General features: G+C 42.4%; 104 protein-coding genes, 1 tRNA gene and 1 pseudogene (1 of these 106 only partly in view). 54 read left to right on the plus strand and 52 right to left on the minus strand.

The features are described 5' to 3' along the window. A protein-coding gene (gene lpdA / locus J7I42_RS20720) for a dihydrolipoyl dehydrogenase (protein ID WP_209140778.1) crosses the window boundary here: on the minus strand, positions 1-1,124 show its 5' portion. Its footprint begins 280 nt before the window's first position; 1,124 of the gene's 1,404 nt are visible here — the first part of the coding sequence; its start codon is at positions 1,122-1,124; its stop codon lies off the left edge, out of view. 279 nt (positions 1,125-1,403) lie between these two features. Here lpdA and J7I42_RS20725 point away from each other — a divergent pair, with 279 nt between their 5' ends. From J7I42_RS20725 to J7I42_RS20745, 5 genes are all read left to right on the plus strand, one after another. Further along, positions 1,404-2,540 carry a serine hydrolase domain-containing protein gene (locus tag J7I42_RS20725; protein WP_209140779.1) on the plus strand — a complete coding sequence of 379 codons (1,137 nt, stop codon included), beginning with the start codon at positions 1,404-1,406 and terminating at the stop codon, positions 2,538-2,540. A gap of 208 nt (positions 2,541-2,748) precedes the next feature. Next, positions 2,749-3,486: a bacillithiol biosynthesis deacetylase BshB1 gene (gene bshB1 / locus J7I42_RS20730; protein WP_209140780.1), complete on the plus strand. Its 738-nt coding sequence runs from the start codon at positions 2,749-2,751 to the stop codon at positions 3,484-3,486. A 117-nt stretch (positions 3,487-3,603) separates the two neighbouring features. Continuing rightward, positions 3,604-4,479 carry a carbon-nitrogen hydrolase gene (locus J7I42_RS20735; RefSeq protein WP_209140781.1) on the plus strand — a complete coding sequence of 292 codons (876 nt, stop codon included), beginning with the start codon at positions 3,604-3,606 and terminating at the stop codon, positions 4,477-4,479. 101 nt (positions 4,480-4,580) lie between these two features. Then, a complete protein-coding gene (locus tag J7I42_RS20740; protein ID WP_209140782.1) occupies positions 4,581-5,621 on the plus strand; it encodes an agmatine deiminase family protein in 1,041 nt (346 codons plus the stop codon). A 565-nt stretch (positions 5,622-6,186) separates the two neighbouring features. Next, positions 6,187-6,351, plus strand: coding sequence for a hypothetical protein (locus J7I42_RS20745; protein ID WP_209140783.1), 165 nt, complete (start codon positions 6,187-6,189; stop codon positions 6,349-6,351). A 220-nt stretch (positions 6,352-6,571) separates the two neighbouring features. On the opposite strand, the gene J7I42_RS20750 is transcribed toward J7I42_RS20745, so the two are convergent. From J7I42_RS20750 to J7I42_RS20760, 3 genes are all read right to left on the minus strand, one after another. Then, a complete protein-coding gene (locus tag J7I42_RS20750) occupies positions 6,572-7,747 on the minus strand; it encodes a threonine synthase (protein WP_209140784.1) in 1,176 nt (391 codons plus the stop codon). Positions 7,748-7,813: 66 nt separating this feature from the next. After that, on the minus strand, positions 7,814-8,722 hold the full coding sequence (locus J7I42_RS20755; protein WP_209140785.1) for a LysR substrate-binding domain-containing protein: 909 nt from the start codon (positions 8,720-8,722) through the stop codon (positions 7,814-7,816). 176 nt (positions 8,723-8,898) lie between these two features. Continuing rightward, positions 8,899-9,726, minus strand: a complete 828-nt coding sequence (locus J7I42_RS20760) for a universal stress protein (protein WP_209140786.1) — start codon at positions 9,724-9,726, stop codon at positions 8,899-8,901. A 227-nt stretch (positions 9,727-9,953) separates the two neighbouring features. Between J7I42_RS20760 and J7I42_RS20765 the strand changes: the two genes are divergently transcribed. Next, positions 9,954-11,858 carry a beta-N-acetylhexosaminidase gene (locus tag J7I42_RS20765; protein WP_209140787.1) on the plus strand — a complete coding sequence of 635 codons (1,905 nt, stop codon included), beginning with the start codon at positions 9,954-9,956 and terminating at the stop codon, positions 11,856-11,858. Positions 11,859-13,453: 1,595 nt separating this feature from the next. On the opposite strand, the gene J7I42_RS20770 is transcribed toward J7I42_RS20765, so the two are convergent. After that, positions 13,454-14,689 carry an isocitrate dehydrogenase (NADP(+)) gene (locus J7I42_RS20770; RefSeq protein ID WP_209140788.1) on the minus strand — a complete coding sequence of 412 codons (1,236 nt, stop codon included), beginning with the start codon at positions 14,687-14,689 and terminating at the stop codon, positions 13,454-13,456. Positions 14,690-14,882: 193 nt separating this feature from the next. Here J7I42_RS20770 and J7I42_RS20775 point away from each other — a divergent pair, with 193 nt between their 5' ends. Further along, the gene (locus J7I42_RS20775; protein WP_209140789.1) at positions 14,883-15,482 is read left to right on the plus strand and encodes a Crp/Fnr family transcriptional regulator; all 600 of its coding nucleotides are present in this window, start codon (positions 14,883-14,885) and stop codon (positions 15,480-15,482) included. A gap of 9 nt (positions 15,483-15,491) precedes the next feature. After that, the gene (locus J7I42_RS20780; protein WP_209140790.1) at positions 15,492-16,103 is read left to right on the plus strand and encodes a Crp/Fnr family transcriptional regulator; all 612 of its coding nucleotides are present in this window, start codon (positions 15,492-15,494) and stop codon (positions 16,101-16,103) included. 191 nt (positions 16,104-16,294) lie between these two features. Here J7I42_RS20780 and J7I42_RS20785 read toward each other — a convergent pair whose 3' ends face one another. Together J7I42_RS20785 and J7I42_RS20790 are read right to left on the minus strand one after the other, a co-directional pair. Beyond that, positions 16,295-18,184: an Nramp family divalent metal transporter gene (locus J7I42_RS20785; RefSeq protein WP_209140791.1), complete on the minus strand. Its 1,890-nt coding sequence runs from the start codon at positions 18,182-18,184 to the stop codon at positions 16,295-16,297. Beyond that, positions 18,174-18,839 (minus strand): metal-dependent transcriptional regulator, encoded by a 666-nt coding sequence (locus J7I42_RS20790; RefSeq protein ID WP_209140792.1) that lies wholly within the window; start codon positions 18,837-18,839, stop codon positions 18,174-18,176. The genes J7I42_RS20785 and J7I42_RS20790 overlap by 11 nt, the downstream gene beginning before the upstream one ends. Positions 18,840-19,075: 236 nt before the next feature. Here J7I42_RS20790 and J7I42_RS20795 point away from each other — a divergent pair, with 236 nt between their 5' ends. The 3 genes from J7I42_RS20795 to J7I42_RS20805 all read left to right on the plus strand — a co-directional run bounded on the left by J7I42_RS20795 (position 19,076) and on the right by J7I42_RS20805 (position 24,108). Further along, on the plus strand, positions 19,076-20,032 hold the full coding sequence (locus J7I42_RS20795) for a hypothetical protein (protein ID WP_209140793.1): 957 nt from the start codon (positions 19,076-19,078) through the stop codon (positions 20,030-20,032). Between the two features lie 65 nt (positions 20,033-20,097). Continuing rightward, complete coding sequence (glgP, locus tag J7I42_RS20800; protein ID WP_209140794.1) at positions 20,098-21,753, plus strand: alpha-glucan family phosphorylase; 1,656 nt, start codon at positions 20,098-20,100, stop codon at positions 21,751-21,753. A gap of 552 nt (positions 21,754-22,305) precedes the next feature. Further along, positions 22,306-24,108 carry a DUF4139 domain-containing protein gene (locus J7I42_RS20805; RefSeq protein ID WP_209140795.1) on the plus strand — a complete coding sequence of 601 codons (1,803 nt, stop codon included), beginning with the start codon at positions 22,306-22,308 and terminating at the stop codon, positions 24,106-24,108. Between the two features lie 64 nt (positions 24,109-24,172). Here J7I42_RS20805 and J7I42_RS35445 read toward each other — a convergent pair whose 3' ends face one another. The 3 genes from J7I42_RS35445 to J7I42_RS20820 form a co-directional block, all read right to left on the minus strand. Continuing rightward, entirely contained in the window at positions 24,173-24,907 is a 735-nt protein-coding gene (locus J7I42_RS35445; RefSeq protein ID WP_317196253.1) for an FKBP-type peptidyl-prolyl cis-trans isomerase, read from the minus strand. Positions 24,908-24,966: 59 nt separating this feature from the next. After that, positions 24,967-25,557: a thioredoxin family protein gene (locus J7I42_RS20815; RefSeq protein ID WP_209140796.1), complete on the minus strand. Its 591-nt coding sequence runs from the start codon at positions 25,555-25,557 to the stop codon at positions 24,967-24,969. A gap of 302 nt (positions 25,558-25,859) precedes the next feature. Further along, positions 25,860-26,186: a hypothetical protein gene (locus J7I42_RS20820; protein ID WP_209140797.1), complete on the minus strand. Its 327-nt coding sequence runs from the start codon at positions 26,184-26,186 to the stop codon at positions 25,860-25,862. 77 nt (positions 26,187-26,263) lie between these two features. Between J7I42_RS20820 and J7I42_RS20825 the strand changes: the two genes are divergently transcribed. From J7I42_RS20825 to J7I42_RS20840, 4 genes are all read left to right on the plus strand, one after another. Beyond that, positions 26,264-26,701 carry an acyl-CoA thioesterase gene (locus J7I42_RS20825; RefSeq protein WP_209140798.1) on the plus strand — a complete coding sequence of 146 codons (438 nt, stop codon included), beginning with the start codon at positions 26,264-26,266 and terminating at the stop codon, positions 26,699-26,701. 68 nt (positions 26,702-26,769) lie between these two features. Beyond that, the gene (locus J7I42_RS20830; RefSeq protein WP_209140799.1) at positions 26,770-27,498 is read left to right on the plus strand and encodes a DUF4197 domain-containing protein; all 729 of its coding nucleotides are present in this window, start codon (positions 26,770-26,772) and stop codon (positions 27,496-27,498) included. A 93-nt stretch (positions 27,499-27,591) separates the two neighbouring features. Then, positions 27,592-28,797, plus strand: a complete 1,206-nt coding sequence (locus J7I42_RS20835; RefSeq protein ID WP_209140800.1) for an MFS transporter — start codon at positions 27,592-27,594, stop codon at positions 28,795-28,797. A 230-nt stretch (positions 28,798-29,027) separates the two neighbouring features. Further along, on the plus strand, positions 29,028-29,975 hold the full coding sequence (locus J7I42_RS20840) for a class I SAM-dependent methyltransferase (protein ID WP_209140801.1): 948 nt from the start codon (positions 29,028-29,030) through the stop codon (positions 29,973-29,975). Between the two features lie 144 nt (positions 29,976-30,119). Here J7I42_RS20840 and J7I42_RS20845 read toward each other — a convergent pair whose 3' ends face one another. The 3 genes from J7I42_RS20845 to J7I42_RS20855 form a co-directional block, all read right to left on the minus strand. Next, a complete protein-coding gene (locus J7I42_RS20845) occupies positions 30,120-30,938 on the minus strand; it encodes a CHRD domain-containing protein (protein WP_209140802.1) in 819 nt (272 codons plus the stop codon). 111 nt (positions 30,939-31,049) lie between these two features. Further along, entirely contained in the window at positions 31,050-32,579 is a 1,530-nt protein-coding gene (locus J7I42_RS20850) for a M28 family peptidase (protein ID WP_209140803.1), read from the minus strand. 167 nt (positions 32,580-32,746) lie between these two features. Further along, complete coding sequence (locus J7I42_RS20855) at positions 32,747-34,630, minus strand: ABC-F family ATP-binding cassette domain-containing protein (protein WP_209140804.1); 1,884 nt, start codon at positions 34,628-34,630, stop codon at positions 32,747-32,749. Positions 34,631-34,744: 114 nt separating this feature from the next. Here J7I42_RS20855 and J7I42_RS20860 point away from each other — a divergent pair, with 114 nt between their 5' ends. Further along, positions 34,745-35,335, plus strand: a complete 591-nt coding sequence (locus J7I42_RS20860; protein WP_209140805.1) for a methyltransferase family protein — start codon at positions 34,745-34,747, stop codon at positions 35,333-35,335. 5 nt (positions 35,336-35,340) lie between these two features. Here J7I42_RS20860 and J7I42_RS20865 read toward each other — a convergent pair whose 3' ends face one another. From J7I42_RS20865 to J7I42_RS20875, 3 genes are read right to left on the minus strand one after another with little or no spacing between them, the layout of a single operon-like run. Then, a complete protein-coding gene (locus J7I42_RS20865) occupies positions 35,341-35,883 on the minus strand; it encodes a thioredoxin family protein (RefSeq protein WP_236065549.1) in 543 nt (180 codons plus the stop codon). A 23-nt stretch (positions 35,884-35,906) separates the two neighbouring features. Continuing rightward, positions 35,907-37,655 (minus strand): amidohydrolase family protein, encoded by a 1,749-nt coding sequence (locus tag J7I42_RS20870; protein ID WP_209140807.1) that lies wholly within the window; start codon positions 37,653-37,655, stop codon positions 35,907-35,909. Between the two features lie 36 nt (positions 37,656-37,691). Continuing rightward, a complete protein-coding gene (locus tag J7I42_RS20875; protein ID WP_209140808.1) occupies positions 37,692-38,339 on the minus strand; it encodes a J domain-containing protein in 648 nt (215 codons plus the stop codon). Between the two features lie 289 nt (positions 38,340-38,628). Here J7I42_RS20875 and J7I42_RS20880 point away from each other — a divergent pair, with 289 nt between their 5' ends. From J7I42_RS20880 to J7I42_RS20900, 5 genes are all read left to right on the plus strand, one after another. Then, on the plus strand, positions 38,629-39,540 hold the full coding sequence (locus J7I42_RS20880; protein ID WP_209140809.1) for a polysaccharide deacetylase family protein: 912 nt from the start codon (positions 38,629-38,631) through the stop codon (positions 39,538-39,540). A gap of 335 nt (positions 39,541-39,875) precedes the next feature. Next, positions 39,876-41,372 carry a DUF6600 domain-containing protein gene (locus tag J7I42_RS20885; protein ID WP_209140810.1) on the plus strand — a complete coding sequence of 499 codons (1,497 nt, stop codon included), beginning with the start codon at positions 39,876-39,878 and terminating at the stop codon, positions 41,370-41,372. Between the two features lie 242 nt (positions 41,373-41,614). Further along, positions 41,615-42,334, plus strand: a complete 720-nt coding sequence (locus tag J7I42_RS20890) for a DUF4397 domain-containing protein (protein ID WP_209140811.1) — start codon at positions 41,615-41,617, stop codon at positions 42,332-42,334. Positions 42,335-42,685: 351 nt separating this feature from the next. After that, positions 42,686-42,916 carry a hypothetical protein gene (locus tag J7I42_RS20895; protein WP_209140812.1) on the plus strand — a complete coding sequence of 77 codons (231 nt, stop codon included), beginning with the start codon at positions 42,686-42,688 and terminating at the stop codon, positions 42,914-42,916. Positions 42,917-43,223: 307 nt separating this feature from the next. Beyond that, on the plus strand, positions 43,224-43,430 hold the full coding sequence (locus J7I42_RS20900; RefSeq protein ID WP_209140813.1) for a hypothetical protein: 207 nt from the start codon (positions 43,224-43,226) through the stop codon (positions 43,428-43,430). Between the two features lie 7 nt (positions 43,431-43,437). On the opposite strand, the gene J7I42_RS20905 is transcribed toward J7I42_RS20900, so the two are convergent. The 5 genes from J7I42_RS20905 to J7I42_RS20925 all read right to left on the minus strand — a co-directional run bounded on the left by J7I42_RS20905 (position 43,438) and on the right by J7I42_RS20925 (position 47,309). Then, complete coding sequence (locus J7I42_RS20905; protein WP_209140814.1) at positions 43,438-44,367, minus strand: CPBP family intramembrane glutamic endopeptidase; 930 nt, start codon at positions 44,365-44,367, stop codon at positions 43,438-43,440. 143 nt (positions 44,368-44,510) lie between these two features. Beyond that, positions 44,511-45,455, minus strand: coding sequence for a phosphate acyltransferase PlsX (plsX, locus tag J7I42_RS20910; RefSeq protein ID WP_209140815.1), 945 nt, complete (start codon positions 45,453-45,455; stop codon positions 44,511-44,513). Positions 45,456-45,518: 63 nt separating this feature from the next. Beyond that, complete coding sequence (rpmF, locus tag J7I42_RS20915; protein ID WP_081148025.1) at positions 45,519-45,701, minus strand: 50S ribosomal protein L32; 183 nt, start codon at positions 45,699-45,701, stop codon at positions 45,519-45,521. 31 nt (positions 45,702-45,732) lie between these two features. Continuing rightward, on the minus strand, positions 45,733-46,281 hold the full coding sequence (locus J7I42_RS20920; RefSeq protein ID WP_209140816.1) for a YceD family protein: 549 nt from the start codon (positions 46,279-46,281) through the stop codon (positions 45,733-45,735). A 260-nt stretch (positions 46,282-46,541) separates the two neighbouring features. Beyond that, complete coding sequence (locus J7I42_RS20925; RefSeq protein ID WP_209140817.1) at positions 46,542-47,309, minus strand: sugar transferase; 768 nt, start codon at positions 47,307-47,309, stop codon at positions 46,542-46,544. Positions 47,310-47,376: 67 nt separating this feature from the next. Here J7I42_RS20925 and J7I42_RS20930 point away from each other — a divergent pair, with 67 nt between their 5' ends. Next, entirely contained in the window at positions 47,377-48,297 is a 921-nt protein-coding gene (locus J7I42_RS20930) for a hypothetical protein (protein WP_209140818.1), read from the plus strand. Positions 48,298-48,317: 20 nt separating this feature from the next. Here the strand turns inward: J7I42_RS20930 and J7I42_RS20935 are convergent, their stop codons facing one another. The 6 genes from J7I42_RS20935 to J7I42_RS20960 form a co-directional block, all read right to left on the minus strand. Beyond that, positions 48,318-49,730: a B12-binding domain-containing radical SAM protein gene (locus tag J7I42_RS20935; RefSeq protein WP_209140819.1), complete on the minus strand. Its 1,413-nt coding sequence runs from the start codon at positions 49,728-49,730 to the stop codon at positions 48,318-48,320. After that, positions 49,727-50,536, minus strand: a complete 810-nt coding sequence (locus J7I42_RS20940) for a class I SAM-dependent methyltransferase (protein ID WP_209140820.1) — start codon at positions 50,534-50,536, stop codon at positions 49,727-49,729. The genes J7I42_RS20935 and J7I42_RS20940 overlap by 4 nt, the downstream gene beginning before the upstream one ends. Continuing rightward, positions 50,529-51,992, minus strand: coding sequence for a B12-binding domain-containing radical SAM protein (locus tag J7I42_RS20945; protein WP_209140821.1), 1,464 nt, complete (start codon positions 51,990-51,992; stop codon positions 50,529-50,531). The genes J7I42_RS20940 and J7I42_RS20945 overlap by 8 nt, the downstream gene beginning before the upstream one ends. Positions 51,993-52,141: 149 nt before the next feature. After that, the gene (locus tag J7I42_RS20950) at positions 52,142-52,801 is read right to left on the minus strand and encodes a methyltransferase (RefSeq protein WP_209140822.1); all 660 of its coding nucleotides are present in this window, start codon (positions 52,799-52,801) and stop codon (positions 52,142-52,144) included. A gap of 71 nt (positions 52,802-52,872) precedes the next feature. Continuing rightward, positions 52,873-54,372 (minus strand): B12-binding domain-containing radical SAM protein, encoded by a 1,500-nt coding sequence (locus J7I42_RS20955; protein WP_209140823.1) that lies wholly within the window; start codon positions 54,370-54,372, stop codon positions 52,873-52,875. A 50-nt stretch (positions 54,373-54,422) separates the two neighbouring features. Beyond that, on the minus strand, positions 54,423-55,406 hold the full coding sequence (locus J7I42_RS20960) for a glycosyltransferase family 2 protein (RefSeq protein WP_209140824.1): 984 nt from the start codon (positions 55,404-55,406) through the stop codon (positions 54,423-54,425). On the opposite strand from J7I42_RS20960, the gene J7I42_RS20965 reads away from it, so the two are divergent. Next, on the plus strand, positions 55,405-56,955 hold the full coding sequence (locus J7I42_RS20965) for a glycosyltransferase family 87 protein (protein ID WP_209140825.1): 1,551 nt from the start codon (positions 55,405-55,407) through the stop codon (positions 56,953-56,955). The genes J7I42_RS20960 and J7I42_RS20965 overlap by 2 nt on opposite strands. Here the strand turns inward: J7I42_RS20965 and J7I42_RS20970 are convergent. Next, positions 56,945-58,123, minus strand: a complete 1,179-nt coding sequence (locus J7I42_RS20970; RefSeq protein ID WP_209140826.1) for a glycosyltransferase family 9 protein — start codon at positions 58,121-58,123, stop codon at positions 56,945-56,947. The two genes, J7I42_RS20965 and J7I42_RS20970, sit on opposite strands and share 11 nt — an antisense overlap. Positions 58,124-58,303: 180 nt before the next feature. Next, the gene (locus J7I42_RS35640) at positions 58,304-59,935 is read right to left on the minus strand and encodes an ATP-binding cassette domain-containing protein (RefSeq protein ID WP_209140827.1); all 1,632 of its coding nucleotides are present in this window, start codon (positions 59,933-59,935) and stop codon (positions 58,304-58,306) included. A 671-nt stretch (positions 59,936-60,606) separates the two neighbouring features. Between J7I42_RS35640 and J7I42_RS20980 the strand changes: the two genes are divergently transcribed. After that, positions 60,607-61,500 carry a hypothetical protein gene (locus J7I42_RS20980; protein WP_209140828.1) on the plus strand — a complete coding sequence of 298 codons (894 nt, stop codon included), beginning with the start codon at positions 60,607-60,609 and terminating at the stop codon, positions 61,498-61,500. Positions 61,501-61,507: 7 nt separating this feature from the next. On the opposite strand, the gene J7I42_RS20985 is transcribed toward J7I42_RS20980, so the two are convergent. The 4 genes from J7I42_RS20985 to J7I42_RS21000 form a co-directional block, all read right to left on the minus strand. Then, positions 61,508-61,963 carry an NUDIX domain-containing protein gene (locus tag J7I42_RS20985; RefSeq protein WP_209140829.1) on the minus strand — a complete coding sequence of 152 codons (456 nt, stop codon included), beginning with the start codon at positions 61,961-61,963 and terminating at the stop codon, positions 61,508-61,510. A gap of 3 nt (positions 61,964-61,966) precedes the next feature. Further along, positions 61,967-62,905, minus strand: a complete 939-nt coding sequence (locus J7I42_RS20990; RefSeq protein WP_209140830.1) for a magnesium transporter CorA family protein — start codon at positions 62,903-62,905, stop codon at positions 61,967-61,969. A gap of 98 nt (positions 62,906-63,003) precedes the next feature. After that, the gene (gene dapF, locus J7I42_RS20995) at positions 63,004-63,789 is read right to left on the minus strand and encodes a diaminopimelate epimerase (protein WP_209140831.1); all 786 of its coding nucleotides are present in this window, start codon (positions 63,787-63,789) and stop codon (positions 63,004-63,006) included. 92 nt (positions 63,790-63,881) lie between these two features. After that, a complete protein-coding gene (locus J7I42_RS21000; protein ID WP_209140832.1) occupies positions 63,882-64,757 on the minus strand; it encodes a nucleoside phosphorylase in 876 nt (291 codons plus the stop codon). 149 nt (positions 64,758-64,906) lie between these two features. On the opposite strand from J7I42_RS21000, the gene J7I42_RS21005 reads away from it, so the two are divergent. The 11 genes from J7I42_RS21005 (at position 64,907) to J7I42_RS21055 (ending at position 71,153) form a co-directional block, all read left to right on the plus strand. Then, positions 64,907-64,977 (plus strand) — tRNA-Cys (locus tag J7I42_RS21005). 200 nt (positions 64,978-65,177) lie between these two features. Then, positions 65,178-65,600 (plus strand): site-specific integrase, encoded by a 423-nt coding sequence (locus tag J7I42_RS21010; RefSeq protein ID WP_209140833.1) that lies wholly within the window; start codon positions 65,178-65,180, stop codon positions 65,598-65,600. Positions 65,601-65,639: 39 nt separating this feature from the next. Then, positions 65,640-66,146, plus strand: a complete 507-nt coding sequence (locus J7I42_RS21015) for an SMI1/KNR4 family protein (protein WP_209140834.1) — start codon at positions 65,640-65,642, stop codon at positions 66,144-66,146. 57 nt (positions 66,147-66,203) lie between these two features. Next, positions 66,204-66,731 carry a hypothetical protein gene (locus J7I42_RS21020; protein WP_209140835.1) on the plus strand — a complete coding sequence of 176 codons (528 nt, stop codon included), beginning with the start codon at positions 66,204-66,206 and terminating at the stop codon, positions 66,729-66,731. Between the two features lie 59 nt (positions 66,732-66,790). After that, positions 66,791-67,192, plus strand: coding sequence for an SMI1/KNR4 family protein (locus tag J7I42_RS21025; RefSeq protein WP_209140836.1), 402 nt, complete (start codon positions 66,791-66,793; stop codon positions 67,190-67,192). A 49-nt stretch (positions 67,193-67,241) separates the two neighbouring features. Then, the gene (locus J7I42_RS21030; protein WP_209140837.1) at positions 67,242-67,598 is read left to right on the plus strand and encodes an immunity protein Imm33 domain-containing protein; all 357 of its coding nucleotides are present in this window, start codon (positions 67,242-67,244) and stop codon (positions 67,596-67,598) included. A 108-nt stretch (positions 67,599-67,706) separates the two neighbouring features. Continuing rightward, complete coding sequence (locus J7I42_RS21035; protein WP_209140838.1) at positions 67,707-68,432, plus strand: DUF4262 domain-containing protein; 726 nt, start codon at positions 67,707-67,709, stop codon at positions 68,430-68,432. 91 nt (positions 68,433-68,523) lie between these two features. Then, a complete protein-coding gene (locus J7I42_RS21040; protein WP_209140839.1) occupies positions 68,524-68,910 on the plus strand; it encodes a DUF2750 domain-containing protein in 387 nt (128 codons plus the stop codon). A 105-nt stretch (positions 68,911-69,015) separates the two neighbouring features. Beyond that, the gene (locus J7I42_RS21045) at positions 69,016-69,474 is read left to right on the plus strand and encodes a DUF4265 domain-containing protein (RefSeq protein WP_209140840.1); all 459 of its coding nucleotides are present in this window, start codon (positions 69,016-69,018) and stop codon (positions 69,472-69,474) included. A gap of 171 nt (positions 69,475-69,645) precedes the next feature. Then, positions 69,646-70,518, plus strand: a complete 873-nt coding sequence (locus J7I42_RS21050) for a hypothetical protein (RefSeq protein ID WP_209140841.1) — start codon at positions 69,646-69,648, stop codon at positions 70,516-70,518. Further along, on the plus strand, positions 70,518-71,153 hold the full coding sequence (locus J7I42_RS21055) for a hypothetical protein (protein WP_209140842.1): 636 nt from the start codon (positions 70,518-70,520) through the stop codon (positions 71,151-71,153). Before J7I42_RS21050 ends, J7I42_RS21055 begins: the two co-directional genes overlap by 1 nt. A gap of 478 nt (positions 71,154-71,631) precedes the next feature. Here the strand turns inward: J7I42_RS21055 and J7I42_RS21060 are convergent, their stop codons facing one another. Further along, the gene (locus J7I42_RS21060; RefSeq protein ID WP_209140843.1) at positions 71,632-72,891 is read right to left on the minus strand and encodes a hypothetical protein; all 1,260 of its coding nucleotides are present in this window, start codon (positions 72,889-72,891) and stop codon (positions 71,632-71,634) included. Between the two features lie 859 nt (positions 72,892-73,750). On the opposite strand from J7I42_RS21060, the gene J7I42_RS21065 reads away from it, so the two are divergent. The 5 genes from J7I42_RS21065 to J7I42_RS21085 all read left to right on the plus strand — a co-directional run bounded on the left by J7I42_RS21065 (position 73,751) and on the right by J7I42_RS21085 (position 76,629). Continuing rightward, positions 73,751-74,314 (plus strand): hypothetical protein, encoded by a 564-nt coding sequence (locus J7I42_RS21065; protein ID WP_209140844.1) that lies wholly within the window; start codon positions 73,751-73,753, stop codon positions 74,312-74,314. A gap of 5 nt (positions 74,315-74,319) precedes the next feature. Then, complete coding sequence (locus J7I42_RS21070) at positions 74,320-74,706, plus strand: hypothetical protein (protein WP_209140845.1); 387 nt, start codon at positions 74,320-74,322, stop codon at positions 74,704-74,706. Positions 74,707-75,189: 483 nt separating this feature from the next. Then, positions 75,190-75,585, plus strand: coding sequence for a hypothetical protein (locus J7I42_RS21075; protein WP_209140846.1), 396 nt, complete (start codon positions 75,190-75,192; stop codon positions 75,583-75,585). Positions 75,586-75,682: 97 nt separating this feature from the next. Then, complete coding sequence (locus tag J7I42_RS21080; protein WP_209140847.1) at positions 75,683-76,072, plus strand: hypothetical protein; 390 nt, start codon at positions 75,683-75,685, stop codon at positions 76,070-76,072. A 176-nt stretch (positions 76,073-76,248) separates the two neighbouring features. Further along, positions 76,249-76,629 carry a hypothetical protein gene (locus J7I42_RS21085; RefSeq protein ID WP_209140848.1) on the plus strand — a complete coding sequence of 127 codons (381 nt, stop codon included), beginning with the start codon at positions 76,249-76,251 and terminating at the stop codon, positions 76,627-76,629. A 128-nt stretch (positions 76,630-76,757) separates the two neighbouring features. Here the strand turns inward: J7I42_RS21085 and J7I42_RS21090 are convergent, their stop codons facing one another. Then, positions 76,758-77,525, minus strand: coding sequence for a DUF72 domain-containing protein (locus J7I42_RS21090; protein WP_209140849.1), 768 nt, complete (start codon positions 77,523-77,525; stop codon positions 76,758-76,760). Positions 77,526-77,741: 216 nt separating this feature from the next. Continuing rightward, positions 77,742-77,939: a hypothetical protein gene (locus J7I42_RS21095; RefSeq protein ID WP_209140850.1), complete on the minus strand. Its 198-nt coding sequence runs from the start codon at positions 77,937-77,939 to the stop codon at positions 77,742-77,744. Positions 77,940-78,296: 357 nt separating this feature from the next. Between J7I42_RS21095 and J7I42_RS21100 the strand changes: the two genes are divergently transcribed. Beyond that, a complete protein-coding gene (locus J7I42_RS21100; RefSeq protein WP_209140851.1) occupies positions 78,297-79,535 on the plus strand; it encodes a DUF418 domain-containing protein in 1,239 nt (412 codons plus the stop codon). 357 nt (positions 79,536-79,892) lie between these two features. On the opposite strand, the gene J7I42_RS21105 is transcribed toward J7I42_RS21100, so the two are convergent. The 6 genes and pseudogenes from J7I42_RS21105 to aqpZ form a co-directional block, all read right to left on the minus strand. After that, positions 79,893-80,810 carry a hypothetical protein gene (locus tag J7I42_RS21105; protein ID WP_209140852.1) on the minus strand — a complete coding sequence of 306 codons (918 nt, stop codon included), beginning with the start codon at positions 80,808-80,810 and terminating at the stop codon, positions 79,893-79,895. Positions 80,811-80,958: 148 nt separating this feature from the next. Then, complete coding sequence (locus tag J7I42_RS21110; protein WP_209140853.1) at positions 80,959-81,348, minus strand: hypothetical protein; 390 nt, start codon at positions 81,346-81,348, stop codon at positions 80,959-80,961. A gap of 180 nt (positions 81,349-81,528) precedes the next feature. Continuing rightward, positions 81,529-81,868: pseudogene (locus J7I42_RS21115) on the minus strand (heavy metal translocating P-type ATPase); the annotation flags it as partial. A 32-nt stretch (positions 81,869-81,900) separates the two neighbouring features. Continuing rightward, positions 81,901-82,299 (minus strand): YidH family protein, encoded by a 399-nt coding sequence (locus J7I42_RS21120; RefSeq protein WP_209140855.1) that lies wholly within the window; start codon positions 82,297-82,299, stop codon positions 81,901-81,903. Positions 82,300-82,323: 24 nt separating this feature from the next. Continuing rightward, entirely contained in the window at positions 82,324-82,470 is a 147-nt protein-coding gene (locus J7I42_RS21125) for a hypothetical protein (RefSeq protein ID WP_209140856.1), read from the minus strand. Between the two features lie 9 nt (positions 82,471-82,479). Next, positions 82,480-83,196 (minus strand): aquaporin Z, encoded by a 717-nt coding sequence (gene aqpZ, locus J7I42_RS21130; RefSeq protein WP_209140857.1) that lies wholly within the window; start codon positions 83,194-83,196, stop codon positions 82,480-82,482. Positions 83,197-83,574: 378 nt separating this feature from the next. On the opposite strand from aqpZ, the gene J7I42_RS21135 reads away from it, so the two are divergent. Next, complete coding sequence (locus tag J7I42_RS21135; protein WP_209140858.1) at positions 83,575-84,090, plus strand: hypothetical protein; 516 nt, start codon at positions 83,575-83,577, stop codon at positions 84,088-84,090. 186 nt (positions 84,091-84,276) lie between these two features. Continuing rightward, positions 84,277-84,969: a hypothetical protein gene (locus tag J7I42_RS21140; RefSeq protein WP_209140859.1), complete on the plus strand. Its 693-nt coding sequence runs from the start codon at positions 84,277-84,279 to the stop codon at positions 84,967-84,969. Here the strand turns inward: J7I42_RS21140 and J7I42_RS21145 are convergent. After that, entirely contained in the window at positions 84,959-85,903 is a 945-nt protein-coding gene (locus J7I42_RS21145) for an alpha/beta hydrolase (RefSeq protein WP_209140860.1), read from the minus strand. The two genes, J7I42_RS21140 and J7I42_RS21145, sit on opposite strands and share 11 nt — an antisense overlap. A 160-nt stretch (positions 85,904-86,063) precedes the next feature. Here J7I42_RS21145 and J7I42_RS21150 point away from each other — a divergent pair, with 160 nt between their 5' ends. After that, a complete protein-coding gene (locus tag J7I42_RS21150) occupies positions 86,064-86,873 on the plus strand; it encodes a helix-turn-helix domain-containing protein (RefSeq protein WP_209140861.1) in 810 nt (269 codons plus the stop codon). A gap of 111 nt (positions 86,874-86,984) precedes the next feature. After that, entirely contained in the window at positions 86,985-87,833 is an 849-nt protein-coding gene (locus J7I42_RS21155; protein WP_209140862.1) for a sigma factor, read from the plus strand. Positions 87,834-87,843: 10 nt separating this feature from the next. Here the strand turns inward: J7I42_RS21155 and J7I42_RS21160 are convergent, their stop codons facing one another. Together J7I42_RS21160 and J7I42_RS21165 are read right to left on the minus strand one after the other, a co-directional pair. Beyond that, a complete protein-coding gene (locus J7I42_RS21160) occupies positions 87,844-88,413 on the minus strand; it encodes a carboxymuconolactone decarboxylase family protein (protein ID WP_209140863.1) in 570 nt (189 codons plus the stop codon). A gap of 81 nt (positions 88,414-88,494) precedes the next feature. After that, positions 88,495-90,015 (minus strand): sulfatase-like hydrolase/transferase, encoded by a 1,521-nt coding sequence (locus J7I42_RS21165; protein ID WP_209140864.1) that lies wholly within the window; start codon positions 90,013-90,015, stop codon positions 88,495-88,497. Positions 90,016-90,376: 361 nt separating this feature from the next. Between J7I42_RS21165 and J7I42_RS21170 the strand changes: the two genes are divergently transcribed. From J7I42_RS21170 to J7I42_RS21195, 6 genes are all read left to right on the plus strand, one after another. Then, on the plus strand, positions 90,377-90,964 hold the full coding sequence (locus J7I42_RS21170; protein ID WP_209140865.1) for an RNA polymerase sigma factor: 588 nt from the start codon (positions 90,377-90,379) through the stop codon (positions 90,962-90,964). Between the two features lie 144 nt (positions 90,965-91,108). Beyond that, a complete protein-coding gene (locus tag J7I42_RS21175; RefSeq protein ID WP_209140866.1) occupies positions 91,109-92,302 on the plus strand; it encodes a FecR family protein in 1,194 nt (397 codons plus the stop codon). Positions 92,303-92,697: 395 nt separating this feature from the next. Beyond that, positions 92,698-96,063, plus strand: coding sequence for a SusC/RagA family TonB-linked outer membrane protein (locus J7I42_RS21180; protein ID WP_209140867.1), 3,366 nt, complete (start codon positions 92,698-92,700; stop codon positions 96,061-96,063). Between the two features lie 29 nt (positions 96,064-96,092). Then, positions 96,093-97,574 carry a RagB/SusD family nutrient uptake outer membrane protein gene (locus J7I42_RS21185; protein ID WP_209140868.1) on the plus strand — a complete coding sequence of 494 codons (1,482 nt, stop codon included), beginning with the start codon at positions 96,093-96,095 and terminating at the stop codon, positions 97,572-97,574. Positions 97,575-97,651: 77 nt separating this feature from the next. Beyond that, positions 97,652-98,827, plus strand: coding sequence for a thioredoxin-like domain-containing protein (locus J7I42_RS21190; protein WP_209140869.1), 1,176 nt, complete (start codon positions 97,652-97,654; stop codon positions 98,825-98,827). Between the two features lie 7 nt (positions 98,828-98,834). Further along, a complete protein-coding gene (locus tag J7I42_RS21195; protein ID WP_209140870.1) occupies positions 98,835-100,346 on the plus strand; it encodes a S8 family peptidase in 1,512 nt (503 codons plus the stop codon). A 68-nt stretch (positions 100,347-100,414) separates the two neighbouring features. Here J7I42_RS21195 and J7I42_RS21200 read toward each other — a convergent pair whose 3' ends face one another. The 7 genes from J7I42_RS21200 to J7I42_RS21230 form a co-directional block, all read right to left on the minus strand. Then, positions 100,415-100,672, minus strand: a complete 258-nt coding sequence (locus J7I42_RS21200; RefSeq protein WP_209140871.1) for a hypothetical protein — start codon at positions 100,670-100,672, stop codon at positions 100,415-100,417. A 199-nt stretch (positions 100,673-100,871) separates the two neighbouring features. Next, positions 100,872-101,129 carry a hypothetical protein gene (locus J7I42_RS21205; protein WP_209140872.1) on the minus strand — a complete coding sequence of 86 codons (258 nt, stop codon included), beginning with the start codon at positions 101,127-101,129 and terminating at the stop codon, positions 100,872-100,874. A 136-nt stretch (positions 101,130-101,265) separates the two neighbouring features. Further along, positions 101,266-104,427 (minus strand): NAD(P)/FAD-dependent oxidoreductase, encoded by a 3,162-nt coding sequence (locus tag J7I42_RS21210; protein WP_209140873.1) that lies wholly within the window; start codon positions 104,425-104,427, stop codon positions 101,266-101,268. 468 nt (positions 104,428-104,895) lie between these two features. Continuing rightward, entirely contained in the window at positions 104,896-105,270 is a 375-nt protein-coding gene (locus tag J7I42_RS21215; RefSeq protein WP_209140874.1) for a helix-turn-helix domain-containing protein, read from the minus strand. Between the two features lie 645 nt (positions 105,271-105,915). Beyond that, on the minus strand, positions 105,916-106,278 hold the full coding sequence (locus tag J7I42_RS21220) for a helix-turn-helix domain-containing protein (RefSeq protein ID WP_209140875.1): 363 nt from the start codon (positions 106,276-106,278) through the stop codon (positions 105,916-105,918). Between the two features lie 249 nt (positions 106,279-106,527). Then, the gene (locus J7I42_RS21225; RefSeq protein ID WP_209140876.1) at positions 106,528-107,565 is read right to left on the minus strand and encodes a PorP/SprF family type IX secretion system membrane protein; all 1,038 of its coding nucleotides are present in this window, start codon (positions 107,563-107,565) and stop codon (positions 106,528-106,530) included. 24 nt (positions 107,566-107,589) lie between these two features. Beyond that, the gene (locus tag J7I42_RS21230) at positions 107,590-113,394 is read right to left on the minus strand and encodes an MBG domain-containing protein (protein ID WP_209140877.1); all 5,805 of its coding nucleotides are present in this window, start codon (positions 113,392-113,394) and stop codon (positions 107,590-107,592) included. Between the two features lie 570 nt (positions 113,395-113,964). Here J7I42_RS21230 and J7I42_RS21235 point away from each other — a divergent pair. The 3 genes from J7I42_RS21235 to J7I42_RS21245 all read left to right on the plus strand — a co-directional run bounded on the left by J7I42_RS21235 (position 113,965) and on the right by J7I42_RS21245 (position 115,065). After that, positions 113,965-114,291 (plus strand): ArsR/SmtB family transcription factor, encoded by a 327-nt coding sequence (locus J7I42_RS21235; RefSeq protein ID WP_209140878.1) that lies wholly within the window; start codon positions 113,965-113,967, stop codon positions 114,289-114,291. After that, positions 114,288-114,791 carry an SRPBCC family protein gene (locus J7I42_RS21240; RefSeq protein WP_209140879.1) on the plus strand — a complete coding sequence of 168 codons (504 nt, stop codon included), beginning with the start codon at positions 114,288-114,290 and terminating at the stop codon, positions 114,789-114,791. Before J7I42_RS21235 ends, J7I42_RS21240 begins: the two co-directional genes overlap by 4 nt. 124 nt (positions 114,792-114,915) lie before the next feature. Further along, entirely contained in the window at positions 114,916-115,065 is a 150-nt protein-coding gene (locus tag J7I42_RS21245; RefSeq protein WP_209140880.1) for a hypothetical protein, read from the plus strand. Positions 115,066-115,343: the final 278 nt, after the last annotated feature.

Raw genomic sequence — 115,343 nt, forward strand, 5'->3', positions numbered from 1 at the left:
ATTTCATAACCGGCATCTTTAGCCTGTTTTTCAGTCATACCAACTGAAGCAACTTCAGGTGTGCAATAAGTACAACCTGGTACATTGCCGTAATCGAGTGCTTCAGGCTGGTGGTTGTATTTCTTTTCACCGTAGGCAATGTTTTCAACGCAAATGATACCTTCTTTAGAAGCTACGTGCGCCAATGCCTGACCAGGAACGCAGTCGCCAATGGCGTAGATGCCTGGTACGTTGGTTTTGTAATATTTATCTACAGCAATTTTACCTTTCTCAGTTTTTACGCCGAGTTCTTCCAGGCCAATACCTTCAATGTTGGCAGCTACACCCACAGCGCTCAGTACTACATCGGCTTCCAGGATAACTTCACCATCTTTGGTTTTTACTTTGGCTTTAACGCCATTTCCGCTGGTATCAACGCTGGTAACTTCAGAGCTGGTCATGATCTCGATGCCATTCTTCTTGAAGTTCTTTGCCAGTTCTTTTGAAATTTCTTCATCTTCAACAGGCACTATACGGTCCATAAACTCAACGATGGTAACTTTAGTACCCAAGGTGGCGTAGAAATAACCAAATTCAACCCCAATGGCGCCACTACCTACCACGATCATGCTTTTAGGTTGCTGAGGCAGCACCATAGCTTCGCGATAACCAATGATCTTTTTGCCATCGATTTTCAGGCTGGGCAGTTCGCGGCTGCGACCACCAGTTGCCAGAATGATATTTTTTGCTTCAACGATCTGTGATTTGCCATCGGTGCCTTTCACTTCAATTTGACCTTTGGCTTTCAGCTTTCCGAAGCCCATGATCACGTCGATCTTGTTCTTCTTCATCAAAAACTGAACACCTTTACTCATTTTATCGGCTACACCGCGGCTGCGTTTAATTACTGCCGAAAAATCAGCGGTACCAGTGGCTTCGATACCATAATCTTTTGAGTGCTTAATGTATTCAAAAACCTGGGCGCTTTTCAGCAGGGCCTTAGTGGGAATACAGCCCCAGTTCAAACAAATACCACCGAGTGCTTCCTTTTCAATAATTGCGGTTTTGAATCCCAGTTGAGATGCCCGGATTGCTGCCACATATCCGCCGGGGCCGCTTCCGAGAACTACTACGTCGTATGCCATTTCGATTTACGATTTTAGATTTTACGATTTACTGATTCTTCCGGCAGTATTCTATTACTGACTTGCTTCGTCACTTTCGAATAAAGACCTGCGAAGCTACTTGAAAATGAGAAAAGAGCAAAAAAAAGGGACTGCCACTGTGCCGGAGCTTTGGCAATTATTTTTATTGTGTTACGTATTCCTTTTTTTTACACAAGCCAGAAAAAAATAGTTAATAACCAATTAAATGGCTCAAACAGGTTGGTTCAATTTATTATCTTCAATTCAACAATCGCTGCTATGAAAAAGTTTATTCGCGTTATTGTGACCATTATTCTGGTGATAATTGTATCTTTTAGCGCCTACGCAGTTATCTCGGGCCGTATTTATCTGTTTGAGGCGGTCTGGTATAATTTTGCCAACATCGACGACTATAAAAAGTTCACCAATAATACCGTTGTAACAGGCGAATCACAGCCCTGGAGCCTTTCTGGCGACTACAACAAAAACCCATTGCCGGTTAAGCTGAAAAAAATGCTGGAAGACCTGGAAACCGTAGCTGTGCTGGCTATTAAGAACGATTCCATCCTGTATGAATTTTATTGGGACGGCTACAGCGATTCTTCTCTTTCAGGCTCATTTTCTATGGCTAAAAGCATTACCAGCCTGTTGATAGGCGCGGCGATCAAAGAGGGGAAAATACAGTCGTTACAAGAACCGGTGGGTGATTTTCTGCCTGAATTCAGGACCGCCGAAAAAGCCAAAGTGCGCATTGTTGACCTGCTTACCATGAGCAGCGGAAGCAACTGGGACGAATCTTATGCCAACCCTTTTTCAGTGACCACCGAGTTATATTACGGACATAATTCATATGAAACGGCTACCGGGGTTTCTATTATTCACCCCCCGGGAACACTTCATTATTACAAGTCGGGCGATACCCAATTACTTGGCCTGCTGCTGGAAAAAGCCACCGGCAAATCGCTCAGCGCCTATGCTTCGGAGAAATTGTGGCAGCCATTAGGGGCTGAACATGCTGCCCTGTGGAGCACCGACCAGGTAGGGGGGAGCGAAAAAGCCTATTGTTGCTTTAACTCAAATGCCCGTGATTTTGCGCGGCTGGGCCAGCTGATGCTCGACAGTGGCCGGTGGAAAGGCAATGAGATCATTCCCATGGACTATTACCTGAACTCCATAAAACCCTGTATGATACCCGATGACAGCGGGTTGCGTTGTACCTATTATGGCTATCAGTGGTGGATCATTCCCAGCAAACCCGATATATTCTACGCCCGCGGCATCTTAGGGCAGTATGTGATAGTAATTCCTTCCAAAAAAACGGTGATTGTTCGACTCGGTAAAAAGCGTGCCGATGAAAAGATTGACAATGCGCCCGCAGAGGTGAACGCCCTGATCAAATGGGGGATGCTTTTTTAAGTTTATAATCTATTTAGTTCTTTAGTTCTTGGGTTATTAGGTTTTTAAGTTATTGAGTTCTAAACTTTTTCGGAGTTCTGAATATTCTGGGACCCCAAACTCAAGAACCTATGAACCCAATAACCCAATAATCCAATAACCCAATAACCTAATAACTTATGAACTAACAAACTAAAGAACTTTGTATTTTTGCGGCTCAATTTTTATTATGAAACTGGATTTACTGGCCATTGGCGTTCATCCTGATGATGTAGAGCTAAGCTGTTCAGGAACGTTGATCAACGAAATAAAGCGGGGCAAGAAAGCCGGGATCCTCGATCTTACCCAGGGAGAATTGGGAACCAGAGGTACCATTGAAACCCGTTATGCGGAAGCTGCCAAAGCTGCCGAGATCATGGGCGTTCATGTTCGCGCCAATCTGAAAATGAGGGATGGTTTTTTCCGCAACGATGAAGAGCATCAATTGAAACTGATACAAGCCATCAGGACTTACCAACCGGAAGTGGTGCTGGCAAATGCCCTTGACGACCGTCATCCTGATCATGGCCGCGCCGGCCAACTGATTGCTACGGCTTGTTTTTTGGCAGGATTGACGAAAATTGAGACTAAAGACGTGAATGGTAACCAGCAACAACGCTGGCGCCCTAAGTATGTGTTGCATTATTTGCAGGACTGGTACCATGAACCCGACCTGCTCGTAGATATCTCCGATGTGTTTGAACAGCGTATGGAGGCTATTAAGGCCTATTCCACCCAATTCTTTAATACGGTAAATGGGCACGAAGGACCGCAAACCTATATTTCTTCCCCCGATTTTCTGGATAGTGTCACCGGCCGGGCCCGGATGATGGGTAAACGCATTGGCGTGAAATACGCAGAAGGGTTTATTTCTGAGAAAAAGATCGGTATCAGCAACCTGGATGCTTTATTACAAGTAGAAACCTAGTAACCAGGTGCAACCATTGAAAAGTTAACATGTTGATAAGATACTGGATCAACAATTTAGATGGTTCCTTGTTATAATGCAAACAAAGAACTAAAAACAAAGAACATAGAACAAGAAATGACAAAAGTAAAAATAGGCCTGGTGCAAATGAGCTGCACCAACGATAAAGAAGCTAACCTGCAAAAAGCAATTGCTAAAGTACGTGAAGCGGCTGCCAAAGGCGCGCAGATCGTGTGTTTGCAGGAGTTATTCACGTCGCTGTACTTCTGCGATGTGGAAGACTACGACAACTTTAAACTGGCAGAGCCTATTCCTGGTCCTTCAACAGAAGCATTGGGTAAAGTAGCGGCAGAAACCGGTGTGGTTGTCATTGCATCTTTGTTTGAAAAAAGAGCACAAGGGCTTTATCACAATACAACCGCGGTACTCGATGCCGATGGTACTTACCTGGGCAAATACCGCAAAATGCATATCCCCGATGATCCGGCATATTACGAGAAATTCTATTTCACGCCCGGTGACCTGGGATACAAAGTATTCAAAACAAAATTCGCCACCATTGGCGTGCTCATCTGTTGGGACCAATGGTATCCCGAAGCTTCCCGTATCACGGCACTGATGGGGGCTGAGATCCTGTTCTACCCAACTGCTATTGGCTGGGCAACTTCGCAGGACGATGCCACCAATACTGAGCAATACAATGCCTGGCAAACCATTCAACGCAGCCATGCCGTCGCAAACGGCGTGCATGTAGTAAGTGTAAACCGGGTTGGACTGGAACAAAACGGGGCAATGAAGTTCTGGGGTGGTTCATTTGTGGCCAATCCGTTCGGCACCATCATGTATCAGGGTTCGCATGATAAGGAAGAAGTACATGTGATAGAGCTGGATGCTGCATTAACAGATCGCTATCGCACGCACTGGCCATTTATGCGCGACCGCAGAATTGATTCTTACCAACCTATTACGAAAAGATATATAGACGAAGGTTAACTATTTAGTTATTGGGTTCTTAGGTTTTTGGCTTAAGAACTCAATAATTAACAAACCTGCACTACCAACACCACGACTAAAGCAATTAAGTACAAAGGCTAATGAAAACTCCTAAAGAACTCGGTTATTATTTCCCTGCTGAATTTGCACCACATACAGCTACCTGGCTGAGCTGGCCGCATAAGGAAGCGTCATGGCCCGGAAAAATTGATGCTATCTATCCTTTCTACTGTGAGTTTATAAAAGAAGTGGCGAAAGGAGAGGAGGTATGTATTAATGTAGTGGATGACGGTATGAAAGCCTTTGCCATCAAATGCCTTACCGCTGCAGGCGCCGATCTGGGTAAGATCAAATTCTTTATTCATCCTACAAACGATGCCTGGTGCCGCGATCATGGACCGGCGTTTTTGATAAACCCTAATGCGGAGATCAAAAAAGTGGTCGTTGACTGGGGCTATAATGCCTGGGGTAATAAATATCCACCCTACGATCTGGATGATGTAATCCCTACTTTAATAGGTAAGCACTATAATATTCCCGTCTACAATCCTGGTATTGTAATGGAGGGCGGTTCGGTAGAATTTAATGGACAGGGCACTTTGTTAACGTCAACCGCCTGTTTGTTGAATCCTAACCGCAACCCGCATTTGAATCAGCAGCAGATAGAAGAATACCTGTATAACTATTATGGGGTTGAGCAGGTGTTATGGGTTGATGAAGGCATTGTAGGGGATGATACCGACGGCCACATTGATGATACGGTGCGTTTTGTAAATGCCAATACTGTATTAACGGTGGTGGAGGAAAACAAACAGGATGAGAATTACGAATTGCTGCAGCACAACCTGCGTCAGTTAAAACAAATGCGGTTGTTAAATGGACAGCAACTGAATGTGGTTGAACTGCCCATGCCTGATGCAATCGTGTATGAAGACCAGCGTTTGCCGGCTTCTTACGCCAATTTTTATATTGCCAATTCGGCGGTGATTGTACCTACTTACCGCTGCGCCAATGATGATAAAGCGTTACAGATCATTCAACAGAATTTCCCCGATCGCAAAGTGATCGGTATCGATTCAACCGATATTATCTGGGGATTGGGAAGTTTCCACTGTTTAAGTCAGCAGGAGCCAGCCGTTTAATTATACTGTCGATAAAAGTATTTTCCCCTGAGAACAAATGTTTCTCAGGGGATTTTTTTTATGTGGAATATAATCTGTCCTTCTCTATTGATGTGTAAATGTCTGATGCATCATCCTGTTCATCACTTTTGATGTAGTTGTTTCGTTTGTGTGTCTCAGTTTTAACCGTACGCGGTACACGCCTGTACTTTGATATGTGCAAATGTTTCAAGAACTTAACTGTGATCGATAACTGCAATGATCACGTCCGTTAGCTTTATAATTATATTCAGATGATTTACTTTTACAATTATTAATGTGCTACCTGAAGTATGATGTATGTATGATAAATATGAAGTAACTGCAGAGCTTACCTATGAGTACAAAAAAAGTAAAGTCAGATCACCCAAAAATCAAAATTGACAATTCTCTTGAACAATATAAAGGGAAAGTGGTCTTTAAGGAAAAATTTGATCTGGCTAATAAGATGCTTAAAATTACTGGCTTGCCTAAGTCTTTAAAGAAGCACCCTTAATCTCATTCAAAAATTGGAGCTTACCCTTTTGGTCAACCTGAAATTTGTATAATGAAAAACAAAGGTTTAAAAAAGACGAAATTTCCAGGTGTCTATCTGGATAAATCCCTTGATGAAAAATACAAAGGGAAAGTAATCTTTAAAGAAAAGCTGGATCTGGCTAATAAAATGCTTAAAATTCATGGCGTGCCGGAGAATGCAAAAAAACATTTATGATCTTCTCCTTTTCAAAAAATTTCGAAAAGAATCTCCCAGTAATCAAAATTGACAAATCTCTGGATCAATACAAGGGAAAGGTAATCTTTGAAAAACTTCTGGAGGAAGCTAATAGAATGCTTAAAATTGCAGGCGTTCCCAAGTCAGCAAAAAAGCACTCCTGATTTGCTCTACAAAAAAATAGGGCTAACCCTATGGTCAGCCCCTCATTAACCGTCCCTTATAAAATATTTTCGAGGTATTTATAACCAGAGCCAGTATTAAGTAAGAGTATTCTTTCCGCCCGCTGCACAACGCCTTCCTGCACCAGTTGCAATAAACCTTTCCATAAGGCGCCGCCTTCGGGGGCAATGATCAATCCTTCTTTCAGCGCAATTTCTTTAACCGCAGCTACCATATCATCGTCACTTACGGCCAGTGGCTGGCCTTTTGATTCGCGCAGCGCTTTCAACATCATGTCTTCTGCAAACGGGTTTGGCACTGCGAGCCCATTAGCCAGTGAAGGCTGACCCACATAGTTTTTGGCATTGGGTTGTAACCCTTTCCAGGTTTGTACTACCGGCTGACAATTCTCAGCTTGTATGGCATACAGCCGGGGCAATTTATCACCTATCCAGCCCATTTGCTGCATTTCCCGGAAAGCCTTCCACATCCCAATTAAGCCAGTACCACCACCGGTAGGGTAGAGGATCACATCGGGGAGTGTCCAGCCAAATTGTTCGGCTATTTCATACCCCATGGTTTTTTTCCCTTCCAGGCGGTAGGGTTCTTTCATGGTTGAAATATCAAAGCAATTGATGGTTTCTTTCAGTTGTGCCACTTTTTTAGCACAGTCGCTGATGAGCCCATCAACCAGGATCAGTTCTGCGCCGTATAATTCACATTCATCCTTAAATACCTGTGGGGTATGGCGCGGCATTACTACAATGGCTTTTATATTTGCTTTGGCACAATAGGCTGCCAGTGCGCCGCCGGCATTGCCTGCTGTTGGTATAATGCAGGTATGAAAACCGAATTCCTTTGCTTTGGAAACAGCAGCACTCAATCCTCTTGCTTTAAATGAACCGGTAGGATTTTTTGATTCGTCTTTCAAAAATAAGTTAGGTAATTCGTACGCAGATTGTAGTCGTTTTAGTTCGAGAATGGGGGTCATTCCCTCGCCCAGGCTCACTATGTTCTCTTCTTCAAAAACGGGTAATACTTCCTTGTACCGCCACATGGTAGCTTCCCGGTTATACAGCACCGTTCTTTCCGGAACTTCGGCCAGGTTATATTGGGCTTCCAATGGTTTATTACAACAGGAAGAAAAGGTTTGCGGCTCAAATGCACTGTATTGCTGTCCGCACTGCGAACAGGCCAGTTGTGTTAAGGAAGTTAGCGTGTGTATTGTTTTCATTGCAAATGTATGACGATGTAAAAGTAATAACCACTTGCAAGGGAAACGATACCGATTGCTTATACGCTATAACTTTTTGTTATAATGATTGTTGGCGAGTTTTATAAACAATTGATTGATACGGTCTGTTTCAGAGCCACGGCGTTGCATAAAATAAAAGGAACGATGTATGGTTAAACCGGGAATGGATAACCGAACCAGTTCGCCGTTTTTCAGTTGGCGTGCTACTGATCGTAACGGTAAAAAGCCCAGACAGGTATCGTCGAGCAGAAAGTTCTTTAAGGCTTCGGTGCCACCCAAAACGATCTTATGCTGCAGGTCGGCAATGCTGATCTTACATTTTTGTAATGCTTCAGTTACGGCCGATAAGGTGCCCGATCCTCTTTCGCGTAGGGCTACGGGTATAGTTATAAGTTCTTCTGGTGAAATGTTTTTCTTTTTCACGAGACTGCTTTTGGCGCTGCACACCGGAATTACCTCGTCTGTTAAAAAGAACTGATATTTCACTGAGGTAATGGTATTACGGCCTTCGGTGATGGCGAGGTCAATTTCATGATCGAGCAGGGCTTTTAGAATATTTTCCGAATTGCGGTTAACGAGCTTCAGGTCTATATTGGGGTATTGCTGATGAAAGGCGGAAAAAACAGGGGGAATAACATATAAGGATATAGTGGTGCTGGTGCCCAGCGTAAAGGAGCCCTTGGCCAGTTGAAGGTCTTTTTGTATAGAAATGTCGAACTCAAGCTGGCGTTGCAACTCACGGCCCTTTACCACATATTCAAGTAAAATTTTCCCTTCGCTGGTGAGGGATACGGTGTTGCCTTTGCGCTCGAACAAACTTATTTTGTAATGCTTTTCGAGCGACTGGATATGTTTGGTTATGGCTGGCTGACTGATGTACAGGATCTCGGCAGCTTTTGAAAAGCTGAGGTGAGTGGCTACTTCGAAAAAAACCTCATGACTGTAACTTAGCATTTTTAGTTATTTAGTTATTGAGTTCGTTAGTTATTGAGTTTCGAATAAGTAAAGACTAAGAATGCAATGAATTCCCGAACAAAAGAACTTAATAACTAACAAACTAACAAACTAATAAACTCAAAAAAAGGCGCAACCTTTCGGCTACGCCTGTATGAATACGATTAAGATCATAATTATTCATGGATCGCAACAATAGGAACGTGGCTGTGGTAGGCCAGTTTTTTAGTATGGCTGGTCTTGAACAGGCTCGGAACAAATGAACGGTCCTTTGGTACGATCAGGATCAGATCAATATTTCTGTCATCAACAAACTGGCTGATGGCGTCAAAAAAATCATACTGTCTGATAAAAGAGAATTCAGGCTTATAATCACTGAACATGGTCTCCAGTTTTTTTCTTTCAGCCTTGTACTCATCGGTCAGTTCCACATAGTGTTCGCTGTCTACGTTCACAATATGCAGGTTAGGTTTAAACAGATCGAGGGTGGCTTTCAGCGGCGCTACAGGTATCGTAGTTTCTACTTCTTTAAAGTCGCTGGCCAGCACTACATTCTTAATTGTGCGGTATTTTGCGTCTGGCGGAACGATCAGCACCGGGCAAACACCTTCTTTGGCCATTTCCAGGGTATTGCTGCCCATAAAGATCTGTTCAAGCCGGGTTGCGCCGGTAATGCCCATGATCACCATGTCAATAGCCTGATGGCGTACATAGCGGGTAAGGGTTTCCACCAGTGAAGAACCTTTTTCCATAGCAAATTCGATGGGCGCCTGAGATACGGCCAGCAATTCCTCTTTTAATTGACCAAGGGCCTGGGATAATATAATCCGGCGGTCATCGTCGTCTTCAGTGAGCGGAGAGCCGTCTGAACCTCCTGTGATCTTATCAGACACATGAATTAATATGATCTTGGCATTTTGAATGTCTGCGGCCATTTGAACGGCAAAAAGCGCAGCATTCTTTGATGTGTCAGAGAAGTCGGTCGGAACAAGCAATTTCTTCATGTGTATTTTTGATTGTTTTTGGGAAGTTACAAATTAATGCTCATTCAATAAAGAGGATCAATCGTTTGCATTAATTTTCTGCTAACAAAGCCTGGAAATTCCCTATTTTTAGACTCATCGTCGGCAATCCTGGATCCCCGATAACTCGGGGCAGGCTGGCAATCCCGGGTAATTTTTCAAGCTGCCAACTGCCGGTTGCCGACTGTCGTCATAATTAAAAGCCTAAAATGAAATCACTCAGTCTGTTATTTGCCAGTTTCTGGATGGTTGCTGTTGCCGTATCTCAAACCACTTCAGACATCTCGATCATTCCTCAGCCGGTTTCCCTTGAAAAAAAGACCGCCCATTTTGTACTTAATAGCCAAACCAAAATAGTGGCCGATGCGAAAAATGCCGATGTGCAACGCGTAGCCGGTTACTTTACCGGTCAGGTTAAAAAAGCCACCGGTTTTACCCTGGCGCAAGCGGCACCGGCGATTAAAGCCAATGTGATCAGTTTTACATTGAACCGTACTGCCGATAAGATCATCGGTAAAGAAGGATATACTATTGATGTAACCGCTGGCGGGGTGCATGTTGCTGCCAACGACCCGGCCGGATTGTTTTATGCGGTTCAAACCCTGGAACAATTACTACCCAAAGAAATTGAAAGCAAGTCGGTAGTAAAGAAGACCAGCTGGGTTATTCCTGGTGTACACATTACCGATTACCCACGTTTTGCGTGGCGGGGTTTGATGTTTGATGTGTCCCGTCACTTCTTTACCAAGCAAGAGGTAAAAGAGTACATCGACGACATGGTGAAGTATAAATACAATCTTTTACACTTACACCTTACCGATGACCAGGGCTGGCGCATTGAAATAAAATCGCTGCCAAAGTTAACCGAAGTAGGCGCCTGGCGCGTAGAACGCACCGGTACCTTCGGCACCTTAACCCCACCAGCTGACAACGAGCCGCGTACCTACGGCGGTTTTTATACCCAGGACGATATTAAGGAGCTGATAAAATACGCGGCTGACCGTTTTGTGAACATTATGCCCGAAATTGACATACCCGGCCATAGCATGGCTGTAGTGGCTGCCTACCCTGAACTCTCCTGCACACCCGGTACCTACCATGTGAGCGCAGGTGAAAAATTCATGCAATGGGGGAATGGCACTTTTTCTGCACTGGTTGATAATACCCTTTGCCCCGCCAATGACAAAGTGTATGAAGTGCTGGATAAAGTGTTCACCGAAGTAGCACAGTTGTTCCCGTTTGAATATATTCACATGGGCGGCGATGAGTGCGCAAAGAATTTCTGGGAGAAAAGCGATGCCATAAAACAGCTGATGCAGAAAGAAGGCCTGAAAGACATGCATGAAGTACAAAGCTATTTTGTAAAAAAAGTAGAAAAGATCATTGAATCGAAAGGCAAGAAGCTGATGGGTTGGGACGAGATCCTGGAAGGCGGCCTGGCGCCCAATGCGGCGGTTATGAGCTGGCGTGGTTCAAAGGGCGGGGTAGAAGCTGCCAACATGCAGCATGAGGTGGTTATGAGCCCTAATAACAATGTATACATTGACCTGATGCAGGGTGATGGCGCTATTGAACCCCCCGTTTATAAAACGGTGCTGTTGAAAAACAGTTACGAGTTTGAGCCGGTCCCAGAAGGGGTAGATCCCAAGTTCATCAAGGGCGGACAGGCCAACCTGTGGACCGAACAGATCTACAATATGCGTCATGCGCAGTATATGACCTGGCCTCGCGCTTTTGCTGTAGCCGAGAGTGTTTGGTCGCCCAAGGAAAAAAAGAACTGGAACGACTTTATACGCCGCGTGGAAGATCATTTCGGCCGGTTTGATATGGCCGAGATCAAGTATGCGCCCAGCATGTATGATCCGACCTTTGAGGTGAACAAGGAAGGGGACCTGCTGAAAGTAGCGCTGAACGCTCAAATAGAAGGACTGGATATATATTACAGTTTTGATAATTCATTCCCCGATCGTTTTTATCCCAAATACACCCAGCCGGTGCTGGTGCCCAAGGATGCCGTTACCATGCGGGTGATCACTTACCGGGGAAAAGATCCTATTGGCCGGATGATCACTATGCCAATAGCGACCCTGAAAGCAAGAGCTGATAAGAAATAATTTGAAAGGACCTCAAGAGAAAAGGCCTTCCTGATACCATCGGGAGGGCCTTTTCTTTTAAAATAAAATAGGAACGCCGGCCGTACTTTTGTTTAATCCTTCACGTGTACATGGGCGTTCCCCTGGCAAGAAACTCTTATACTTGAATAGTATTTTTCACATTCTGTCTTTAACGTTCGGGCTTTTAAAACTAATGGCAAAATATTTTTTGTCGTAATATTTAAGGCCATGTTCCTCTTGTTATTTTATATGGATAACCGTTGCGTAATCTATATAAAAATCATACAACTTCCTGTAGCCGCTTTGATGCTTTCACACACATTATTGAATCTTTAACACTTTTACTAAACTCAGGGCGCAACGGATTTATTGCATTGCCTGTCAATAAAAATGGATCATCGACCCTGTATAACAAGGTGATGATTAACCGCTAAGCGAATAAAGTGGTTCCTGCATCTCATAATGTACATTGTTTAGGGTTTAATCAATCATTTCATGGTCTCCTCCCGTTTCCAGCCATAGGGAGGAGACCTTTTTGTAGAAATTATGTCGCATGGATGGGGATTAGGGTTTTGTTAACAGGGAATTTTACGCATAAGGGGTATCGGGCATAATTTAGGTAGTAGGATGTCGTGAAGCGTGAGACGTGAGACGGGAAACGGGAAATGTGAAATGGGGTACTCCGATTATAATGGTTTACTTCCCGACTGTGCAGGGAGAAGGTAGAAGGATCTCTTACGCGAAGGCTTGAGTGGGCAAGGCGGAGGCAGTTGATAGCGTTGAAAAATTCCACTACATAGGAGTGTCGAAGGAAATCCAAAAACCGGGAACCCAGAAGAGGCAACTGGAAACCGCGGAATCTCCGAACTAACAAACTGATAAACTAATAAACTCCCTCTTTGGGGGCTGATAAATAGGTAAGTTAAGGGGTATTATCATCACAAAAGGCCCTCCCGTCTGTTCGGGAGGGCCTTCTTTTTTCCCGGCGCTGCTTTTCCGCCACCCTGATAACCGGTTTATGGAACTTTCCCGGGATACTGGATTTTAATCGCCAACGACGTGGCAGGGGGCTTACCCGGACCTAACAGGGATTTTATCCCTGCCAGGTCCCTGTTAGGTCCTTGTTAGGTCCCTGTTAGGTCCCTGTGAGGTCCCTGTTAGGTCCCTGTGAAACTCTAGTGAAATCCAGGGAATATTCTATACAGTCCCTTAAATCCGCATTACTTGTCCCACCAAAATGCCAGCAGAATGGCACCAGAATCCCATAGTCTATGGCATTCGGATGGGATTCGGATGGGATTTGGATGGGATTATGACTGGGAAAATGGCTTGTTGTAGTATATCTGGCAAGATTATCACCTGTTGCTTTAGTTATTCCTACACCGGGAAAACCTGTCCTTTTAAAGAAGGGGATATAAAAAGGTGCCTAAAAAATGCAGTAAGGCAGGAGGGCTGGGCTTAAAGAAAAAAAATACCCAGAAACCATGAGATTTAATTTTACCCACAAATAAAAAAGCGCCCCGCTTAAAACGGGGCGCTTTTATTGAAAGTAAATCACAGTATAAAACCTGTTTATTTCGTTGATCTGATGTGTATTACAGACCCATTTTCTTTTTCAGGTTGGTGTCGATAGCATCCAGGAATTCTTCAGTATACAGGAAGTCTTTTCCATGTTCTACTTTATTTCCATGAACACAAACGGCCAAATCTTTAGTCATTTTACCACTTTCAACTGTTTCTATACAGGTAGACTCTAATGTGTTGCAGAAGTCGATAAGAGCCTGGTTGCCGTCCAGTTTACCGCGGAAGGCCAAACCTCTTGTCCAGGCAAAGATCGAAGCAATAGGGTTGGTACTGGTAGGTTTACCTTTCTGGTGGTCGCGATAGTGGCGTGTAACGGTGCCATGAGCAGCTTCAGCTTCCATGGTTTTGCCGTCGGGGGTAATCAATACAGACGTCATTAAGCCCAGAGAACCAAAGCCTTGTGCAACTGTATCGCTTTGAACGTCGCCATCGTAGTTTTTACAAGCCCAAACAAAATTGCCATTCCATTTCAGGGCGCTGGCAACCATGTCATCGATCAAACGGTGCTCGTATACGATACCGGCAGCGTCAAAGGCTTGTTTGAACTCGTTGTTAAAGATCTCTTCGAAGATATCCTTGAAACGACCGTCGTATTTTTTGAGGATGGTATTTTTAGTACTCAGGTACAAAGGCCATTTTTTTGCGAGGGCCATATTAAAGCAGCTACGGGCAAAACCCTTAATGCTTTCGTCGGTATTGTACATGGTAAGGGCAACGCCATCACCTTTAAAATTGAATACTTCAAAAGTTTGTGGTTCGCCGCCATCTTCGGGAGTAAAGGTCATGGTTAATTTGCCTTTTCCTTTGATAACAGCATCGGTAGCGCGATATTGATCACCAAAAGCGTGACGGCCAACGATAATGGGGGCTGTCCAGTTGGTAACCAGGCGGGGAATATTGTTTATCACGATTGGTTCGCGGAAAACGGTACCGTCCAGGATGTTACGAATAGTACCATTGGGGCTCTTCCACATTTGTTTCAGGGAGAATTCCTTTACGCGGGCCTCGTCGGGGGTAATAGTAGCACATTTGATCCCTACGCCATACTGTTTGATAGCATTGGCGGCATCAATAGTAACCTGGTCGTTGGTTTTGTCGCGGTATTCCACACCCAGGTCATAGTATTTAATATCGACGTTAACGTAGGGAAGGATGAGTTTGTCCTTGATGAACTTCCAGATAATGCGTGTCATTTCATCGCCATCCAGTTCTACAACAGGATTCTGTACATTGATTTTTTGTGCCATAGATGCTTTTTTTTTGCCTTCAAATAAGGGTGCAAACCTACAGCAGAATGGCCAAATGTGCAAAAGGCTTTTTAGCTACCAAACAGCGTACAGGTATGATGTTTTTCCATCGGCCGGTACATAGATGTACTTATAAAAATGAGGCTCCCGGTTAAACCAAACCAATAATTGTTGATAAATTTTAACTTGCAGTATGGTTGCTATATTACAAAAGTATATAGACCAGTTTATCGATCTTCCGGCGGAAGAACTGGAGGCCCTGATCAATTCCATAGAAGTAAGACAGGTAGACAAAAAAGTTCGGCTAACCGATATTAATGAAAACGAAAAATACCTGTATTTCGTTATAAAAGGGCTTACCCGAAAGTTTTTTCTCAAGGGAAAAGAAGAGATAATAACCCAAATAGCCAAAGAAGGAGAGTTGATCTCTTCTTCTGTGTCGTATTTTTCAGGCATGCCTTCCACCTACGTGATAGAAACTATTGAGCCTACCACTTTTTACTCCCTTCACCGCGATAGGGCCGAACAGTTGTACAGCCGCTACCCTAAATTAGAACGGTTGAGCCGGTTGATCATTACCGAGCTATTTTTGCAAAAAGAAGTGTGGGAACTGGAACGTATCCGATATAGCACAAAAGAACGGTTTTTACGGTTTATGAACGATAATCCGGAATTGTTTCAACGGGTGCCGCAAAAATACCTGGCATCCTACCTGAACATTAAACCGGAAACTTTTAGTCGCCTCAAGCATTTGTTGAGAAGTAAAAAATCAGATGCTCCTTATCTTAAATGATGAATTGTTATGGGGGATAATAATATTGTTGCCAGTGAGTGTTTCGAACAATTACTGGTATACCTGCAGCGGTTTTCCACTATCAGCCGCGAAGGGATGGTACAAATAATGCCTTATCTGGAGATCCGCCAATTTGAGAAAAAAAAGAAACTGGTGAACCTGGGTGAAATGGAGGACTACATGAATATGGTAATCAAAGGGCTCGTTCGCAAATATGTACCTTCTTCTATCAGGGGGGAAGTTACATTGCAGCTGGCCACCGAAGGGCATTTTATTCAATCTGAAATATCTTTCCACCACCGGGTACCTTCTGAAGTGGTTATTCAAACGCTGGAACCTACTGTTTTAGCATCCATCCATCACGAACGCATGAAGGAGGCCATGGATAAGTTCCCGGAAGCGGAACAACTGGCCCGTACCATCATCATGCAAATGTTCATTAAAAAAGATGCGCGCTATTTCGACCAATTAAATACTTCCACCCGCGACCGGTTTATCGATTATATGAACAATCACCCGCATATGTTGCAACGGGTACCGCAGAAGATCTTAGCTTCTTACCTAAATATTAAACCGGAGACATTCAGTAGATTGAAGCATCTGTTGTTACAGAAGAAATAGTTGTTAGTTTGGGGCTGACCTGTAAGGAGCATCGTTTGAGCTTGCATTAACAGAGTGTTGTGTTACATCCCGCAAAGCGGGACAAGCTCTGACAGGTCTAAATATTAAAAAACCTGACCTGTCAGGTTCGATCGATCTGCTTAATTGTGCAAGACCCTATGACGAACCTTACAGGTCAGTCCCAAACTGTCTTATAAATTAACTACAAGTATAGGGATCTTCAACTCATGTCTGACAGAGTTTATCGTTTCCCCATACAACCAATCCTTCAACCCGCTGTGTCTATGTGCGCCAATAACCAGCATATCGGCCCGGGCTTCGTTTATGATGCGAATGATCTCGCCGGCCCGGTTGCGGAAACCCAACTGGCTGGTAGCTGTTAATCCCTGCTCATGTAATTGTTGTACATACAATTGTAAACGGGCTTCATCATGCTGGGTCTCATAATCGTCGCTTTCCTTGCCCAGCAAACGCGCAGAGGCGCTTTCCACCACATGTATCAACAGGTATTCTGCATTGCCCTGTCCCTGGCCAATCGCATGCGCCAGCAGGGTATCATCGTGTTTGCCAAAGTCAAGCGCCACCGCAATTTTTTTATAGGTAGGAATAGCCAGTTTCTGTAAACTTTCTACCTGCGGGTGCATTTGAATAGAGGTGGTCTTTGTTTTTTTACTGAAAAGCGGGTGGAAAATAATGTATAGCAACAAACCCATAAATGCTGCGCCACCGGCAATGATCAGCACCTTCCATCCTATATTACCTGAGTTGGCAAAAACATCACCCGCTTCGTTGAGCACCATGCGGATATTCAGATAGACCAGGATGGCCGTTACAATCCAGGCAATGAATTGTACATATGGTTTAATAGCGAATTCACCCATGGTCTTTTTATCGCTAACAAAATGAATGAGCGGAATGATGGCAAACCCTAATTGCATACTTAAGATAACCTGGCTTAATACCAGCAGGCTGTCTACTTCGTGTTCACCGGCAATGGCAATAACCAGAATTGCGGGAACAATGGCCAGTAAACGGGTGAGCAGCCGGCGCATCCAGGGGTTTATCCGCAAGCGCAGGTAGCCTTCCATTACTATTTGTCCGGCCAGCGTGCCGGTAACAGTAGAGCTTTGTCCGGCAGCTATAAGTGCCAGGGCAAATAATACCGGCGCCACTTTGCTATTCTTGCCCAATAATTGATCCAGCAAACGATGTGCATCTTTTATTTCAACGACGTTGGTTAATCCGCTTTCAAAAAACACTTTGGCGGCCAGGATCAAAATGGCGGCATTCACCAGAAAGGCAAGGTTCAGGGCTATGGTTGAATCAATGAAATTGAATTTTAATGCCTGCTTAATGCCTTCGCGGGTTTTGGCAATCTTGCGGGTTTGTACCAGGGCGGAATGCAGGTACAAATTGTGCGGCATTACTGTAGCCCCAATAATACCAATGGCAATGTACAAGGCGTTTTCGTTGGCAAAACGGGGAATAAAACCCGATGCAACGGCAGCAGGGGAGGGACTGGCAATAATGATCTCGGTAAGGAATGATAACCCTATGATGGCGATAAGCCCAATGATAAAGGCTTCCATTTTACGTATGCCCAGTTGTTGTAATAACAACAATAAAACTGTATCCAGCACAGTAATGGCAACCCCCCAGATCAGGGGCAAACCGGTAAGTAATTGTATACCGATGGCCATACCCAGTACTTCGGCCAGGTCGCAGGCGGCAATGGCGATTTCTGCCAGCACATACAGCATGAAGTTTACGGGACGGGAATAGGCTTCGCGGTTAGCCTGAGCCAGGTCGCGCCCACGCACAATACCCAGACGGGCCGAAAGACCCTGCAGCAACAAGGCCATTAAATTACTCATTAATAAAACCCATAGGAGAGAGTAGCCGAACTGGCTACCGCCGGCCAGGTCGGTTGCCCAGTTACCGGGGTCCATATATCCTACACTAACGAGATAAGCAGGGCCGAAAAATGCAAAAGCCTGTTTCCAGCCAATCTTTTTCCGGGATACGTCAACGCTTTCGTGTACATCACTTAACGAGGCTTCTCCCTTTATTCTATTCATCATATTTCACAAATACATTTTTTGCTACGTGTTCACTAATGGTTACAGATTGATTCTTTATTTTTATTTCCAATGAATTATCAAAGGCAAACTTTTTCTTTACTTCCAGCCTGGTTCCCAGTGCAATGTGTTTATGGTTCAACAGCTCCAGGATCTCGGCAGATTGATCACCAATGCTGCTTACTTCCGCTACCTGATTAACAGGCAGGTTCAGCAGGTCTACCTGGTGGGTGAGTGTCCAGCGGCCCTGGCTGTCAGGAATGGGATCGCCATGGGGATCAGTTTTAGGGAAACCTAAAAATTCATCGAGCCGGTCAATCAGTTTTTTGCTGCTGATGTGTTCCAGTTCTTCTGCTATTTCATGTACTTCATCCCAGCGAAAATGCAGTTTCTCAACCAGGAAAAATTCCCATAACCGGTGTTTACGAATGATCTGCAGCGCCACTTTGCGCCCTTCGGTGTTCAGTTTAAACCCTTTATATTTTTCGTACAATAATAATTTCTGCGCTTTCAGTTTTTTCAACATGTCGGTAACTGAAGCGGGGCGGGTTTGCAATTCACCCGCCACATGGTTGGTAGTTACCGTTCCATGTATTTCCTGCAGGTGAAAGATGGCTTTCAGGTAATTCTCCCGGCTACTCGAATATTTTGGGCCCATACTGCTTTTATTGCTTACCTAAAATAAATTTTAGACAAATCTAAAAAATAAAATGCCGGTATCCAAACAATGGGCGTGTAATTTAACACGTTGTTGCGGGCCCTTCGGCCTGGCCCTGCGGGGAGGCGGGGAGGGGGCGTTTACTCACGAATATTGGGAAGGGGCGGGGTGGCATTTCTTTTTTGGAGTGGTGATGAATGCTTATTTTTATCCATTAACAGCTACAGGATATTTTTATGAAGAAGTACTTCTTATGTTTGGGTTTGCTTGTACTATTATTTGCCTGCAAAGACAAGAAAACCACCATTAAGGCAGGAGAAATTGTAACAGCTGCAGATTTTGTTGCCTTTTACCCTGAAGTAAACCTGCCATATATTATTGCCGACACCATGCTGGCCAGAAAACCGAATGCAGCTATGGCGTTCGATTTGAGCACGTTTAGCAAATTTGTGCCTGATAGTGCCTGGAAAAAAGATTTTGGAAAGAACGCCTCGCCTAAATTCTATGCATTGGGCCGCGCCAAGGAAAAAGAAAAAGAAAGTTACCTGTTCACAGAAGTGACCGCAGGGAATAAAAGAATAGTTTACCTGGCCTGTTTTAACAATGATAACAAATTCTTAAAGGCTATGCCTTTGCTTAAAACCGGTTTCGAAAGGTATACTTCTGCTTATGGGATGCTTGATTCGAAATTTCAGATATCTACATACAGGGAAACTAAAAAGTCTGCCGACGATATACTTTTCAAAAGGAATATCTATTTCTATGACCGGAACGGGGATAATTTTACCCTTATTGTAACAGAACCGAATGAAGACATTATCGAGGATGTTCTTAACCCTATCGATACTATGGCCGCCACGCATAAATATGCTGGCGACTATGTTGAAAATGATAAAAACTTTGTTTCCATACGGGATGGAAAGAACGCATCGGAAATGGTGTTCTTTATCCATTTTGAAAAGAACGATGGCAAATGTAACGGTGAATTAAAAGGCAGTGCGCGTTTTATTTCACCTACTGTAGCGCAATTTGTTAAAAGTGATAATCCCTGTTCCATAGAGTTTACCTTTACCGGTAACAAGGTTACCCTGAAAGAAAATGGAAGATGCGGGACCTACAGGGATATACAGTGCTTTTTTAATGAAAGCTATTCGAAGAAAAAAGCCCCGAAACCAACGAAGCCAAAAAAATAAAGCCGCGGGAATTTACGTTATATTCGTCCCGTATTAGTACCTGAAAGTTAAAAAGAACAGTGCATATGAGTTTTACCAATTTTAAAGTTCCTTATCAGATAGAAGGGAAATATAGCAAACGCGTAGCTTATTTTTCAATGGAATATGCAGTACATCAACCCTTGAAAATTTACAGCGGCGGATTGGGTTTTTTATCCGGTTCGCATTTGCGCAGTGCGTATGAGTTGCAGCAGAATATGGTGGGCATTGGTATCCTGTGGAAATATGGTTATTATGATCAGGCCCGTAACCAGGACCATACCTTACAGGTAACCTGGTTGGAAAAATATTATCATTTCCTGGAAGATACCGGTATCAAATTTCAAATTACCATACATGATCACCTGGTGTGGGTGAAAGCCTATTACCTGAATCCGGAAACCTTTAAAACAGCACCGCTCTTTTTTCTGAGCACTGATTTGCCGGAGAATGATCATGTGTCCCAAACCATTACCCATCGTTTATACGATGCCAACGTAGCTACCAAAGTAGCCCAGTTTATACTGCTGGGTGTGGGCGGTGCCAAGTTAATGGATGAAATAGGGTTTAATCCTGAGTTGTATCATTTGAACGAAGCGCATGCGGTGTCATCGGTGTTCTATCTGTACAAAAAGTTTGGGAACAAATTAGAGGAGGTGAAAAAGCGCCTGGTGTTTACCACGCATACTCCCGAAGAAGCAGGGAACGAAAAGCATGATATTAATCTCTGTCATAAAATGAGCTACTTCTGTGGGCTAAGTCTCGATGAAGTGCGTAAGCTTACAGGCATTCAGGACGATCAGTTCAACCATTCGCTGGTTGCCCTGCGTTTTGCTCACCTGGCCAATGGTGTATCAAAATTACATGGCGAAGTATCGCGGGCCATGTGGGGTAAGTATGAGAATATTTGTCCGATCATTTCCATTACCAATGCACAGAACTGGCGTTACTGGGCCGACAAACAATTATACCGTGCTGCGGAGGAAGGCAACGACAGCTGGTGGGATGATCGCAAGAAATACCTCAAGCGCCGGGCATTTGAAATTGTTGCCGATCAAACCGGTAAGTTATTAAATCCGAATGTATTTACCATTGTATGGGCACGCCGTTTTGCCGGTTACAAACGCTCAGAATTGATCACCCGCGACAAAGCCCGTTTTGAAAGATTAATAAGCAATACCAAATATCCGGTGCAGTTAATTTGGGCAGGTAAGCCTTACCCAATGGATTACCCCGCTATTAATGAATTTAATCACCTGGTAAACCTTAGTAAAGGATACAAGAATATGGCGGTGCTTGTCGGTTATGAATTGGGGTTATCAAAACGATTGAAGCAGTCTGCTGATATCTGGTTGAATAATCCACGTGTTCCCCGCGAAGCATCTGGTACCAGTGGTATGACAGCTGCCATGAACGGCGCGGTCAATTTATCTACTTCGGATGGCTGGATACCCGAGTTTATTGATCAGGGACATAATGGGTTTGTAGTGCCTAAACCCGATTACGCCAAAATGAATGTGCAGGAAATGGACCAGTACGATCTGGAAAAAATATATGACCTGCTTGAACATGATATTCTTCCCATGTATTATGAACGATACGATACCTGGCGTCAGATTGCCAAGAACGGGATGCGCGATGTGCGCTTTCAGTTCGATTCGGGCAGAATGGCGAATGAATATTATGAGTTGTTATATAAGTAATTAATTGTAAATAATACTTTTAAAAGGCCATCTGTTTTCAGGTGGTCTTTTTTTTAAGGCAATGTGGAATGGGCAATGGGGAATGGGGGAAAGGCAGACGGCCCTCCTACGCCAAGGCTCCGGCGGGCGAGGCAGACGGCCTTCGCTGCGCTCAGGGCCGCTAACCGGCAATAGGCAATGGGCAATAGACAATGGGTGAAAGGAAAACGGCCCTCCTACGCCCCTCCTTCACTAAGGCTTCGGAGGGCAACGCAAGGCTCCGGCGGGCGAGGCAGATGGCAATAGCAGGTTCCCCCTCCAAAAGGGGCTCACCTTTTTTGAAAGGGCAATCGGCAATCATCAATCGGCACCAGTCCTTCGCTTTCCGCCAAAGGCGGACACGAGCTCAGGCCCGTAGTCGTGAAACGTGAAATCTGCCAGCTGGCGGATCGGAGTTTCCAATTTTTTCAGATATCTGCAATGTCGCGAGTCCACTCACCACTCACTGATCAACTTCCCCCCCTTTATGTAATTCCATCAACCCCTGCATCCATAACAAAACCTCTACCAAATATGAAATATATGAAAGGTGTATTGATCATGTTCCTATCGCTGGCACTGGCTGCATCCGTACATGCTGGTGACGATAAAAATATTGTGTCTTCTGTACTGAAATCAGCCATGGTGTACCGGGCAGGGGCTGAATTAACGCACAGCGCCAAAGTGTCGCTAAATCAGGGGAATAATGAATTGATAATTGACAATATCAGTAACCAGATTGATATTAACAGCCTTCAAATAGGCAGCAACGGCAATGTGACCATTATGTCTGTTGAGTTCTCTACCAATTTTCTTCGGCCCGAGCAAAAGCTGCCTGTTGTAAAACGGCTGGAAGATTCATTGGAGGCAGTTAAAGATGAGTTGACAAAAGTACAGGTGGTATTAAAGACCGATCTGGAGTTATTAGAGGTGTTGAAATCAAACAAAGAGATCCGCGGCGAGCAAACCGGGGTAAGTGTTGTTGAACTCACAAAAATGATGGATTACTACAAGGCCAAAACGCTGGAGTTGCAAAACGAGATCAGCCGGTATAAAGAAAAGGAAACAAAGCTTAACGACATTACTGCCAGAATAAAGCGGCAGATCACCGAAGAAGAGCAGAAAAATAGCAAGACCATCGGTAAGCTGTTGCTGCAATTGTATTGTCCGCTGGCTGGCCAGTACGACTTCACCATTTCGTATATAACGCCCGCTGCGAGCTGGAATCCTTCTTATGACCTAAGAGTGGAAAATATCAATAAACCCGTTGCATTGGGCTATAAAGCCAAGCTATCGCAGTTTACGGGTATCGACTGGCATCAGGTGAAGCTGGCCCTGTCAACATCGGTGCCTGCACAACATAACAATGCGCCGGATATTAAATCGTGGTTCCTTGGCTATACTTACCCACATATAGCCTATGCTTTAGAAGGAAAAGTTGCGGGGATATCAGTTCAGGCTGCTCCTGCTGCAGCAGAAGCCCCGATGAAGGAAGAAGGTATCAGGGTTAGAGGGGCTAACAGTGTTTACAAACAGGCTGATCCGTTATATGTAGTGAATGGAAAAGTTATCAGTAAGGATGAATTTGGCACCCTGGATCAGCGTGCCATAAAATCGATGAATGTGCTGAATGCCGCTTCAGCTGCTGCTACATATGGCAGCCGTGCTTCGAATGGGGTTATAGTGGTAACCCTGAAAGATATGGGCGACTATGTAAATGTAAAAGACAATGAATTGAATGTAGTATTTGATATCGATCTGCCTTATGATGTACCATCGAATGGAAAAGAACAGAATGTAAGCCTGAAAGATTTTAAAGTGCCGGCACATTATAAATATTACAGTGTTCCCCGTCTCGATAAAGACGCTTATCTGGTAGGGGAAATAGTTGACTGGGAAGCCCTGAACCTGTTACCGGGTGAAGCCAATATTATTTTTGAAGGTACCTATATAGGCAAAACTACCATCGATGCAGGATCTGTACAGGATACATTGAACCTTACGTTAGGAAGAGACAAGCGGGTTATGATCACCCGGGAAAAGCTTACTGATTTCAGCAGTGTGAAATTTCTGGGCAGCAACAAAAAGCAAACTTTTACCTATGAAATTACAGTGCGGAATAATAAGAAGGAAGCGATTCAAATGGAACTGCGTGATCAGTATCCTTTATCAACCAATAAAGAGATTGAAATAGAACTGCTTCAGTCTGATGGGGCAACGGTGAATACCGAGACCGGTATTTTAACCTGGAAACCACAGCTGGCGCCGGGGGAAATAAAGAAATACCGGGTGAGTTATAGTGTGAAATATCCCAAAGACAAACAGGTCAATCTGTAGGTAATACATAAAAAATCCCCCCTGACAATGCCGTCGGGGGGGATTTTTTTATGGGATCTATCAATTATTCTTTTACTATTTCCAGCAATTCTACATCAAAGATCAGGGCCGAGCCTTCTTTAATGGGGCTGCCTGGAGGTGGGTTTTCACCGTAAGCCAGATCAGAAGGGATGAACAATTTCCATTTGCTGCCAACGGGCATTAATTGTAACGCTTCTGTCCAACCGGGAATTACACCTTGTAAAGGGAAGGTAACTGGTTTTCCACGTTCAATTGAACTGTCGAAAACGGTGCCATCAATAAGCGTTCCACTATAATGGACCTTTACCTGGTCGGTGAGCGTTGGTTTGGGACCTGTGCCTTCTTTTATTACCTGGTATTGCAAACCGCTGTTTGTAGCAACAACACCTAGTTTCTTTTTATTTTCAGCAAGCCATGCATCGCTCGCTTTTTTATTAGGCGATGGATTTTCTCTGTGCACTTTGTTGATGTAACCAACAATACAGTCATTCACCTGCTTTTCGCTTAACAGGTTTTTGTTAACCTGTGCATCGGTAAGAGCCTTCATCACCAAGGCTTTGTTTATATCTTTTACACCCTGGGCTTTGTAAAAGCTGGCAATGCTTATCCCAACGGCATAACTAAATGAATCGACAGCGTTTTTCATTATGGGTGCAGATGCAGCAGGGGCGGCGGCGGGTTTTTTTGTAGCTGCAACCGGCTTTTTCTTGGCCGTAGACTGGGCCAGCATGGCGGTTGCTGGTAAACAGGCTAAAGCCAACAGCACGTATTTTTTCATTACTTAAATTTTAGGCATCAAATGTAAGAGAATGAAACGAAAAAGTGGTTGAAATATTGTCACATCGCGGGTTTCGGGTTATTTAGGTCTTTATAACGATGCTCGTATGGCTGACCGGTAACAATGGCCATAATATCTTTTTCGAGCGAGGTTACGGGTGACTCCACCACCCGGCCTACTTCCCGCTGGTTTTCAAAGATCAGTAGGGTGGGTACCCGGCGAATGTTTAAACCCTGTTCTTCATGGCCCGGACTTTTTTTATACGCGGTATCGCTATTATTAAGGGTTATCAATTGTATTTGTGACGGTTTAACCTCACAGTAATCAAGGATTTTATAAATGCGGGGCACTTCGCGGCGGCTATCGCCACACCAGGTACCCATAAATAACAGGAACCTTTTATTTCTCAGTAAATGTTTTATCTGGCTCGCGGTGTTGCTGTCAACTGTATAGGTAGAAAAATTTTTAGTGTACCAAACATCGAATGGCGGTTGTGCCAACCGTTCCCGGGTGCATTTACCAAGTAGGATCAGGTTGCCCTTTTTATCTGTTGCTTCCAGATTAATAGTTGAAGTCTGTTGGTTGGCCATTTTAGGTGTACAGGCTGATAATGCAAAAATGAAGATAGCTGTTATATGAACTGGTTTCATAACGTTTTAATTGATTGGTGGATGTATAGAATACCATACAACGCTGAACATTCAACGCCGAACGCTGAATGCGGAACGCACAACGCTGAACGCAAAACGCAGACACATAACGCAGCGCAGAGAACGGTGTTCTCGTTGTTTTCTAGCGTTATACTGTAAGCGTTGCGTGCTTTGGGTTAATATAATACAAGCAGTTACTGCCAGCTGGTCTTCCCGTAGTGCCGGCGAAGCCAGGAGGCATAAACTATCATCGAGAACAGGTGTTATCGAGATCTTTTGCTTGAGCGGTAAGTCTTAGGTATTCAGCAAAATCGGGGAGGCTGAAAGATAGAAGGGGAGTAGGTATAAGGGATCACATCGATGTAAGCTATTTCATAAGTAACAGCTGTTGGCGTTGGTTGCCAGCTGGCCAGTTGCTCATGAAACAACACCACTTCTTCTGTTTTTTCCTTTAAGATAGTGGAGGTATGGTGTGTGGTGTCTTTGTGGTGATCGAGTAGTTGTTGTACGCAATCGCAGGCTGTTGCATTGTAAATAGAAACGATGCGACAATGCCAATAGCTTACCAGTTTGCCGTATTGCAGGGCAAAAAAGGCGGTTAAGCATATTATGGCGGTTAATGATCGCACAATTACGAGTATGTTGAAAAAATACTAATAATAATGATAACTGACTAATTTTGCCGGTATCATTTTATATAAATTTTATGAGTGCATATATTAAACCTTTAGAAATTCGCTGGTCTGACCTGGACCCCAACTTTCATTTACGTCATTCCGTATATTATGATTTTGGGGCTTATGTTCGGGTTTTATTTCTGAATGAGCATGGATTAACGCCATCGTATATGATGAAACATCAGTTTGGTCCCATTTTATTTAGAGAAGAGTGTGTTTTTAAGCGGGAAATCAGAATGGGTGACGTCATATCAATAGATGTTCAATTGCTGAAGACGCGACCAGATTTTTCACGGTGGAGCATACAGCATTATATAAGGAAAAATGGCGATGAAATAGCTGCCATTATTACTGTAGATGGGGCCTGGATGGACCTAAAGGAGCGCAAACTGACGGTTCCACCCGATACAGTAAAACATGTATTTGAAAAAATGCCTCAGGCTGAACAGTTTATATGGGATAAATAACCAGATTACTTAACAACTTTTTACAATTTAACACGTTATTTTAGCTGAATTATTTAATGAATATCTCTATGAAAAGAATAGTACTCCCTCTGTTACTTCTTACGAGTGTAGCGTCCTTTGCACAAAGTAGTTTGTTGAAAAAAGCAAGTAGTGTGCTGAGTAAAGCTACTGGCAGCACCAGTGGCACCGGGTTGACCACCGATGAAATTGTGGCGGGTTTGAAAGACGCATTGAGCATTGGCGCAACAAACAGTGCCAGTAAATTATCGGCAGTGGATGGTTTTTTTGCCAATGCTGCTATTAAAGTATTGATGCCGCCCGAAGCGAAAAAAGTAGAAACGGCGTTACGTACTGCCGGTATGGGTAAACTGGTTGATAATGCTATTTTATCAATGAACCGTGCTGCTGAAGATGCCAGCAAATCAGCTGCGCCTATTTTTGTGAATGCTATTAAAAGCATGAGTATAAACGATGCATTAGGCATTTTAAAAGGAAGTGATACTTCTGCCACCAGTTACCTGCGTGGGAAAACTGTTGCAGCCCTTACCAGTGCTTTCCGCCCCGTTATTGATACCGCGCTGCAAAAAACAGCTGCTACCTCATACTGGAAAACAGTGTTTGATGCATACAATAAACTTCCAACTACCTTTACCAAGATCAACCCTGATTTAGCGGGTTATGTTACCGAGAAATCATTGGGTGGTATGTTTTTCCAGGTAGCTGAGGAAGAGAAAAAGATCCGTAAAGATCCTGCTGCCCGTGTTACAGATATTCTGAAAAAAGTGTTTGGCAGTTAAGTTTTTCCCCTGTCTGCTGTGAGATTTATTATAAATTGCATCCCGTCTCGGCTCAGCCGAGACGGGTGTTTTTTTTTATAATACTACAGTCACATGATAAGCAGAACACTTTCTCTGTATAAAAACGCATATAGCGGATTATCTCCTTCAACCTGGTGGCTGTCGTTTGTAATGTTAGTGAACCGCAGCGGCACCATGGTTTTGCCTTTCATGACAATTTATCTTACCAGTCCGGCCATGGGATACAGTATTGGTCAGGCAGGTTTTGTTATGGCGCTGTTTGGATTGGGTGCAGTGACCGGTGGCTTTTTGGGTGGCAAACTAACCGACCGCATTGGCTTTTACCCCGTGCAGCTGATCACATTGGGTGGTGGTGGCATTATGTTCATGGTGTTGGGCCAAATGAGATCATTTCCACTGATCTGTTTATTTACCTTTTTGTTGAGCCTGGTGAATGAGGCATTCCGCCCGGCCAACTCTACCGCTATTGTTGTTTACAGTAAAGACGATACCCGTACCCGTTCGTATGCACTGAACCGGTTGGCCATTAACCTGGGCTGGGCCGTTGGAAGCGCCATTGGTGGTTTGTTGGCTGCCATCAATTATGAATTGTTGTTTTGGGTTGATGGGGCTACCAACCTTACAGCGGTATTGCTGCTGTGGTATTTTCTGCGTCCTTCCAAACAGGTGCGCCCGGTTAAAAAAGAAGTGGTTGCTGATCCTTCACATTCTCCCTATCGCGATAAGATCTATCTTTTGTTCATTTTACTTACCATATTGTTTGCAGGCTGCTTTTTTCAGTTGTTCACTAACCTGAATGCCTATTACAAAATTGAACTGCATTTTAACGAACGTTTCATTGGCTTAATTGGCGCGCTCAACGGTATTATGATCGCTATTATTGAAATGGTGCTCATTTTTAAACTGGAAGGCCGCCGCTCGAACCTGTATTATATTTCAAGGGGTACCTTTCTGGTTGGCCTGGCCTATTTTATGCTGAACATCTTTCACATCAATCATGTGATGGCCTTGCTGATGATGGTGGTAATGACCATGGGGGAGATCCTGGTGCTGCCTTTTATGAATACTTTCTGGACTGCCCGCAGTGCCGATCACAACCGTGGGCAATACGCAGGTTTATATACCATTGCCTGGTCAATTGCACAAACTACCGGCCCCTTCCTGGGTTCACAAATTGCCGAACATGCGGGGTTCAATGCTTTGTGGTGGGCGTTGGGCGGAACCAGCTTTGCTACAGCTATTGGGTTCCTTTGGTTAAAGAAGTATATGAACGTTTAAAGCTCAGGGTTTTCAGTTTAAGGTCTTGCTTTCAGGATTCCAGGTTTCAGTTATTAGGTTCGTAGGTTATTAGGTTGTTGATTGTTGGGTTACTGAGTGAATCCTGAGCGCGTGTCCGCCTTTGGCGGATAGCGAAGGCCCCATTGCCCATTCCGGGTTCCGCGTTTCAAGTTATCGGTCTTCCCTTGTCAACTGGTTAACTTGTCAACTTATCAACTTACTTTTGCGGCATGCTCCCAGAGAAATTCGAAATGTTCCGTAACCGGCTCATCAAGGTGTACCGGCATTTAAGCAAGCAGGCAAAGCGTCAGGGTATTACCTGTTATCGCATATATGACCATGACCTGCCTGAATTTGCTTTATGTATAGAGCGCTATGGCGATAATTTGTACCTGGCTGAATACAAACGGAAATTTGAAATGGCCGAGGGTGAGCATGAAGCCTGGCTGGAAACCTGTATAGAGCTGATCTGTGACGTCTTGCAAATGCCGGTTGACAATGTATACATAAAAGAACGCCAGCGCAAACCGGGCCGCCTGGGGCAATACCAGCGGGTGAGCGAAGCAGGTGCCAATTTTATTGTTGAAGAAGCGGGGTTGAAATTCAGGGTCAACCTGAGTGATTACCTCGATACCGGTTTGTTTCTTGATCACCGCATTACCCGTGGTATGGTGCGTAATGAAGTCAATGAAAAAAGAGTGCTGAACCTGTTCTGTTATACCGGTTCTTTCTCTGTTTATGCAGCTGCCGGCGGCGCTGCCCAGGTTACTTCTGTTGACCTGTCAAAAACGTATTTGCAATGGGCCGAAGAGAATATGCGATTAAATGAGTTCTATGATGAGAAAAAACATCATTTTGTTCATGCCGATGTAAAGCAATACCTCGATTCACTGGCGCCAGCTTCATTCGATCTGGTGGTAATGGACCCGCCCACATTCAGTAATAGCAAACGCATGAAAGACTTTCTCGATATTCAGCGCGATCATGCGGAACTGTTGAATAAAACTTTACGGGCAGTGGCGCCTGGCGGTGTTATTTACTTCAGTACCAATTATCGAAAGTTTGAGCTGGACCAAAAACAGATCGAATCGTCTGAAATAAAAGATATCACCCGCGCCACCACACCGTTTGATTTTGAAGGTAAATTGTTCAGGTTCTGTTATAAGATTAAGAAGTGAGTTGTGAGTTGTCAGTTGTAAGTAGGTTCCCGATTTTCGGGACTTACTTTCGGCAATCTGCATTTTTGCGGACCCACTCGGCACTCGTCAACTGATCAACTTCCTACTCCTTACTTACTTCCCTTTATCAACCCTATCAACTAGCTACCTAATTTGCCCTCTTATTAATCCGGCTCCATGTTTGCGCGAATGCGCATTTACATACATGGACGCATTTTTTAATTGATCAAAAGATGCATCATCCAAGGGGTTGGAGATCTTCAGTACACCAAAATCAGTTACACTATTACAAAGAAAAATAAGCGGCGATCCATTGGTGCCAGTTGCTCCTGGGTGGATGTGTGATACCGTTAGGGTGTCGTTTGTTTCCAGGTTATTCACGGTTACTTTTGAATACAACACTTTGTCGCCAGTGAGCCGCAGAATGGCCAGGCCAGTCGCTGTGGTGGTAACCGGCGGTACTTCATTTCCGCCAGCCAACGGCACATCCATGGCAAATACCACTTCTTTATCCAGCTGAGCCCGGGCTAATCCACCCGGCACCTGGTTAGAATGCACATTGACATACACCGGTTTGTTCATTAACGTATCCACCTGGCCTTGCCGTAACCCGGTAACCACCCCGGTAGTGCCCGGGCCAACAAAGGTTGGGTTAAATGGGATGTAAACGGGACCCGAGGTACCCGCATCGCCCGTATGAATATGTGCATTGGTCAATGCATCGGTTGATGACAGGTTGTGAATATGAATGTTATATTTTAACGTGTTGTCAGAAAGCAGTTCAATGATGGCGTCGCCTTCTTCATTTCTGTTCGGTACGGCGGGTACTTCATTGATGGCTTTTAATGTCACGTTCCATTTCCTGACGGTTGTTGGACCTGTGTCGGAATCATGTGTACAGCTATGGGATAACATGGCAAACAATACAATGCCTGCAACCCCTGGAGGGAATAATTTTTTCATACGCATTGTTTTGACTGGATAAAGAATACGCAGGGGAGGTTTGGTGGGTTGCCTGTAAAACAGAATAGCCACGGTTGAAAACCGTGGCTATTCATATAAGGTGTTTATTAATTATTGTTCCGAAAGTGGAATATCCCTTTTCAGCATCTCATTGCGGTTGGCCATTTCCCATGCTGTATAAAATACCAATTGGGCTCTTTTGGCCATCAGGTTATAATTGATCTTATCGGGGGTATCGCTTGGACGATGGTAATCGTTGTGCGTTCCGTTGAAATAAAAAATAATGGGCACGCCTTTACGGGCGAAATTATAATGGTCGCTGCGATAGTAAATACGTTCGGGGTCTTTAGGTGCATTGTATTTGTAATCCAGTTCCAGTTTGGTATATTTTTTATTCATGGCCTCGCTGATAGGGCGGAGGTCGGAACTGAGTTTGTCGTCACCTACCACATACACATAATTGGTGCTGTCGCCTTCTTTACGTTTAGGATCAATACGGCCGATCATGTCAATATTCAGATCGACGGTGGTTTTTTCTAATGGGTACAAAGGGTGATCACTGTAAAATTCAGATCCCCACAATCCTTTTTCTTCACCCGAAACGGTCATGAAAACGATTGACCGGCGTGGACCTTTACCAGCAGCCTTGGCTTTTGCAAAAGCTTCGGCCAGTTCCAGTACGCTTACGGTACCTGAGCCATCGTCATCGGCGCCATAGTATATAACAGAATCGCCGCGTTTGCCGAGGTGATCATAGTGTGCCGTGATAAAAACAAACTCCTCTTTTTTATCGCTGCCTTCCAGAAAACCCACCACGTTACTGCTCGCTAATTCAATTCTGTCTTTTCTGAATTCGAGCATTACATTGGCCATATACGATTTGGGTTGCGCATTACCAGTTTTCAGTGCTTCCCTGGCTGCATCGAAATCGGCACCCATGATGGCTTTGGCAATTTCTTCGGAGATATAATAGGTATTGGGATCAATTGATTTTTGAAACCCATCGAGATAGGCCGGGCCTTTTACGCGGGATGTGTTACTGCGGCGGGTAAAATTAGTTTGTGCTATTAAAACAGCTGCTGCACCATTTTTTTGTGCAGCTTCCATGATCGCATAAGGGACCAACCCGTCGCGTTTTCCGACCCTGGTACCGCCGCCAGTGGATGAGGAAGGGGGCTGAATGATCAATACGATCTTGCCGGCTACGCCTTTAAAATCGTTGTGTGTGCTGTCAATGATGCCATTTCCAACAAACACTACTTCACTTCCGAATACGGTATTGGTATGCGCCATCATCATGCTGATCGTAAAATCATTGTACAGGGTAAACGGCTTGCCGTTCACTTCTATCGCTGCTTTGTTCAGTGAATCCTGGTAGATAGGAAAGCCTAATTGAAAATTGCCTTTATTGCCTGCTAGCAAGCCCAGGGCTTTAAACTGGCTTTCAATATACGCGGCGGCCTTGCGTTGTCCTTCTGTGGCTGTTTCACGGCCTTCCATTGCGGGGCCGGCTACTATATACAAATGTTTCTTAAGGTCATCAGGTGTAATGGTGTTGGCAAATGGCCTGGGATCGGCGATCTTTTGCGCCGAGGCGGCGGTAGCAGCCGCCAAAGCCATAACCAGGAGCGTTCGTCTCATAGTGTGTTTGTTGTTTTAATCAAAAATAACTGAGCAGTGTTGGATTCGAAAGAATACATGGTTGAATGGTAGGAAGAATCGGCAATCGGCAATGGTGATAAGTTTGTTAGTTCATTGGTTATTAGGTTTCGAACCCTGAACTAACAAACTAACAAACTCATAAACTATTAAGCATCAAATTCACTCAATTCCAACCAGCGTAATTCCTTCTCATCAAGCAAATTGGTAATTTCACTTATACGTACCGAAAGTTGCTGCAACTGATCGAACGGGAGGGAACCACTGTTCATTTGCTCTGTGATGGTTTGTTTTTCTTTTTCGAGGTTTGCTATATCTTGCTGTAATTGTTCGAATTCTCTTTTTTCCTTATACGACATCTTCTTTTTCTCTGCTTCTTTAACCGGCGCTGCTTTAACTTCCTGTTTCGCAGGTTTTGTCTCGGTTTTTTCTTCTTCTTCTTTATCCTTTAACCATAACCGGTATTGCGAATAGTTGCCTGGGAAATCACGAATAGCCCCTTCGCCTTCAAAAACAAACAGGTGGTCTACCAGCCGGTCCATAAAATAACGGTCGTGCGAAACAATGAGTAAACAACCGGGGTATTCACTGAGGAAATTTTCCAACACGCCCAATGTCGGCAGATCGAGGTCGTTAGTAGGCTCATCGAGGATCAAAAAGTTAGGATTGCGAAACAGGATCGACAATAAATGCAACCGTCTTTTTTCTCCACCACTGAGTTTGGAAATATAGGTGTATTGCTGTTCAGGTGGGAACAGGAATAATTGCAGGAATTGGGCCGCACTTAACGCACCGCCGCTGGCAAGTGGAAAGCTTTCTGCAATGTTTTTCACAAATTCAATTACCCGCATGTCTTCTTTAATCACCAGTCCCTGTTGTGAATAATTACCAAAGACCACGGTATCGCCAATATTTATTTTGCCGCTGTCGGCGGGTTCCAGGCCCTGCAGCATATTTAGGAAGGTTGATTTACCTGCACCGTTCTTGCCCACCACGCCAATGCGTTCCCCTTTTTTGAAGGTGTAATCAAAACCCTTCATTATTTGTTTGTCGCCAAAGCTCTTGTATACTTTTTTCAGCTCAATTACTTTACCACCCAGCCGGTTCATTTTCATGGATAACTGCAATTGCGCGTCTTCCAACCGCTGTTTGGCTTTGGCTTCTACTTTATAGAAATTGTCCTGACGGCTTTTACTTTTGGTGGTGCGTGCCTTGGGCTGTTTACGCATCCATTCCAGCTCCTTGCGGAAGGTATTTCGGGCTTTTTCTATGCTGGCGGCGTCACTTTCCTGACGGGCAGCTTTCTTTTCTATATAATTTTCATAATCGCCCTTGTAAACAAACAGCTGGCTGCCATCTATTTCCCAGATCTCGTTACTTACGGCATCCAAAAAGTAGCGATCGTGGGTAACCAGCAACAGGGTTACGTTTTGCTGATCGAGGTAATTTTCCAGCCATTCCACCATTTCAATATCCAGGTGGTTGGTGGGCTCATCCATGATCAGTAATACGTGTTTATGGTCAAATCCAATGTCTATGAGGGTTTTGGCCAGGGCCACACGTTTACGTTGTCCTCCTGAGAGCGTATTTACCGGTTGGTTCAGGTGATGGATATTCAGTTTGCCCAGGATCTGTTTTACTTTGGCATCAAAGTCCCAGGCGCCCAGTTCATCCATTTTTACAATGGCAGCGCTCAGTTTTTCGGGATCAGCTTCTTCGCTGATGGCCTCAAATTCCCTGATGGCATTCATAACCGGGTGATTATGATAGAAAATATTATCCAGGATGGAACCTTTCTCGTCAAAAACGGGGTCCTGTTCGAAAAGAGCTACGGTAACTTCTTTATTGATCCAGGCGGTGCCGCTATCGGCGGTTTCTTTGCCGGCGAGAATTCGTAAGAGGGTACTTTTACCACTGCCATTACGGGCTACCAGCGCAATTTTATCGCCTTCTTCCACATGAAATGAGATGTTCTCAAACAACGGTTTTACTCCAAACGATTTGCCGAGTGCTTCTACGGATACATAATGCATGGCGCAAAGATAAATAGTTCCAAGTTCACAGTTTAGAGTTCCAGGTCGAAATGTGAGTGGTGAGTGGATCCCGCCTTTCCCGAGCCTTCCATTTAATTCAGTACCTTAACAAATATGACGTTTCTGGTTAACCACATTATTCTCGTAGCGCTGTGGGCTCTTTTTGGTCTATTTCACAGCATACTGGCCGCCAATTGGTGGAAACGCCTGATGCAACAGCTACTAGTGGCTAATTATAAATATTATTCCTTTTCCTATTCAATATTTGCAGCAGTTACGCTTGTTGCCGTTTTAATGTACCAGGTTTTTCTGCATAGTCACCTCTTATACCAGGCTCCGGTATGGGTTAAATTATTTCTTTGTCTGCCTTTGCTGGTGGGAATATTTATAATGGGTGCATTGATCAAGAAATATTTTTTTTCTCTCAGCGGCATCAGTGTCTTTTATAAAATGCAACCGCCCCCCGAACTGGTGCTAAGCGGGTTGAACAGGTATGTTCGCCACCCCTTGTATTTCGGTACATTGTTGTTTCTCTGGTCGCTTTTTTTTATTTACCCTTATGTAAAAAATTTATTGGCCTGTGTGATCATAACACTGTATACGGTATGGGGAGCCAGGCTGGAAGAAAAAAAGCTGGTTGCTCAGTTTGGAGAAAAATATACAGCGTACAAAAAAAGAGTACCGATGTTATTACCCCGCCTCTAAGCGACCTATTCAACTACCCGCCACTTGATGTTACAACCAATACTGGGTTTTTGATCGGCTGGAACAGGTTTCCCCTGGATCAAATGATCCAGTGCATTACGGATATCGGCGGCCGAATTTGGTTTGTCGTTACCGGGTCGGGAATCATCGAGCTGGCCGCGATATGCCAGCAATAGGTTGCTGTCATATACAAAGAAGTCGGGCGTACAGGCGGCTTCGTAGGCTTTGGCTACTTCCTGTGACGCGTCATATAAATAGGGGAATGGATAGTTTTGTTGCGAGGCTACCAGTTTCATTTGTTCCGGACCGTCTTCGGGGTAACCAGCCACATCATTGGAGCTGATGGCAATAAAACTGATGCCTTTACTTTTATAATCATTCCCCAGTTTTACCAACGCTGCGTTTACGTGTTTCACAAAAGGGCAATGGTTACAAATGAACATGATCACAGTGGCGGTGGCGCCTTTGGCTGCCTCCAGAGATACCTCTTTCCCGCTTACTGTATCAGGTAATATAAAGCCGGGTGCTTTACTACCTAGTGGTGTCATAACAGAAGGTGTGCGTGCCATATTTATTCTATGAAGTGTACTGTTTCAATTTTACCGTTTTCTATTTTATAAACAGCTATGCCTTCCAATGGTTTACCGGTGGCGCTGGTTATTCTTTCCTGGTCAACAACGATGTTGCCTTTTACCATACGGTTTATGATCTGGCAATGCAGCTCGGGTGTTTTGTTGAAATATTTAATATATTCTTCCCGCAACTCCTGTTTTCCTTTCATCAATACTTTGCCCTGCATGTTGTAAATCGTTACACTATCGCTATACGGCGCCAGGAAAGCCTCAATATTACGAAGGTTATACCCATTTATCTGTTGTTGCACCAGCATTTCAGGCGTGGGGTGTATTAAATGTTCTGGTTGAATGATCGCTCCCCGGTGAAAAATGGTGCGAATACTGGCTGGCGCAGGCAGACTGCGGGTTGGATCACTATCCAGTAACAACAAGTCGGCCAGCTTGCCTTTTTCAATACTGCCCAGGTCTTTGTCCTTTCCAAAACCTTTTGCCGCATTGATGGTAGCAGAACGAATGATCTCCCAATTACTGAGCCCCGCATTTTGCATGGCCAGCAATTCATTTTGAAAAGAGGCGGCATGTTGGGTGCCAATGTTACCGGCATCTGTTCCTGATACTACCAATACACCCGCCTGTTGCGCCAATTTCAGGTTGTTGGCCATTATGGTATCTTCTTTGGCAGGAATATGAAACCGGTTTCGCATATTGTGAAAATCAAAAGGCGCTTTATTACCCAAATGTTGCAGGTCCATCAACGTGCCCAACATAAATGGATTGGAGTAGGTGAGGTCATGAGCCGAAAAATTGAATTGCTGAGTGAATGTGCGGTGGTATCCCTCGGCAACAACCAGGGTAGGGATGTACACGATATTCCTGCTTTTCATCAACTGCAGGAGCTCGTTGTCGAGTGGTTTGTCATCAACACTGTGCACCAGAATGTCGGCGCCGGCCTGGACCGCCAGTTTAGCGGTTTGAAACTGGGTGGCGTGCACGGCTACTTTTAACCCGTTGGCATGACTTTCTTCAATAGCAGCTTTTACAATTGGATAGGTAGTTTCAGGTTTTTGGTCGCGCAAAACGATGTACCAGATCTTTATAAAATCCGGTTTGTAGGGCAGCTGTTTTTTCACCAGGTCACGGGCTTCCTGTTCACTGTTCACTTTTACAATGGGCGGGTCATTTTTATCGAGGTTGGGTGGGAGATAGGTAGAAACCAGCGGGCCGGTCACAAAGGCATTGGGAGCCAAAATAGCTGAATCTAACTGGCTGCGGATAGCGTAGTTGCTAAAGGGACCACCCACATCAATAACCGTAGTAATGCCACAGGCAAGGTAACGGACCATTAGGTCGGCACGGTTGTCTTTTACCCATTGCTGGTCTTTTTCATAAGGGTATGCATGGTTCAAATTCACGGCGTCGGGCCGGGTATATAATCCACCACTTTGAAAGAAGTGAATATGCGCATCGGTCATGCCGGGCATCAGGTATTGACCGGTTGCATCAATGATCGTGGCAGCCTCGGGTGATTTTATCTTTTTGGCCGGGCCTACAGTCTTAATACGCCCGTTTTCAATAACCACTGTTTGATCGGCCTCTACTTTTTGCGTAATAACGTTTACCAGGTTTACATGGGTAATGTAGGTTGGAAGAGAAAGCCGGATGAAGGCCGTATTGCTTGTGTCGTTTTGGGCACGTAGGAAGGAATAGCTATAAAGTAAAATGCATAGCAACAGGTATTTTCTCATGCCGGTAATGTTTGACTAAAGATAAAACAGAAGCGGCTATAAACGATATATAAGCCAGCAAATAAGTGCGGTTATAACCAACATCAATACCCACTTATATTTATCCCATATATGACGTTGTTTTTTATGTGTCAGCGCCTCCTGAATGGTGGAGCGGGCGGTGACATCGTCATCAGCCAGTTTTAATAACAAGGTTGCGATGGGCAGAAAGAATTTCTTGGGTAATGGTTGGGCCGCAATTAATACACTTTGAATAATATCGCGGTTGGTAGCCGGATCTTTTTGTTCCTGCAACATTCCAATGGCATTGTCGGTTAACAACTCGCGAATGTGAAGACTTACTGCATCAAACCTGAGATGGAAGAGATTCATAGAAGCTACATACTGTTGCAACAGGCGGCATTCCTGTAAAATGTGGGCGGGGGTGAGGGGTACCCTGGCAAATGGTTTTCCGGTACTGCGAACATACCAGCGCTGGTAATGATAGGCTTCCCGCTTTTTGGGGTCGCTTAATGTTGCGTAGGCTTCCTGTATTTCGCGGAATTGGGCCGCTGCCAATTGACTGCCCTCGTTTTTGTCGGGATGGAATTGCTGGGCCAGTCGTCTAAACGATCGTTTTATCTCCTGTAAGGAGGCAGTGGTGGGTAACTCCAGTATCTTATAATAATCTTTTACCTGATTCATAAAAGGCAATGGGCAATAGAATGCAAGGTAATGCAATGAGTTAATTAAATAGGGATCCCGAAACAAAGAACCCTGAACTGTGAACGCTGAACTCGTTATTGTTCCGTTAATGGTATTTTCAGAATTCCAATATAGGGTAACTTGTATGGCTACATAGTAAAAACTGCAAAGCTTAAAAGGTCTACTCTACATGTGCATAAAAAGTGACAGGTGTATCGTACATTCTACAACAAATAAGGGGTTTTGCCCGTTTAAGCAATGCCTATTTTACGTAAGTTTGCGACATTCTATGAAGACACATACATTTCGCTCTAAGCCAGAATTGATAGCTATCCTGACACTTGCTTTGTTTTGCTTTATGGCAGCCAATTGTCATGAAAGTCCTTCCAAAGTTGCCAATGCAATTGGCACACCTACACCTGAACTTCCAACACCTGGTGCCGGTAATTCAGCAAAAGCTGAGCCCATGCCATCTATTGATGGAATGAAAGTAGCTGACCCTAAAACCATTTTGGGTCGCCCGGAAGTACCTGTGTTATGTTATCACCAGGTGCGCGACTGGAAGCCTACTGATTCCAAAACAGCCCAGGCATATATTATTCCCCCAGCTGTATTGGCTGATCAGTTAAAAATGCTGCACGACAGCGGTTATCACACCATTCTTCCCGATCAGTATTATGCATACCTCAACGAAGGAGCCAAATTGCCGTCAAAACCGGTGATGCTTACTTTCGATGATACCGACCTGGACCAATACACCGTGGCCAAACCTCTTATGGATAAATATGGTTACAAAGGCGTATTCTTTGTAATGACGGTTTCCATTGGCCGCCCCAGGTATATGAGCAAAGAACAGATCAAAGATCTTTCTGATAATGGCCATGTGATCGGTTCACACACCTGGGACCATCATAATGTAAAGAAATACCAGGGCAAGGATTGGGAAATTCAGGTTGAGAAACCTACCAAACAACTGGAAGCTATTACCGGTAAGAAGATCCAGTACTTTGCTTATCCTTTTGGTTTGTGGAATCATGAAGGCATACCAGAGTTGAAGAAAAGAGGTATGATCGCCGCCTTCCAGTTATATGCAAAACGCGATGAAACGGACCCATTATATTCTATTCGCCGTATCATTGTGCCTGCTATGAAGCCTGCAGCTTTGTATAAGGCCATGCACGAAGGCTTCGGTTATAATTAATCGCCGGTCAACCTACAAACATATTCAATCGTCCCGTCTCGGCTTAGCCGAGACGGGACGATTTTTATTTAAAGCCCCTCCCCAAACATCCTGACCAGTCTGGGAGAGAGTTATCACGCTTCGCCATAGGCGAGGCGATCTTTATATGGGAACCCGTTCAAATAGTTGCATAGACGTTTCGTTAAAACGTAGTTTTATCGCTTCCTTCACATAAAGTATTATTAAAAGGTGTAAGCCCCTAAACGCATGGCATTGTATTCGTTCTAACTGAATAAGAAGGAATTGAACACCTTGTTTAGTTCCCTTTCTAATCGTGTATTCTAAAACTCACCTAAATGAAACGAATTGCAATAATCAGCACACCTGTAATACTATTGTTATTACTGATTGGCGGCGCTTCCAATAAAGCCGCTGCCCAGGTATCGGTGCAGGTTTCGTACCAGACGTTTTACGACGAACTGGAGCCATATGGAAACTGGATTGACTATCCTGAATACGGATATGTTTGGCGTCCTGATATGGGGCCCGATTTCAGACCATACAGCACCAACGGTCACTGGGTCTGGAATGATGACTATGAATGGATGTGGGTGTCGGACTACGACTGGGGCTGGGCGCCTTTTCACTACGGCCGTTGGTTTTACGATGATTATTATGGCTGGCTCTGGATGCCAGGTTACGACTGGTCACCGGCCTGGGTTTGCTGGCGCAGTGGGGGTGACTATTACGGCTGGGCGCCGCTGGGGCCTCAGTTCAGCATAGGAGTAAACCTTTCTTTTGGTCATTATTCGCCTCCCTCGAATTACTGGTGTTTTGTTGACCGGCAATACATTGCTTCACCGCGGGTGTATGACCATTGTTATGGTGTACAACGCAATGTTACCATCATTAATAATACCACTGTCATAAATAACTATCGCCGCGAAAGAAATGTATTTGTAACGGGTCCTGGCAGGCGGGAGGTAGAGCGGTATACCCGCGAATCAATTCGTTCTGTGGGCATCAGGGATGCGGGCCGGCCTGGCAGATCCAGTTTTCACAATAATGAAGTGGCCATTTACCGTCCACGCGTAGATCGGGATAACAATCGGTATGCGCCTGAAAGGGTTCAACGATTTAGCCGTGATCAGCGTAATGACATGGCCGGTAATAATCGCCGGGGGAACATCATGGGTGGTTTTGAAGAACGCCGCCAACAACAGGAACGTATGATGCGCACCGGAAATGATGATGCCAATAACCGCCGTCAGTTTGAAGAAAGAAGACAGGAGCGGATGCGCGACAGAAACAATGATGGAAACAACCGGTCGATATTTGAAGACAGGCGCCAACAGCAGGAGCAGATGATGCGGCAAAGGAACAACGATGACAATAACCGTCGCCAGGTTGAAGAACGTCAACAGCAGGAGCAGATGATGCGACAAAGAAATAACGATGCCAATAATCGTCGTCAGTTTGAAGAACGCCAACAGCAGGAACAGATGCGGCAAAGGAACGAGGCGGCGGAAAATAATCGCCGGGGACAAATGGAACGGATGATGCAGCAACGGAATGCGGAGGCAGAGAACAACCGCCGGCAACAACAGGAACAAATGCGCCAGCGTAATACTGAGGCCGAAAATAACCGACGTCAATTTGAAGAACGCCGGCAACAACCTTCCTTTGAGCGGCGGGGCCAAGATCAGGGTAGCCAGCCACAGCGGGGCGGTTTTGGTGGTTTTCGCGGGCAGCCGCAACAACCTCAGGTTCAACAGCAGAACGGTGGTGGAAATCCGCCAGCTGGAGGAGGAGACCGTGGCCAGGGACATGGAGGCTGGCGCCGGAATGGATAGAAATAAAAAGATTTTTCAGTGTCAAAAAAGGGCCCAAAGGGCTCTTTTTGCTTTATAATCAACTATTATGTAATTATAAGGTGCAACGTAAGTAACTGGTTATTTGTCATAAAGGCCAGAAAATCGTTATACCGGCTAAACTTATTGGTAAATTTGTGGTCTGATGCGATAAATAGCTACTAATCACACTAAAAATTATAAAATCTACGACAATCAAAATTTGTTAACTTAAAATGAAAACTGTGCAAGTAAGAAAAAATGCTTTTTTGATGTTGGGAATACTGGCTTTTGTAGCTGTGGCAATGAGTGGTTGTTTAAAAGAAGCCAAGACCTCCGCACCCACCCCAAAAACTTATATTTCGCTGATGCATCTGGCTCCCTGGGGCCCGCCAGTTGAAGTGTATTTCGATAATACAAAGGCCTCCTCTGCCATTAATGCCGGAACAGTAGCCAGTTCATATTCTGCGCTTGACCCGGGCATTTTTGCGATCAGTTTCAAAAAAGGCGGAGGCGATAGCTTAGTGGCCTCTATACCAGCCGCTTTGTACGACTCATCTAAATATTTTACGCTGTTGCTTTATAATTACGATTCAACACATGTAGCGGCTACACGAATTACTGATGATTATTCACAGCTTACCAGTGACAGATCGTTCTTCCGGTTTTTTCATATGGCCCCGGAAATTGGTGATGTGGACGTTTATTTTGATAACACAATGGTATCAAGCACTCGCAGTTTTGCCGATAATGTATCTGTAGATTATTATAATCAGTTTACTGGTGTAACACCCAGTAATTATACGGTGAGTGTAAAAAAGTCAGGCACTGATTCCGTGATTGCACAATCAACCAGTACGTTCCCGCTTACACAATTCAATGCATTTACCATTTATTTGAGAGGTAAAAAAAGTGGCACCGGTATCAATGCGATCGGTATAGATTACTTGCAATCGGTTGATTAATTCGACGTACGAACAACATTGTTTATAAAGATTTTTTGCATTACGCCTGATGATCTTTCAGTTATCATCAGGCGTAATTTTTTTTCTATTTTACCAATGTAAATTATTTGGATAGCATAAGAAAAAGATTTAATTTTTAGATAACTTTCTGAACCTCATCATTACGACCTTAAATCAAGAATTTTACTACAGAAATGTTAAGTCTCACCCGTTTTGCTTAGAGGAATCTGTGCTCAATGAACCTTTTGGTTATTACAATGTTTGATTGGTAGCAGTTTACTTCAAGGCCTAAAGAAGCCATACATATTTTTATAGGGGACCACAATCTGATAACACTTTAAAGTTGAACGTATGAAGAAATCATCGGCAACAATTTATTCTCCTGCAATGGAGTTGCCAGTTATTACAAGAAGGATCACACGCCGTGCCAGCAGGATCAAGATCAGCACATCAACAACGGTTGAAAGGCTGTCGAACGTAGTTCCACCACCAACCGAAGAAATGATTGAGCAATTAAATCAATTAGCGAAGCAATATCCATTTTGCGTTTATTACAAACAGAGAGAACACGATCCATTATGATTTTGGGGAATATTTTCTTTGAGTGTAATAAGTATATTACCCTAGTATTCTATTTTTCTAAAAGGAAAGGGCGATTTTTTTTGTTAAAATCTTTCTCTTTAGCTGAATTTGATCTATCTTTGAATAGATCGAATTAATTGTTATATATCATTCTTCTTTCATTTTCCGCTAGCCATTTGAATAAATAAGTAACGAGTCTCACTTTTTCTTGCCTAATGAATTAGCTGTTCTGATTTTTATTAAGTAGCGCACGTATCCAGTGGAAGCCTGTCTAATTACATTTTTTCACTACCTGTAAATTTTGTGCATGAAAAAGAACACATTCAACTTGGTTTCAACTACGAGCAAAACTACCATCCACACTTTTGAGAACGCTAAAAAAGCAGAAAAGCTGTTGTTAAACAACGCACTGCCTACTCCTCCCAGTGAAGAAACAGTGGCCCGCCTTAACGCTATAGCCCGGGAATATCCATTTTGCGCTTACATAAAACAGACCAACCTGTATTTACTGTAATAGTAATTCACCCTCCTTTATATACATGCCCCAGGTAACCTGCCAGTTCCATGAGCCAGGCAATACCCAGGTGTACTATTAATCCTCCCCAGATGCTACGCGTATTATATACTACGGCACCGAGGATGATGCCTCCAAAATAAGAGGTAATGCATTCAAACAGGGGCTTTCCAAAATGAATGGAACAGTAGAATGCCGCCACCGGTAATATGGCATGTTTACCGGCAAAACGGGCAAACGCAAGCACTAAAAATCCGCGAAAGAAAAACTCTATCGTCAAAAAGTCGATCCCATAGGAAAGTTCATACAAGCCTTTCCAGAGAAAGCCAGGCTGCACGTATTGGTCTATTATGTCAATGCGCTGCACTTTGGGATACGTATGCAGAAAATCGTTTTGCGTGGCTGCAAAAGCGATCAGGGGCACCATGCCCAGTAATAAAAGTAAATAAGGCTTTACTCTGAAGCCCTGGGCCTGAACACCGGCTATGGGGTTATCAAAACGGCCCAATCGCCACAAGGCGGTTACCCCCATAACTACTACCAGTAGTTTCAGGGGCCAGTCGAGTACCTTGTTCCAATATTGGTTCCAGGGGTAGGGGAAGTGTGCCGTCAGGGAGTTTGATACCTCGCCAAAGGTGATCTTGATGGCGAAAATGGCGGGTGCCGCCAGTAATAATACCAAAAAGAACGGGTCATAGGGAACAGTTGACCGGGCAATCAGGAACTGCAGCACCCAGGCGGCTGAAAAAATAAACCCAAACAGCATAAAGAACCCGGCAATGCGCAGGGGCCAGGAAGATAGCGCCACAATGGCGGGTTCTATGCTGAGGGTATAATTACAGGTAATAGCTATGCCTACAAGGAGGGTGGTGAGTAGAAAAACGGTGCGGTTGATGGATTGAAAATAATTCCGCAGGTAACCAATGATCTCATTCATGGAAGAAAGGCTTCAGGATGAAAGTTAGGAAATAATGGCACAAAGTTTAAGGTGCAGGCTGCATTATCTGTTTTTCCATTCAACCAAAAAAAATCCCCCCCTACGCTATGGTTGGGGGGGATAATATCGTAAATGGTGAAGGATTATTTCGATTCGAAACTGGCTTTCATTTTACCCATCAGATCGGTGGCTATCATTTTCTCTGCCAGGTGGATCATGGCAACAAACGCCTTGGCGTGAGAAATGCCATGACCAATGATCACAGGTTTGGCAATGCCTAATACCGGGGTCCCGCCATACAATTCAAAATTAAAGCGGTCGAGGTATTCGTGTTTTATCTCTTTCCGGTGGGTGATCTCATAAATGGATTCAGCCATTTTCAGGATCACATTTCCAGTAAATCCATCACAAACCACTACATCGGCTTTGTCGAGAAAAACATCGCGGCCTTCCACATTCCCAGTGAAATTGATCTGATCATTTTCTTTCAGCAGGGGGTAGGTGCCTTGCGCCAGCAGGTTGCCCTTGCCTTCTTCTTCACCAATATTCAACAATGCAACACGCGGATTATCGATGCCCAGAATGTGTTTCGCATACAGCGAACCCAATAGGGCAAACTGGTTCAGGTGCTCGGGTTTGCAGTCGGCATTAAGGCCAACATCGAGCAACAGACCTGTTTTTCCGTTGTCTTTGGGAATAATGGTAGAAATAGTTGGCCGCTGAACGCCTTCCATGGGTTTAATGCTATACATAGCACCCACCAGCATGGCTCCGGTATTACCGGCGCTGATAAAAGCGCCCGCTTTTCCTGTAGCCAGCAAGTGAAAGCCCACAGCGATCGACGATTGCTGCTTTTCTTTCAGCGCTTTGGTAGGAGATTCATTATACTCAATTACCTGAGGGGCATGAATTACCTTAACCTTATCGGCAGGTATTTGATGTTGCTGCAGTAATGGATTTATCTGCGCTTCATCGCCCACTAGAAACAACAGAGCCGGATTATCAGCTTCTGTCAGGTAATCGCGGATGCCCTTTACAGCTTCAAGTGGTGCAAAGTCTCCGCCCATCATGTCTAAACAGATAGTCATTTCCGGCAACGAGGCTTATTATGTTATAATAATAAAGTAGATCAAAAAAAGGGCTTAAATGCATTAAGCCTTTTCTACAACTACTTTTCCTTTATAATACAATTTGCCTTCACTCACGTGAGCGCGATGGCGTACATGCGTTTCACCTGTAGTGCTGTCTTTGCTTAAGGTCACTTTTTCAGCCTTATAGTGTGTTCTTCTTTTAGCACCCCGTTGTTGGGAATGTCTCCGTTTTGGATTAGGCATACACTCAAATTTATAACTTCAATTAAAATAATCAGTTGTCTTCCAGATCTTTAAACTTTTCCAATCCTTTCCACAAAGGATTGGCGGATGGTTGTTTCTGCTCTTCCAGCTTTTTGAGCATTTCCAACACTTCTTTATTACAGTGTGGCCCGCCCATTTCGTCATCTGCACACATCCGTTGCATAGGAATACTCAGGTTTATGAATTCATATATCCAGTCGGCTATGTGCAAATGGCTTTCGCCTTTTGAGATGTAATAAACATCGGGATCTTCCTCCTGTTCATTCATTACATCTGGTTCGTCCACCATTTTTACAACAATGTTGAACTCATCCCACAATTCCAGTGGCAGGTTATTGCCACATCGATCACACGTAACTTCCAATTTTCCACCCACTTCAAACCTCAACAGCATAAAGCCGTTTTGTTTTTCCAGCGTCAGCTTTACATGAGCCGTGCAATGGCGGAAGTCCTGCTCCTGGTACTCTACAAAGAACTTATCGTCGATGGTATATTCAAATTCATGATTGCCTGGTTTCAGTCCTACAAAAGCGATATCGTAATTCCGTCGGCTGTTCATGAACTACCCTTTTAAAGAGTTTGCAAAGGTAGGGATATTCAGGCAAACAGGTAAAGCTAAATGCAAAAAAATGACAAAAACATATAGTATATGTTCTATTTGCTACAGAAATCCCCTTGTTTTAGCACAAAATTAATATAAAAGGATGAAAGTTACTCAGTTACCGGGGCCGGTTATTACCAGTTGCTGGTTTCGGGAAGTGTATTCAGGTGGTTGGTAATGAAATTATTAGGTTATTGAGTTATGGGGGCATTGAATTTCTAATAGCTTTTGGGACTTTCGGGGATCTGAACCTTTTCTCTTTTGCGGTGCTTGTTTTTAGGCTGAATGTTGGCCATAATTATAATTGGGGTCGGCTGTTTCTTTTTTCTGAGTCCTAAAACCGCCAGGCCGGTTTGCCAGGTAGTATTGGCAATTATTCTAATATCAAGCCAAAAGCTGGCATATTGTACATACCAGACATCCCATTCATACCTTTTATATATACACTCAAGGCTGATGACCTTTCCATGATAGCCTTTTACCTGGGCAAGGCCGGTTATGCCTGGTTTTACCAGGTTACGGAATTTATACCGGGGAATAAGGGCGGCAAACTCATTGCAATCTGCATGCATATGGGGACGGGGACCAACAAGACTCATACTGCCGGCCAATACATTAAAAAACTGGGGCAACTCATCGAGATTCGATTGCCGCAGGAACAGCCCCAGTGGGGTAGTGGTTTCTTCTCCAATATCCACGCGTTTAGTGTGGGCTACAGGGTTATGTGCTAATGTGCGTAACTTGTAACAGGTAAAGGATCTCCCGCCACGACCGGTACGTTTTTGTAAAAAGAATACCGGGCCTTTTGAACTGAGTTTTATTAATAATGCCAGTAACGGCAATACCCAACTTAGTACAGTTAGTATAATTGCCGTTGCAAACAATACATCCAGTATCCGTTTGCAGAAGAAATAGCCTCTTTTGCTATCTATATACTTTCGTAGAACGGTCTTTTTCAACAAAGGCAACCTTTTTTCACAAATCATAGTATTCTTATTACAGTATACGGCTTTTAAATTAATTCAGTTGCCTTTATTAACAATACTCTGTTGCATGCCTGTACAATACGAGCAAAGTATCATAAAAGTATTAGCTTATTTTGATATTTTTAATTATCCGCTTACACTGGAAGAAACGTATCATTTCCTCGATCAACCCGTGGCCATGGATGATGTGCTGCTGACCTTGCAACAACTGGTTGATGATAACCGCGTTTTTCGAATGGGTATTTTTTATTCCCTGCAGCAAGACCCGGCTTTGCGCACCAGAAGAATAAACGGCAATCAGCAGGCAGGTGCGTTATTGGCCACAGGGTATAAAGTGGGTGGTTTTTTATATCAGTTCCCCTTTGTACGGGGTATTGGTATTTCGGGATCTTTATCAAAAAACTTTGCTGACCAAAATACCGACATAGATTATTTTATTATTACACACACCAACCGCCTTTGGATTGCCCGAACATTGATGCACCTGTTTAAGAAACTGACCTTTATTACGGGACATCAGCATTTGTATTGCATGAATTATTATATCGATGAAGCCGCACTACGTATTGACGAGCAGAATATATTTACGGCAACCGAACTGATCACCTTGTTACCGGTTAGCGGCAATGGCACTATAGACCGGTTTTATGATCAGAACAATTGGGCCGGTAATTATTTCCCTAATCAACCGGTAAAAAAAGAATCAAGATCACTAGGCAGATCAGGCTGGCTCAAAAAGACGGTGGAATGGTTGCTCGATAATAAAGCAGGGAACAGATTGGATAACTGGTTGATGCGTATTACAACCCGTCGTTGGGCAAAAAAAGAACAATTGCAGAAAACCAACGCTCATGGAATTCGCATGGGGTTACATATCGGGAAACATTTCTCGAAACCTAATCCTGAGTTTTTCCAACGAAAAGTGCTTGATTCCCTTGAGGAGAAATTGAATTGCCAACAGGTTATTGAGTTTAAACACACGAACTAACAAACTCAATGACTAATAAACTATTTCACACCTACTGCTTTTCGTTCTTCCACCCACATATGACCTTTTGCCAAAGTTGAGCGCAGTTTCAGCATCGGCAGCCTGAATAAATTGGCTACCGGTTTTTTTAATGCCTTGTGATAGTTCACTTCGTAATTGATCATTTGAATGGCGTAGTCATAATACTTTCTGTTGTACGTTCTGGTAAAATCAATATCGCGGTCGGTACTGCTTTCCCAGGGTAAACTGGTCACAAAGCGATCTTCCACTTCTGCATATAATGGTGTGCCTTTTATGGGGTAGGCTATGGTAATGGTAAACAGATCGGGGTCGGCGTTTTTTAAATGCCGTACCGTAGCATAAATATCTTCTTTTGTTTCGCCTGGATAACCTACCATGATGAAAGTGCCTGCCTGTAAGCCATGCTTGCGGGCAAGTTGGATCATTTGTTGGACCTGTTCCACTTCAACGCGGCGGTCCATCAGATCGATGATCTTTTGCGAACCGCTTTCTGCACCTATCCATACCCGAAAACAACCACTCTTTTTTAAATTGATGATCACTTCTTCATTCATTCTGTCGGCCCGGGTAATGCATTCAAAAGGCATTGCCAGGTTACGGCTGGTGATCTCCTGAGTGAACTGTTCCAGCCATTGATGGCTTACTGTAAATACATCATCCACAAACCAGAGACTGTCGACATTATAATTGGCTTTTATGTAGGCAATTTCATCTGCTACTTTTGATGGACTTCTGCGGCGGTAGCTTTGTCCATACACGGCGCGGCTGCACCATTTACAGCTATAAGGGCAACCCCGCATGGTGCTTATAGAAACAGTGCTGGTGCCATGGCGTCCTTTCCACGCATCGAAATACAACGACAGGTTTACTTTACGCCGGTTTGGCATCGGCAACACATCGAGGTTCTTTACTTTGGTACGTTCTTTATTTGTTTGTAAACCATTTTGGGGGTCAAGGAAGGAGATGCCTTCAATATCGGTAAGTGTACCGGTAAAAGTTCCTTCCAGATATTGGACCAGCTCAAGCATGGTTTGTTCCCCTTCACCCGATGCTATAAAATCAGCGCCATGTTCCAGGAACTTAATAGCGTGGTTTCTTACTTCAGGGCCGCCCAGCACAATTTTAGTATGTTGTAATGCGGGCTGACTTTTTATATAAGTAATGATGCGCAATACATTCAGTTTCGTCATCAGGTTGGTGTAAATACCAACCACATGTGGGCGTTGTTGCAATAATTGCGCGCATAATAGATCGAAGGAGGCGAAGGTGCTGTCAAATACCTCATTGTCATAGCCATGTTGTTCCAGGTAGGCAGAAATATACAGGATGCCCAGGGGGACGTAGGGCCGCATAATGGCTTGTTCCTTGGGATCTTCTTCTATAAAATATCCGTGTGTTAACAGGATCCTCATTTGGCTTCTTTTTTAAATAACAGAAATACGTGATCGGCCAGGCTGGTAACCAGGGATGAGCTACCTAACTGCTCTTCCCATTGTACCAGCGAGTGAAACAGGCGTGGGTGATGTTGCATGTATGCCTCCAGCCACGAGGGTGGGATACATACACCTATCGGTTTTTTTTCAATCAGTTGCAATGGCGCCAGCAACCGTTTAAATGCTTTTACAGAATAATAATAAACCGGTTGTTGTACGCCTGGTGATAGTTGCACCATTACTTCTTTATTCGTCCACCTTCTGAATGCCTGGCGGGGTTGGCCTTTCAACAGATGATAAAAGCTGTCCCACAAACAATATTTACCAAACAATACAACGGCCAGGTAACCACCAGGGCGTATCAATGATTGGATCTGTGTAGACAATTCTTTCATAGCTGAAGGTGACACACAATTCAAACCGGCAAAATTGGATACTATAGCATCGAATTGCTGATTTTGAAAGGTGGAATGCAATGCATCGAACGCACAGTGTTGAAATGCGGTTTGACCGGCTGTGTTTGTTATGGCTGTTTTTTGTTGAGCATGGTCGACCATTGCGGGTGATCCATCAGTAGCGATCACCGAATGTCCCTGGTTGGCCATCCAGAATGCATCGGCGCCAGTACCACAATTGATCTCGAGTAGCTGCATACCTGTTTTACCTGCCAGCAGCGGTTGCAACCATTTATGACTGACACGGCGTTGTGCCTGGCCAATCAGGCTATCTGTAAACACCACATCATAGGTGCCTGCCAGTACATTAAAGTTGGTTGCTTTATTCATGGGCATACCGGTTTAATTGCATCCGTTCTACCAGCAGCGATGGAAAATGCAAACAGGCGGATACAATCTTTTTAAAATCAGTACGGGAAACAGCAAATGGGTTCTTTACTGCATTGCGTAAGGCTACCCAGCCTTGTTGCTTTCGAAAAACAAGGTGTACATAGCGATGCAGTTTTTTATAGTATCGGGGCGGATAGGTATTGTGGAACATCAGCAACAGCTCATCTGAATCGGTCCAGTTGGCTTTTTGGGTGAGCTCGGCTTTTACGCGTTCATGAAACAACGTGCCGGGCAATGGATATGAGACCGAGATGCCCATTTCATAGGGCAACAGGTCCTTGATCATGCGGATGGTTTTGGCAATGTCTTCACGCGTTTCACCGGGATAGCCAAATTGAATAAAGAAAGAAGGATTGAGGCCATTCTTTTTGAGCAAAGTAGTGGCCTGGTAAATTTGTTCAACCGTGGTCCCTTTGTCCATGGCATCGAGTATCTTTTGCGAACCACTTTCCGCACCCATCCAGATGTTGTGACAACCGGCTCGAGCCAGGTCTTTTATGGTGTTCTCCTGTAATAACAGATCGGCCCTGGCCTGGATCTTAAAACGGAATTGCAATTGTTCCTGCTCCACCAAATTGGCAAAGGCATGTACCCAACCGGGTTTCAACCCAAAGATGTCGTCGCAGAACCAGATGTGATCAAATGCGAAAGTCGACTGCAGCATTTTTAATTCTTCCACTACTTTTTCCGGCGAACGCGCATTATAACGATTGCCATAAATGGGCTTGGCACACCAGTTACATTTAAACGGACAGCCTCTGGTGGTGGCAATATTCAGGGAAAAATAACCGGAGCTTTTTAGCCACATCGACCGGTATGGGGTAATATCAACCAGGTCCCAGGCAGGCTGGGGCAGTGCATCGAGGTCTTTCATCACCATGCGTTTTGGTGTTTTAAGCACCTCCTTATCCTGCATAAATGCCAGTCCGGCTATGTGGTTAACATTGCTTTCATTTTGATTGATGGCTTGAACCAATTCCAGCAAGGTCATTTCTGCTTCTCCAATGATCACAAAATCGGCACCCGCAGCAAGGTATTGTTCAAAATGGTCGGTACTGTCTGAGCTGGATACGATCACTGTGCAACCTTTTGCTTTGGCCAGTTTCATCATGTCGAATGCCGCTTCACGCATATTGGTCAAACACATCTTGGTCAGGTAGTTGAACCCATCGTCATACAACACAAAGAAATTCGGCAACTGTTGCTCTATAGCGGGTTGAATGTCTTGCGCTGTATGCGCAAACATGGTATCGAATAAGGAGACGGCATAACCGTTTTCACGCATCAGGGCTGCGGCATACAAGGTAGCCAGCGGGGGATAAGGTTGCCCCGTTGCCCATTGTTTTGGGTCGAACCTTAAGAAATAGCTATGCGTAAAGAGAATATTTTTGTTCATGATAGTCTTTCGTTGTTGCCCGTGAATCGTGAAAGGATTTCCGTTTTTTCGGACTTCTGCTATTTTCCTCCTACATGGCGCCCCGCCTCAGCGGGGTGCCATTATATAGATGAACCAGACCTTACAGGTTACCTTGTCAACTCACCTTGTCAATTTTCAACTTTAAATATATAGCTCACTTCTAACCAATTTGCTTTTGTAAACACACAATTCATTTTAAATCCATTACCAGCTGCCATACGCTTAATCATGTCAACATCACATCCATCGCTCAATACCATTAATACAGTTGTCTGTGCATGTGTATACTGTTTCAACCCACTGAACAATTGTTGAAAATATTCACCTTCCTCGCCACAATACCAGGCATATTCAGCCGGGGTTTGTGGTTGTTTTTTATAATAAGGCGGATTGATGGCAATAAGATCAAACGACTGTTGGGGAATGTCCGTGAACAGATCGGATTTGATAATGGTCAGTGGAATGCGATTGCTGCGCGCATTCATTTCCAGTGAATGAATAGCTACCGGGTTGATGTCAGTGGCTGTAACCTGGGCGCTCTGCCGGGCTGCATACATGGCGATCAATCCGCTGCCTGCTCCCAGTTCCAGCAAAGATTTATTCTTTAAAGGAAGCGAAGCGATGTATCGTAACAATAACCGGGTGCTAAAGAAAAATCCCGGATGAAAAACAGCGGGTGGTATCACCAGTCGTATACCCTTATACGTATACAGGCGGGTTGCCGACAGGTATTTTACCAGCAGGGGTTTGTATAAACGGGTTGTTAACTGTTTAATGGCTCGTCTCACTTATAATACATTTAAAACTGGTGGCTTTCGACTACGCTCAATCCACTCGTTCTTTGATTTTTCGACTCCGCTCAGAATCCCTCAATCTCCGGCTGTCTGTACTTCCATAACAGCTGCAACACTTTCAACTCGTATGGTTTCCTGTATAAGCCGCTTTTATATCTAACAGCCGACAGGCTGCGCATAATGCCGCGTTTGAAGGCCGACAACCGGATGTCTGACACAGTAGGGTAGTAGCCATTCAACACGATTTCAAAATCCTTTATCTTATCAACCATCTCAGGCGTTAACCAGGGCGTTAATGGGTTCTTACGTAGATCAAAATTCTCCCAGTGCGGACTGATCCAGTCTTCCAGTTTCTCCGGAAAATGAAAACCACTTTCCAATACTTTCTTGTACAGTTCAGATCCTTCAGTTGGAACGGGGCTATACAGGTAAATAATGATCTCGGTTTTTGGATTGATGCTTTTGATCTCTTTGATGAAAGCGATGTCCTGGTCAATTTGTTTCATTACCTGTTCTGGCGTATCAGCGGGTGTACCCAATACAAAAGAGTATTCAGGAATAATATCGAATTTGGCCATCCGCCCGGCGAAGGCCCTTATCTGCGCGCTGCTTTGCGTGCCTCCTTTATCCATCTTTTTCAGGATCTCATCATTGCCGGTTTCCGCGCCAAAGAAGATCATCTTACAACCCGATTCCCGCATGATCTCCAGCGATCTGTCAGCGTATTTATCGATGGTGTCAATTCTGCCCTCGCCCCACCAGATCATGTTTTCGGGTTGAATGAGTTGGGCAAACTCTACGGTACGTTTTTCCGAAACAAAGAAGTTATTGTCGTGGAACTCGATCGCGTTACCACCGTATTTATCTTTCAGGTATTTAATATCTTGATAGATCAGTTGGGCGCTTTTACCCCGCCAGCGCGCATTGTAAATGGGCACCACAGCACAGAAGGAACACTTGAAGGGGCAGCCCATGCTGCTGTGATAGGCGATGGTGCGGGTGCCCAGATACGTTTTACCTAAGTAACGTTTTAACGGATAAAAACTGTTCAGGGTTTCATAAGGTAAAGATGGCAGGGCATCCTGATCGTACAATTCATCCTTACCGGTTTTGATTATGCCCTGTTCGCCCATATATACAAGGTTAGGAATGCTGGTATAGTTATCGTCATTTTCCAATGCCTTCAATAATGCGGGGAAGCTTTTTTCACCCGGACCGTTTACTATAAAATCAACAAAACCGGAGTACAGGACTACCTTGGGCTGATTAGATGGAAAATAACCGCCCCAGATGATCCAGACTTCAGGAAATTGTTCCCGGATCTGTTTTGAAATAGGAATGGATTGTTTCAATTGTGGGCCGGGCATACAGGTGCAGCCAAAATATTTGAACTGACCGGTAGCCAGGTAGCTGTATATTTTGGCCCAGGGATCCGTTTCCAGATTGCCATCAACAATGGCATACTCAAACAATCCTTCAATAGCGGCAGCTACAGAAAGAATGGAGTTGGGGATCCTGGGTTTGGTTCTGGAACTTCTTGGGTTGAATAGTAATACTTTATTCATTTGTAACCGGACTTTCGGGTCATTGAGAATCTTACGAATAATTGGCCGGTTTAGTTGCCTGCGGGGGAAAGTTGATCAGGCCGGTAGGTTTTCAATAACAGCCAGTAGCAGATGGGCTGTAAGAGATTGTATTTTAACGATTGCCTGTAGTTATGATGGGCGGCGTTCCCGTTCCCTGCCTGTTTAAATAAATGGCCTATTTGACGGTAAGCATGGCTTTTGGCTTTGTTGAGGTATTTTTTTGATACCATGTTATTGTTGTACAGGTATTCAAAGGTGTTCATGAATCCTTCCAGATTTTCAACGGGTGTCTGAATACTATCATTGGAACCGTGGATCAAACGCCATAATAGCGGCTCATATATAATGCCGGCATCAAAGTAAAAGGCCAGTAAAATATTAAAATGAAATTCAGCGCCATAGGGCATGGTTTCATCGAACAGACCGGTTATGTCTAAACAGGAGCGACGCATCAGGATTGTCGGGTTGTATACTACAAAGCGGTTTTCTTTCATCCGATTAAAGATGTTGGCATATTCAATGCCCTGCTGAACAGCGTAGGTGCGAGTTGAAATGATCTGGCCAGTTCTATAGTTGGTGGCATCGGTGATAGAAAACCCAATATTGGGATGCTGTGCTAATAATTCAACCTGTTTTTCCAGTTTAGTGTTCACCCAGGTGTCATCTGAATCATTGAAAGCGATCAATGTGCCTGTTGACCGGCGGATAGCAAAATTTTTTGAGATGGCGTTACGGCCAGAATGCGGCAGTTTATAATATTGAATGCGGGGATCGGGAATGGCGCGTACAATGTCCTCGGTATTATCGGTAGAGCCATCGTCGACAATGATCAGCTCCAAATCCTTATAGGTTTGGTTCAACACGCTGTAAATGCTTTCCTGAATAAGGTGCTCCCGGTTGTATGTTGGGATTATTACGCTTACCATGTTGATAATTACGGAGGAAATTGTTATTAAGTTGCCTCCCACAAACAACCTCTTTTCTCCCTTCACCGTATTGATATCCAATCTCATGAAACGATACCGTCCATATTATCCATTGTTGTTGCTGGCAATCTTGCTGAGCTATTTTATTTTCAGGGCCACCAGCGCCCCATTTTCCGATTATGCCGGTTATTATTTTGGCAGTAAAGCCCTGTTGCAGGGAAATTATGAAACAGCATATGATGCCTGGTCGCTGAACGCATTGATAGCCCGGAAAGGATATACCGGTGTTTTTGTATCGTACGCGCCTTTTCCGCCCTTTACGTCAATTGTATTGGCGCCATTCCTGATATTCCCGGTGGCTGTTTCCAAAATATTATTCAACCTGTTTTCTACGGTGCTGTTTGTATGGGTGTTGGCGCGGGCAAGTAAGTATTTTTCGTTGCCGCCCCTGATCCTTTGGGTAATGCCGGTGATCTTTTTTATTCCCTTACGTAATAACATCTTTTTTGGGCAGGCGTACCTGTTATTATTTTCCTTGTTGCTGGAGGGGTTCATGGCTTATAAAAAAGGGAAACCGGTGGTAGCCGCCTTGTTATGGGGAGTGGCCATCATTTTTAAATTGTTCCCACTGGTGATCCTGTTCTTTCTGCTGGTAAAAAAACAATATAAACTGGTAGCCTATTGTGCGGCAGCCTGTTTGTTATTGGGGTTGACATCGGTGTTGTTAAATGGATTTGCCGCCTGGCAGTATTATGTGTTCACTATTTTCCCGCGCGCCAATAACGGCGATCTGAACGATAGTTATACCTATATTTTTCAGTCGGCCTTTATGTTATTGAAGAACCTGTTTGTATACGATGCTGTGCAAAATTCACAGGTGTTCTTTAATAGCACCCCGGTATTTGTGATCACTATGGTATTGTTCAAAGCGCTGCTGTTGGCTTGTTGTGTTGGCATTACCCTGCATAAAAAAGCTTCTTATCTGCTGGCCTTTGCCAGTTGGATAGCTGCCAGCCTGTTGTTGTCGCCCAATGGCAGCAGCTATTCTTTGGTGCTGCTGCTGCTGCCATTGATCGCACTGGCTAACAGCAAACAGTTCTATCTGTTTACTGCCATGACGTTGTTATTGTTGATCTGTTTTATTCCTGTTTCTGCTTTGGCGGCAAAACCCTTGCTACTGCAGTTCCCACGTTTGTATGGGATGTTGTTGTTGTTTGGGGTGTTAATAGTGGTGGGAGGGATGCAGTTCCCCATAAAGCTTTTTAGTGCTTTTGTGGCTTTACTGTTGCTGGCAGACGCGGGTAAGTTATTTCCGCATCGGGATAAGAGTAATTATCTGTTTGGGGAAGAATTACCATTTGTGTATGAATATGCAGTAAAAGAAAACCAACTGGTGTACTATTACTGGGATGATAGGGGAAGTCATACGGCCAGTACTGGTTATACTATACATGATTATTCTGCTAATGAGGTTCAGATAAAAAACAACCAGGTGTATTTTAAAGGAAAACAACTTACTTCAACCCCCGACCGAAAAAAGCAGGCATTACTGGTGAATGGAAAGGAGATCATTTATTTATCTGATAAGGACCGCGGTTTTGGTTTTTATACCTTGCGGGCCATCACTAACCCGTAACAGCCTCCAATGCGGCTACGCGGTCTTTATCTACCTGTAAATGTTGCAGCAAACCGTTTATCTTTTCAGTAATGCTGCTGGCTGTAATGTCTTTCATACAGAAGTTATTACCGCCGCAAGGCAAAGGCTCATGGTGATGCACACACGGCGAACACGCCACTTTATTATACAGGAACAAATGTCTGTTTTTCTCACCAGGCGGGATGTTTAAATAATTCGCGGGGTTGGTAGGCCCCCATATAGAGATCGTAGGCAAACCCAGTTTACGGGCAATATGTAATGGACCGCTATCGATGGTGACCATACAAACGCCTTTATCAGCAATAAAGTGATAGTACGCTTCTAAATCAAGCACGCCGGCAATATTATTTAGTTTTCCTTTTTGTTTATAAGCTGGCAGGTACCCATCGATGAATTGGTCAATGGCGGCTTTGTCGTTTTGGGTGCCTGAAAAGGCAATGCGGAAGTGGGTGTGGGTCAAGATCCAATTACAAATAGCGGCCAGGGTTTCATCAGGTAGTTTACGCACCGGGGCCAGGCTGCTACAGGTATTGTTGAGGATTATATAAGGCTTATCCCATTCGTTTGCACGCACGGGACTTGTTTCAAAGTTGGGTTGTATGGGTGCCTGGGTGATCACCTGCGCCAGGTGGCAATAATTATCTTCCAGACAGGCTGTTTGGTTGAATGGGATGTTATGGGTATTGAGAAATTTTCGAAAGTATACCGGTTGTAAATGGAAGCCAAACCGGTTTCGCGCCATGGTCAATAAAGAATAAACCGTGGTTAGTTTTGAGTATACTTCCAGATCGGCCACCCATAGATCTTGCAATTGCCACGACCGTATTATGTATTTCAGGGAAGTACTGATGGTGATTGACAGACTGCTAGTATCGATCTTCCAGATCTCATCGAAAACATGAAAGGGTTCAATACCACTGGCAATATTGGAATCTGTCAATAAAATAAAACGGGTAGTTGGAAATTTTTTCCGCATGGCCTTTATAGCATCGGAGGCTACCACCAGACTGCCCAGTCCCAGTAATTTTATAAACAGCAGGTGTTGGGGTGGATGTTGCAGGGAATGATCCCTGCGCATGGCAATGCCCAGCAGCCGGGTAACAGGCAGCAATATACCTATAAGGCAGTATCCAAGGTACTTGTCCAATTTTCGGTTGGCAGGTAATTGCACAATAAGGAATTGTTTGGGTTGATAATCTCAATTGCCAATGGTTAGCGGGTGTTGGTTTACACACCTGTATGCTGATACGCTTAAAAGAAAGCTTAGGTTGCTATTTGATTGCTGATTTCTATACGCTGATCAATTTAAAAGGGTTGGGGAGATGAATTACAGGGTTATAATCTTATTACAAAAGGATAAGCTCTTTTTGTTGTGGGTGATCAGTAGAATGATCCTTCCTGCGGCCGCCAGTTGTTGCAGGTGGTGCAGCAGTTTTTCTTCTGCTTTTTCATCCAGCTCACTAAAGGGTTCGTCCAGAATAAGTACGTTGGCCTCCTTATACAAGGCCCGCGCCAGGGCAACGCGCTGGCGTTGACCACCACTGATGTTCTTTCCGTTTTCTGTAAGCGGGGTGTTTATGCCGGCTGGCAGTTTCGACAGCCATTCTGAAACGCCTGCCATATCAAGGGCTTTGTGCAACCGTTGTTCATGAGGAGGCTGTTCGTTGAGTGTAATATTGGCCAGCAGCGAATCGTATATGAAGAAGGGTTGCTGTTTTACGTAGGCTATTTGTTGCCAGTATTGTTTTCGTTGCCCGCTGTCCACCAGTTGTTGATTGATGCGTATTTGTCCGGTATGGGGCGAAATAAACCCCAGGAGGATATTCAATAGGGTAGATTTGCCTTTGCCTGAACGGCCATCGATGCCAACCAGGTCGCCGGGTTGTAACTGACAGGAAAAATTATTCAGTATAGGGTGATGATCGTAAGAAAAACCTATCTGTTCGAAGGTAATAGAAAAAATAGGTGGAAGTTGGTTCTTGTCTGGTTGTTTTTGGGCCCGTCTGTTTTGTTGTACGAGGTCATTAATAGTAAAGGAATAGGTGCGTATTTGTCCAACCGCGTTCAGGATGCGGGCAATGCCCGGAATGATCTTATAAGCAGCCGCAATAAAAGCTCCAAGGGTGACATATCCGCCACTTCCGATGGCGATCAGCAGCATTAAGCCAAACACCGCAAATATTTCAGCCAACCGGGCCGGTAATGCCTGTAATGATTGCAGGGATGATTGGTGCTGGTTGAGGTGCTGTTGGGCAATAGCATATCGTTCGGTAAAGAATTCGTTCCTTTCGTAAATATTACTTTCCACAAAACCCGAAATGGATTCATGCAGGCGTTGCCACATGCCCGTGCGGCTGTTTTTTATATAGTCGCGTGCATGGTGCAGTTTTCGTTTGGTTAGCCAGCCTGCCAGAATAATCGGCGGCAGTAATATGATAAGCAGTAACAGGAACAATTTCGCATTGAACAGCAGAATGGCTACAATAGATAATATTATCAATGCCATTTCAGTAAACACCTGTTGCATACACAACAATACATGCTGGCAGAACTCCAGGGGTTGTAAACTGATCTTACGGGTGAATACCGAAGAGTCGGTATGAATATAATCCGAATAATTCCCTTCAAGATATTGTAACATATTGTTTCGCGAAATGCGGGAGGCAACCTGGTGCACAAACCGGGTTTGCCGGGATTGAACAAGATAGGCAGCCAGGTTCTTCAGACTATATACTATAAAGAACAGGATGATGAGCAGCAGGGAAGAACGGTTGAACAATGCATTGGGAAGTTGAATGGTATCAACGGGTTGCGTGTAGAAATGTATAATGTAAAGCAGGATGGCCAGGGAGGTAATATCGGCCATACTGATAATAAACGTTAACCCGGTGAACAGGGCCCACTGTTTTTTTTCGTGATTGGTTAATATGGTAAGTACTTTACGTAGAATAGCTATCACGTGTGTGTCACTTTTTATAAGGGTGAAAACACCCAATTTTTCCGACTTTTAATACCTGTACGGAAAAACCTGCTCAGGGGTTGCCGCCATGATGTGATCTGGAAGACTTCTCAGTTAGCGCTTTCTGCGTATCGAAAAATGATAATATTATTTTTCGATAATTAGTCACGCGGATTTGTGACAAATGGCCGGGGCATTCGTGATAAAATCGCCTGTTTGAAATTTGGCGGCCTGCTGTTTAAAAACTAATATTGTTTACCGTTAGTAGTTGCTTCTGCAATAGATTGTACCGACATCAGAAAGGCCGTTCCCTTACTTTTTTTGGACCAATTACAAGGCTGAATAATGCTGTGCACGATTGAGCCGTTGGCAGTCATACCTTTAAATTATTTTGCCTCATATTGGATTAAATAATAGTTATCAGTTCCTTACATATGCATTAAGAAAAGTTAAAATCACATAAGTGTTTTCTGTAAGTTGTAAATTTGGTTGATCAATTGGTACAGCATATTATTGCAGCCCGTTTTTAATTCTACTGCTCTGTTTATGGTTTAGCCTGGAATTGCTTCAGACACAGGATTTACTTTCGTTTTAACTCGCCCCTTAATAACTATCACTCATACTCAGGGTGATATACAGGGTTTTATTGTTAACTGTTGAACCTTATCATCATGAAACTTTATCTATTATCTTCCCACCCAATCAATTGCTTCTTTTTTATTTTATTGGTATGCCTGATGCCGATCCCTGAAATGGCCTTAGCCAATATTACCTGGAATGATACCGCATACTATTATAATGAACGTGGTAAATTATTATGGGTCGATGTGCATGCGGCGCAACCGGCCAGTTATGTAATAAAAACAAATAAAACATACCAGCAGGTATTTGCCGATATACCGCCCAATGATACAACTGTACAATTAAGTGCTGATTATAATACTGCATGGGTGTCAAACATTGAAAGACCAGTGGCCCGGCAAGTAGCCTGGTTGATACGGAATGGTAAGATCAATGATCCGCTGGTACTGGAAAATATAGTGCCCATACTTGATAAGCGGACCATACGGCGGATGTATGATAACATCATTTCGCGATGCACAACCAGTGATGCGCACCAGTATAAGGAACATGGGGGTGTCGTTTTGCCTGACGGTACTGTAACCTGTATAACCGGGGATCTTTCTCATGCACAATGTTTACAGGGCGCCAGTTTATATCTCAAACAAAAAGCGCTGGTGTATTATCATAGCCATCCCGATGCGTTATTGGAGCAGCGTACAAATTTCGCTGATGCTCATAATCCCAACCGGGTTCAATTTTCACAATCCAGCGAAATAAGAACTATAAGTTATGTACAAGGCCCATCCCGTCAGGACCAGGAGTCGGTAGGGGAGGGAACAGGGTATGTATTTGGGATAAAGGACAGTGGCGGTCTTATTTACATTTATGACAAAGAAGGAGTTAAGGCAACGCTGCCGGTATCTTTTGTAAAGAAGATGAATAGGCTTCCCGCCAGGAAAGTGAAGAAGAAAACAATAGAAACATATTTTGCCGGCGTTTAGCCAAACATTACATCGCCTTCAGCATCCTGGCTACTATTTTGTCGATAGGCAGGGTGACAGAACCATCTGAAAATTCATTCCAGTCAATAAAGCGGAAAGTCTCTGTTTCGCCTTTGTCTTTATATACAGCCAGTTGTTGTTCGTCGAAGTCGAAGGGTTTTTGACGAAGGGGGACTGTAATGGGTTCCATGGCGTGTGCGAAGTAGTATATAGAAATGATCTGGTGTTCTGGATTGAACGCACTCATTTGAAAGTAATCGGTAGTATAGATGTGATCGCCAACATGTACATGGAGGTTCATTTCTTCCATGAATTCCCTTTTTAAACAATCACGGGTGCCTTCGCCAAATTCGAGGCCACCACCGGGAAACTTGGTATAATTGCCGCCACGAATATATTCATCGCTTACCAGTACTTGTTTGTTTTCACCGAGGAGGATTCCGTATACACGTATGTTGAACATGGATTAAAATATCTTTTTCTTTAAAAAGAACCAGCCAATTACCAATGAGATCACCAATGATAAAAATACCGGTATATAGAATGCAAAGGGAGAATGTGCATAAGGGATCGGTACGTTCATGCCATAAATACTGGCAACCAGTACGGGCAGCGACAATACGATCGTAATAACCGATAAACGTCTTAATACTTCGTTCTGGTTATTGGCAATGATACTGGCAAATGCATCGAGCGTACTGCTCAGGATGTTGGTATAAATGTTGGCCATTTCCAACGCCTGGGAGTTATCGATGATAAGGTCGCCCAGGAATTCTTTTTCATCTTCATTCAGACCCAGGAAATTGGTACGCTCAATCTTCATCAGCAACATTTCGTTCGAGCGCAGGGCCGTTACAAAATACACCAGGCTTTTCTGGATGCGCATCAACTGCAGCAGGTGTTCGTTCCGGCTGGCTGCATACAGTTTTTGTTCCAGTATATTTCTACGTTGATTGATCTCTTTCAAATATTCGAGGTAGGTCTGAATGATCTTTTCAATGATCTTCAGCACCATCATCTTCCGGTTATCGGGATGCCGGTTCTGGAAGGTGTTCAGGAACTTCTTGATAGCGCCGTTCTCGAAAGAATTCACCGTAACTATCTGGTTGTGGGTAATGATGATACAGATAGGAATGGTGATATAGTAAGCGTCGCTTTCGTTGAAGGAGTTGTTTTCGGTAGGGGTCTTAATAACCAGCAGCTTTACATTATCAGCTTCTTCAAAACGAGTCCGTTCATCAATATCCAGCGAGTCGGTAAGGAATTCGAGCGGAATATCGAGCGAATTGGACAATTCTGAGAACTCCTCCTGTTTCAATGGTGGCAGAATGTTCACCCAGGAGCCGTTTTCGGGCTTGTCGATCGCTATAGTTTGATAATTAATATTTTTGAAGTACTGGATCATAGGCGGCGCAAAGGTAAGGCCGCTTTTTGATTAAAAGGGAGTAAATTTTTGATTAACAGCATGAAAAACCCCGACAGAACAGTCGGGGCTATATGGAGTTAGTTAATTGTTAAGCTTCCTTCGAAAACTTTCTCGGCCGGGCCGCATAACCAGATGTTGCGAAAGACATCCTCATCGGTGCGATCGAATTCAACAGATAATTTTCCACCCTTGGTTTGAACCGTTACATCGTTGAAACCCCGTTCGTTATGGTAGCATACCAGGGCACTGGCAGTAACGCCGGTACCGCAGGAAAGGGTTTCATCTTCCACCCCACGTTCGTAGGTGCGTACAATTATTTCATCGTTATTTTTACGTTCAACAAAGTTTACGTTGATCCCATTTTGGGCAAAGGTGTTACTGTTGCGGATCTCTTTTCCTTTCTTGTAAACATCAAAATCCAACACGTTGTGTGTCATTTTAATGTAGTGGGGTGATCCGGTATCTAAAATAAAATCGCTGTGGTAGTCTTTAATCCCATCCACGTCTTTCATTTTAAGGCTAACGATGCCATTATCGTCAATTTCGGCATCATGCGGGCCATCAACAGCTACAAAGTGGTATTTTTCTTTACGGATGCCCATATTATAGGCAAATTTGACCAGGCAGCGGCCGCCATTGCCACACATGGTGCTTTCACCGCCATCAGCATTATAGTATTTCATCTCAAAATCGTACCCGTTGGCATTGTTCAATAACATCAACCCATCGGCGCCAATCCCGAAACGGCGGTTGCACAAAAAGCGAACCTGTTCGTTTGTCAATCCATTATAACGTTCGTCGCGGTTGTCCAGAATTACAAAATCGTTACCTGTTCCCTGGTATTTGTAAAAGATTAATTCCATAGTTGATTGTTCCTGTTACAATATTACTACAAACAGGGTTAGAACCATAAAGGCCCTGTTTATTATAACATATTGTTGTTTACTTGGTTCAATTACCAGTTATTGATGATCTCCAGTGCATTTTTGATCAATTCTTCAATGGCCGCCTGGCTGTCTTTGGAAAATTGTTTGGTAACGCGGTTGGCAACAATGGCACTGATCGACAGGGCATGGTGGCCCAGCAGTTTCCCTAAACCATAGATGCCGGAGGTCTCCATTTCAAAATTGGTAATGCGGTGAGGGCCAAAAGCAAACTGGGTGAGGCGGTCAATGAGGTGTGGGTTGCTTAATCCAAGACGTAAAATGCGTCCCTGGGGGCCGTAAAACCCCGGACAGGTAACAGTAATGCCGTGGTGGAAGTTGTTTACAAAATGTTTGATCAGGTGGGCGCTGCCGCCACAGATATAGGGTTGAGAAATGCGTTGGCTCAGTTGGGTTTGCGTAATAAATGACTGTAACAGCTGTTTTTCTTCCTCATTTTCTTCATACCGGTAAAAGTTCAGCAGGTTATCGATACCCAGGCCATGGGTAGAAACTACAAAACTGTCGACAGGGATATCGGCCTGCAAGGCGCCGGAAGTTCCAAGCCGGATGATGTTCAACTGGGTAAGTTGAGGTTTGATGGTACGGGTGAGGAGGTCGATATTTACCAGGGCATCGAGCTCATTGAGTACGATATCGATATTGTCGGGACCGATGCCGGTAGAGATAACGGTCAGTCTTTTTTTGCCTAAAATTCCGGTATGGGAAACGAATTCGCGGTGGCTGCGTTTGTGTTCTATCCGGTCAAAGTGTTTACTTACCGTGGCTACCCGGTCGGGGTCGCCTACGGTGATAATGGTATGGGCCAGCTCCTCTGGACGCAGGTCGAGGTGGTAAACTGCCCCCCGATTATTGATGATCAATTCCGATTCCTGAATTCGTTGCATAAAAAAGGATTAAAAAGGTTGTTCAAATATCCGACAAATATCCTACTTTTGCACACCCCATCGGGTTGGGTATGAAATGGTTCCGCTCCATTTCGGCAGAAGTTGAAGATTTTTATAATTCGAATCTGCTTGTTACCTTAGAGTTAAATGGTTCCGTGGCCGAGCGGCTAGGCAGAGGTCTGCAAAACCTTTTACAGCAGTTCGAATCTGCTCGGAACCTCAGGAAAGAAAGACTGTCAGCAATGACGGTCTTTTTTTATTTGTATGATAATATGGTTCCGTGTCCGCTAAGCGGAACGAGTTCGCGGATCAGGTAGAAATGTTAAGGACAATACAAGCATCATATGGTGGCTCCAAAGTGGGGCGCAAAGGAGATATTTCGAAGCAGATATATTGTTAGCGAAGTGGTGCAGAGGAGGCATGAAAATTAATACCGTTGGTAAAACAGTCAACCAACTACGCACCTTTTTAATAAACCGAGCGAAGAAAAAGATTATAGCAACTATTGATTTAAGTGACTGGGATGTTGTAGGCGAGGAAGTGGATGCTGAATATCTTAACTGGGAAGAAATTGAAAAAATATGGAAATTAGATCTCACAGGCCATGCTTTCCTTCAACCCTATCGCGATGATTTTGTATTAGGTTGTTTGACCGGCCTTCGGTTCTCCGACTTTTCTGTCTTGGAAAGCCCGGATATTCGTGGTGAGTTACTTTACAAGAAACAGCAGAAGTCCTGCCGCCGGGTAGTTATACCGTTACGCCAGGCCGCAAAGGATATATTAGAACACCGGTTTAAGGAAGACTATGAGCCACTAACCAATGCTGAATTTAACCCCTTATGATTACGATAATGCTATCAAATGGTTTGTAAAAATAAGTGAATGACTATAAATAATTTAATCGAAGAACTATTGTTATTCTCGGATAAAATAATTACGTTAAAAGCACCTGTGAGTGAGGAATCTATAATTGCGTTTGAAAGAAATCATAATATAAAATTGCCCAAGGACTATATTGAGTTGGTAAGAAAAATTAACGGTTTAAGTTTAATGGGTACAATTATTTATGGAGTAGGCGAAGAAACCTGGGAATTTTCCCTTGACAAGAACTATAAATTAGAACATGAGGAAGTCGCGAATCCAATGTACGATTATCTAATTCCTTTTTCACCAGATGGCGGTGGTAACCATTATTGTTTTGATACCCGTTATATTGATGATGATTCATGTAATGTGATATTTTGGCAACATGATTATCCATATACAGTTGATGATCCTCCGGAGATAACAAATCCTTCGCTTACAGAGTGGATAAAAGAGGTGGTAATTGATTGGACATTGGAGGACTATAACTACGATGGAAGTGAAAAGTTTAAGCCAAATACTTAATACGAAATAATTAAGAGCTACAGAACCGCTGGCGCTTTGCCTCAAGAACCAACTAAAATGAATTCTAAACAGGTCAATTTTTTTCTGGCTCCGGAAGATTTTCCCAAGGTACTTGCTTTTTTAAATGAAAATAAATGCGTGGTATATAAAAGGGATGCCGATACGAAAGAACCAATTAGATATAATTATAACGAGGAAGGCATATATCAGGTTTGTATTTGCAAGGAGGGGCGAACGGCATGTCTGTCGTTTGTATATATGGAAAACCGTAAGGAGTATTATATTGACATACTTAAAAGTAACTGCATTGAGTTTTCTTTCGGAGGATTTTATCCCTATAGTGACAAGGAGTTGCATAGGAGCAGATTTTATTTTGTTACCAGATACTATAAAGGTGATGAACTAGTGAAAAAAGATGAGGAATTTCTTATCTGGGCTGAAGATGTTCGAAAGAAATTCAAGAAACAATTCTTGATAAAGGCAAAGGAACTGGATAATGATTATGTGACAGCAAATTTCATTGAATGGGTAAAAAGAACGGGAGCAAGATCTACGACTGACGGAAGTAAGTTTGTGGTTGAATGAACTGCTGTTGCAACCGGTGGTTCACTCGCTTTATGTCCGCAAAAAAATAATAAATAATTATGGAAAATAAACTGCTGGATTTAATTGCAAGTCGAATAACCAGCGGAATTGAATTATCCGATAAACAGGTCACACGGTTGCTTGAAGAACTGGATATTACTTTGCCGGCAGATTATATTGAATTTTTGATACTTTTTAACGGTTACGAAGGCTCATTATCAGATAATGTATATGTTTCTCTTTGGAGCCTAGGTCTTTTAAAGGAGAACAATGAAATGTACGCGGTAAAAGAATTTGCACCAGAGCTTTTTCTAATAGGTTCGGATGGTGGAGATACTGCTTTTTGCATTAATCGTGAGAATATTTCTTATGTTAAGGTGCCTTTAATTGGACTATCGTTGGAAGATGCCACATTTCTTGGGAATAATTTTAAGGAATTCATAAGAGCTATAAGTAAATAATCTTAATAATGAAGAAGGACATTGAGGCGAAAAGAAAAAAGGGGTAGTAATGCTTGAAAGAGAGTTTTTAGAAAGGCAAAAAGCAATCTGCGAAAAATATGGTGCGAAATATATGGCACCCCCATTCGATAAATTGGTGGAGTTAGCCCTTGAGAGCTTTAATGAATTTAACATGCCAATAAATGGTTTGAGACACCCAATCGAAAGTGAGCACTCAGTCAGTTGGTTTATTTGGGCTGGTGAATATTCTAACGCTGACGATTTTTTAAAACCTGTGCATGTATCTCATTTACTAGACATTTGCCCCAAAGCGATAAATTATTTAGGTCTAACATCGGGTTGGAGATTTCTATTTGACAATATATATGAAGATGTGTGGTATGATACAAATCTACTTGTGATTTAAACCCATGCATCCCCTTGGTGCCTAGTCATTAAAAGATGTCGATCAAAAGCGGTATCTTTTTTATTTTATCCCATTAACGGGCCATGCAGAGTTTCATCTATGATAAATATGAATAAAAAGCAGGATTTCAAGGAAATAATTCAATCAAATATTAATCAATATGGATATCATATTACAGTAGTACGAAGTGGTAGCCAACCCCGGTATGCCTATACAATAGGATTGAGAGAATTATTAAATTTTGAACTAGTGTTTGCGGGAGCAATTTATTATATGTATGAGGAGGTAATACACATAGTTAACAACGTTGTTATAGCGCTTAAAAGGAATGAAAATCTTGATGGGAAAATTATGGTTGGTTCCTTAGGTAGATTTTCACTTATGCCTGTTGACCTTTCCTGGAGTAGGTTAATGCTGTTGGGTATTTTTGATTATTATAAGAATGATGACATAAATGTTTATCAAATTATTCCTGATCAATACCATTATACACTTGATATACCTGATATGTCAAAGGAATGGAACGTTTCATCAGAGCCTGTTTGGCAATGGTTGGTTAATAAATGGGAATATGAAGTTCCTGAAAATTCAACTGTTGTTACAAATGTCAAAGCTCTTTTAGGTGAACCGATTACCGAAGTGGTACGAGTAGAAGAAAATGAATGGGAAATGTTTGCAGGTGCCGGTCCGGATGTAGATAAGAAGGATATGCGGGTGGTGTCTTTAGGAACTATTCTTGGTATTGATAGCACACTTTTGCCATCAATTCATCTTGAACCTGGTAAAGGATTGTGGAGAGGAGATGCGGATTTTGAATGGAATGATTGGGGATGAGTTTGATTTTGCAAATTCAGGAACAAGGGCCTTTAAAGAATAGAATAGAATGGAAAATTATGGACAGTCCGTTTGAATTAAACTTTAATTTATGCCTTCTAAAAAAGAGATAGAAGAAGTACTGAAATTAGACGCAGAAAAAAGATTCAGTTATACGATTAAAAGAATAGCTGATTTTGAGTTTGTTTGGGCTATTGGTGACCAACACGGATTTGCAAATTACGGAGATGACAACGGAAATGTTGCTTTTGCTATTTGGCCATTTGAAGCCTATGCCGCATTGTGCTGTAAGGCAGACTTTGCGAATTGCAAACCAGAAGCTATTGAACTAGATTTTTTTCAAGAAGAATACCTAACTGATTTTAAAGATCGTAAAATGAGGCTGGCAATTTTCCCTTTGCCTACAGACAAAGGAATCTTAATTGATATAGAAGAATTTGAGCAGCGGTTACAAAAAGAATTGGATGAGTACTATTAGCTTGATGGAACTAATAAATCCTACCTGAGACTTTGTTACCGATCCGAAGTGTAAAGTTATTTCGGACTTGCAGATGATGTAATTAATTAGCGTTAAATTATTAACATGAAAGCAGCAATTGATAGCAATAATAATTATAAGGTCCATTTTGTTTATTCAAACGATGAAGGTAACATAGAAACTGAAAGCATGTGGGCCGAAAAAGTTGGTGATTATTATAAGATACTGAATACGGCTTTTTTTGCGCCCAATATTGCATATGGTGATATCGTTAAAGTTGAGGATGACGATGGCGTTCTTTATTTTGATGAGCTAATTGAAGAGTCTGGCCATAGTACAATTCAAATGATAATATTTGATAAGGATCATCAGTCGATGATTGAAGATGAAATAGTGAAGTTTGGATGTGGTTGGGAGGGTAGCCATATTAAAAATTATATTTCCATTGATGTTCCCTCAGAAGTTTCATATGCTAGGTTCAGAGAATATTTAATGAAAGGACGAATGGAAAGCAGGTGGGATTTTAAAGAAGCTTGTTTAAGTCAGATTCATGAAAGCTCATAATTAATCAGATATAAAAAGGCCGCAGCAGTCACCTTGGCTTTTTAGTCAAGAAGCAAATCTAAGGACCGTCTGCACAAGACGCTGTTCATTATCGGCAAACATAGATAAAATCATTATATATGACCGCAGACGAATTTGTAAAAGGTTTTTACCTAGAACGCCAATCACTTATTGAAACTTACTTTAGCGACAGTAAGACCGACGACTACTTATCAGGAAAGTCCTTTTGTTGCTATGCAAAATAATCCAACTTCAAAATTTGATTGGCTGGGCAATTATTTTAGCTGGGCAAATCCAACCGTAGAAGATACTTATCATAAAATGAGAGAGGAAAATAACAAAAGGATGGGAAGATATTTGAGTGAATTGATAAGTACCATGAAAAGTGGTGAAGAAGGCAAGGGAATAGATAAACGGATTAACCAGTTGGCTTTTCTAATTAACGAGCATGCGGATCTTAACTCTCAATGGGATGAAATGGAGGGTTCTAATGTTGAATTTCACATATCAAGTGAAGATCCAGGTAAGGGACTTTTGGGTTTAACAACTTTTGACTTAGGAAAATCCCCAAAAGAGAATAGGGTTAATATTAAGCTGGGAAAACATGATAAAGACCTTATGAATATGGCGCATGAGTTTAGGCATGGGTATGGCATTATGGCAGGGGAAATACTTGGAATTGGGGGCAGAGCAGATCCTTTATATGATTTAACTGATGAATTGGTTGCTTATAATACCGGTTTCTTGTTTGGAGATGGATATGCCGTTGATCATGTTGCTAATGGCTTTTTTGATAAAAAATGGTTTATGCAAAATCCAGAAGGTTACAGCAGCATAATAGGGAAAGATGAATCGTTGACTTTAAATACATCAGCGGCAGTATATTTTAAATATAATCCTAATGAAAGGCTCTCTGTAATATTAGGTAATGCCAAAAATGCAAACTTAACCGTTAAAGATGCAATGGATATAATAAACAATCATAACCAGGGCTTAAATCGTAAACCTGTTTATTATTACGGCTCGCTCTTAAATAATAGATAATGAAGAACATGCTATTGTTTGCCTTGGGTTTAAATATTGTTATTCCCACAAAGGCAGTCTGTCAAAAGTTTGAAAAAAAAGAAATTTCGAAGGAGGAAAGAAGTAAAGGCTTAATATTAAAATTTCAGGCAGGTTATAGAGAAAAAGTAGAAAATTTAAAATTATTTTCAGATAGCACCTTTTTGTATGAGGTAATATCTATGGCTGAGAGAGGGTTCAGCAAAGGAAATTGGGTTCGTAGAAATGGAGTTCTTATTCTATCAAATCCGTTTAAAGAAAATAATGTGCCAGTTATTGTAAACTTCACATATGACACATCTTTAAGGGGAGTTAAATTTAAAATGGACGACGTGAAAAGTTCAAAAGGAGAAATTATGAGTGAGGCAATGATTTGTGTTAATGCCGATTCAATAAAATGCATTCCATTACTTATGTGTAATACAGATGATATTGATTCTATAACAAAAGTCAAACTTGTGTTTGGACAGGGGATGTCTTCAAAATGGATAGCTGCACCTACCGATCCATTTAATGTCATATCAATAACAGTTCAGAGCGATTTTGATTTATCAAGCTTTCTACCCTTTAACAGGAAGTTTAAATATAATAAAATGTCATTGATAGAAGTTAAGTAGATTTAATATAAACGTTCTAATGTCTGGAATGTCGAGAGAACTTTAGATCGATATCAGTTGAGGAGGTGCCCTGAATTGAAATTCGAAAAAGGGTTTGCGGATTTTAAGTAATTCTCATGGCAAATAAAGCACTCCTTTATAAATCTCTTAAATTTGTAAATAACGAGTTCTTCTATATTATTTACAGTAATAATAAGGCAAACATGCCCATTTTACTCGACCATTGCTCGACTAAAAAACGCGATTCTTGATTTCCAATTAATTATAGAGGTTTGACGAATCTGCTCGGAACCTCAGAATCAAGGATCGTCTCGGCTTAGCCGAGACGATCCTTTTTTGTTTTTACGGAACTTAACAGCAACGCTTTTTTTTTCAGTCTTTTATAATAGCAGTCACCGGTAACGGCTTCTTACTTTTATTACTCCATAACATAGTTGACTCCGCGACCGCGGGGAATGTTAGAGCAAATTCCAGCAAACTATTTAAAGTGGTAGCCCACCCATAATGTATACATAGAAGGCTTGCCTAAAATATAGGAATAGTTAACAAAACTGCCGGCAATATTTCCTGTCAGACCTATTTCCAGTTTGTTATTAATAACGGTTCCGGTTTGAATGTTAACGATTATCCAGTGTTTTTCATAATCCAGGTAATTGTCTGTTACGCTCTTTCCGTTATATGCAAATCTGGTTAACCGGTTTGTGGGATAAGATGAAATGGTTAATCCTAATTGTGCGCCTAGGTAATACCTGAAATTTTCTTTTCGTATAATGTTATAGAAAAGACCTATAGATGGCGTAAAGTTGTTTTGCTTAGTATCATATTCCAGTGTGTCGCCAGGGATGGTAGGAAAGGCGGATGTGGTTGTTTTACTGGCTTTATATTCAGTAGAACTATATGATACCTGAACTCGCAGGGCAAGATCACGTAAATTTCTTAATGCAAAAACATCCATGCCGGCCGTTATAACAGGAACGATTTTACTTTTAAAATCCATGCCAGACAACGTATAGTTTTCCCCGGAAAATTTCAAATGGGTGTACATGGCGCCTGCACCGACAAAAAAAGACACGTAGCCTTTTTTATTATAGTCAGAAGTATAGGCAACCCCACCGGATATTTTGTTCAATGCAGTAACCACAAGGGCTATTTCCTGTTCACTATAGGCAATTCGCCCGATCTTACGTACCATCTTTTCATCGGCTTTTTGATCTGTAGCGTATTTATCTAACTGGTTCCGGTAAAGGTTACTGGTAATTAAACCGATGCCGCTTTCGTTGAAGTAACGTTTATAGATCAGCTCAATATATTCTTTGCTGTTATCCTGAATGTAGTAGTGTGCTTTAAAATCAACCAGTTCATACAGGTTCAAAACCTTGCCGGTTACAATAGTTCTTAAAAAAACTGTGTCTGTTATTGTGCTGTCGGGCGGCAAGGATGTTAGGGCCGATAATTCAACCGGCGACATGTCTTTTTTAACAATGGCTTTTATGTACATATCGAAGCCTGTTATCTGAAACATTGTTATGTCTTCAAGAGTAAATTTTTGGAAGCCTTCAGATAATGAGTCCTTCTTAAAGCGTATTGATTCAGGGTTTACTTTCCAGTTGCGATAGTCGATCCACCCATGCAACGTATCACCCTTTGACAGTACAACCAGGCCTTGTTTATAATTTTTTTGAGCGTTTAACTGGCAAAACAGCAGTGCTAACGAAATCAGGCAATATAAGTGTTTCAAGAATAAGTGTTTAATGGTCAAAAATTATAAAAAATAAGCGTACTAACAAATTCAATTTCGTGGATATCTTTGGTAAATGGAATTTTCTTCTTCATTATACCGCCTCAGTATGGAAGTGCCAGGAACCTTTCGGATCAGGTTGAAAGTTGGGGGATTTAAACACAACCGTTTAATATGGGTTCGAGTATTATCGTTCGGAATTTCTTTTCATCTCCCCTCGGGGAAATACCTGCTTTTCTTTAGTAAAGGCATAATAAAAGCCCGGCAATACCCTAGTCAGACATAGTGCAGATCCTAGTGATATATATCACTTATATACTAAATATCCCACCGAACGGCAAGGAAAATCCCACAAAAATGCCACTGAGCAGTGGCGTTTTAGTGGCATTTCGGTGGCGTTTCAGTGGCGTTTTTAGGCGGGAAATGGCCTGTAGTACTACATCTGGAGAGAATCTGACTAGAAGTAAACTGCAGGATGACCAGGACTTAACATGGTCTCGGTATAGATATGCACCTATTTCGGTGGCATCTAAGCGATAATCGGCCTAAAAAGCCTTTGGTTGCGCCGAATGGAAGTTATCCTGTTAAAGGTAAGATAAGGGCCGGAATGGTTTCTTATGGCGCTACAGGCAGGTTGTGCGAGGACAGCCCATGTCATTTTAAAAAAGAGGTTTACCATTCCTGTAAGTGGGGCTTAATGTAGGGGAATGGGTAGGAAACGAACCGCTCTACCCAGAACCAACATTTGGAAGATTTGATGGGTATTCAAAGGCATAAATATATTATAGTGCATTGTTATGATACTATCAAATAGCATTAACCGGCATTTAGTATAGTGAAATAGGTTTATTTGAGAGTGATGAAAACTGCCTTACAATATAAGCATCTGACAATTGAAGTATTTGACGACTCTTCATTCACTCAGACTTCAGATAGTCCTACATCATACGATAAAATTTACCAGTCTGAGAAAGGCAAAGAGTTTGTACCGGTATCACAACATGCAATAATTGTTTATAGCGATCATGTAAAAACTACAAGTGCTATTTTGCTTGCTACTGCCGGTGCAACATCGGTCACGCCCGACTCTGTGCTTTTAGACAACGATAATTTAATTGCCAGATGCTGTAATACTGTTTTTTGTCTGGCACTTCCCGATCTTAACCTTAACTGGATGATAGAAGCTGATTGGGCCACTTGTTTTTCAATACATAATTATCAGGATTCTTACATTACGCACGGGGAAACGTCCATTGCGAGAATTGATAGAAAAGGCGATTTGCTTTGGAGTTATAGCGGAGCAGACATTTTTGTTTGTCTTGAAGAAGGAACCTCTTTTGAAATGCATGACAATTATATTGAACTAACTGACTTCAATGGCAGAAAATACAAGATTGATTTTAATGGCGAAACTATAGCGTGAATAATATGACTATTAACAATTCTAATTTAACGATGGAAGAAACAATAGGCTTGAAATTACTATGGAAAATATTTGCAGGAAACAATATGAAAATATTTTTTGGTAGCAAAGACTTAAAAGCTGCACAAAAGGTTTTAATTCTTTATAATGTTGTTGCTTTTATTGAAAATGAGATTGACGGTCTTGATAATTATTTGTTACAAACAAGAGAAGGAGGAAGTGTATATGGTCTTGACATGTCTATGAGGTTCAAGAGACCAGAGTATGCAGATTTTATAGAGACTTTTTTGTTTGTTAATCAGCAAGGACCGAATATAGCTTTCAGAGCATTGTCAGAGCGAGTAAAATGGTGTGATTTTGATGAATTATCATCTGATGACCTCAACTATTGATTACATACAACATAGTGATGGTGCGTTACACCCCCCCAGTTGCCAACTTATACATTTTAGACTTCCTTAATTCTTCGATACATTGTTGCATGCGTTCCTGCTCCGTTAATTTTTCGAATTCAGCACTTGTGCACACCATCAATAACAGAAGGCCTATACGAGTTTTCATAGTTTCAGCAAAATACATATTTTTACCTATGCCGCAAATAACCCAAGCTATAGACTGGAAGACGGGACCGATATTATTCTGAGCTCTGTCCCGGAAACTCGGTCTACCAGGATTCTATCTAAAGTTATAAGAATCCTACCATTTATCCAGATAGCACTTATGCTAACGTCGACCGATGGCAGGGAATGAGTGAACAGTTAGATAGAATTTTTAATCTTCTTAAAGCTACTGATAAGAATATTGGTTATTTTACTCCGGTAAGTTTGATCGACTTTGTAAAATAAGCGGTACTTATTTATCCTTAAATAATAAAAATGGAATATTTGTCTAGCATAGCTGAAAGAGTCATTCATCATTTAAATGAAGAACTAAATGTTAACAAGCAGCTGACGAGATTTATGTCGTTAGAAGAATCTGTAATAACAAATACGACTGTAAAGATCCTGTTTTCTAACGCGAAGAAGGATAAGATTGTTTGCTTACTTAATACTCATCCCCTTGATATGCCCTGGAGTTTTCGGATAAAAATAAATATTGAACCAGCTCTTGAATGCGAACTTCATAAATGGAAACAGGAAAAGGCAAAAGGTAATGAGATCGCCTATGAGGTTTATCCAAACCTTTTAAAAGATCCGGAAGGCAAAGGAAATGAACTAGTGAAGCTGATTTCAGCCGATGTGGTGAGCTTCTTTAAAGAAATTGAGTCATAATAAGGAAAATATTATTAACGATTCAAAACGAAGGAATTTGCCACGCATATAGATATATATTGTCTTTTGTTGAAAAATAATCAATTAAAATTTGCCAATGAAATATCGAACTGGTTTTTATTATTTCATTATGCCTATTATTCAAATTGCTTTTTATTATGTGGTCTATGAATTAACTAATTATTTAGCCCATAAAATGGAGTATGTTTACTCAAGAGGTGTGTCTTGGGGAATATCAGCAATTATCTATGCTTATACATATATTATTTTAGTAGTTGTATTGGCAGGTATAAATTTTATATTTAAAAGGAAAGGGCTTTTGTTTTCAGTTCTTGCATCAATTATTTGGGGCGTGATTGTATACCCCAGTCTGGATTCCTTTCCTTATCGTGGTAGTTTGGTAATTTTGATTGGAGTCTCAGGCATATTTATGCCCTTTTTATTTGCTATTAAGAAATGCAACACCTGCATGCCAGAACTACATTAGAAGCGGAAATGGTATTGCGGCAGGCCACCCATAATAACGGTCAGAATTCTTCTAATAAAAGTGAAGTGAAAAGTTCCAACTGGTTCGATACATCAAATAAAGACCCGTATAAAAAGAGCACAGCTGGTAGCGGAGGAAAAATACCTAGAATTTATCCAAAGTAGAATTTATATAATATGACACGTGCTTTAATTTTTGTTGCCTTGTCAGCAGTTTTATGCTGCGCTTCTGCTTGCGGCAGCAAGCGAACCCTGCTGGTCAAAAATGTTACTGAACGGTACGATTCAATCCCTGTCAGGGTTACTATAAATAATAGAATAGTATTTAATGAGACTGTATTAAAAACAAAGGTGAGTTTTGATTATTACGAGCGTGAGTTTAGTGCTGGTGAGGATAGTATTTGTGTGGATGTTGAACTGCCAACGTTAAAAGTGCGTAAACAATCCTGCGCTGAGGCAGCTCAGGGAAAGCTCATAGTACTATCAATTAATGAAACCGGTAATGTTCCAAAGATCTCAATCGCTTTTTTTAAGAAGAAATTCGATGAAGTGTATTAAACCACCGGTAACTGATAAATAATAAGGGCCGCCTTCGGGCGGCTTTTCTTTGCCCAACGTTCAATAAATAGTCAATTTATTGCGATTGGTTCGCTGTAAACAAACATTCAGCCCAATACAGGTATGCTTTAGTGTAGTTGGTGGGCTGCCATATTTTTCAACGTCATTGCGTTTTTAAACGCATCGCCTATGGTATTATTGAAGTAAACATACACATCTTTACCTTCCTGTCGCCATGTATTGATTTGTTCGGCCTGTTGCTGCAGGTACCCGTCGGAGTAACCACCCCGGTAATCACCAGCTGGTCCGTGAAAACGGAGGTATACAAAAGTTGCTTTTTTATTTAGCTGCCTGTTTAGCGACTTTGGGATATCATGTAAAACAATGCTGCAGGCATATTCGTCGGCCAGTTCAAATACTTCGCCAATATACCAGGAAGGATGCCTGAATTCGAGGGCCACCTTCCAGCCATGGTCCGGGACGATACCCTGGATAATGTCCAGCATCTCCTGCACCCCACTAAAACTATCTATAGTTAATGACGGCGGAAATTGAACGAGCAGGCACCCTTTCTTTTTGCCAGCCTGGTCTATCACATCCATAAACCTCAACAGATCTGCCTGTTTGTACGCGAACCCTTTGGTATGGGTAATTTCCTGCCAGAGTTTAAATGTAAAGACAAAATCATCAGGTACACTATCCGCCCATTTTTTAACGGTGGCAGGTTGCGGCACTTTATAAAATGAACTGTTCACCTCCAGGCTATTTAACAGAGAGCTATAATAGGTAAGCCGGCTTTTATCCCTGAATTCAGGTGGAAAACCTTGTTTATTGGGTACGGGTAATACGAGCCCGCTGGTGCCTGATTTATATGATCCGGGTGGTGATTTCCCCATTCCTGCACTTTACGGCACTATAAGCAAAAATACAGCCACCGTGCCCGGGAGACTCGATGAAATAGGGCTAGATATATACTGCATCTCCCACCAGAATTCCAGCAGAATTGCATAGGAATTACATAGTCTATGCAATTCCTATGCAATTCTTATGCAATTCCTATGCAATTCTGACCGGTGAAATGGCTGTCTGGAGTGGATCTGGAGAGAATCTGACTAGGGACTGGAAAGAATCTGACTAAAGCTCATTTCCACGCTGATATGGTCGCGGTATGGATTTGTATCCATGTTAGTGGCGATCACGCGATAATATGTCTTAAGACGCCCTGGTTGTGCTGATTGGGTAAGTGTGCTGCTGGAAGTGAGATAATGACTGGGATCGCCTTTAATGGTGTTGCCGGCGGATTGCGTCAAGGCTAACAGCTTCTGCGACACGAACTCGGTTTGCTGATTAGCCCGGGAGCATACAATGATTTTTTTCTGGTCATTTGCAATGAAATGCCAGTAAAGTACATTTCCACATCAAAGGATATTTCTTATCTGATCGCCGCTTGCCTCAACGTTGCACCTCAGACGTATTATAAAGGTCTATAAATGAGAAATATTAACTATGAAGGAGATCCGGGTTTTATAGACATTACATATGTAATAAAATTTAAACAGCTGCTAACACTATCAAATACCCCATAGCTTTTGCTGCCAGTTAAAGTTTCGCTTTCTTTGTCGTTCAAGCATCTTGGTTATTTGTAAATTATTTTCAATGTGTAATTTATGCTAACATCAACGCCTGTGAGCTACCATACTCCGTCTCAACGTATTGCCCTGCTTGACATGATGCGGGGGATTTGTCTTTTGGGAATATTACTTGCCAATATCCAGACTTATACGCCGTTTGAATTTATAAGTTCAAAAGAGGCAGTGGCACTGCACTGGGATGATCTGTCTACGCTTCTCCCCGAAAAGTTTTTATTGGACGTCTTCGTTAGAGGGCAGTTTTATACTATCTACTGCTTTCTTTTTGGACTTGGGTTTTATCTCATGCTGGAAAAAAATAATCGTCTTGAACTCAATGGCAACAAACTATATATACGTCGCCTGGCAGTTATGCTTCTCTTTGGTGTTATTCATTGTGCCCTGTGGATGGGCGATGTATTGCACATTTATGCGATATTTGGTATTCCGTTGATCTATTTTCAAAAAAAGAAAACGGCTGTTATTTTCAGATGGGCAGCGGGCATCTTTTTGGGTGGCATCCTGCTGGATGTAATCAGAACTGTCTTTTTTTTACCGGCGCCTCCGCATTCACCGGAGTTATTCAGCAAAGAAACATTGCATTTGATCAATGCATATCAACATGGGCCGTTTACAGAGATCCTGAAGATACAATATGACAAAATATTAAAAAGCATTATTGCCATAACGCGTAGTACTATGACCGGATATGAGCATATAATCATCCTGTTCCTGCTTGGGTTGATAGCCGGAAAAACACGCTTCTTTCAACGTATAACAGAATTACAACCATCAATCAAACGAGCTATTCTCATCATACTTCCTTTTGCGCTCGTTCTAAAGGTAATTTCCTGTTTGCCCACCCTGAACGTGCATTTCCTTTCACCTCAACAAGCAGTTTACGAACAGCTATTTCTAAGAATGATACGTTTTACTGGTATACTGCTCATGGCATTCGTTTATATAGGTGTCATTACCCTGCTTCTGCACAAAAGCAGCTCACGTATAGCGTTCTGGCTGGGCAATGCCGGACGGCTGGGACTGACAAACTATCTCACCCAGACCATTATATGCATGCTGTTGTTTTATCCTTTCGGGTTAAAACTTACCGGGAAGCTTACGCTGTTACAGTCATTGTTACTTGCTGTGCTGATCTTTATTGTGCAGGTCATTTATAGCAATATCTGGCTCAAATATTATAATATAGGGCCGATGGAAGCAATCTGGAGAAGACTTACTTACGGAAAGCAACCGGACCCGGCCACGGCATTACAATAGTTGTTTGCAGATAATTCTATACATAATAAAATATACTAGTAGGTGTATAGTAGAACCATAGTGGCAATATGGTGCGAGTATGGTGGGAATATGGGTAAAAGGGAGGCAAAGTGGAGTCAAAAAGGAGTCAAAGAGAAGTTATATCGCTATAAGGTCGCTGTAAGGACGCTATAAAGTGGGTAGTAAAATGGGCGTTTCGAAAGTGTTTTTTGAAACGCCCATTGCAGATATGCACAGTGGCCGTAATTATATAATATACTAAATTTTTCAATTATGGCCAAAACGATGACTTTTTTAGGCTGGTTGAGATCTATACTATTGTAGCCAATCCTCAGCTACGGATTTAGCAAAATAGCATTAATAGTATTCTATTTTTCGTTCTATCGATGCCTTGGGACTTCCGTCTACTTTATAAGTTGTTCGTTTTATCCAGTTTCCCTGCCTGTCAAATACATATTCATAACGATAAGATTCCCTGGTATTTATTTCCAGATCGTTTCTTTTTACATATTCAACAACGTTATCTGAAGAATCGTATTTATAAGCTTCTTCAAAATCTTTAGTAATGTTACCCCCGGTCAGCTTTCTCCAAAGTATTTTTTCCTCTTTATAGTAAACTGTCTGCTCTTTATAATCAAATGTCCCTTCCTCGTAATGCATTTCCTGTATGGTATCGCCCTTGTATTCAAAAACCACCTTGGACCCTTCTGTTTTATCGTTCTTATAGGTATCAGAATATTCCTGTTGAACAGTCCGGCCAATGGAATCATAAGTATATCGCAATTCTCTTAGTGACACCGGGGGGGAGACATCCTTTAATAGAATTCGATCGCCGTGTGAGTTATACGCATATTCCATCCTCGTTTTCCCGCGAGCGTTATGCTCTTCATCCGCAATCAGTTGTCCCATTGCATCAAATTCATAGGTGTCTTTAAATCTAAAATTGCCCTCCTCGTCATAGGCTGTTAATTCAGTATAGTTGCCAGCCGTATCATATTTGTAAACATATTTGGATTGGAACACTTGCTGGAGCAGGTAAGTGGTTTGTTCTGTAACATTTCCGGCGGGGCTGAATGTAAAATCCTCTTTCGTAACATAATACGTGAGCGCGGAATCAGGAACGAATTGCTTATAATTGAACGCTGTAATGGCTTTTACTTTGCCCTTCAGGTTATTCGTTTTCCAGTTCTTCTGGTATTCTTTGTTGGGTTTGGTTTCATGAACCGCATTGCAGGCTACGGTAAAAGATAAAATAAAAAGTAAGGCCTTGTTCACAGGAACGGATTTAAATGTATAATGGCGCTAAAATAGAAATATACCACCGTATTAGTAAATTATAAATACTTTTTTATTTTCATGGCGGATCGACTTTGTAAAATGAGCGTACTTGTCGCCTGGATATTAATCCTGCGCACTTACAATATCAATTGCTATTGTTCTTCCAAAATTCATAGCCAACAAGATCATCTTTTGTTACCTCTTCAAAGTCTACGATAACTGGTTTCCAACTGTCAAAACCTTTTCGCTCTAAAGGAACATGCCCGATACCAATGTTCCCGTCTTTGTCATTTATAGAACCCAAACTCAACGTCTTGAGGTCGATTTTAGATGGTCGTTGATCGTATTTGTTTTTATAAATTTTTATGTGTGCTTCCTGATCGTTAATAACAAGAACTTTTACCACGCCGAATTTCCCCTCTCCGTCATCAATTGTACAAATTGAACCTGCTTTGATCATGTCGGCCTTGTTCCCGCAACTAACAGCCATAATGGTAATGATAATAAATAAAAACAGTTTTGAGAATTTTGTCATGGTATTTATATGATTAAATGTTGTCGTTATTTTGCGCTATTATACGCTACTTTTTAGCAGGAAACAATATTTTGCAAGATATTATTTAAGCCTTTTGCCCAAAGCGCGGTTATTACCTCGAGTGGCATTCCCTGGAAAATCCAAAAAATTTATTACTTCAGAGCTTGAAATGTAAGTGGATCAATTTTTATAAGCCAATAATCTCAACGCATTAAACACCACAACCAGGGTAGAACCCTCATGGCCGATAACGGCTGGGCCAATTTGAGCAATACCCAGAATGGTTAACGGGATCAATACCACAACCATTCCCAGGCTAATGGCCAGGTTCTGTCTGATAATACTATGCGCTTTTTTACTAAGCCCTATGGCAAAGGGCAGGTTGCTTAGTTTGTCTGCCATCAGGGCTACATCTGCGGTCTCTAAGGCTACGTCGCTACCGGCAGCACCCATAGCTATACCAACCGTACTTTTTTGCCATAGCAGGCGCATCGTTAACCCCATCCCCAACCATAGCTACTAGCAAAATTAGCTGAAATGCCGGCCCTCGTGCTATTGCCGGAATAGGACCCCTAAAAACAATAAGAGGCCAAATATAAAGACCAGGACACCTAACAAAAAGGATCTCGAACTTTGCGTAGCTGGATAAGCTTTCCTGATCTTTTTTATAAACCCTTTGTGATCAAGTAAGGCAAAAAAAAGTCCAACCAGGCCAAATAAGATCATGATCATACCTACTAGCCTGGGCGTTAATAACCGTTGTTGGCCCGCTTGGTTGGTACTCGTTTGTTGGAGGAATTTATAAATAGTAAACCCAAAGGAGATCAATGACATGGTTGTTCGGATCCATGCCATTAAGGTGCGTTCATGCCCCATAATTGTTCGCTCAAAGGCAAGGTCTGTATTGCTTAATGATGGTTCAGTTTTGATGTTTCGGTCTTCTTCATCCATTTTCAGTAATTGCAGATTATGTTTTTACAAGGCGGTCTTAACAGTGAGTACGCCATTTGTCAATGATTTTATTTCGCCTGCCATCGTATTTCCATTCCTGAAAACAATAGAATCATTTTGGGCTTTGGCTACAACGGGTATAGATAGCAAAAGCAACAAATAATACTTCATAAAACAACATTACAATGTCTGTTCTAAGGTGGTGGGAAGCTTTAAGCTGGTCTTTTCATTTAAAAATTTATAGGAAACTCCCGCAATTAAGGCGCCCAGGATCGGAGCTGCAATAAACAACCATAATTGTGCAATCGCCCATCCCCCGACAAATACGGCCTGGCTGATGCTCCTTGCAGGGTTAACAGACGTATTGGTAACAGGGATGCTTACCAGATGAATTAAAGTCAATGCAAGTCCTATTGCTATACCCGCAAAACCTTTGGGGGCCCTTTCATCTGTTGCCCCCAAAATGACCATGAGAAACATAAATGTCATGACCGTCTCTGTCACAAACGCTGCCGAAAGGCTGTATTTCCCCGGCGAGTATTCGTCATACCCGTTAGCGGCAAAGGTCCCTATGGACGATCCATTGCCTGTTAGGATAAAATATAAAACTGCCGCAGCTGCGAGACCACCGGCAATTTGTGAAATGATATAGGGAAGCACTTCACCGGCCGGGTGTCTGCCTCCGGCCCATAGGCCGATTGTAACGGCTGGGTTAAGATGGGCTCCTGAAATGTGCCCCAATGAATAAGCAATGGTAAGTACGGTAAGGCCAAAAGCAAGCGCCACACCAACAAAGCCTATTCCTAAAGCAGGAAATGAAGCAGCGAGTAATGCGCTGCCGCATCCTCCGAACACCAGCCAGAAAGTGCCAATGAATTCTGCAAGATTTTTTTTCATGATAGATGTATTTTAGGATCAAACCCCTTTGTGGATAGAATAATGATTTCTTGTAATAATTGGAATTAATGGGCAGGGTGCAGCTAGGAAACGGAATAGATTTTCCAGGAGAATGAGTGAGTGCAATTAGTATACAAGTTTACACTGAAATGACAGACAAAATGCTTCCCCGCATTTAATTATCTCCCATTTTACGGTTAAATGGTTCCTTTTAATGAGTGGATTATAATTGCCACAATAACTTAATGAGGTTGCTACTTTAGATAAATTGGTGCCAGCCGTGATCTATATGTTAAAAAGCCTGTGAGACGCCAGCTTTAACGAAGCTTTGATGCGGAGGCGCCCTGCCTGCTGGTAAATTTGTTTTAAAACCTTACCATGAGCAAATTGTACCTATCCTTCTTCTTATTATTAGCTGGCGTTTCAGTGCTGGCACAGGACACCACCGCCCCCATATTGAATAAAAGCAATCGCATCATTCTGCACTTTACCGATACCACCGGGAAGTTCATGCAACTGACCCGTCTATTGATCGACCGCGGATATGATATTGAGATGAAAGACCGGGAGCTGGGCATTTTGAGAACGAAACCCAGTCCGCTTCGTGGTGGATATGCTTTCTCTGATCAGTTGGAAGTTAAAACGCTATTCAGAGATAGTACTATTACCTTTTCAGGGGTAACTTATTCCGAATCGACTGGACACGATTTTGTTATTTACCAGGTTAGAAACGAGGTGTCCTATTCAAAAACAATGTACCGTAACATCATGCTATCCTGGGAAGAATTAGGAAAGATCGCTGAACTATTAAAACCCGCATTCATTACTTATTCAACAGTAGATGTAACCAGGAAAGCACAACGGATTGAATCGTGGTACCGGCGGCATAATTAAAATAGTCTGATCGTACACGTCATTTACGCGGGGCGACAACGGTAGATTGCCGGATATTATCAAATTGTTATCACAGTTTTTGGGGTTTAACAACCATTTATTACCGGCAGTCAGCTTTTTCAGTCATTTCAACAGTAACTTAGGCTGGCCCAATGTCTTTATTCAATTACTATAAATGAATTGGCAGTGAAACCTACTTCCTTATTTGTATTCTTATTTTTAGCTGGTCAAATTTGCAGGGCACAGGAATTAACTGAAATAAATGTCAGGATCACCACAGAGGCCTTCTCAATTAATTCTATTGTTTTTACCCTGAACGGTCTTGATCTATATATTTCTTCAACGGGTGATATTTTCCCTTTAAATACACATGACAAACGGACGGATGGGCAGGAAGCGTATACCTGTGATAAGTATTATGATTACTTTGAAGCCGATGAAAAAGCGGGTAAAATAAGGTCCATAAATGGTGTTGCTATTGATTATTATGATAAATTCAGTAATAAGGAGAAAGTTGGAAAGATAAAATCTATTGGAAATACAAATATCGACTACTACGACAATTTTGATAATGACCAGAAGACAGGAAAAATAAAATCGATTGGAAATATTAATATTGATTACTATGACTCCTATGAACGGGAGGAGAAGAAAGGTAAAATGAAGTCATTCGGTAATTATAATATTGATTACTATGACACCTTTTCCTGGGAGGAGAAAAAGGGTAAATTGAGTACGATTGGACCAGTCAAAATTGATTATTATGATCGGTTTAGTAATAACAATAAAAAAGGCAGGATCAAGTCCATTTGTGGCAATACGCAAGCCTTTTACGTTACTGTTGTAGACTTTTTGGGGCTATCGGATATCAGTAACTAATTAAGAAGGCGCTTACATCCTTCTTCCATTCATCTGCATATTTCATTAAATAGTTTTCGTGACCCGCTTCGGGATAGATCTTTAATTGCTTTTTGCCGTTCAGATTGGTAAAGATAGCAGTTGTTTCTTCCTGGCTTACTTTTTCGTCCTGTGCACCATAGAGCAACAACGACGGACAGGTGATATTTTTTGCGTAGGCAGTTGGATTATGACCAAAAGCCCAGAAACCATTTTGAACGCCGCCCCAGAATACCAACAAACCCGCCATTGGGAAGGTGGGCACGCTCATTGACCTGAACCGGGCACAAACGGTCTGGTACATAGATCCAAAAGGACATTCAATAATAATTCCTTCAGGCTTTATCTGGTAGTCATTTATTGCTTTCATTATAGCCACTGCACCCATTGACGTTCCAAACAGGTAAATTTTTTGTTGGCCTTGTTGGGTTAAATAGTCGAAACATGTTTTTACCTGTTCCGCTTCTTTAAATCCGATGGTTGTCTGGTTGCCTTCAGAACCGCCTGACCCCATGAAGTCAACCAGCAATGTATTGTATCCTAAACTCCGGAAGATAGCTGCTTTGTCGAGCAGGGAAGACTTTTCGCCGCTAAACCCGTGATAAAGAATTACCACTCCTTTAGCACTATCTGCTTTAATGCTCCAGCATTCAATCTGTTTATTACTTTTTAACTTTATTGTTTCAAAATCAGTCGCCGGTTTAACATGATTGACAGGACGAGGGTTACTTATTCCAAACAGGAGGGTCTGTACTTTTTGACCCAGTGAAAGTTTTCCGGGGTCCTTTGTTTTCAAAACATACCCGTTTGAAAAGTGGGTGAATTTGTAAGAATGGAAAATTGCGACAATGTTCATCAGAACAAAGGCCAGTATTACTGCCTTTATTCCTAGTTTTATCCATTTTCGTTTATTCATCAAGCTGCAAATTATAAAACCAATATAACATGCCAAACAACAATTTTCATGGCAAAAAGCCTTCTTCTTTATAATCGCTTAAATTTGCAAAAGCCGGGTCCTTCCATTTTATTTAGGGTGAGAATAATACTTGCTGTTTTTTTATAATGGGAATTTCATCATGGAGATATCTATTTTTCGTTATCGCACAAAGAATCCTGTACACAGGGCTAAAATAACCCTGCAGCAAAATCTGTTGTCTTTTCTATTGGAGGGGGAAAAAACGGTCCATTTTGCAGGTACGCAGGTTACGGTGCAGCCTCACCAGTTTGTTATGTTAGCTGCCGGCAATTGCCTGATGAGTGAAAAGACCCCGGCAAAAAAATCTGATTATCACAGTATCCTTTTTTTCTTTGATAGTGAACTGTTAGCTGATCTTTTTAACCGCCATGCTGTTTTATTTGACAATCACACCACACAATCTGCAACCCTGCCATTCCTGCTTTTCGAAAAGGATGACTTTTTGATAAATTTTATTCGATCGCTTGACTGTATGATTGTTGGCGATCAACCCATCTATGATGACCTGAAGAAAGTAAAACTGGAAGAACTGTTCCTTTATCTAGCTATACACTATCCGGGAAAAATGCAGCAGATCAGGAATATGCACGCCAGGTCAAACGATGATTTGATCATTCGCCAGGCAGTTACTTCCCATATAAATAGCAGTATCACTGTTGAAGAACTGGCCTTTTTATGTAACATGAGCCTCTCTACATTTAAGCGTAAATTCGCCCGGATCTATGATTGTAGTCCAAATAAATGGTTACTGGAGAAAAGAATGGAACAGGCTGCTACAATGCTTCGACAGAAGGACCGGAAAGCAAGTGAGATCTATTTTGAGCTTGGCTATGAAAACCTGTCGAGTTTTATTCAATCATTTAAGCAGGTGTATGGGATTACACCCAAACAGTATCAGTTAGCAAATTGAGCGTTTAGGTATGATGATATAGATTGGGATACTCGAGGCAATAGCTAATGAATATGAGTAACAATACATTCCTGACGGTTTTTCAATAGCTTTGTATAGCATTTAAAAGAAATGGAAACAACTACCGAAGTTCTGCAACTCCGTCCTTACCTGTTCAAAATAGCTTACAGCATGCTGGGTGAAATTGAAGAGGCCGAAGATATTGTACAGGACATATATGAAAAATGGCTGGCTATTGAAGACGTAAAGGAACCCAAAGCCTATATGGGGCGCATGGTTGTAAATAAAAGTATAAAACGGCTCAACGAGCGAAAGGTGTTGCGGGAAAGCTACACCGGTACCTGGTTGCCCGAACCTATTATTACCACAGAAATTCCAGAATCGCCAACCATTGAATACGGTCTGCTTTTTTTGCTGGAACGGCTTAATCCCATTGAACGGGCTGTCTTTATTTTACGGGAAAGTTTTACAGAAGATTACAGTTATATCGCGGAACTCACCGGGCTGTCAATGGAAAATTGCCGCCAAACCCTGCACCGCACTTATGAAAAGCTGGACCGCAAACCCAAACTTCCTGTTGATGCAGGAAAACATAAAGCACTTATTGAAGCATTCCTGTTGTCATTGTTGAACCAGGACCGGTCGTCCCTTGAACAGATACTTCGCAGTGATATCGAGCTCTTTGGTGATGGCGGTGGTAAACGCAGTGCCGCGCTTAAACCGCTCTTCGGTTTTGAAAAGGTGCAAAAGTTCCTGTTGGGCGTTATGCAGCTACCCGAAAATCAGGGCGATGTATACGAAGTTATGCCGGCCTTTGTTAACGGAGTACCAGCAGCGCTGATACTCCGCAAGGCTGATAAAGTATTGGATTCAGTTCAATACTTTGAGTTTGATGAAACCAGTATTACCCGGATCCTGTTTGTTCGCAATCCAGACAAACTACAATTCAGACCGGCGTAGCCGGCGATCATTATGCGCGCTGGCCTTTTCGCATTTTGGTAATATCACATAATCTGTCGGAATGGATATTCAGTCCGATATTTCCGATATTATAATAAAATTCAGTAGCTGTTATCCAAACGATCTCGCAGATGGAACGTTCATCATAATGTTTTGCCACCTTATCAAACAACTCCTGTTCCATTTTGCGATCACGGGTAAGCATGGTAACAAAATCCAGTAACACCCGTTCTTTTTCAGAAAAGCGGTTGCTTGTCTGATAGTCAGCCAGCTCATCAAACTTTGACTGGTCCATAGAAGAGGCGATCGTTCTCGCCCGTCCGATATCAATACAAAAATGGCAAACATTTATTTCAGCCACTTTCTGGCGAACAAGCATAACGGTTTCTGCCGGCAGCTGTAATTTGTTATCCAGCTGGCTGATCTTTCCGGAGAATGCTGCAAAACCAAAAGGCATCCTGGCAGCCATCACTTTTAATGGCGTCATCACCTTTCCAAACTTCTTTTTACAATAGAAATAAAGCAATTTCTCCCACAGGCCTTTAGGTTTTTCAACGGGAGTAAGAAACGGAGTGTCCATATATTTAAGATTTGTTCTTACCTATGATCCGGTGAGGGTTGTTTTGTGACAAGTCTGGGAGAAATATTTTAAAAATATTTCTCAGGTCGGGAAATGGACCTTGTGACTGCCTACATCGATAAGCACGTCGGAGGCACTCGGCCATGCCGGTTTTATGGTCTGCGTTTTTTCCCATAGGTCCAGTTCACGGGACAGCTCTTTGAGGATCTCGGGTCGACTGGAAGAGAGATCAGTTTGTTCCCTGATGTCGGTATTGAGATCGAAAAGGAATTGTAGATGGTCTTTTCTGTTCTCATAGAATTTCCAGTTGTTTTTGCAGATGGCGCGGGAATAGCCGCTGCGCCAGTATAAGACAGGATGAGGAAGACCGGTGTCGGCCTGTAGGTAGGGGAGGAGGTTTACCCCGTCGTAGGGCCGGTCGGCAGGAAGCTGAATATGGGAAAGCGCTGTAACAGTAGTGAAGATGTCCAGGGCTGAAACGGGTCTGTTGAACACGAGTGGTTTGGGAATGCCGGGATACCGGATGAAAAAGGGAACGAGAAGGCCTCCTTCAAAGTGGGTGCATTTGCCGCCACGCAATGGCGTGTTGTCGGTTGCGCGGGTATAAGTGGCGCCGCCATTGTCGCTGATGAACAGCACCATTGTATTATCGTCAAGTCCTTCTGCTGTTAGTTTATGCAGCACTATGCCAACGGCATCGTCCAGGGCTTCTATCATGGCGGTATAGATGCGCTTTGTGCTATCGGTAATGGTCTTGAGTTTGTCAAAGTAAGCGCGAGGGGCCTGAAAGGGATCGTGTGGGGCGTTGAAGGTCAGCGTGAGGAAAAAGGGGCGGTCTTTGTTCCGGCCAATGAATTGGCTTGCTTTCTCCGCCAGTGAAAAGGTGAGGTAACTTGTGTCCTTTATGATGGTGGAGTCTTCCCGGATTTGTGTGGACCCGCCACGGGGCACCCAGGCGGGCAATTCAGAGAAGGCCCAGGGGAGACGCTGTGAAACGTAGCGATTGGAATCGATAGGATCATCGACATAACGTGTCAATGCCGCATCAAAATAATAACTGTAATCATAACCCCGCTGGTAGGGGTGGTTCCCGTTGTCGTCGCCCAGGTTCCATTTTCCCACAAGGCCCGTAGTGTAACCATTGGATTTTAGCAATTGTGCCAGTATCAATTCATTGGCAGCGAGGCCTGTCGTGTATCTGCTGCGGTTCAACCAGAGATTTGGTTGCAGAGCCCGCATGCCTGGAAGTGTGCGACGCAGGGAGAAATAATGTTTGCGAAGCCAGGACAAGAATTGCGGGTCGAATTTTTCATAGGGCATGTATTCGCCGCCAAACCGGTTTTGATACCGACCCGTCATAATGCCCATCCGGGATGGGGAACAGATGGGAGAGGTAACGTAGGCACGCGTGAAACGCACCCCGTTCTTTGCCAGACCGTCGATATGCGGGGTTTGAATGGCGGTGTTGCCGTAAGAAGCGAGGTCGCTATAGCCCAGGTCGTCGGCAATGATGAGGATGATGTTGGGACGTTCAGGATGTTTTTTAGCAGGCAGTTTGCCTTCGCGTAAAAGCGGCCGGTTGGGGAATGCCAACAAGATCATTGCGACGATAAAGGTTTTCATGAGGCAAAGGACAGCCAAATCAGAAACCCTGCGAAAAATCGTTTGCCCTAAATTCGCAGATCATTATTTCCACACATTTTTGTTTATTGTTGCAAAAGCCAGTATTTTAACTGTAGATATTAAAAACAACGATACGCGTTAGTTAATGTGAAAAGACAAGAGGTCTTAATTGTCGTGTTTTGTTTACGCATTTTAGCCCAACCCATTTCCCTGCATTTTGATTGCCAGTCCATTTGATCTTCTTCGCAAATAAGTCTTATCCAGACATACGAATCTTATCCTCTCTCGTTGCACTTATTAAAAAAGATTGTTTTCCGTTTGGGATTGCTTTATTATAAATATGCAGAATGTTTGGGATGATATTAATCTGGCGTTTAGACAAGGCGATAAAAGCGCCTTCGATGCACTCTACAATCAGTTGAGCGATCAACTGATAACCTATTGCAAAAATTTTGTTGGTTTTGAAGATGCTCAGGATATAGCAGCCGAAACTTTTTATAAACTTTGGCGGACAAAAGAGACCTGGGGTTCCATCTCTAATGTAAAGAGTTTTTTATATGTCTCTGCAAAAAATTCCTGCCTTAATTTGCTGAAACACCAGAAAGTGAAGGCTGTCAATCATAAGAACATTGCAGCCCTCATTGCTAATGAACAGAAGGCTGTTTTGTTAAGCGAAATAGAATCTGAATTGATCAGTCAGATCCTGGTAGAAATAGAGAGCCTTCCTGCTAATTGCAAAGCAGTATTTAAAATGTCTTACCTGGATGGTTATGAAACCAATGAAATTGCCGAAAGGCTTAACCTCACCACAAGGACCGTTTTTAATCTCAGATCAATAGCGCTGAAAGCCATTAAAACAGCCATTTTTAAAAGAGGCTTACCTATTAACATGCTGGCTTTGATGGTAGAAATTGCCAACCGGCTTTAGGTGCAATATTACCGCTTCGTGAATTTTTTTTGAAGTTTCTGTAAATTTTCCGGTAAATATTGAACCCGTCAGTTGTCCTAATACCATACGGGCGCCGATAAGTATCCTATAGGTGTTTTAATTCACCCGCCTAATTATACAATTATGAAAGACATGGCCAATCGGATTGCTTTCCTTATTGGGAAACATCTTAAACAAGAACTTTCCGATGAGGATAGCCGAGAGTTACATGCCTGGATGGAGGAATCAGTAGATAACCGGGAAATATTCGAACAATTGACGGATGTGGAATATTTGGAGCAAACGATCCGTGAAAAATACCAGACTAAACCAATTGCATCCACCAGGGAAAAGCTAAACCGGCTTATTGAAGCAGAGGATGAACCTGTTCAAAATATTGGAAATATCCGACGGCTATGGCTGAGGTTATCCGTTGCTGCGGCAGTGCTGATCATATTGGCAGGCGCTGTAATGTATATTTATAAAATAGATCAGCAAGCGGGCAATGGGGTGGTAAAAACAGGAAATGAGAAACAGGATATAGCCCCAGGCATCAATAAAGCCACCCTGAAATTGGCTGACGGCAGATCGATTGTACTTGATAGTTCAACAAAGGGACAATTGCCCCAACAGGGCGGGATACAGGTTTCGAATAAAAACGGGCAGCTTATTTATGCTGCTGCTAGTGTGAATAACGAAGGGGAAGATCTGTGGAATACGCTGTCAACAGCAAGGGGACAAACGTATCCTGTGCTTTTAAGTGATGGCTCAAAGGCCTGGCTAAATTCCGAGTCATCCATCCGGTTTCCGGTTTTCTTTAAGGGCGATTTAAGGGAAGTTCAAATAACAGGAGAGGTGCTGTTTGAGGTTGCACACAATCCTTCCAAACCTTTTAAGGTAACTGCAGGGGAAATAAATGTGCAGGTATTAGGTACCACGTTTAATGTAAATGCATATAAAGATGAAGATGCTATAAGAACAACACTCATCGAAGGATCGGTACAGGTAACCAAAGGCATTCAATGGAAAAAGATCAGGCCAGGTCAACAGGCGCAAGTGTTACCGGATGAAATAAAAGTGGCTGAAGTTGATGTGGAGAAGGTAATTGCCTGGAAGCAGGGGTTATTCCGGTTCAAAGAAGATAAACTGTCGGAAGCCATGAAAAATATAGCCCGATGGTATAATGTGGAAGTAGTATTTGAAGGTAATTCAGCAAATGTTGGTTTAAGTGGTACCATCCCAAGGACCGCTCATATTTCTGAGGTGATAAAAGCGCTTTCCATGTTAGACGTAGCCGCAAGAATTGAAGGAAGGAAGTTGATACTGAATGCTCAGTAACGATAGATCATTATATCTCATCCTATAAAGTCGTAGCATCAAACTGTCAATTATGCCTTGTCCTGGGCAGGATTGGTGGAATAACTGTATAGCTATAATGGGTCAACAGTAAGATATTCTACTTTGGTAGAATAGTGCATTGGAATGAATGAATGGTTGCGGAAGCAAAAAAATGGTGGTTGCTCCTACCTCATTAGTCTACGGTCATTCTGGCCTATCCACTCCATCTGACGCTTGCAAAAGCCACTTTGATACAACTAACCATACTAACCTAATCTAGGTGTTGATCTTGTCTGCAAAAGACAAAACCGGCAGTGCTGTTACCACCGCCGGTTTTAAAAAGGTTAACCAATCCATACTGTCTGGTATAATTAATTAACCCACAAACTAAAGTTATGCAAGATTATGCAGCTTGCAAAGTGCCTTTTTTTGACGGCACAAAACCAAAGCTATTTCCGTTAAAAGGAGCAATCCGAAAAATTTTACTGGTTATGAGGATAACCGCTATGCTGCTACTGGCTGCTACATTGCAGGTTTCGGCTAAGAGCTGGAGTCAGGAGAAAATAACGCTTTCAGTTACCAATGCACCCATGGAGCAGGTGTTTAATTCCATTACAGCACAAACAGGGCTTTCCTTCCTTTACAGACCGGAATATGTAAGAGGAAAAACGGTAACTATCAATGTAGCTAACGCTACGTTAAAAGCCGTCATGGAGATCTGCTTAAAGGAGCAACAATTAAATTATACTGTTGTTGGAAAAATTGTGGGGGTACATCCGGTGAAATCATCTGGAAAAATCGGAGAACTTCAATCGCAACAACAAATTGATCAGGGAGATATAAAAGGCAGGGTCCTGACAAAAGAAGGCGAACCGCTTGTGTCAGCCAACGTAGTTAATAAAAGAACTGGCAAGGGAACAATAACAGATGCCAATGGAGGTTTTCTTTTGCACGATTGTAACCTTAATGATATAATTGTTATAAGCTATACTGGATTTGCACCGCGAAACATTAAAATAAGTGAGTTTATTACGCTAACCTTAGTAATGGAGCCTGCAATTAACCAACTGGATCAGGTGGTAATGCAAGCTTATGGTACAACTACACAAAGATTGTCTACTGGCAGTATCGCAAAAGTTACAGCCGAAGAAATTTCAAAACAACCTGTTGTTAATCCATTACAGGCATTGCAGGGCAAAGTGCCAGGATTGATAATAAGTCAAACAAATGGTTATGCGAGCGCCCCATTTAAAGTTGAAATTAGAGGCAGAAACAATATAAATGGCATCTTTTCAGGTGAACCCTTATTTGTTATTGATGGAGTTCCTTTGACTATAATGGAAATAACAGATAATCCAGATAACTATTCTATTGGCTCAAAGGGACTTATTCAGAATGGTTTTGTTGGACCAGCTTTAGGTCAGAGCCCATTTTTTAATATTAATCCCAGCGATATTGAATCTATTGAGATCTTGAAAGATGCAGACGCAACATCGATTTATGGTTCAAGGGGGTCTAACGGCGTCATATTGGTTACTACAAAGAAAGGTAAGGCTGGTAAATCGAAATTAGATGTAAATGCGAACTTAGGCATAAGCGAAGTTTCCCGGTATTGGGATATGTTGGATACAAAGCAATACCTGCAAATGAGAAGGGAGGCTTTTACTAATGCGGGTCAAAACATGACAGCCGGTAATGCATTTGATTTACTTGTGTGGGACACCACGCGATATACAGATTGGCAAAGAGCAATCTGGGGCGGAACCGGAAAGAATGTAAACATTCAGACATCATTATCTGGAGGTGATTCCCGGACATCGTTTCGGATTGGCGTAGGATATAATCGGATTACCAATATACTTACGACCAGTGGTGCTGATCAAAGAGGTGCTTTTTCTTTTAATGTAAACCATAAAAACGCTAATCAAAAATTAACTATTTCTCTTACCGGCAATTACACAGTTACTCAATCAGGAATGGTCAATGTTTCTATTAATGCTGTTACATTGCCGCCCAATGCGCCACCCATTTTAGATTTATCTGGCAAACCAAATTATCAGGGTTGGGCACCCTTTCGTTCACAATATCCATTTGCTGGCTTATTTCAACCCTATTCGGCTAAGACGCACTTGCTTACCAGTAATTTGACTATTGGGTATGAAATTATTAAGGGACTGAGTGTAAAAGGTAGTTTTGGGTTTAATAATGCTCAAAATGCTCAGGAGTCATTTGAACCAATTTCATCTCAGGACCCTAAGATCTCACCTTTAGGAAATGCCTCTTTTGGAAATAACGTCAATCGTAATTGGATTATTGAACCTCAAATTGAGTATAGCAGTTTTTGGAGCAAAGGAAAGATCAATGTTTTAGTTGGGGGGTCGAAACAAGAAAATATTACAAAGGGTGATTATTTTTCAGGATCTGGATATACCACTGATGCGCTACTACATACTATCTCGAATGCTCCAACCCGATTTGCAAGCTCTAATTACGGTCAATATAAATACGCTGCAATATTCGCACGGGTGAATTATAATTGGGAAAATAAATATCTTCTAAATCTTTCAGCTCGTAGAGATGGTTCATCAACTTTTGGTCCGGGCAAACAGTTTGGTAATTTTGGCTCAATCGGAGTTGGATGGATCTTTAGTGAAGAGCAGTTGATCAAACGTATCAAGTTCTTAAATTTTGGTAAATTAAGAGGTAGTTATGGAACGACAGGCGGTGAAGGGCCATCGTATGGCTATTTAACACGGTGGCAAATACAAGATCAAAATTATTCGGATATTTCTCCATTGGCTCCAATTCAACATTATAATCCGGATTACCGTTGGCAAGTCAATCGCAAAATAGAAGCCGCACTGGAATTGGGACTATTTAAAGATCGTATTAACTTACTCATTTCCTGGTATCGAAATCGTTGTGATAATCAGTTAGTCGCCGTCCCAATACCTGATTTCACTGGATTTTCAGATGTTACCTCAAATTCTCCTGCTTTAGTAGAAAATTCCGGTTGGGAGTACTCTGCAAATATTAAAATTGTAGAGGCCAAAGAATTTAAATGGTCAGTTTCCATCAATGCTGGGTTTAATAAAAACAAGTTGATATCGTATCCAGGCTTTGAATTATCGCCCTATGCTTCAACGCTCGCAATAGGATATCCTTTGAACATCAGGAAGCTCTTGCATTATACCGGAGTAGATCCGGAGACTGGTAAATACACATTTGAGGATAAAAACAAAGATGGGAGTGTTAGAAATAATTCTTCAGACTATTTCATATATGATGTAAGTCCAAAATGTAGTGGAGGCCTTGGTAATATTCTGTCATACAAAGGATTGAGTTTAAGTCTATTCTTCAACTTCACCAAGCAAACTGGTAGAAATGCTTTGGCGGGATTATTAGCAGGGAGTATGGCCAATATGCCAACTCTAGTTTTACAACGTTGGCGAAAACAAGGTGATATCACGAATGTCGCCAGATTCACCAGTATACAAAGAAGCGAAGACATATTTTTTAAAGGGTTTTCCGACGGTATTTATACAGATGCTTCTTTTGTTCGTCTTCAGAATGCTTCAATATCATATAGTTTGCCAAAATCTGTAATTAAAAAAGCAGGATTGCAAAACTGTAATATATATCTACAGGCCCAGAATTTATTCGTAATTACCAACTACAAAGGAATAGATCCGGAAACCCAAAATTTTGGCGGAATGCCTCCTTCCAGGGTTGTCGTTGGAGGGATCTCATTTAGCTTTTAAATCATTACGAATAAGTCAAACATGAATATATGATAAACAATATAAACTTTGAGAATATAAATCGGTCGAACAACAAAGTTTCGATTGATGCAATCAGATATACGGGCTCGAGATTTTTATTTTTTCTCGTATTATTATTAACGTTCAATATCATAGCATGCAAAAAAATTGTAGATGTTCCTCCCCCCGTCAACACTATTACTTCAACTGATGTTTTTGAAAATGAAGCGACTGCCACATCCGCTGTGATGGGAATCTACAGTAATTTAATTGCTTCCTCTGGTATATCATTCGGAACTGGTACTATAACAAGGTATGCCGGTTTATCAGCCGATGAGCTTAAATACTTTTATAGTGATGATATTTCACAATTTGAAAGTAATTCCTTGCAATCCAATAATGGGATGTTGAGTAATGAATTGTGGAGCCCTGCTTATTCAGCCATATATAGGGCAAATGCGGTTATTGAAGGATTAAACGCTTCGGGTGCGATTTCCGATTCTGTAAAAAAACAATTAACAGGCGAAGCAAAATTTCTTCGGTCATTTTGCTATTTCTACCTTACAAATTTATTCGGCGACGTGCCACTGGTTTCAAGTACTGCCTGGAAAACAACAGCAACCCTAAATCGGTCTCCTAAAGCTGATATTTATAAGTTTATTATTTCAGATTTGTTAGATGCCCAGCACTCCCTTGCTACTAATTATTCTTTATCAAAAAATGAACGGACAAGGGTCAATAAATGGGCCGCAACCGCTCTATTAGCAAGGGTTTACTTGTTTAAGAAAGACTGGTTAAATGCAGAGATGCAATCATCGGCTTTAATTGAAAATACGAACGATTTTAGTTTGCAAACAGATTTAAATCAAGTCTTTTTAAAAAATAGTAAAGAGTCCATCTGGCAGGCGATGGTATATAATCAATGGCCGTACGCTCCTAGTGAAGCCAATGATTTTATTCCATACAGTTCGTCAGATAACCCGATGTTTTATATTACTGATCAGCTTTTAAATGCCTTTGAAGTTGGAGACGAAAGGAGATCGAAGTGGATTGATTCTACAATGTATGATGATGGAAACGCCATTACTACCTACTATTATCCTTTTAAATATAAAATTAAGGAGGGCGCAAAGGATAACATAGAAGAATACTACTCTGTATTACGATTGGCGGAACAATATCTTATTCGGGCTGAGGCAAGGTCTCATCAAAATAATCAAGCCGGGGCTATATCCGATTTAAATGTAATCCGCAATAGAGCGGGGCTGGCTGATCTTTCAACTTCATTATCTCAAGCCCAGGTATTGGCAGCAATAGCCCAGGAACGTCGAATTGAATTGTTTTCGGAATGGGGACATCGATGGTTCGATTTGGAGAGAACCGATGCTGCGAATACAATTTTAAGTTTAGTAAAAGGGAATGAATGGCAGGAAACAGACCAATTATACCCAATCCCATTCTCAGAGCTGCAAAAAGCGCCTGCTTTGACCCAAAATCCAGGTTATCAATAGATGGTTTAAGTATGAGAATGGATACAGTAGAATTACAATGGGATTTAATGTGTGAATTATAATTAAATAAGAATAGCATGATTAACAAAAAGGGAAAACTGTTTTTGATTACTGCGTTATTGTTTTCAACTTATTTCAACTTATCGGCACAACAAAACCGTCCAGGTATTATTGAAGGTTATATTAAGGGGCTTCCGAACGCAACAAAAATAACATTAACCCTATTGGGTAGGTTTCCGGATAGAATAATTGTAGACTCTGCTACAATTAAAGATGGACATTTTAATCTTTCAAATATTGTAACAGATGGTCCAAGGGTTTATGAGATAGGATATGTAAAAGACAATAATTTTTACTCTTGGTGGCTAGGACTTGAGAATGGACAACATATTGTGATTCGTGGTAATGCTGACAGTATTCCCTGGGAAAGTCAGCTTCAAGATTGGCTTACTATTCAAGGTATTCCAGCAACGTGTGATTTTGAAAAAGTGTTTAAGCCACTAGTCGTTTACCATTTTGCGGTGAGCAATTTACAATCAATTATAGATAAGGTGCGCGATTCTATCGGCTTTAATTTCGATTTAGTTGATGGATTGGTTAAGGCAAAAAATGCAATCGGCAGTAGTTTATTTTTCTCTGTTGTAAAAGAAAGCCCATTGAATAAAATGCTGGCCTGGGGTTTATATGCGAATAAAGAGTTCCTGCAGCTTGGCAATGTGACCTGGCTAAGATTTGCATTTGATTCTATACTTAATGAAGAATGTAAAAAAAGCTTTTTTGGCAAATTGCTTGATAGGCAATCTGTGCTTTGTGCCGGCCAGCCATTTCCCTCAGTCAACTTATCAACACCGGAGGGGAAGATGCTTTCAATTAATGATGTTGTAAAGAAGAGTAAGGTTACTTTGGTTAATTTTTGGAACCTGGGTTCTACGAATCTGGATGTGTCACAATCGGAACTTCTTACTTTTTATAACAAGTATCAAGGTAAAGGGTTGAATATAATTGGGCTTTATACTGATACAAGCCTTAAAAAGTGGAAGATGAGTGTTGCAGAGATGCCGTGGTACCATCTTTCAGATCTGAAAGGAAAAGCGGGTATCGGAATGCAGGTTTATGATGAGCCCTCTGCCGGAAAATCAAAGTCTGTAAATGCATTGGTGGATGAACGGGGCAGAATAATTGCCTGGAATGTTTACGGAGTTGAATTGCAATATTATTTGGAAAAGTATTTAGATAAAACCAACAATAGGTGAAATAATTATGAAAACGATTATGATTGTTTTGGTGGTGTTTGCATGGATTAATGTAAAAGGTCAGGGAAAGAATTGGCAAAATCTGGATTTACAAGATGACTCAGTATTTGGGATCGGTATTAATAAGGTTTATGCTGACCTTCTAAAGAACAAACGTGCCAAAATTGTGATTGTGGCTGTGATTGATAGTGGAATTGATTCCTCTCATTCTGATTTGAAACTGGCACTGTGGAATAATGAACGCGAAAGAAATAATAAACAAGATGATGATGCTAATGGTTACCTAGATGACGTTCACGGTTGGAATTTTATTGGTTCACAGCTGGGAAATGTTCATTATGATAACCTGGAACTGACAAGAATTATCCGAAAAGATAAAAGGTTCTATGACAGTTTATCCTATGCCGCTGTACCTGAAGAATATCTTCAGTCCTATAGATGCTATAGAAAACTGAGGAATATTTATGATGATAAGGTCCAACGCGCTAAATCAGCTGTTGGTCAATTAGAAGGATTCAAGCATGCTTTACAGAAAATTGTTGAAAAAATAAATAAATCATCTCCCACATTGCACGATTTCAGTCTTTATCAACCTGCGAATGAAAACGAGGAGCGAGTACGAAGCGTAATGATGAATGCTTTATTAAATCAGGATTTTACTGATTTTGAAACAAATGCAATTGACAAAGTATATAGTCAATTTCAAAATCAGCTAAAATATGCATTAAATCTTAATTATGATCCACGTTCAATAGTTAAGGACAATTACAACAATAGTGACGAGAGGGCTTATGGAAATAATGATATTCAGGGACCAGACGCTCTGCATGGAACGCATGTTGGCGGTATAATTGCAGCAACAAGAAATAATGGAATTGGTATCGACGGCATTGCAGATAATGTAAAGCTTATGGTGATCAGGGCAGTGCCGGATGGAGATGAAAGAGACAAAGATATTGCTAATGCCATTCGGTATGCTGTAGACAATGGGGCGAGGGTAATAAACATGAGCTTTGGCAAGCCATTTTCGTGGAATAAAAAATGCGTAGACAATGCCGTGAAATATGCAATGGAAAAGGATGTGCTAATTGTTCATGCAGCAGGCAATGATGGAAAGAACCTGGATTCAAATGATAATTATCCATGCCGGAATTATGCTGATATCTCAGGCAAGGCGGATGCCTGGATTGAAGTAGGTGCATCTGACCAAAGCGGTAATGCAGCAAATTTTTCTAACTACGGAAAAGAAACCGTTGATGTTTTCGCGCCTGGTGTTCACATCTATTCATGCGTTCCTGGAAATAAGTACGAATTTGAGGATGGTACTAGTATGGCAGCCCCTGTAGTAACAGGGTTGGCAGCTTTGCTTAGGGGGTATTACCCAAATCTAACAGCCATACAGGTCAAAGACATCATCATGAAGTCTGTGCTGAAAAGAGATATTTTTGAAAAAAAATGCTTGAGTGGTGGTATCGTAAATGGCTATGGAGCCTTTAAATTGGCAATATCTTACAAGTGACCATGTTAATGTTTAATATGGATCTAAAGTTGCCTTTTGTGGCGACTTTAGCATGAATGCAGCACTTATTAATTTGCATCATAAAATAAATCCACTCCATTCCCATCTTTAAATCTGTAGTTAGTGGTATTGAGCCGGAAATACACTGGCACATAGCCGGCGGCACTATTATTATAGATTTTGCCAGTTTGATCGATAGCAACGAGTACTCCATTTATATACAGGTTCGGTATTTGTGTTCTTTTAGTTTCAACCTTGAAGGCAAATGCACCTGTGATGCCCAGGGCTAATATCCCTCCGGTAGCGAAAATTTTTTCTTTTTTCATAAAACTGGTTTTAATTAAACTTGGTAGCTATCCTTTTGAAGGTTTTCAGTGGTATCTCGTTACCAAGTTTTATTTTAGCGACGTGGTAGATGCGTGTAGTGCCTTTAAATTGCAATATCTTACAAGCGAGCCACGTTAATGTTTAAATGTAAATCTAAAGTCGCCTTTTGTGGCGACTTTAGTATGAATTCAGGACTTATTAATTTGCATCATAAAATAAGTCAGTTCCAGACGCATCTTTAAGTCTGTAGTTTGTGGTATTGATACGAAGATATACGGGTTGATAACCGGCTGCGCTATTATTATAGATTTTGCCAGTTTGATCGGTAAGGACCTGTGTTGCGCCTATATACAGGTTTGTTACTGCTGTTCTTTTAGTTTCAACCTTGAAGGCAAACGCGCCTGTGATGCCTAAGGCTAATATTCCTGCGGCAATAAAAAATTTCGTTTTTTTCATAAAAACTGTTTTTAATTTTATTTGGCACCTACTCTTTTGAAGGTTTTCGGTTTCCCCTTTTACCAACCTTTTATTTTAGCGGAGGTGGTGGTTGACCGCATCAATCAGCCAATGTTAACCTTGGCTAATTCCTGCATTAGTTAACATATGCAGGTGAATTGCGCAAAGAATTTTGAGTTCTTTCTTTTGCATTTTCTAAAGAAATGAACTTATAAATGTTTTCGATCAAAATTATTGATAGCCCAAAACTCATGATCAATGGGAATAACTGATATCTGAGTACAATTGGAGAGGCAAATACACTGAATGTTATATTAAGGATCCACAGAAATAATATTAATATTAAGGTTTTGGATATATCATTATTGTTTTTATTAAATCCATTAAAGACGAACATTCCGGCCAGGCAAATCAGTAATAATACGTTAACTAAAGCTGAAAATATTGGATAGATTTGTGTGGGTTTGGGTTTAGAATATTTTATTGCGTTGTGTTTTATTATCTCCTGGCTCTTATAGTTAAACCATTCTTTCGCCAGTTTTCCGACGCTATCAGATCCCATGTTATAGGTTTCTAAAAACTCAGGAGGGGGTACAAAGAATTTTTCCAGGTTCGGAAATATAAAGGCTTTTATAAATTGTGTTGGATAATTACGCATTAGTAACTGTGCATAGTCTGAATACAATGGTGCTACAGAAGCCCAACGTTTGAAATAGGGTGCTGAGGTGTCTTTTTTCCATTCCTGGGTCATATACTGGATCAATGGACCTCTATCACTCCATAGATAAAAGTAACTATTTAAAGAGTCTAGTTTTGTTAGCTTTACTTTTGACAAGGTATCCATGTGTTGCCTCACCATTTTTTCTAACTTCTCGAAACGGGCAGGTACTGGTTTCCGTTCGTTGGCAGGTATTTGCTCATACATGTACAGTGCATTGTTAGCTAATTGCCAGCCACCGAAAGGACTGAACTGTTTATGGCCTGTTTCTGTCTGCATTTTATTGCTTGTGAATAGTACACTCCAGGCGATCAGCGCAAAGCCTGCTGACATTCCAGCCAATTTTAATGTCCATTTTTGTCGGGAAAGTATAAAGGCAAGCCCTGTCACCAATGGATAATAAATCGCATTGTATCGCAGCGTAAATAAAACCATCAGTAATATTGCCTGTGTAAAGATCATCCAGGTTTTTGGGCGATATATGATCCAGATCAGTTGGGTTAACCACAATAGACTAAAACCAATAAACAGGGTATCTGCCGAAATATAATTGGCGACATATAAAGCGACCGGATTAATAGTGATAAAAACTAACAAAATGTATTTAACCGATTTACCAGGCCTAAAGAAGTACAGCAAAGTGAACACAAAGCTCAGGCCGGACAAGCTCAGGAAGATATATTGAAAGCCGGTAAGTAGATAATCCGAATGTGCAAAACTACTAAATATGCGCAGGAACTTGGAGTAAGCGACAGGCCAGGTATTTAAATCTGCATTCACTGTTGCCGCTGCCAGGTATGAATAAGAATCGGGCATGTAGTTAGCATAAACGTAGTACAGCTTAAACAATACAAATTGCACAAGAAACAAAACAATAGCAGACCAAAACCATAACCTTTGTTGACGAAAAATAAAATGTTTAAATGATAAGTCCAATTGGGGGAGGGGTTGTGACGCCGACTCTGGCCTCACCTGTGCAGCCATTTCTTCCTTCTTTACTTCATGATACTCCTGCTCTGTATTAATGTTCCAAAGATTTTCCTTGCTGGTTGCGCCTTCAACTATGTTATCAACGGCTACCATTGCGGTGAGCATGGAGTGGTCGGTATTATTATACTTATGCATTCCATTGCGGCCAACCAGAAAAAGATTTTCGAACTGATTGACATACTCCCTGATCTTATCAAACTGATGATAGGTACCAAAATAGGCAGGGTAGGTTTTTTCCAATCGCCGAACGGTAATGTCCAGTACATCGCCAGCATGTGCCAACTTCATCTTTTCCAGCTCCTGGATGGCGATCTTTTGAATGGCTTCATCGGGTAGGGCCCAGAAATCATCTGATTTGTTACAGAAATATTCCATGCCTATCCAGGTGTTGGTAGGGTTGTTGACCATGCCTTCGCCCCAGTTGTTGTAGATCATCAGCCGGCCCACTTTTACATCCCGCTCCTGGATGTAGATCCAGTTGTCTTTTAGTTCCAGTTTCTCGTATCCGCCTTTGCCAACTGGTTTTGATAATTGCTTCAGTAGGACCCCTACATTTATAAAGTCCCTGTATTGCAAACCGGCGGCAACGTCCTTAACATCTTGTGGAACGAGTGAGGGTGCCCCGGCATCCATGCCGGCAATTAGTTCCTGCACTGGCATGGAAGAGAAAAAGTAGTTACCTTCCCAGGCGCCTGTTTGATTGGTCTCGCTGTTGATGGTATTGACGCCGACAATTTTTCCATCTTCAAAATATATATTGCTTACATTTTGGTGGAGGTATATTTTACCTCCCATTTCTTCCACCTGCCGGGCAACTTCTTCCCACAGCGATCCGGGCCCATATTTCGGATACAAAAATTGCTCTATTAAACTGGTCTCTTTTTCCTTCTGACTGATATCGCCTTCTTTCTTTTTCTTCAATGATTTGATGGCTTCGCCAATGGCCTTGCCTAAGGATACACCTTTGATCCGTTGAGCACCCCATTCTGCCGAGATCTCATGACAGGGTACGCCCCATACCTTTTCTGTATAGTCTTTGAAAAAGAGTAAGTAAAGTTGTTTACCAAACTTATTGATGATAAAATCTTCCAGGCTTTTTTCCGGTTTCCGGGGAAACAAACGTGCAAGCAGGAAGGAGATCATAATTTTAATGGTACGGATTAAACCTAATGTTCGTAGGGTTCTCAATGATAATTGAATAGGGTAGGCAAAAAACTTACGCAGAAAGTATATCCTTGTCAATCGTTGTATTACCAGCATTACCTTGTCATTTTTACTCTCACTATTGTTTAAGCTGGTTGCATGGATTTGATGCTCCTTATTCTGATAATTTATAGTTATTGCTTCATCTGCTGGCTTGTCAAGCGGCATGATATTCAGCCACCAGTTCATTACACGATCAGATTTGGAGAAAAATCGATGCGGACCCATGTCCATCCTATTCCCTTTGTAATTGATGGTTTTGGATATGCCTCCTATGTCACCGCTTTTTTCTAAAATGATCGGCTTTATATCGGTACGCTTCAGGAGTTCATAGGCTGCGGTCAAACCTGCAGGCCCTGCACCAATTATTATTGCTTTCTTTGACATAAGTTTAATTTAAAGGCAAAAAGAGTCATGTGGTTACTTGAAGAAACCAATGGAAATACTTCATTCCTTTTTTTGTAAAACAATTTGTAAGAGAAATCACTGCAACATCCTTTAATCACGTGCCGGTAATGATATTCCCGTTTGCATCGTTTGAGCGAAGATGCAATTGCTACATGTTATTGACCCTTTTTAAAAGTTGGCACAGTGCATCACCAGCACGGATTACAGGTATGTAGTTCATATATGTAGAGAATGTGATTTTCTGGGTACAGAATATAGTCTGTTATCTTGCTAGTAAATTTAGATCGGATTAACACCTGGCAGCGATCATATCCTCAATGTACTTCGTCTAATAACAGGGTCATTCATTTGTGACAATAAGAGATTATATTTCCTTTCAACCTCTGATCAGTTTCTCACTTTCGATTACAATAGCAAGTTACTATTTCAAATCACCATGTTCCAAATTTATCCGGTCTTGGTTAGCACATGTTGATCTTCGTTTGCACAGGAACTGATCATTTGAGTAGGTGCAACACCAAAATGCTTTTTAAAGGCAGTACTGAAATTTCTGCTGTGCGAATAGTTAAGTGTGAACGCTATCACCTTAATATTAATTCCCTCTTCCAGCATTTGTTTTGCCAGTTCCATTCTATGCTGAAGTTTAAATTTCCTGATGCCTACCCCGCATTGCTTTTTGAAAGCGTTCTGAAGAGAGTTACGGCTGATGTTGAAATCTGTTGCCAGCTTATTAACGTTATCAGCGCTTTTGTTCTCTTCCAGTTGTTTCTTTACCGAAGGCAGAATGGTTAATACACGCCGTTGGAATTGTATATTTTTCATACTATAGAGGTTTAATGGAATAAATTTATTGCTGAGTTGCACGGGCGTTCATGACAACTCGCTGAATTGTTTAATGATTTTTATGAACCAGCTAATTAAAAGATGGAAAGGATTTAAATAACCCAATAGGAGTTACTGTAAAAGGGGAATTATATTATTAACAACAGCAACAACAGCAATATTTCAAGTTGTGTTGTATTGAGGAAAGTAGCGCTTTTTGGGGGTGCGATAATCTGACAGCCTGTATTGTTCTTTTTTTCATGGGTTATTATTAAAATTTAAATAATAAAATTGTGTTCCAGTGAATAAGAGCTGTTACTAATTTATAACCCTATTAATTAGTAGACTAAATGGTCAAAAAAATATTTTCTTAATTGTTACGGCAAAACCTTGTCATTCATGCAGGTCATTCAAGCGGATCATTCATGCAGTTCATTCGTGTGGGATATAAAAACAGGAGAAAATTGTCACTCCGGATTACCACGTTTGTCTCTTCCTTTGTTTGCATAAGCAAGTTAAGAACTTGTTTTTAAACTTTTCGAATAAATTGCTATCAGAAAAGTCCTTTTTAAATTTTCCATTCTTCCCGTTTGTATGCCATGTTATTAAAGGTTAGAAAATATAACATGGTAAAAATGGTGCTTGCTATGAGGAGGTTTTTTTTTCGGGTGTTTGGGTTTGAAGCCATTCCTGCGGCCCCTTGCCATACACGTTTGTGAAAACCCGTGTGAAGTTATTTTGATAATCCATGTAGCCACATTCAATGGCAACTTCTTTTACGGTCATGCCGGTGAGTAGCATTTTGCCAGCTGTATGCATTAGTATTTCCAATTGAAAACGTTTTATGGTTACGCCAGTCAGCGCTTTAAAAGCCGGCGACAGCTTTTTTCGGCTTACATTAAATGCTGCGGCAAAATTTGATGGAGTTCTTTTTGAAAAGGGATTGCTGATTATGGCGTCCCGAATGGCAATTGCTGCATTGTTAATAGCCCTTTGATCACTAACCATGTGGATAAGGTTTACTGTAGTTAATATTGTTACTCAGGCACTGTTTCACATTAAAACAATCGGAACGTGCCTTTCTATATATGGAAACATAAATTCTTTGCCCGCCTTTATCCTTGTGGTAATTTTATTTATCAATGGCTTGGGTACGAAAGGCAGCCTGTCTCATTTCTTTTAAAGAGCAGAGTTGACATAAAAGCAGCAGGCCGGTAACGAATGGATCGCTACCGGCCTGCTGCTATATTGATCTTTTTACCAAACATTCCGCGGACAGGTATCGCCATAGCGATTCCCGATCAGGAAACCGATCATTAATTCATGAGTGCCTTTGGTAAAGGTACCCAGATCGGTTTTTGTATAATCATAAGCATAGCTTATGCTGAATGTATGGGCAACATTAAAGCCGGCCATAGCAGCATATCCATCAAACTGGCGATAGCTGGCGCCCACCCATACCGCATCGCGGTATTGCAGTTTTGTATTGACTTCAACCTGGTAGTCATTTTTAAATGCACCGCTGATATATTTCAGCATCACGGAAGGCAGCATGTTGATGTCCTCATTCAACAGGAAACGGTAGCCCGCCGTTAAAAAAACGTGAGGTATCAGTTTGCCGGTGGTCTTAAACGTAGCATCGTCTACAAATGCTAATTTCTGTGGAATGATCTGTTGCCCGGATAAGCCAACGAAATAATCAGCAGAATACAACCAAAGGCCAGCGGAAAAATCGGGTTTTATTTTACGCAGGTTCTTGGCTACCGCGCCACCTACACTAGGGTCAGTAGGGTCAGAACCAAAGAAGGCCTTACCATTGGTATTCAATCCTATTGATGAAATGCCGCCTGCAAAACCGGCCGCCAGGCTCGTTCTGGCGCTTATGCCTATGTGATAGGCATAGCTTACGTTGGCCGAGAACCGGTTGAAATTCCCGGTTCTGTCGTTAACAATGCTCATGCCCACACCATGGTGCGGTTCTGCTGCATTGTATGTTTCCCAGTAGGAGCTGCCTCTGGGGTTTTCACCAGGTACTTCAAATGAAGTAGCCGTGGTCCTGTAATCCTTTTTACCAATAGGGCCATGTACCGTTAAATAGGTGGTGCGTGGTGCGCCGTTTAAACCAACCCATTGGTCCCGGGCGCTGATCTTAACATCGGTATAGTTTTCAATTCCCGTCAGGGCCGGGTTCAGAATATAATTATTGAGAATGTATTGGGTATAGTGCGACCTTTGCTGTGCAAACATCACCTGGCTGAAATACATTCCCGCAAGTAACAATACAATCTTTTTCATTGTAGTATTTTTAGTTTGAACAGATTATCTGATGATGTCAATGTATCCGGTTAATGGTTTTTGTCCATTTCTGAGATCGATTATATAATAATAGGTCCCAACAGGCATGTCGGTGCCATTTACCTTTCCATCCCACGAAGTAAAGTTTGACATCTTGTAAACTACCTGTCCGTACCGGTTATAGATCAATACGATATTACCCGGATAATTTTCGAGATTCTCGATCACCCATCTGTCATGCAGGTTATCGCCATTCGGTGAGAAAATATTCGGGATAATGACGTTGAGCTGTTTTACATCGGAATAGAATTTTGTTGAACAACCTTGTGAATTGGTAACCCGTACCGAATAAGCGCCGGACGTTCTTGTCAATATCGACTGGGTGGTTTCCCCGGTACTCCACGAATAATTATAGCCGGCATCAGCTGGCGCATTCAATTGTACGCCGCTGTTTACATTCGGGGTATTTACTACGCCTGGGCCAATAGGTATTTGTGCAATAGCACCCAAAGGAACGGGGAGTACCGTTAACTGACCATATGCGTAAGCGAAGGTGTAGTTATCAGCAGATCCTCCTATTGGAATAAGGGAATAGGTGCCTGCTGAGGAATAGGCCGGGATTATAGTTGTAGGTTCTCTTCTTATAACAGCTTTGTTATCGCTGAATTTAAATCCTGAATAGCTGACTGGCACTTCCGAAGAGTATAGTGTTTCGTTCGCGCAAATAGTTTTATTGCCAGCTGTTGCTGTAAGTACGGCCTTTAAAATAACCAGATCGGCCGGTACATAGGTGAGCTGATAATTGTTTCCGAGCGTCAGGGTATTCTGGCCAATGGCATAAATACCTACGTTTTCTCCGGAGGCCCTGCTTAATGAGCCGGTAAATACATCACTGAATGCCAGTGCGGGCGCAAAGGTATATGTGAGTGCCGGATCAGCATCGCCATACGTTTTTGACTGGCCGGTTGCAGTAACTGTAACAGGCCTGGGGGTGATCAATAAGTTATTGTTGGTAAACGTGGTGGTATAATTACTGCTCAATACCAACGATCCCTGATTAATTGTGTAATTGCCGATATTTTCCCCCGCTGTTCTGGTTAACGAACCGCTGAATGCGTCGCTGCCAATCAGAGCTGGCGTATAAATATAGGTAAGCGCCGGATCAGCGTTGCCATATACTTTTGTTTTTGTGTCAGCAGTTATGGCAATGGCCAGGGGGGTAATGGCCAGATCGTTCGCATTATACGTAATGGTGTAGTTGCTGCTTAATGCAAGCGATCCCTGGTTAATGGTATAGGTGCCCACATTTTCACCCGCTGCTCTGCTCAATGAACCAGTGAACGCATCACCAGTGACCAATGCCGGCGTATAAGTATAGGTAAGCGCCGGATCGGCATTGCCATATACTTTTGTTTTTGTATCAGCAGTTATGGTGATGGCCAGGGGCGTAATGGTCAGATCGTTCGCATTATACGTAATGGTGTAGTTGCTGCTTAATGCAAGTGATCCCTGGTTAATGGTATAGGTGCCCACATTTTCACCCGGTGTTCTGTTCAATGAGCCGGTAAAGGCGTCTCCCGCAATCAGGGCTGGGGTGTTGGTGTAGGTAAATGCCGGATCGACATTGCTATATACTTTTGTTTTTGTATCAGCAGTTATGATGATGGCCAGCGGCGTAATAATTCCAATAGGGGCGCTGATATCAGTTGTATTTGATATAATATAATTACCAGCAGTAGTGCCTGTTAAGCTGATGTTGGCCAGGGGAACGGATACTGTTTTTCCCGTGCCGGCGTCTTTGGTATCATAAGATGCCAGAGGGCTGCTCAATGTAATGGTTACATCATCAGTTCCAACTACATCACCAGCGGCAAATTGTAAATTAGCCGCACTGACTGTAGCATTGGTATTACCATCATATACTTTGCTTACAGCTGTTGACGTAAGACCTATAGTTATTGGTTTGGGATTGATGGTAAGGTTTACTGTTACATCAGGTACGCCATTGACCGTGTGGGCTGTTATTGTAGTTGTTCCTGCTTTCAAAATATGCAGGTTGCCGCTGACAATAGTGGCCAGCGCGGTATTGGTAATGCTAAAGGTTACGGGCAAACCGGAGCAATTAGTGATATTAGGAACGGGTGCATCCGCATCGCCATAGGTTTTTACTACATTGGTAAAGTTCATGGGCGTGAGCGGGGCCTGCAATTCATAAGCACCCATATCTACCAAGGGGCCAAAGATCCTTCCATTGCCTGCTTCGTCAGTAGGAATGCCTGCTAACAAAGAATTATTACCCATATCAGCGGCCGGACTGCAAGGCGTGAGTTGCAAACCATCATCGGCAGTACCCCACTGGCCATCTGGGCCACTCGGGTTACCCGCATTTACAAACTGCGGATCAAGGTCGAGGTTAGGCAAGGCGGCTGCTGATCCTTTTACCAGCGAATGGTCATAATTAATGGTGCCAAGATTATGTACCTGGTTCGCAGGGTTACCCCAGCTGATGCTGTTGAAGAAGTTTACCGTGGCGCCTGCAACCACGCTAATACCAGCTGCATTGGGTTTTATAGAGCTTGCTGTAATATTACCCGATAACGTGACACTTCTGCAATTGAACGTACCCGAATAGGCCATGATGGCGCCACCGCCATCATCATTGGTGCCAGCGGCTGAATTATTCACCAGTACAGAGTTGTTTATGTTAAAGGTGCCACCGCCTGTCATTGTTTGTAATGCGCCACCTGAACCAACATCGCCTGCCAGATTCCTGGAGATATTGCCATCAAAAGAACTGTACGAAATATTGGTTATGGAGTTGCCATCTATGGCAATAGCGCCACCACCACCAGTGGCCTGGTTAGTGGTAAAAATAGATTTCGTAATGTTTGTTGTACTTGAACCTATGCTATATATAACTCCGCCATAGGTGAATCCTGTACTGTTAGCCTGGTTGCCCGTAAAAGTACAATTGGTAATATTTACCGTAGCTGCATTTCTGTTGAACATAGCTCCGCCATATGTGGAACTTGAACTGGTTGTAGCTTTATTGCCAGTAAAACTGCAATTATCAAATGTTGGCCCTGAATCAGGGTCCTGGCTGAAGATGGCACCGCCTGCATTATTGGAGATATTACCAGTAAAGCTGCAACCGGTAACATAAGGACTGGCCTTGTGGTCGTTTGCCAACGCCCCGCCATAAGTCAGTGTGCGGTTATTACTGAATGTACAATTTTGAATAAGTGGTGAAGCAGCTACCAATTCCATCGCGCCACCCAGTATAGCTGCCGTACCGTCGGTAAAGGTAAGGTTACGCAAGGCAGTTTTTGGGCCGGTAGCATTTGCCTGCATATAGATCCCGGCGCCATGTCCCTGGTATAAGAAAATGCCGGTATTTGCATAATTGAAGAGGCCGGAACCATTGGCTGTACCTTTGGTAAAGGTAAAGCCATCCACCACAATACTATCGGAGGTAGCAGGAATATTCCCGGTGATCACCATTACGTGGTAGCTGTTATCGATGCTGTCATTCAATGTTCCTATATCACCGCTTAAAATAGTGGGATTGTTCACAATATCGCGTACGCCGCCACCATTGGGATAACCACCATATATTTTAAATTTACCACGAAGGATCAGAAAGCTACTATCGCGATTGGTAGCGGTTTGATCACCGGTAGGGTAGTAGGTACCTTTGGCAACCAGAATGCTATCTACAATGGTACTTTGGCGGGCAACATCCAACGCCCTGGAAAACGTTTTGAACGCATCTGTCCAGGTACTGCCACAATTGTTATCATTACCTGTACTTCCATCCACATACAATACAGCGGGCACAGGGTTTACTGTTACAGTATAAATCACAGGTGTTCCATCGCAACCATTGGCGGTAGGGGTAATGGTATATACGGCTGTGCCGGTGGTGGTTCCGCTATTACTTAATGTTTGTGTAATGGCAGTGCCTGAACCGTTGCTGGCGCCGGTAACACCGGTTTGTACTACCGTCCAGGTATAAGTGGTACCTGGTTCTGAAGAAGAAGGCGTAATATTGGTGATGCCGCCATTGCAAATAGTTTCGCCGGCAGCTAATGTTATTACTGGTAATGGTTTTATTACAAATGGCAAATTGGTTTGGGCCAATGTGCCGCATGCATCTGTTGCCCGGGCATGGATAGTGTAATTTCCAGGTGTCAACGCAGCACCGGTAGTAATGCTGGGGCCGGTACCCAGCGAGGGAATGCCGGAAGGATCGTAACTCCAGTCTATGGTTGAAAAGGGCGGTACGCCATTTATACCAGAAGTGTTGAAAGTTATATCCTGTCCATTACATTGCAACACCGTAGTGGCGGTGATCGTTGATAATTCAGCGGTATGTCCGCTGATCACTGCCTCCAGCGGTTGAACAAGGCCAATACACGTATTGTCGCAACCCACAGGCCCTACACAGCCACGATATAATTTAAATGTTACGTTAATAGGCGCAGGAGTACAGGAAGGAGCCGGTGCGCAGGGCAATAAACTCGTTTCATTAATATAACCGGCCCAGGCAGCCCCTGGTCCAGAAGCACTGTAACGTCTCACCAAACCTACACCCGGGCTTTGACACGTGCCCATAATTATCTTCCAGGCAAAGTTTTCAATACCGCAGGGTGCGGTGGCTACTATGTATTCGGAAGTGGCAATGCCGGTAATGGTAGCATTGGCAGGCGGCGTAACTGCTATTGTGTAATCGCAGGAATTGGCCCATCCACAACTGGCATTGTACATGCTGCCTGCGGTTGCTGCAGCAATGGAGTTGGAGCTTTGTACCAGCGGATCGATCACCACATCGCCTGTGGTTAAACCATTTTTGATAAAATCGGCAGGTACGGCGACACTCAATTTATTTCCTGAAACATGGAAAGGGAACTTTGTTACAACAGACGGCGCACTTTTCATGTAGCCAAAAGCAGGGGTGATCTTAATGGCTTTGGGGGAGCCGGAAACATCGGCATAGGCGGTTTCTGTGCTGCTGCTTTCAGTATTGCTATTGTCAAAATACAGCCCTTTATTTTGGAGGCCTTTGAATGCATCTTCAAAATATAATTCCTGGTATTTGGTAAAATTCAACCGGTGAATGATAAAACTGGTTTTCACACCGCCGCGGCTTACCCGCATTTCTGCATCCATACCCGGAAAGATGTTGGTGATGCGTATACCGTCGCTGCCTATGGTATACTGGCTCCAGTCGGCAGTTGCCAGTAAGGTTTTGTTATTACCGGTAACACCGTATAGTGACCAGTTATTAAACTGTACTTTACCGGTAGCTGTAATTATATAACTTTCTTTGGCGGTAATATTTATGCCCACGGGGTCCCATTGATCAGTAGCCTCGTAGATGTTATTACCTACCGGCTTTAAGGTGGCATCAACAGGGATCCATTCGCCGTTGCGTTGAAAATTGATGGGATCGAATCCCTTTCTCTTTGTGAATTGTGCCGGGTGTGCAGGATCTATATAATAGCTTTCATAAGCTGTTCGTTTTTTCACCACTTCTGCATACTTCACCGGATCGTTCCCAAAGGTCCTGTAAACAGCATTCACATGATAGGTCAACCCGGGATTCACTTTTCCCCAGATAGCAGCAGGTATTTTTTCTGTAACCGGGAAATTGAGAAAGTTAGCCTCAATGGCTTTCATGCCTTCGCTTTGAGGTGCAACAGGGTCTGAAACCACTGCATCCTGGGCAATGCCTGCATAACACCAGGGTAACAATAAAAGAATAAATACCGACTTTAACCAACCGGTATTTCTTCCAATAGGGTAAAAAAATCGCAAATTTCGATTCATGATTATTAGGGAGGGGTTAATTTTCAGCAAAGAATAGCCTGTAGCTACCAACCGGCAGCTAAAACAGCCTGAACCTCAGGCGCATCATCGTATGTGCTCAGGGACTATTAAGAAATCGGGAAGATATTTTTCAATAGTGTGTAGGGTTTCATACGGGGCGTTTCCTTACCGGAAAAAAGGGGTTCGTTTTCATATAGTAAAAAATACCTGGCGAAAGTACAATTTGGCCCCTGGTATTACAAGTAGATTGTATGTGAATGACGAAAAATTGTATGTAAATGTAGTAGGTGATATTAAAACCGCCTTTTTACTGAAGTTATAAAAATGGCAATCACCCAATTACATATTATAGTAAAATAAAATTATGCTATGATGAATTGTATATAGCAGGTTTAAAATGATCGGAATTGTTACCCTCAAACTTTTTTGGATACTTCTTCTGTAAATGGCTGGCGTTTGGCCGTCTAACACTAATAACATCAGTGTTGGTTTCTTCATTCTGAAAATAAAATTGCGCAACCAGATAATTGCACGTATATTTGCAACCATGTAGTTGCAAATAATTCAACAATGGAACAAAGAAGAGATATTTTCCAGGCTATTGCCGACCCAACCCGGCGGGCGATCATGGCCCTGATTGCCTTGCAGGCAATGACCCCCAATGCCCTTGCCGAACATTTTAATACCAGCAGACAGGCGGTGTCAAAACATATTAAAATATTGACCGAGTGCGAATTGGTAAAACAGGAACAACATGGCCGGGAAATTTATTACTCCCTTGAAATTAAAAAAATGAAAGAGATTGATAAATGGTTAGATCAATTCAGAAAACTTTGGGAAACTCAATTTAATCAACTTGACAAAGTATTAGCAACAATTAAAAAACAAAAAAAATGACAACGAATTTGCTATTTGATTTTACGGTTGACAAAGCGGCTAAAACCGTATATATAACCAGAGAATTTGATGCCGAACTTTCGCTTGTGTGGGATGCATTTACCACGAAGGAGTTGCTTGACCAATGGGTAGCGCCCAAACCCTTTGTTTCAAAAACAAAACATATGAATTTTGAAGTGGGTGGCCGCAGGTTTTATGCAATGGTAGGTCCGGATGGACAGGAGGGTTGGATACTTCAGGAATACACTTCCATTACGCCAAAGACCCATTTCAAAATGTTCAATGTTTTTGCAGACAAAGATGAAAATCCTCAACCGCCTGGTTCTGAATGGGATTTTAATTTTAGCGAACAGGAAGGAAAAACAATAGTGAACATTACCATTTATAATGAATCGCTTGCCCGTATGGAGAGGATGATTGAAATGGGCTTCAAAGAAGGCTATGCCGCCTCTATTCAAAACCTGGAAGAACTGTTGGGTTCTTTATCACAAAAACGGTAGTAAGGAACAACTAACGTAGGAATGATTCGAAATAAAAGAGCCTTCAAATTTAACGATTTGAAGGCTCTTTTATTAAGACAACTGAAGGTATGATAATTGCACGCTTGACATAAAATGGATCAATATGATACGCAAATTAAAATCCGGACAATACCGTTTGTATTCAAAGAAAAAAGATCCTAAAACGCATAAAAGGAGAAACCTGGGTACATTCAGTTCGTTGGCAGCCGCTCAAAAGCATGAACGGGAAGTACAATATTTTAAAAGACATTAAATGCATTAAAAAGCGATGATCTTCGCTACTATTGCTTCAATTTTAATTAACATTTATTTGCCATCTATACAGTAAATTAGTGCTACTTTTATAAAGATGCCAGGTAGCACCGAAAATATAATTGTCAACAATCGTATCAACCATGTACTGGTTGATATGACAGATTGCTATACCTGTTCATTTACTGAATTCCAACCTTTTTGCACCAGCTTATATTACATTTCCAATTTTAAGGACTTTAGCACTTTTCGGCAAGCCTGACAGCTATTCTCATTCCT

Source organism: Niastella soli (genome assembly GCF_017742245.1).
Lineage (GTDB): Bacteria > Bacteroidota > Bacteroidia > Chitinophagales > Chitinophagaceae > Niastella > Niastella soli.

What these genes read in the sequence shown, in the direction of transcription:
- J7I42_RS21125 (WP_209140856.1), bottom strand. Translation starts at nt 82,470, where the DNA reads ATGAAGTATTATTTGTTGCTTTTGCTATCTATACCCGTTGTAGCCAAA.
- J7I42_RS21040 (WP_209140839.1), top strand. Translation starts at nt 68,524, where the DNA reads ATGCCTTCTAAAAAAGAGATAGAAGAAGTACTGAAATTAGACGCAGAA.
- J7I42_RS21155 (WP_209140862.1), top strand. Translation starts at nt 86,985, where the DNA reads ATGGAAACAACTACCGAAGTTCTGCAACTCCGTCCTTACCTGTTCAAA.
- J7I42_RS20745 (WP_209140783.1), top strand. Translation starts at nt 6,187, where the DNA reads ATGAAAAACAAAGGTTTAAAAAAGACGAAATTTCCAGGTGTCTATCTG.
- J7I42_RS21205 (WP_209140872.1), bottom strand. Translation starts at nt 101,129, where the DNA reads ATGAAAAAAACGAAATTTTTTATTGCCGCAGGAATATTAGCCTTAGGC.
- J7I42_RS20865 (WP_236065549.1), bottom strand. Translation starts at nt 35,883, where the DNA reads ATGACACCACTAGGTAGTAAAGCACCCGGCTTTATATTACCTGATACA.
- J7I42_RS20965 (WP_209140825.1), top strand. Translation starts at nt 55,405, where the DNA reads ATGAAACGATACCGTCCATATTATCCATTGTTGTTGCTGGCAATCTTG.
- J7I42_RS20840 (WP_209140801.1), top strand. Translation starts at nt 29,028, where the DNA reads ATGCTCCCAGAGAAATTCGAAATGTTCCGTAACCGGCTCATCAAGGTG.
- J7I42_RS20835 (WP_209140800.1), top strand. Translation starts at nt 27,592, where the DNA reads ATGATAAGCAGAACACTTTCTCTGTATAAAAACGCATATAGCGGATTA.
- J7I42_RS21200 (WP_209140871.1), bottom strand. Translation starts at nt 100,672, where the DNA reads ATGAAAAAAGAAAAAATTTTCGCTACCGGAGGGATATTAGCCCTGGGC.
- J7I42_RS21245 (WP_209140880.1), top strand. Translation starts at nt 114,916, where the DNA reads ATGATACGCAAATTAAAATCCGGACAATACCGTTTGTATTCAAAGAAA.
- J7I42_RS20925 (WP_209140817.1), bottom strand. Translation starts at nt 47,309, where the DNA reads ATGATTTGTGAAAAAAGGTTGCCTTTGTTGAAAAAGACCGTTCTACGA.
- J7I42_RS21000 (WP_209140832.1), bottom strand. Translation starts at nt 64,757, where the DNA reads ATGCAACGAATTCAGGAATCGGAATTGATCATCAATAATCGGGGGGCA.
- J7I42_RS21160 (WP_209140863.1), bottom strand. Translation starts at nt 88,413, where the DNA reads ATGGACACTCCGTTTCTTACTCCCGTTGAAAAACCTAAAGGCCTGTGG.
- J7I42_RS21150 (WP_209140861.1), top strand. Translation starts at nt 86,064, where the DNA reads ATGGAGATATCTATTTTTCGTTATCGCACAAAGAATCCTGTACACAGG.
- J7I42_RS21090 (WP_209140849.1), bottom strand. Translation starts at nt 77,525, where the DNA reads ATGGGGAAATCACCACCCGGATCATATAAATCAGGCACCAGCGGGCTC.
- J7I42_RS21175 (WP_209140866.1), top strand. Translation starts at nt 91,109, where the DNA reads ATGAAAGACATGGCCAATCGGATTGCTTTCCTTATTGGGAAACATCTT.
- J7I42_RS20870 (WP_209140807.1), bottom strand. Translation starts at nt 37,655, where the DNA reads ATGAGAAAATACCTGTTGCTATGCATTTTACTTTATAGCTATTCCTTC.
- J7I42_RS20750 (WP_209140784.1), bottom strand. Translation starts at nt 7,747, where the DNA reads ATGAAAACAATACACACGCTAACTTCCTTAACACAACTGGCCTGTTCG.
- J7I42_RS20920 (WP_209140816.1), bottom strand. Translation starts at nt 46,281, where the DNA reads ATGAACAGCCGACGGAATTACGATATCGCTTTTGTAGGACTGAAACCA.
- J7I42_RS21080 (WP_209140847.1), top strand. Translation starts at nt 75,683, where the DNA reads ATGAAATATCGAACTGGTTTTTATTATTTCATTATGCCTATTATTCAA.
- J7I42_RS20880 (WP_209140809.1), top strand. Translation starts at nt 38,629, where the DNA reads ATGAAGACACATACATTTCGCTCTAAGCCAGAATTGATAGCTATCCTG.
- J7I42_RS21110 (WP_209140853.1), bottom strand. Translation starts at nt 81,348, where the DNA reads ATGACAAAATTCTCAAAACTGTTTTTATTTATTATCATTACCATTATG.
- J7I42_RS20875 (WP_209140808.1), bottom strand. Translation starts at nt 38,339, where the DNA reads ATGAATCAGGTAAAAGATTATTATAAGATACTGGAGTTACCCACCACT.
- J7I42_RS35445 (WP_317196253.1), bottom strand. Translation starts at nt 24,907, where the DNA reads ATGAAAAAATACGTGCTGTTGGCTTTAGCCTGTTTACCAGCAACCGCC.
- J7I42_RS21240 (WP_209140879.1), top strand. Translation starts at nt 114,288, where the DNA reads ATGACAACGAATTTGCTATTTGATTTTACGGTTGACAAAGCGGCTAAA.
- J7I42_RS21135 (WP_209140858.1), top strand. Translation starts at nt 83,575, where the DNA reads ATGAGCAAATTGTACCTATCCTTCTTCTTATTATTAGCTGGCGTTTCA.
- J7I42_RS21020 (WP_209140835.1), top strand. Translation starts at nt 66,204, where the DNA reads ATGAATTCTAAACAGGTCAATTTTTTTCTGGCTCCGGAAGATTTTCCC.
- J7I42_RS20740 (WP_209140782.1), top strand. Translation starts at nt 4,581, where the DNA reads ATGAAAACTCCTAAAGAACTCGGTTATTATTTCCCTGCTGAATTTGCA.
- J7I42_RS20775 (WP_209140789.1), top strand. Translation starts at nt 14,883, where the DNA reads ATGGTTGCTATATTACAAAAGTATATAGACCAGTTTATCGATCTTCCG.
- J7I42_RS20930 (WP_209140818.1), top strand. Translation starts at nt 47,377, where the DNA reads ATGCCTGTACAATACGAGCAAAGTATCATAAAAGTATTAGCTTATTTT.
- J7I42_RS21025 (WP_209140836.1), top strand. Translation starts at nt 66,791, where the DNA reads ATGGAAAATAAACTGCTGGATTTAATTGCAAGTCGAATAACCAGCGGA.
- J7I42_RS20785 (WP_209140791.1), bottom strand. Translation starts at nt 18,184, where the DNA reads ATGATGAATAGAATAAAGGGAGAAGCCTCGTTAAGTGATGTACACGAA.
- J7I42_RS21145 (WP_209140860.1), bottom strand. Translation starts at nt 85,903, where the DNA reads ATGAATAAACGAAAATGGATAAAACTAGGAATAAAGGCAGTAATACTG.
- J7I42_RS21010 (WP_209140833.1), top strand. Translation starts at nt 65,178, where the DNA reads ATGAAAATTAATACCGTTGGTAAAACAGTCAACCAACTACGCACCTTT.
- J7I42_RS21015 (WP_209140834.1), top strand. Translation starts at nt 65,640, where the DNA reads ATGACTATAAATAATTTAATCGAAGAACTATTGTTATTCTCGGATAAA.
- J7I42_RS20860 (WP_209140805.1), top strand. Translation starts at nt 34,745, where the DNA reads ATGACGTTTCTGGTTAACCACATTATTCTCGTAGCGCTGTGGGCTCTT.
- J7I42_RS21235 (WP_209140878.1), top strand. Translation starts at nt 113,965, where the DNA reads ATGGAACAAAGAAGAGATATTTTCCAGGCTATTGCCGACCCAACCCGG.
- J7I42_RS20735 (WP_209140781.1), top strand. Translation starts at nt 3,604, where the DNA reads ATGACAAAAGTAAAAATAGGCCTGGTGCAAATGAGCTGCACCAACGAT.
- J7I42_RS20960 (WP_209140824.1), bottom strand. Translation starts at nt 55,406, where the DNA reads ATGAGATTGGATATCAATACGGTGAAGGGAGAAAAGAGGTTGTTTGTG.
- J7I42_RS20830 (WP_209140799.1), top strand. Translation starts at nt 26,770, where the DNA reads ATGAAAAGAATAGTACTCCCTCTGTTACTTCTTACGAGTGTAGCGTCC.
- J7I42_RS21065 (WP_209140844.1), top strand. Translation starts at nt 73,751, where the DNA reads ATGAAAACTGCCTTACAATATAAGCATCTGACAATTGAAGTATTTGAC.
- J7I42_RS20825 (WP_209140798.1), top strand. Translation starts at nt 26,264, where the DNA reads ATGAGTGCATATATTAAACCTTTAGAAATTCGCTGGTCTGACCTGGAC.
- J7I42_RS20885 (WP_209140810.1), top strand. Translation starts at nt 39,876, where the DNA reads ATGAAACGAATTGCAATAATCAGCACACCTGTAATACTATTGTTATTA.
- bshB1 (WP_209140780.1), top strand. Translation starts at nt 2,749, where the DNA reads ATGAAACTGGATTTACTGGCCATTGGCGTTCATCCTGATGATGTAGAG.
- J7I42_RS20905 (WP_209140814.1), bottom strand. Translation starts at nt 44,367, where the DNA reads ATGAATGAGATCATTGGTTACCTGCGGAATTATTTTCAATCCATCAAC.
- J7I42_RS20900 (WP_209140813.1), top strand. Translation starts at nt 43,224, where the DNA reads ATGAAAAAGAACACATTCAACTTGGTTTCAACTACGAGCAAAACTACC.
- J7I42_RS21030 (WP_209140837.1), top strand. Translation starts at nt 67,242, where the DNA reads ATGCTTGAAAGAGAGTTTTTAGAAAGGCAAAAAGCAATCTGCGAAAAA.
- J7I42_RS20765 (WP_209140787.1), top strand. Translation starts at nt 9,954, where the DNA reads ATGAAATCACTCAGTCTGTTATTTGCCAGTTTCTGGATGGTTGCTGTT.
- J7I42_RS20935 (WP_209140819.1), bottom strand. Translation starts at nt 49,730, where the DNA reads ATGAGGATCCTGTTAACACACGGATATTTTATAGAAGAAGATCCCAAG.
- J7I42_RS20780 (WP_209140790.1), top strand. Translation starts at nt 15,492, where the DNA reads ATGGGGGATAATAATATTGTTGCCAGTGAGTGTTTCGAACAATTACTG.
- rpmF (WP_081148025.1), bottom strand. Translation starts at nt 45,701, where the DNA reads ATGCCTAATCCAAAACGGAGACATTCCCAACAACGGGGTGCTAAAAGA.
- J7I42_RS21165 (WP_209140864.1), bottom strand. Translation starts at nt 90,015, where the DNA reads ATGATCTTGTTGGCATTCCCCAACCGGCCGCTTTTACGCGAAGGCAAA.
- aqpZ (WP_209140857.1), bottom strand. Translation starts at nt 83,196, where the DNA reads ATGAAAAAAAATCTTGCAGAATTCATTGGCACTTTCTGGCTGGTGTTC.
- J7I42_RS20815 (WP_209140796.1), bottom strand. Translation starts at nt 25,557, where the DNA reads ATGAAACCAGTTCATATAACAGCTATCTTCATTTTTGCATTATCAGCC.
- J7I42_RS20980 (WP_209140828.1), top strand. Translation starts at nt 60,607, where the DNA reads ATGAAACTTTATCTATTATCTTCCCACCCAATCAATTGCTTCTTTTTT.
- J7I42_RS20855 (WP_209140804.1), bottom strand. Translation starts at nt 34,630, where the DNA reads ATGCATTATGTATCCGTAGAAGCACTCGGCAAATCGTTTGGAGTAAAA.
- glgP (WP_209140794.1), top strand. Translation starts at nt 20,098, where the DNA reads ATGAGTTTTACCAATTTTAAAGTTCCTTATCAGATAGAAGGGAAATAT.
- J7I42_RS21215 (WP_209140874.1), bottom strand. Translation starts at nt 105,270, where the DNA reads ATGAAAAATATACAATTCCAACGGCGTGTATTAACCATTCTGCCTTCG.
- plsX (WP_209140815.1), bottom strand. Translation starts at nt 45,455, where the DNA reads ATGACTATCTGTTTAGACATGATGGGCGGAGACTTTGCACCACTTGAA.
- J7I42_RS20790 (WP_209140792.1), bottom strand. Translation starts at nt 18,839, where the DNA reads ATGGGCCCAAAATATTCGAGTAGCCGGGAGAATTACCTGAAAGCCATC.
- J7I42_RS20805 (WP_209140795.1), top strand. Translation starts at nt 22,306, where the DNA reads ATGAAATATATGAAAGGTGTATTGATCATGTTCCTATCGCTGGCACTG.
- J7I42_RS21220 (WP_209140875.1), bottom strand. Translation starts at nt 106,278, where the DNA reads ATGGTTAGTGATCAAAGGGCTATTAACAATGCAGCAATTGCCATTCGG.
- J7I42_RS21075 (WP_209140846.1), top strand. Translation starts at nt 75,190, where the DNA reads ATGGAATATTTGTCTAGCATAGCTGAAAGAGTCATTCATCATTTAAAT.
- J7I42_RS21085 (WP_209140848.1), top strand. Translation starts at nt 76,249, where the DNA reads ATGACACGTGCTTTAATTTTTGTTGCCTTGTCAGCAGTTTTATGCTGC.
- J7I42_RS21045 (WP_209140840.1), top strand. Translation starts at nt 69,016, where the DNA reads ATGAAAGCAGCAATTGATAGCAATAATAATTATAAGGTCCATTTTGTT.
- J7I42_RS21170 (WP_209140865.1), top strand. Translation starts at nt 90,377, where the DNA reads ATGCAGAATGTTTGGGATGATATTAATCTGGCGTTTAGACAAGGCGAT.
- J7I42_RS21195 (WP_209140870.1), top strand. Translation starts at nt 98,835, where the DNA reads ATGAAAACGATTATGATTGTTTTGGTGGTGTTTGCATGGATTAATGTA.
- J7I42_RS20845 (WP_209140802.1), bottom strand. Translation starts at nt 30,938, where the DNA reads ATGAAAAAATTATTCCCTCCAGGGGTTGCAGGCATTGTATTGTTTGCC.
- J7I42_RS21225 (WP_209140876.1), bottom strand. Translation starts at nt 107,565, where the DNA reads ATGAAAAAGATTGTATTGTTACTTGCGGGAATGTATTTCAGCCAGGTG.
- J7I42_RS20850 (WP_209140803.1), bottom strand. Translation starts at nt 32,579, where the DNA reads ATGAGACGAACGCTCCTGGTTATGGCTTTGGCGGCTGCTACCGCCGCC.
- J7I42_RS21180 (WP_209140867.1), top strand. Translation starts at nt 92,698, where the DNA reads ATGCAAGATTATGCAGCTTGCAAAGTGCCTTTTTTTGACGGCACAAAA.
- J7I42_RS21120 (WP_209140855.1), bottom strand. Translation starts at nt 82,299, where the DNA reads ATGGATGAAGAAGACCGAAACATCAAAACTGAACCATCATTAAGCAAT.
- J7I42_RS20755 (WP_209140785.1), bottom strand. Translation starts at nt 8,722, where the DNA reads ATGCTAAGTTACAGTCATGAGGTTTTTTTCGAAGTAGCCACTCACCTC.
- dapF (WP_209140831.1), bottom strand. Translation starts at nt 63,789, where the DNA reads ATGGAATTAATCTTTTACAAATACCAGGGAACAGGTAACGATTTTGTA.
- J7I42_RS21230 (WP_209140877.1), bottom strand. Translation starts at nt 113,394, where the DNA reads ATGAATCGAAATTTGCGATTTTTTTACCCTATTGGAAGAAATACCGGT.
- J7I42_RS21035 (WP_209140838.1), top strand. Translation starts at nt 67,707, where the DNA reads ATGAATAAAAAGCAGGATTTCAAGGAAATAATTCAATCAAATATTAAT.
- J7I42_RS21070 (WP_209140845.1), top strand. Translation starts at nt 74,320, where the DNA reads ATGACTATTAACAATTCTAATTTAACGATGGAAGAAACAATAGGCTTG.
- J7I42_RS20955 (WP_209140823.1), bottom strand. Translation starts at nt 54,372, where the DNA reads ATGAATAAAGTATTACTATTCAACCCAAGAAGTTCCAGAACCAAACCC.
- J7I42_RS20770 (WP_209140788.1), bottom strand. Translation starts at nt 14,689, where the DNA reads ATGGCACAAAAAATCAATGTACAGAATCCTGTTGTAGAACTGGATGGC.
- J7I42_RS20990 (WP_209140830.1), bottom strand. Translation starts at nt 62,905, where the DNA reads ATGATCCAGTACTTCAAAAATATTAATTATCAAACTATAGCGATCGAC.
- J7I42_RS21055 (WP_209140842.1), top strand. Translation starts at nt 70,518, where the DNA reads ATGAAGAACATGCTATTGTTTGCCTTGGGTTTAAATATTGTTATTCCC.
- J7I42_RS21100 (WP_209140851.1), top strand. Translation starts at nt 78,297, where the DNA reads ATGCTAACATCAACGCCTGTGAGCTACCATACTCCGTCTCAACGTATT.
- J7I42_RS20725 (WP_209140779.1), top strand. Translation starts at nt 1,404, where the DNA reads ATGAAAAAGTTTATTCGCGTTATTGTGACCATTATTCTGGTGATAATT.
- J7I42_RS20945 (WP_209140821.1), bottom strand. Translation starts at nt 51,992, where the DNA reads ATGAACAAAAATATTCTCTTTACGCATAGCTATTTCTTAAGGTTCGAC.
- J7I42_RS20795 (WP_209140793.1), top strand. Translation starts at nt 19,076, where the DNA reads ATGAAGAAGTACTTCTTATGTTTGGGTTTGCTTGTACTATTATTTGCC.
- J7I42_RS20985 (WP_209140829.1), bottom strand. Translation starts at nt 61,963, where the DNA reads ATGTTCAACATACGTGTATACGGAATCCTCCTCGGTGAAAACAAACAA.
- J7I42_RS21185 (WP_209140868.1), top strand. Translation starts at nt 96,093, where the DNA reads ATGATAAACAATATAAACTTTGAGAATATAAATCGGTCGAACAACAAA.
- J7I42_RS20895 (WP_209140812.1), top strand. Translation starts at nt 42,686, where the DNA reads ATGAAGAAATCATCGGCAACAATTTATTCTCCTGCAATGGAGTTGCCA.
- J7I42_RS21190 (WP_209140869.1), top strand. Translation starts at nt 97,652, where the DNA reads ATGATTAACAAAAAGGGAAAACTGTTTTTGATTACTGCGTTATTGTTT.
- J7I42_RS20940 (WP_209140820.1), bottom strand. Translation starts at nt 50,536, where the DNA reads ATGAATAAAGCAACCAACTTTAATGTACTGGCAGGCACCTATGATGTG.
- J7I42_RS20760 (WP_209140786.1), bottom strand. Translation starts at nt 9,726, where the DNA reads ATGAAGAAATTGCTTGTTCCGACCGACTTCTCTGACACATCAAAGAAT.
- J7I42_RS21210 (WP_209140873.1), bottom strand. Translation starts at nt 104,427, where the DNA reads ATGTCAAAGAAAGCAATAATAATTGGTGCAGGGCCTGCAGGTTTGACC.